At 51.8% G+C, this 102,944-nt stretch carries 73 protein-coding genes and 2 tRNA genes (1 of these 75 running past the window's edge); 38 read left to right on the top strand and 37 right to left on the bottom strand.

Going from position 1 to position 102,944, the window contains the following annotated elements; translation table 11 throughout:
• Window positions 1–192: 192 nt before the first annotated feature.
• Entirely contained in the window at window positions 193–825 is a 633-nt protein-coding gene (locus FHS90_RS02625; RefSeq protein WP_066839421.1) for a response regulator, read from the top strand.
• 270 nt (window positions 826–1,095) lie between these two features.
• Here the strand turns inward: FHS90_RS02625 and FHS90_RS02620 are convergent, their stop codons facing one another.
• Window positions 1,096–1,296: a hypothetical protein gene (locus FHS90_RS02620; RefSeq protein WP_066839419.1), complete on the bottom strand. Its 201-nt coding sequence runs from the start codon at window positions 1,294–1,296 to the stop codon at window positions 1,096–1,098.
• Window positions 1,297–1,832: 536 nt separating this feature from the next.
• On the opposite strand from FHS90_RS02620, the gene FHS90_RS02615 reads away from it, so the two are divergent.
• Window positions 1,833–2,828: a cation diffusion facilitator family transporter gene (locus FHS90_RS02615; protein WP_182511541.1), complete on the top strand. Its 996-nt coding sequence runs from the start codon at window positions 1,833–1,835 to the stop codon at window positions 2,826–2,828.
• Between the two features lie 1,090 nt (window positions 2,829–3,918).
• Here the strand turns inward: FHS90_RS02615 and FHS90_RS02610 are convergent.
• The gene (locus tag FHS90_RS02610; RefSeq protein WP_153042877.1) at window positions 3,919–5,061 is read right to left on the bottom strand and encodes an endonuclease/exonuclease/phosphatase family protein; all 1,143 of its coding nucleotides are present in this window, start codon (window positions 5,059–5,061) and stop codon (window positions 3,919–3,921) included.
• Between the two features lie 779 nt (window positions 5,062–5,840).
• A complete protein-coding gene (locus FHS90_RS02605; RefSeq protein ID WP_182511539.1) occupies window positions 5,841–6,920 on the bottom strand; it encodes a PA0069 family radical SAM protein in 1,080 nt (359 codons plus the stop codon).
• A 453-nt stretch (window positions 6,921–7,373) separates the two neighbouring features.
• On the opposite strand from FHS90_RS02605, the gene FHS90_RS02600 reads away from it, so the two are divergent.
• Window positions 7,374–7,787: a hypothetical protein gene (locus tag FHS90_RS02600; protein WP_182511537.1), complete on the top strand. Its 414-nt coding sequence runs from the start codon at window positions 7,374–7,376 to the stop codon at window positions 7,785–7,787.
• A 222-nt stretch (window positions 7,788–8,009) separates the two neighbouring features.
• Here the strand turns inward: FHS90_RS02600 and FHS90_RS02595 are convergent, their stop codons facing one another.
• From FHS90_RS02595 to FHS90_RS02585, 3 genes are read right to left on the bottom strand one after another with little or no spacing between them, the layout of a single operon-like run.
• Window positions 8,010–8,405, bottom strand: coding sequence for a c-type cytochrome (locus tag FHS90_RS02595; RefSeq protein ID WP_182511535.1), 396 nt, complete (start codon window positions 8,403–8,405; stop codon window positions 8,010–8,012).
• 10 nt (window positions 8,406–8,415) lie between these two features.
• Entirely contained in the window at window positions 8,416–9,066 is a 651-nt protein-coding gene (locus FHS90_RS02590; RefSeq protein WP_066839298.1) for an SCO family protein, read from the bottom strand.
• The gene (locus FHS90_RS02585) at window positions 9,063–9,869 is read right to left on the bottom strand and encodes a hypothetical protein (RefSeq protein ID WP_182511533.1); all 807 of its coding nucleotides are present in this window, start codon (window positions 9,867–9,869) and stop codon (window positions 9,063–9,065) included. The genes FHS90_RS02590 and FHS90_RS02585 overlap by 4 nt, the downstream gene beginning before the upstream one ends.
• 947 nt (window positions 9,870–10,816) lie before the next feature.
• On the opposite strand from FHS90_RS02585, the gene FHS90_RS02580 reads away from it, so the two are divergent.
• Window positions 10,817–12,697 carry a DUF6528 family protein gene (locus tag FHS90_RS02580; protein ID WP_182511531.1) on the top strand — a complete coding sequence of 627 codons (1,881 nt, stop codon included), beginning with the start codon at window positions 10,817–10,819 and terminating at the stop codon, window positions 12,695–12,697.
• Between the two features lie 347 nt (window positions 12,698–13,044).
• Here the strand turns inward: FHS90_RS02580 and FHS90_RS02575 are convergent, their stop codons facing one another.
• From FHS90_RS02575 to FHS90_RS02525, 11 genes are all read right to left on the bottom strand, one after another.
• Entirely contained in the window at window positions 13,045–14,943 is a 1,899-nt protein-coding gene (locus tag FHS90_RS02575; RefSeq protein WP_182511529.1) for a sulfatase-like hydrolase/transferase, read from the bottom strand.
• 249 nt (window positions 14,944–15,192) lie between these two features.
• Window positions 15,193–16,515 (bottom strand): alkaline phosphatase family protein, encoded by a 1,323-nt coding sequence (locus tag FHS90_RS02570; RefSeq protein ID WP_182511527.1) that lies wholly within the window; start codon window positions 16,513–16,515, stop codon window positions 15,193–15,195.
• 2 nt (window positions 16,516–16,517) lie between these two features.
• The gene (locus FHS90_RS02565) at window positions 16,518–18,590 is read right to left on the bottom strand and encodes a sulfatase-like hydrolase/transferase (RefSeq protein ID WP_182511525.1); all 2,073 of its coding nucleotides are present in this window, start codon (window positions 18,588–18,590) and stop codon (window positions 16,518–16,520) included.
• A gap of 92 nt (window positions 18,591–18,682) precedes the next feature.
• Window positions 18,683–19,915, bottom strand: a complete 1,233-nt coding sequence (locus FHS90_RS02560; RefSeq protein ID WP_182511523.1) for a glycoside hydrolase family 27 protein — start codon at window positions 19,913–19,915, stop codon at window positions 18,683–18,685.
• Between the two features lie 332 nt (window positions 19,916–20,247).
• Window positions 20,248–21,696 (bottom strand): sulfatase-like hydrolase/transferase, encoded by a 1,449-nt coding sequence (locus tag FHS90_RS02555; RefSeq protein WP_182511521.1) that lies wholly within the window; start codon window positions 21,694–21,696, stop codon window positions 20,248–20,250.
• A 48-nt stretch (window positions 21,697–21,744) separates the two neighbouring features.
• Window positions 21,745–23,238, bottom strand: coding sequence for a sulfatase (locus FHS90_RS02550; RefSeq protein WP_182511519.1), 1,494 nt, complete (start codon window positions 23,236–23,238; stop codon window positions 21,745–21,747).
• A 566-nt stretch (window positions 23,239–23,804) separates the two neighbouring features.
• The gene (locus FHS90_RS02545) at window positions 23,805–26,009 is read right to left on the bottom strand and encodes a beta-glucosidase (RefSeq protein WP_182511517.1); all 2,205 of its coding nucleotides are present in this window, start codon (window positions 26,007–26,009) and stop codon (window positions 23,805–23,807) included.
• A 342-nt stretch (window positions 26,010–26,351) separates the two neighbouring features.
• The gene (locus FHS90_RS02540) at window positions 26,352–28,802 is read right to left on the bottom strand and encodes a polysaccharide lyase family 8 super-sandwich domain-containing protein (RefSeq protein ID WP_182511515.1); all 2,451 of its coding nucleotides are present in this window, start codon (window positions 28,800–28,802) and stop codon (window positions 26,352–26,354) included.
• A gap of 472 nt (window positions 28,803–29,274) precedes the next feature.
• Window positions 29,275–32,913 (bottom strand): glycosyl hydrolase, encoded by a 3,639-nt coding sequence (locus FHS90_RS02535; RefSeq protein WP_246386572.1) that lies wholly within the window; start codon window positions 32,911–32,913, stop codon window positions 29,275–29,277.
• Between the two features lie 127 nt (window positions 32,914–33,040).
• On the bottom strand, window positions 33,041–34,756 hold the full coding sequence (locus FHS90_RS02530) for an arylsulfatase (RefSeq protein WP_182511513.1): 1,716 nt from the start codon (window positions 34,754–34,756) through the stop codon (window positions 33,041–33,043).
• A 104-nt stretch (window positions 34,757–34,860) separates the two neighbouring features.
• On the bottom strand, window positions 34,861–36,363 hold the full coding sequence (locus FHS90_RS02525; RefSeq protein ID WP_182511511.1) for a sulfatase family protein: 1,503 nt from the start codon (window positions 36,361–36,363) through the stop codon (window positions 34,861–34,863).
• A 178-nt stretch (window positions 36,364–36,541) separates the two neighbouring features.
• Between FHS90_RS02525 and FHS90_RS02520 the strand changes: the two genes are divergently transcribed.
• Complete coding sequence (locus tag FHS90_RS02520) at window positions 36,542–36,805, top strand: hypothetical protein (protein WP_182511508.1); 264 nt, start codon at window positions 36,542–36,544, stop codon at window positions 36,803–36,805.
• A gap of 202 nt (window positions 36,806–37,007) precedes the next feature.
• Here the strand turns inward: FHS90_RS02520 and FHS90_RS02515 are convergent, their stop codons facing one another.
• The 5 genes from FHS90_RS02515 to FHS90_RS02495 form a co-directional block, all read right to left on the bottom strand.
• Complete coding sequence (locus FHS90_RS02515; RefSeq protein ID WP_246386570.1) at window positions 37,008–38,573, bottom strand: arylsulfatase; 1,566 nt, start codon at window positions 38,571–38,573, stop codon at window positions 37,008–37,010.
• Between the two features lie 219 nt (window positions 38,574–38,792).
• Window positions 38,793–39,779 (bottom strand): PorP/SprF family type IX secretion system membrane protein, encoded by a 987-nt coding sequence (locus tag FHS90_RS02510; protein ID WP_182511504.1) that lies wholly within the window; start codon window positions 39,777–39,779, stop codon window positions 38,793–38,795.
• Between the two features lie 4 nt (window positions 39,780–39,783).
• Window positions 39,784–42,507: an Ig-like domain-containing protein gene (locus FHS90_RS02505; RefSeq protein ID WP_182511502.1), complete on the bottom strand. Its 2,724-nt coding sequence runs from the start codon at window positions 42,505–42,507 to the stop codon at window positions 39,784–39,786.
• 168 nt (window positions 42,508–42,675) lie between these two features.
• Window positions 42,676–44,397, bottom strand: a complete 1,722-nt coding sequence (locus tag FHS90_RS02500; protein ID WP_182511500.1) for a RagB/SusD family nutrient uptake outer membrane protein — start codon at window positions 44,395–44,397, stop codon at window positions 42,676–42,678.
• 20 nt (window positions 44,398–44,417) lie between these two features.
• Window positions 44,418–47,459, bottom strand: a complete 3,042-nt coding sequence (locus FHS90_RS02495; protein ID WP_241498939.1) for a SusC/RagA family TonB-linked outer membrane protein — start codon at window positions 47,457–47,459, stop codon at window positions 44,418–44,420.
• Between FHS90_RS02495 and FHS90_RS22360 the strand changes: the two genes are divergently transcribed.
• The 3 genes from FHS90_RS22360 to FHS90_RS02485 all read left to right on the top strand — a co-directional run bounded on the left by FHS90_RS22360 (window position 47,380) and on the right by FHS90_RS02485 (window position 50,750).
• Window positions 47,380–47,832: a hypothetical protein gene (locus FHS90_RS22360; protein ID WP_246386609.1), complete on the top strand. Its 453-nt coding sequence runs from the start codon at window positions 47,380–47,382 to the stop codon at window positions 47,830–47,832. The genes FHS90_RS02495 and FHS90_RS22360 overlap by 80 nt on opposite strands.
• Window positions 47,833–49,430: 1,598 nt before the next feature.
• Window positions 49,431–50,279: a hypothetical protein gene (locus FHS90_RS02490; RefSeq protein WP_182511496.1), complete on the top strand. Its 849-nt coding sequence runs from the start codon at window positions 49,431–49,433 to the stop codon at window positions 50,277–50,279.
• A gap of 39 nt (window positions 50,280–50,318) precedes the next feature.
• Entirely contained in the window at window positions 50,319–50,750 is a 432-nt protein-coding gene (locus FHS90_RS02485; RefSeq protein ID WP_066831802.1) for a hypothetical protein, read from the top strand.
• Window positions 50,751–50,988: 238 nt separating this feature from the next.
• Here the strand turns inward: FHS90_RS02485 and FHS90_RS02480 are convergent.
• Window positions 50,989–51,061 (bottom strand) — tRNA-Lys (locus FHS90_RS02480).
• Between the two features lie 73 nt (window positions 51,062–51,134).
• Window positions 51,135–51,207: transfer RNA gene (locus FHS90_RS02475), tRNA-Lys, on the bottom strand.
• A gap of 138 nt (window positions 51,208–51,345) precedes the next feature.
• Between FHS90_RS02475 and FHS90_RS02470 the strand changes: the two genes are divergently transcribed.
• On the top strand, window positions 51,346–52,032 hold the full coding sequence (locus FHS90_RS02470; RefSeq protein ID WP_241498936.1) for an SH3 domain-containing protein: 687 nt from the start codon (window positions 51,346–51,348) through the stop codon (window positions 52,030–52,032).
• 80 nt (window positions 52,033–52,112) lie between these two features.
• Here FHS90_RS02470 and FHS90_RS02465 read toward each other — a convergent pair whose 3' ends face one another.
• Entirely contained in the window at window positions 52,113–52,919 is an 807-nt protein-coding gene (locus tag FHS90_RS02465; RefSeq protein ID WP_182511494.1) for an SDR family oxidoreductase, read from the bottom strand.
• Between the two features lie 167 nt (window positions 52,920–53,086).
• Between FHS90_RS02465 and rlmD the strand changes: the two genes are divergently transcribed.
• From rlmD to FHS90_RS02450, 3 genes are all read left to right on the top strand, one after another.
• Window positions 53,087–54,502: a 23S rRNA (uracil(1939)-C(5))-methyltransferase RlmD gene (rlmD, locus tag FHS90_RS02460; RefSeq protein WP_343049549.1), complete on the top strand. Its 1,416-nt coding sequence runs from the start codon at window positions 53,087–53,089 to the stop codon at window positions 54,500–54,502.
• A 410-nt stretch (window positions 54,503–54,912) separates the two neighbouring features.
• Window positions 54,913–55,281: a hypothetical protein gene (locus FHS90_RS02455; protein ID WP_066831667.1), complete on the top strand. Its 369-nt coding sequence runs from the start codon at window positions 54,913–54,915 to the stop codon at window positions 55,279–55,281.
• 150 nt (window positions 55,282–55,431) lie between these two features.
• Window positions 55,432–56,502, top strand: a complete 1,071-nt coding sequence (locus tag FHS90_RS02450; protein WP_182511490.1) for a hypothetical protein — start codon at window positions 55,432–55,434, stop codon at window positions 56,500–56,502.
• 480 nt (window positions 56,503–56,982) lie between these two features.
• On the opposite strand, the gene FHS90_RS02445 is transcribed toward FHS90_RS02450, so the two are convergent.
• Together FHS90_RS02445 and thiL are read right to left on the bottom strand one after the other, a co-directional pair.
• Window positions 56,983–57,252, bottom strand: coding sequence for a hypothetical protein (locus tag FHS90_RS02445; RefSeq protein ID WP_182511488.1), 270 nt, complete (start codon window positions 57,250–57,252; stop codon window positions 56,983–56,985).
• Complete coding sequence (gene thiL / locus FHS90_RS02440) at window positions 57,245–58,273, bottom strand: thiamine-phosphate kinase (protein ID WP_182511486.1); 1,029 nt, start codon at window positions 58,271–58,273, stop codon at window positions 57,245–57,247. The genes FHS90_RS02445 and thiL overlap by 8 nt, the downstream gene beginning before the upstream one ends.
• A 204-nt stretch (window positions 58,274–58,477) precedes the next feature.
• Here thiL and FHS90_RS02435 point away from each other — a divergent pair, with 204 nt between their 5' ends.
• The 6 genes from FHS90_RS02435 to FHS90_RS02410 all read left to right on the top strand — a co-directional run bounded on the left by FHS90_RS02435 (window position 58,478) and on the right by FHS90_RS02410 (window position 63,634).
• A complete protein-coding gene (locus FHS90_RS02435) occupies window positions 58,478–59,044 on the top strand; it encodes a TetR/AcrR family transcriptional regulator (RefSeq protein WP_182511484.1) in 567 nt (188 codons plus the stop codon).
• A 23-nt stretch (window positions 59,045–59,067) separates the two neighbouring features.
• Window positions 59,068–60,051 carry a 1,2-phenylacetyl-CoA epoxidase subunit PaaA gene (gene paaA / locus FHS90_RS02430; protein ID WP_182511482.1) on the top strand — a complete coding sequence of 328 codons (984 nt, stop codon included), beginning with the start codon at window positions 59,068–59,070 and terminating at the stop codon, window positions 60,049–60,051.
• 378 nt (window positions 60,052–60,429) lie between these two features.
• On the top strand, window positions 60,430–61,062 hold the full coding sequence (locus FHS90_RS02425) for a 1,2-phenylacetyl-CoA epoxidase subunit PaaB (RefSeq protein WP_182511480.1): 633 nt from the start codon (window positions 60,430–60,432) through the stop codon (window positions 61,060–61,062).
• Window positions 61,063–61,064: 2 nt separating this feature from the next.
• Complete coding sequence (paaC, locus tag FHS90_RS02420; RefSeq protein ID WP_182511478.1) at window positions 61,065–61,820, top strand: 1,2-phenylacetyl-CoA epoxidase subunit PaaC; 756 nt, start codon at window positions 61,065–61,067, stop codon at window positions 61,818–61,820.
• A 692-nt stretch (window positions 61,821–62,512) separates the two neighbouring features.
• Window positions 62,513–62,998 carry a 1,2-phenylacetyl-CoA epoxidase subunit PaaD gene (gene paaD / locus FHS90_RS02415; protein ID WP_066838446.1) on the top strand — a complete coding sequence of 162 codons (486 nt, stop codon included), beginning with the start codon at window positions 62,513–62,515 and terminating at the stop codon, window positions 62,996–62,998.
• Window positions 62,999–63,004: 6 nt separating this feature from the next.
• A complete protein-coding gene (locus FHS90_RS02410; protein WP_066838445.1) occupies window positions 63,005–63,634 on the top strand; it encodes a hypothetical protein in 630 nt (209 codons plus the stop codon).
• Between the two features lie 722 nt (window positions 63,635–64,356).
• On the opposite strand, the gene FHS90_RS02405 is transcribed toward FHS90_RS02410, so the two are convergent.
• Together FHS90_RS02405 and FHS90_RS02400 are read right to left on the bottom strand one after the other, a co-directional pair.
• Window positions 64,357–66,090 (bottom strand): M3 family oligoendopeptidase, encoded by a 1,734-nt coding sequence (locus FHS90_RS02405; RefSeq protein WP_066838438.1) that lies wholly within the window; start codon window positions 66,088–66,090, stop codon window positions 64,357–64,359.
• A gap of 18 nt (window positions 66,091–66,108) precedes the next feature.
• Window positions 66,109–67,188 (bottom strand): ferredoxin--NADP reductase, encoded by a 1,080-nt coding sequence (locus tag FHS90_RS02400; protein ID WP_182511476.1) that lies wholly within the window; start codon window positions 67,186–67,188, stop codon window positions 66,109–66,111.
• Window positions 67,189–67,412: 224 nt separating this feature from the next.
• On the opposite strand from FHS90_RS02400, the gene FHS90_RS02395 reads away from it, so the two are divergent.
• Both FHS90_RS02395 and FHS90_RS02390 read left to right on the top strand, forming a co-directional pair.
• Window positions 67,413–68,108: a peptidoglycan DD-metalloendopeptidase family protein gene (locus FHS90_RS02395; protein ID WP_066838432.1), complete on the top strand. Its 696-nt coding sequence runs from the start codon at window positions 67,413–67,415 to the stop codon at window positions 68,106–68,108.
• A gap of 155 nt (window positions 68,109–68,263) precedes the next feature.
• A complete protein-coding gene (locus FHS90_RS02390; protein ID WP_066838429.1) occupies window positions 68,264–69,055 on the top strand; it encodes a mechanosensitive ion channel family protein in 792 nt (263 codons plus the stop codon).
• 178 nt (window positions 69,056–69,233) lie between these two features.
• Here FHS90_RS02390 and FHS90_RS02385 read toward each other — a convergent pair whose 3' ends face one another.
• On the bottom strand, window positions 69,234–70,448 hold the full coding sequence (locus FHS90_RS02385; protein WP_066838426.1) for an ABC transporter permease: 1,215 nt from the start codon (window positions 70,446–70,448) through the stop codon (window positions 69,234–69,236).
• Between the two features lie 53 nt (window positions 70,449–70,501).
• Between FHS90_RS02385 and FHS90_RS02380 the strand changes: the two genes are divergently transcribed.
• Genes FHS90_RS02380 through FHS90_RS02370 form a run of 3 tightly spaced genes read left to right on the top strand, consistent with a single transcriptional unit; the run spans window position 70,502 to window position 73,192 of the window.
• On the top strand, window positions 70,502–71,743 hold the full coding sequence (locus FHS90_RS02380) for an exo-beta-N-acetylmuramidase NamZ family protein (RefSeq protein ID WP_182511474.1): 1,242 nt from the start codon (window positions 70,502–70,504) through the stop codon (window positions 71,741–71,743).
• Window positions 71,691–72,689 (top strand): methionyl-tRNA formyltransferase, encoded by a 999-nt coding sequence (gene fmt / locus FHS90_RS02375; protein WP_425502063.1) that lies wholly within the window; start codon window positions 71,691–71,693, stop codon window positions 72,687–72,689. Before FHS90_RS02380 ends, fmt begins: the two co-directional genes overlap by 53 nt.
• Window positions 72,686–73,192, top strand: coding sequence for a dihydrofolate reductase (locus FHS90_RS02370; RefSeq protein ID WP_182511472.1), 507 nt, complete (start codon window positions 72,686–72,688; stop codon window positions 73,190–73,192). Before fmt ends, FHS90_RS02370 begins: the two co-directional genes overlap by 4 nt.
• A 403-nt stretch (window positions 73,193–73,595) precedes the next feature.
• Here the strand turns inward: FHS90_RS02370 and porU2 are convergent, their stop codons facing one another.
• On the bottom strand, window positions 73,596–78,614 hold the full coding sequence (gene porU2 / locus FHS90_RS02365) for a putative type IX secretion system sortase PorU2 (protein WP_343049554.1): 5,019 nt from the start codon (window positions 78,612–78,614) through the stop codon (window positions 73,596–73,598).
• A gap of 5 nt (window positions 78,615–78,619) precedes the next feature.
• Window positions 78,620–79,699 (bottom strand): putative type IX sorting system protein PorV2, encoded by a 1,080-nt coding sequence (locus FHS90_RS02360; RefSeq protein ID WP_246386568.1) that lies wholly within the window; start codon window positions 79,697–79,699, stop codon window positions 78,620–78,622.
• Window positions 79,700–80,296: 597 nt separating this feature from the next.
• On the opposite strand from FHS90_RS02360, the gene FHS90_RS02355 reads away from it, so the two are divergent.
• From FHS90_RS02355 to FHS90_RS02345, 3 genes are all read left to right on the top strand, one after another.
• Complete coding sequence (locus tag FHS90_RS02355; RefSeq protein WP_066838412.1) at window positions 80,297–80,635, top strand: PadR family transcriptional regulator; 339 nt, start codon at window positions 80,297–80,299, stop codon at window positions 80,633–80,635.
• Window positions 80,636–80,637: 2 nt separating this feature from the next.
• A complete protein-coding gene (locus FHS90_RS02350; protein ID WP_182511468.1) occupies window positions 80,638–83,118 on the top strand; it encodes a GIN domain-containing protein in 2,481 nt (826 codons plus the stop codon).
• A gap of 179 nt (window positions 83,119–83,297) precedes the next feature.
• On the top strand, window positions 83,298–83,825 hold the full coding sequence (locus FHS90_RS02345; RefSeq protein WP_182511466.1) for a nuclear transport factor 2 family protein: 528 nt from the start codon (window positions 83,298–83,300) through the stop codon (window positions 83,823–83,825).
• A gap of 314 nt (window positions 83,826–84,139) precedes the next feature.
• Here the strand turns inward: FHS90_RS02345 and FHS90_RS02340 are convergent, their stop codons facing one another.
• A complete protein-coding gene (locus FHS90_RS02340; RefSeq protein WP_182511463.1) occupies window positions 84,140–85,570 on the bottom strand; it encodes a CCA tRNA nucleotidyltransferase in 1,431 nt (476 codons plus the stop codon).
• 748 nt (window positions 85,571–86,318) lie between these two features.
• Window positions 86,319–86,720, bottom strand: a complete 402-nt coding sequence (gene mce, locus FHS90_RS02335; protein ID WP_066839764.1) for a methylmalonyl-CoA epimerase — start codon at window positions 86,718–86,720, stop codon at window positions 86,319–86,321.
• Window positions 86,721–86,840: 120 nt separating this feature from the next.
• Here mce and FHS90_RS02330 point away from each other — a divergent pair, with 120 nt between their 5' ends.
• The 7 genes from FHS90_RS02330 to FHS90_RS02300 all read left to right on the top strand — a co-directional run bounded on the left by FHS90_RS02330 (window position 86,841) and on the right by FHS90_RS02300 (window position 92,784).
• Window positions 86,841–88,055 (top strand): IscS subfamily cysteine desulfurase, encoded by a 1,215-nt coding sequence (locus FHS90_RS02330; protein ID WP_281367860.1) that lies wholly within the window; start codon window positions 86,841–86,843, stop codon window positions 88,053–88,055.
• A gap of 122 nt (window positions 88,056–88,177) precedes the next feature.
• A complete protein-coding gene (iscU, locus tag FHS90_RS02325; RefSeq protein WP_062544368.1) occupies window positions 88,178–88,591 on the top strand; it encodes a Fe-S cluster assembly scaffold IscU in 414 nt (137 codons plus the stop codon).
• Window positions 88,592–88,609: 18 nt separating this feature from the next.
• Window positions 88,610–89,017, top strand: a complete 408-nt coding sequence (locus tag FHS90_RS02320; RefSeq protein ID WP_066839765.1) for a hypothetical protein — start codon at window positions 88,610–88,612, stop codon at window positions 89,015–89,017.
• Between the two features lie 21 nt (window positions 89,018–89,038).
• The gene (locus FHS90_RS02315) at window positions 89,039–89,365 is read left to right on the top strand and encodes a HesB/IscA family protein (protein WP_066839766.1); all 327 of its coding nucleotides are present in this window, start codon (window positions 89,039–89,041) and stop codon (window positions 89,363–89,365) included.
• 1,746 nt (window positions 89,366–91,111) lie between these two features.
• On the top strand, window positions 91,112–91,534 hold the full coding sequence (locus FHS90_RS02310; RefSeq protein WP_182511461.1) for a cupin domain-containing protein: 423 nt from the start codon (window positions 91,112–91,114) through the stop codon (window positions 91,532–91,534).
• Window positions 91,535–92,025: 491 nt separating this feature from the next.
• Entirely contained in the window at window positions 92,026–92,316 is a 291-nt protein-coding gene (locus tag FHS90_RS02305; protein WP_182511459.1) for a hypothetical protein, read from the top strand.
• 144 nt (window positions 92,317–92,460) lie between these two features.
• A complete protein-coding gene (locus tag FHS90_RS02300) occupies window positions 92,461–92,784 on the top strand; it encodes a Rieske (2Fe-2S) protein (protein WP_182511457.1) in 324 nt (107 codons plus the stop codon).
• An 81-nt stretch (window positions 92,785–92,865) separates the two neighbouring features.
• Here the strand turns inward: FHS90_RS02300 and FHS90_RS02295 are convergent, their stop codons facing one another.
• The 3 genes from FHS90_RS02295 to FHS90_RS02285 all read right to left on the bottom strand — a co-directional run bounded on the left by FHS90_RS02295 (window position 92,866) and on the right by FHS90_RS02285 (window position 97,622).
• The gene (locus FHS90_RS02295; protein WP_343049548.1) at window positions 92,866–94,284 is read right to left on the bottom strand and encodes a PQQ-dependent sugar dehydrogenase; all 1,419 of its coding nucleotides are present in this window, start codon (window positions 94,282–94,284) and stop codon (window positions 92,866–92,868) included.
• A gap of 134 nt (window positions 94,285–94,418) precedes the next feature.
• Window positions 94,419–94,958 (bottom strand): hypothetical protein, encoded by a 540-nt coding sequence (locus FHS90_RS02290; RefSeq protein WP_182511453.1) that lies wholly within the window; start codon window positions 94,956–94,958, stop codon window positions 94,419–94,421.
• Between the two features lie 120 nt (window positions 94,959–95,078).
• Window positions 95,079–97,622, bottom strand: coding sequence for a M14 family metallopeptidase (locus tag FHS90_RS02285; protein ID WP_246386566.1), 2,544 nt, complete (start codon window positions 97,620–97,622; stop codon window positions 95,079–95,081).
• Between the two features lie 326 nt (window positions 97,623–97,948).
• Here FHS90_RS02285 and FHS90_RS02280 point away from each other — a divergent pair, with 326 nt between their 5' ends.
• From FHS90_RS02280 to FHS90_RS02260, 5 genes are all read left to right on the top strand, one after another.
• The gene (locus FHS90_RS02280) at window positions 97,949–99,826 is read left to right on the top strand and encodes a CocE/NonD family hydrolase (protein WP_182511451.1); all 1,878 of its coding nucleotides are present in this window, start codon (window positions 97,949–97,951) and stop codon (window positions 99,824–99,826) included.
• Window positions 99,827–100,107: 281 nt separating this feature from the next.
• Window positions 100,108–100,719 carry a hypothetical protein gene (locus tag FHS90_RS02275; protein WP_182511449.1) on the top strand — a complete coding sequence of 204 codons (612 nt, stop codon included), beginning with the start codon at window positions 100,108–100,110 and terminating at the stop codon, window positions 100,717–100,719.
• Window positions 100,720–101,022: 303 nt separating this feature from the next.
• A complete protein-coding gene (locus FHS90_RS02270) occupies window positions 101,023–101,778 on the top strand; it encodes a hypothetical protein (RefSeq protein WP_182511447.1) in 756 nt (251 codons plus the stop codon).
• A 130-nt stretch (window positions 101,779–101,908) separates the two neighbouring features.
• The gene (locus tag FHS90_RS02265) at window positions 101,909–102,781 is read left to right on the top strand and encodes a hypothetical protein (protein WP_182511445.1); all 873 of its coding nucleotides are present in this window, start codon (window positions 101,909–101,911) and stop codon (window positions 102,779–102,781) included.
• 24 nt (window positions 102,782–102,805) lie between these two features.
• Window positions 102,806–102,944, top strand: the start of a protein-coding gene (locus tag FHS90_RS02260) for a response regulator transcription factor (RefSeq protein WP_182511443.1). Its footprint extends 536 nt past the window's final position; 139 of the gene's 675 nt are visible here — the first part of the coding sequence; it begins with the start codon at window positions 102,806–102,808; its stop codon lies off the right edge, out of view.

Genomic DNA, 102,944 nt, shown 5'->3' with positions numbered 1-102,944 from the left:
ACCAGGGCGCAGCACTGGCTTGCCCTGCATCTGCTAGCCTTTACAGCCTTGTTTATCCGAAAATTCAACCAAAATCAAAAACTCTAAACAGCTTCTATGTTTTCCGCCTTCTGCGTATAAACCCCTAACTTTCATTTTAAGTTTAAAAATGAAAGTTTTTTCACCTCAATCAGTAAGTGGTAAACGTAGGATATGACAAAAGTAATTCTGGTAGATGATCACACCTTGATCAGAGATGGGCTGAAATCTTTGCTGAAGACAGAACCAACTATTGAAATAATTGGAGAGGCAGAAAATGGGCAGAGACTCCTGGATCTCTTACAAACGATCACCCCAGATGTGGTCATGCTGGATTTGAACATGCCTGTAATGGACGGTTATGAAACCCTCAAGCAATTGCAGCTGAAACACCCTGACATTAAGGTGCTGGTGCTCACCATGCTGGATCAGGACAGCTATGTGCACAAGGTGCGTTCTTCTGGCGCCCTGGGCTATGTGCTGAAAACCGCCGGCCGTGATGAGTTGGTACACGCCATCAAGACCGTAGCTACCAACAATTCATACATATGCTCTGAGATTGCGGTGAACCTGCTCAACAAAGCCAATAACCCAGAAGCCTCTGCTCCGCAGAAAACGCCCTTAGAACTCTCTAAGCGGGAGATGGAGGTGTTGCGCCTCATTGCCGAAGGCTATACCAACGCTGAGATTGCTGACAAGCTCTTCGCCAGCAAACGAACCATTGAGTCTCACCGCCAGCACCTGATAGAAAAAACCAAAGCGCGTAACACCGCCACTTTGATCAAGATTGCCCTGCAGGAAGGTTAGATAGAATAATCATTCTGCCTAAAAAGCAACGTCTCCGTTTTTGGCCTGTTTTCTCAGAAACAGGCCAAAAACGGAGACGTTGCTTTTCTATTCACCCCAGTCCTGCTTTAGCTTTTATCTGAACAGCAATCCCCAAACCCTGAAGCGGGCGGGCATGTCTCTCCCAGTCTTCGGGGTGAAGAGGAGTGGCCTCATCTGGCTGGTTGCGGCAGATGGAACGCTGGCCAGGCTGAGAAGACCCAGGCTCAGGAGAAAGCGCAGCCGCTTTGGCTATTTCTTCTTTTTGGGCACCTGTTTCAACTTGAACACGCTTTTACCAGCATCCGGGGCCTGCATGTACTGCTGGCGCAACGCCTGCAGCTTTGCCATGGAGGCATTCACAAAAGTCTTGTCAACCGGAAGCAGTTGGCTGTCTTTTAGCAGCTTCTCAATGGGTTGTCCCGCAACCTTCTTCTTAACTGAAACATTCATACACTAAAGCTGGCCTGATTACATGTACCGACAACGAATTTAGGGGATATGTGCCACTCCTGCAATAGGGTCTTATGTATTTTCCCATATTTTTGTTGCATTCCCGAAACAATAACTTTACATTTACTTACCTTAAATTAAAGTTATGAATCCATTCCTGGGCTTCCTGTTTTTCTTCTTAGGTCTGCTTGCCTCTCTGGTGATGTGGCTGTTGGGCCTTCTGTTTAACTAACCACCCCGGTTTCTATACGTTTTGGCAACCATTGCACATACAGCGGTTGCCCGGCTTCTGATAGATGTACGTTAGAGCAGGTTTTGACCTTGTCTTTTGTATTGCATCTGGTGCATAGCAAGGCCTGCCTTGGTGGCGCTGGCCTCAGGGCTCAAACCTCTTAGGCAGTTTCCAGGCTGACCGGTTGAGCCATAAAGGCAAATGTTCAACAGGCTCTTAGCGAAGCGGTAAAAAAGCCGTACTTTTGCACCCCTCTTGGCTTTTCACCGTTGTAAGAGCAAAAGGGAAGTTTAACGTACGTCCTATGTCCACCTCTTCGCCAGCCGTCTCTCCTATTCGCCTCATGGCGCAGATGCTGGTATTGGCTCTGGTCCTGCTGGGGGTTAAATTTGTTGCGTATTTCCTGACCAATTCAAATGCCATCTTAACTGATGCGCTGGAATCAATCATCAATTTTGTGACGGGCGGGGTGGCCCTGTACAGTGTGTACCTGGCCGCCAAACCCAAAGACCAGGACCACCCGTACGGGCACGGCAAGATTGAGTTTCTTTCTTCTGGCCTTGAAGGGGCTCTCATCACCCTGGCCGGTGTAAGCATTATCATCAAATCTGCCTACAACCTGGTCTATCCCCACCCCATCCAGAAAATGGATGTGGGTATCTTCCTGACCCTGGCCACCGGCGCCGCTAATTACCTGGCAGGGCGGTATCTGGTAAAGAGGGGAACCGACCGGCACTCGCTCACCATTATTGCCAACGGCAAGCATCTACTCTCAGACGCCTACTCCAGCGCTGGCCTGGCCATAGGCCTGGGGTGCATCTACTTTACGGGCCTGCTTTGGTTAGATGCCGTGGTGGCCATCATCTTCGGCTCCTTTATCACCTACACCGGCTATGGTCTGGTGCGCAATTCTATCTCAGGGGTCATGGATGAGGCCGATCATCACCTCATGGACCGGATCATCACGGTGCTGAACCAGCACCGCCGGGAGAACTGGATTGACCTGCACAACCTGCGGGTGATTAAGTACGGCAGCCAGCTGCACATTGACTGCCACCTTACCCTGCCCTGGTATTTTAACCTGCAGGAGTCCCACAAAGAGGTGGAGTTGCTGCAAGAAATGATTACCCAGGAGATGGGAGACGTGGTAGAACTCTTCGTACACCTGGACCCCTGCCTGCCCCCGGTCAGTTGCCGCCTCTGTACCAAGTCAGACTGCCACGTGCGGGAGCATGCTTTTGTTGGGCGTGTAGAATGGACACTGGCGAATGTGAGTGAGAATCAGCGGCATGTTTTGTAGCGGTTTATTGTTTGCTGCTGCAGGGGCAGTGCGTAGCTCGCTGCCCCCAGGGCTGTGGCCGATGGTTCAGTAGTGCCTTATGGGATAATAGTTTTATAGCCCCATCTGCTGCTGGAATGCGTAGTTCGCTGTTGCCTGGGCTTTAGCGCTTGACGCGGTGGTTTATTTGCTGCATTGTTTCATCTTTTCCGGTAAGCGCTCACGGCCGCGGGGCCCCGTCCTGGCGGTGAGCACTGCTGTTAAAACTAGGCCCTCCGGCCTTGCCTTCGGCACCGTATGAACAGAGGCGCTCACCGCCAGGACTGGTCTGGGTTCCTCTCCTGCTACTTCCTTACTTGCTCATTCTGCCTCTGCACGTAACCGCTGCTGATCCGCTAGCCTGGGGCGAGCCCGTGCTGCGCACATCCGTTATGGCAGGTGCACCTTTGTTAGACGAATTGCGTTTCTGGCCTGTTTTCCGGAAAACAGGCCAGAAACGCACTGGGGTTTTCTCCCACTTCTGTTCCCCCTAATCCAAGCTTAGGAAGCTGGGCCTGCCAGGGCGGCTGTCGGCAGCGGCCAGGAAAAAGCGGCCTCACATCTCTTATGCCCTCTTCTGGTCTCTAAGGTGCGGAAGTTACTTCGGTGTTTTGCTGATATTGAGTAAACCATCTCTTCTAAAAAGTCGAAATACCCACTTGGGTCTTCTTAATTGAAACTGCCGTTAGGCCTGAACATGGCTGCACCAGTCGCTATGCCTGGTCTGGTTCCAGAGGCTTTTCTCAGATAAGCACCTCCGCTTTGGCACTTGCTTACCCTTTGATTGTGCAGGCGAAAACAGGGAGCAACAGGTTCTTCTATCCCGTTTTTAGAGCAGTCTGCCAGCGCCATGGGGCGAGGCAACCGCCAGGTCAGGCTATTTGCGCCCGTTGGCGGCACAAAAGACACACCTAAACAGGCTCTTCGCTCATAAGAATTTATAAGTTATCTCCTAAACAGAAGGAATGACAATTTCTGTTTTCGGGCTGTTTTCCGGAAAACAGCCCGAAAACAGAGGAAGCTCCCACCCGTGCAGCACCCTATACCTTGACCAGCCAGGTACGGGATGGGCTTAATCTATTTCAGCCGGGGCAGACCTTTGTTTGAGCCAGAGGTCCGTAACAATGGGGTAGTGGTCAGACAGGTTCTGGCGGATGGCGCGGTAGCCTGTGCCTACCAGCCGGGGGTCATGGAGCAGGTAGTCTATCCGGAGGATGGAGAACAGCCCGTTGAAGGTATTGCCCAGACCCCAGCCGCTTTCCACAAATGCGTCTTCCAGCCCTTTGCTGATTTTATTATAGGTAAAGGAAGCCGGGGGGTCATTGAAATCGCCGCAGACAATCACCGGGTAAGGGGAACCCTGGATGTGCCTGGCTACCACCTCTACCTGCCGCGCCCGCTTTACCGCCCCTACCTGCAGCCGCCGAATGATGTTGCGGGAGGCGGCAATTTTATCGTCACGGGTAGGTTGGGCATTGGGGTTTCCCAGAAACTCATAGTCTTCGCGCTTAAACCGGTTTGACTGAAAGTGCACATTGTAGACCCGCACCGTATCTTGCCCAATCTTCAGATCTGAGTAGATGCAGAGGTTGTTCGTTTCTTCATTGAAAAGAATGTTCCCCTTCTTCAGAATAGGGTATTTGCTGAAGGTGGCAATGCCCCAGTGGTCTGTTCCGCGTAGCGTCTCGGTATAGGCTACATGATGGTTGTTGGCTCTCTGCAACTGTACCAGGGTGTCAAGGTTGTTCCGGTTAGGCTTTGAAGAAGTATAGAATTCCTGAAAGCAGATGATGTCTGGCAGCTCCTCTTGCAGCACCTTGAAGATTTTGTCACGGGTCTTGGGGTTGCCCGTCCATTCATACAGGTCAAAGAGGCGGGCGTTGAAGCTGAGAACCCGTACTTTTTCTGACTTGGCCGGCACCTCTGTCTGGAACAGGTTGAGCTGGATTTGGGTCTGCAGATTGTCAAAGCTTACCAGCACCGCCAGCAGCGAGATAAAGAGCGCCCGGCTTTTCACCAGCAACCAGTACAATACAAACAGCAGGTTCACCAGCAACAAAATAGGGTACGCCAACGCAATGAGACTGGCGGGCCAAAAGACTGCCGGGTTTATGAAAGATGCCGCGTGCGAAATAAGGAGGAGTACGGCGGCCCCCATGGTGAGCAGCACAATGACCTTAAACAGAAAACTCCGTTTTACCTTCTTCCCTGGCACAGCAATTGACTTGTTGAGAATCCCCACGCATTAAAGATACAAAGCAGTTATTTGTTTAGAAAAGTATGAGGGAGAAAGAACTGCACACCCTGCGAAATACAACCTTTTTATACCATCATCTGGATTCAGCTGACAGGGAAACGGGACGAAGAAAACACGTTTAGCTATCCCCCCCTCTACCAGGAAGCCCAATCAAAGCCAAACTCTTGTTAGAGGTTCTGCGGCGTGCCCCTTGGCTTTTCTGATTGTTAAATCACTTCTAGCATTGGCGGCATGTGTAGAAACGCTCATCTCCCTGTGTAGCCTGAGACCCTATTTGCGGCCACGCCTCAAGTGGCACCTCTGTTTTGGGGCTGATTTTAAAAAAGCAGCCTAAAAACAGAACCTGCCCTTCCTCTGAAACACCCCAGGGAGCGCTTGCACCAGAAAGAAGAAAAACATCATTCAAACTCAAACAGAGAACCTTTGGTCCATACAACCAGGCCGTTCATTTTTTTCCTTAGCCATCCTCCCCTCTCTTATAAATAAGTGCTCCAGACAAGCCCCCCCCATTTCACCGGATAAAAGAAACGGCCAACAGGTGTTGTGTTGCTTTAGCAGTGTACAGCGTTAGCGAGTGGAATTACCTTTGATCTTACTGCTGCAAAAGGCCTCAAAAAAAACAGTCTTTCCCTCATACTCACCTTTGCGCCGGTTTGGTGGGAATAAGGTCTTGGGCAGAACATACATGCCTACTTTTCGGCTGGGAGACCAGCGTGCCAACTGCTGTATTAGATCTGCTAAAAGAAAGTAAGTTGTTTTCCGGATTTGGGGGTAAAAAGGGAAAGGTCATAAGCAGGCATTTGTCTGTCTTTGAAATGCTTCTGGTAAGAGATTTTGAACAGCGATCTGATGGTCTCTGCCCATTTGCCCTCCCCTACCATGCGTCTCCCAAATTGGCTGTCATTCAGAGTGCCGCCGTGGCAGGATTTAATTTGGTTCAGCACCTTTGAAGCCCGCTCAGGGTAGGCCTTGGTCACCCAATCTTCAAAAATCTCCCCAATGGCACCGTTCAGACGCACCACCGTATACGCTGCAGACAAAGCCCCCGCATGGGCCGCCGCCTCCAGGATGGCGGGTACTTCATGGTCATTTAACCCCGGAATGATAGGTGCCACCATGACATTCACCGGCACCCCGGCTTCAGAGAGGGTCCGGACCACCCCCAGCCGTTTCTGACCGGTAGCAGTACGGGGCTCCATCTTCTGCCGAAGAGACTCCTGCAGAGTGGTGACAGAAACACTCACGTGCACCAGCCGGTGGCGGCTAAGTTCCTGCAACAGGTCAAGATCCCTGAGAATCAACGCATTCTTGGTAATCAAACTTACCGGATGCCGGTACCGCAGGAGCACTTCCAGCAGTTGGCGGGTGAGTTTCTTCTTTGCCTCAATGGGTTGGTAACAGTCAGTATTGCCCGCCAGCATGATAGGCCGCACCACCCAGCTTGGTTTTTCCAGCTGGGCCTGCAGCACCTGTGGTGCATTTTCTTTAATGACGATTTTCTGCTCAAAATCAACCCCGGCCCCTAGCCCCCAGTAGGTATGGCTGTTTCTGGCATAACAGTAAATACAGCCATGCTCGCAGCCCTGGTAGGGATTCATGGAATAGACCAGACCCAGATCAGGGGAGTCTACCTCATTCACAATTTTCTTAGGGTTTTCTATGAAAAACTGAGTAGCCGACTTATGCTCCCATGCCTCATCCACCCCTTCCAGATGTTCTACTACGTACTCATTTTTCAAGTACGGGCTGGAAGGATTATACTGGGCCCCTCTCCCTTTAATATACTCTTTGTTCTCTTTGACAGAATCTGAACCCATGGTAGTAGCCATCAACATGAATGCTAATATATTTAGTATTTATGTGTTTTTCAACTATATTCCAATACTTTTAGCAAAACCTAGAGATTAAACTCGCCTTCTCTTATTCTCTTTAAGCAGTATGCCGGTTGGGAACCGCTGTATATTCTTCTGCTGCAAAGATTTTAGAGGAACAATTGATAGGGGAATCTGTAATGAAAGCCTGGGAAGAACTGCACGTGAAGGCACACCACTTTAAACGTTTACAGAACCCGTTCAACCTCCTGCTTCTATCAAATGCTAATCTTGAAAAATCACCAGAAGTAGTTCCTTAGACCTGGGGGCAAGGGAGGAACAAATACGTATTTTTACAAAATAATTAATATTCTTATCCTTAGAGGCAGCTGAAATTATAACAGCCTCGTACAAAGGCTCATGTGTAAATTGTTCAACCTTAACCTATACACAAAAGCTATGAAACTCAAAGGAATTAATTTGTTTGCCACATGTGCCATTGCCTCTGCTTTGGCTTTATCTTCTTGTGGTGGCAGCGGAAACCAGGAAGACCAGGCCAATGGCACTACCACTGACAATACCTCAGTAGACAGTAATACCATGGATGACGGCACCAGCACCACCACTGACATGGGGGGTGACACCACTATGATGGGCACCACAGGTACTACTGGCACTACAGCCGGCACAACCGGTACCACTGCCGGAACTACTGGTACTACCGGAACCACTGCGGGCACAACGGGTACCACTGCGGGCTCCACAGGCACCACTGCCGGTACAACCGGTACCACTGCCGGTACTACAGGCACCACTGCCGGTACAACCGGTACTACTACAGGAACAACCGGCGGCGGGACCACTGGCCGCTAATATCACTTTCTCTTTTCAAAAAGAAGGGGCTGGCAATGACACAAGCCCCTTTTTTTGGCATTAGCCCCTTCTGTAGGAGTCATATTCAAATCATAATTTTGCAGGCCAGAAGTGCCAGAGCAAGGTTCTGCACAAGCAGTTTTTGAGGCGCGTAACCAGAAAAGGATGAGCGCAAGTTCTTTTGTGGCCTTTTGTTTCGTAAAAGCCACATGTAAACCGGCTTTAAGGGCAGGCTTTCATCTGGTCCCGCACTTCACCAAAGGAAATCTTTTGTATAGGCGAGTTAAATTCTTTGTGCAGGTAATTGATAATGTTGGTGATATCTGCCTCTGTCAGTTGATTATTGCCCGGCATGGGTTGGTTATAGGTTTTACCATTCACCTGAATTGGCCCGTTTATCCCATTCCTGATGAGGCAGGCCAGTTCTGCCCGGTGCTGGGCCGCATAGTCTGAATCTAACAACGGCGGAATCACCCCCCGCAGCCCCTCCCCATTCTCCAGATGGCAACTGGCACAGTGGCGGGTGTACAGCAGCTGGCCCTCGTCTTTACGCTCTGTAAAGCACCCAGCCACAGCTATCCCAAGTATGGCTACCAGAAAGAGGTTTCTCCAACGCATCTGCTGTCAGTTATTTTGTCTTCTCCTGCAGGAGCAGCTCCATGTCTTGCATGAGCTTATCTACTTCCTGTTCATTGGTGCCGTCATAATGCCCCCTTATTCTGCGTTTTTCATCTATAAGCAGGAAGGCACCGCTGTGCTCAAAGCCACCCGGTGCTTCATTGCTCTCCAGGGCGCTGGTCAGGTAATGCTTCTGGGCCAGGTCTAAGATGGTGTCTTTGTCTCCGGTTAGAAAATGCCAGGTTTTGCTGCTCACCCCCAGCCGGTCAGCATATTCCCGCAACACCGCCACGGTATCATGGGTGGGATCAATGGAGTGGGACAACAGCGCCACCCTGGGGTTGTCTTTGTACTTCTCATACACCCGCAGCATCTGGCTCTTCATTTTAGGGCAGATAGACGGGCAGGAGGTAAAGAAGAAGTCTGCCACATAAATTTTATTGGCTACCGTCTGGGGCGTGACCATCTGGCTGTCCTGATCTAAAAAGGCGAAATCAGGAATGGAATGGTAGACCGTATCTACTTTCGGCTGGCCGTCTACCATGGTTACCTTGGGCTCCCTTGGCCCCAGAATAGGCAGCGACTTCTTTTCATCTGACGTAGACGTGCAGGCGCTTATGAGGCCCAGCCCCAGCAAGGCTCCTAGTACTATTTTTCTCATGGATGCTTGTTTGTAAGTTGGGCAGCCAGGGAATCAGCTACTTTAAGGCTCTGCTCAATCTCCTGGCGTACTTTCTGAATCTTTTCCCTCTCATCTTGCAGGTACAGAAGGGCTTCCTTGGGTTTCTGAAGGTCAGGAATACGGTAGGCCCGCATCCACTGCATCATGTGCTCATCTGCCTCCAGCAGCTTGGAGACGCCATACCTGACACCTCTTTGTCTGGCTGAATCTGCTGCGGGCAAGGAATCCTGTAACCGTAGCAATTCTTTACGGTGTGTGTAAAGATCCCCCATTTTGGCCATAGAGGAATCATGGAGGGCCATCACCTCTTCGTGCAGCGTTTTGGCCTGGTTCTGGGCAGATGGCTCACAGGCAGTTCCCATGAGTACCACAGCGATCAGTACAGCCATATATTTTCCCATACTTCTTGAGGAGTCTGTTTCTTGGGCAAAGGTAGAGCCTGCACCAATAGAACGCACACTCTTTGGCAAGATTATCACCCGTCTCCAGCAAAACTTTCCTTCTGTTTTTTTATCACACAGCCCCACGCCGTTTGACTCCAGCCAACCACATGCTGGTGGTTTCTCTTTGGGAATAAGGGCCTGACAACAGCTTGACAGGTAAGCCGCCCCCACACCACCTGAACTTGAAAGAAAATCACCTCCCCCCTTTCTTGGTTGAATTCGCATTTCAAATAACTTATAAGCAGTTTCTGTTTTGGGGCTATTTTCCGGAAAACAGGCCAAAAACAGAAAAACACATTTACTCAACCTTCTTTTCTTATTCCAGGAATCTACACCCAATCATTATAGTTCATTAGGTCAAGACACACACGCAAATACATTTTTTGTATCCCACTAATTCAAGCACTTTTACACCTATTATGCTATAAAAACTTAAACTTAGATAATCCCTCAACAAAACCCATGTTTACACCAACCCTTTCATTGCATTAAATCCACTATAATAACAGTCCCATCTCCTTATTTTTACACCTTTAACTATTGTAGAAAATGCTATCAATTTTGTAGCATCCGGCTTTTAGTCACGCATTCCCAGCTTAGACTTTGCCTTGTTAGATGGTCTACTTCATCTAAAAGCTAAAGCTTTTACGCTATTCTATAAAAGAGCAGCAGAAACTTTTAACCACATTTATTTAAATACTAGGAATATCAGCCAAGTACAATATTATTTTAAAATAAAGCTCACAAAAATTTCCCTACTCTCAATTTAACTTCACAAAACAAGCTATATAACAACATATTACAATTAAAATAACACTTCTCACTTCAACCATTCCTCCTGCCCATATTTCCTTAATTCAATTACACTTCATATTCATTTGCTACTCTTCTGTAGATAAAACCTTTAAATGAGGCACAGATCCTGATTCAGCGGCAGAGGTAATCAAGCTGATGAAGACATACTTGATACCTCCTTCCTACCCAGCTTTCATTCGGACTACCTTCTCCGGCATTTTAACACATATTGCTTCACATTATTTTTTAGTTTATCTTTCCCTTAAGCGTTAATAAAAAAGACTTTAAACACATTAATTAAAGCCATAAACCCACATTACCATTTCAAAAAAAACTTCCAATTAGCAACAATTACCCAAGCAAAATAATCTTTACATTCACTTCCTTCTCAAGCCCCACACCATACCCTACACACACCTCAAGCCCTCCATTAGAAAGCTCTTCCACATGGACTCAGCTAATTACTTATACATCAAACAATAGTGTAAATTATGGAAAGAAGAACGTTCAGAAAAAAGCTTTTACTGCTCTCTTTTTTATCTTTAGCCCATTTTTTCTATGCCTGCAGTGAAAAGGAAGAAGTTGAACCGGCCACAGAACCTGGTGGGGGAATTATTGATCCGCCAGCGGGAGAACCTTCGTCTGGTGCCCCTAATGGCCTTTACCCTGTTGCCTGCGCATGTAACATTGGGGTTTTAGATTGGACCTCAGACAATCTGGACATTTACAGATCTGAGGCTGCTGACTGGTCCCTCCCGGCGGCAAAAGTTTGGAGCTTTAAGCCCTCCACCTCCATTCCTGGCGGCAACTGGACAGCCACCGAAAGCGCGGCCCCAGGATGGGACAACCCTACTGACATGAAAATGCGGCTAAACAGCATACTGGGTCCTGACATTGAATGGATTGCGGCCGTAGGTGGCGAAACGGCGTTGATCACCAATGCTTCCAAAGTCAAAAAGTGGTCAACTAATATTGGGAGTGGCCAGAATCCACAGAGCATTGAAATTCTGGGGAACGGCAATGTAGCGGTTGCCGCCGCCGGGGGCAACTGGGTGAAAGTATTTGCCACCCGTAACAACACCAGTGCCACCTACCCTCTCTATAATGCCCATTCGGTCTTATGGGATGAAACCAACGGCAGGCTTTGGGCAACAGGCCAATTAACCAGCGGTGGCCCGTGGAGCATTGTGGCTTTTACCGTTGGTACCGGATCTGCCCCCGCGTTAGAACTGGATGCCTCCCGCACTTTCACTACTGACCAGACCCTCCTTCGGCACCTGTCACCGGTGGTGGGGCAACCAGATAAATTCTGGGTTTCTGCGGCCGAGGGGGTGTTCTTTTACAACAAAGTCACGAAAACCCTCTCACCCCATGACGGCAAGGTTTTCAACAAGCCAGGGGTTACGGGTACGTCAAACCAACCTTCCGGCGAGATCATTCAGGTGGAAGGGAACAGTAAAGTGAATGTGTTCGGCACGCATGCCGAAGGAACCGGGGTGCTCATCACGTCCCACTTGCTGGCGGGCAATATCTACAAAGCCGTTCCTCTCAACCCCAATTATGAGTACAGGAAATACTACGGCATTGCCACGTTTAACGTGCGGGTGGCGGTAGACGGCGGCAATAAAGCCTGGTCAGTGCGACGGCCGTTGGTCAGGGATTTAATCAGGAAATATGATTTTGACATCTGGGGAAGTCAGGAAGCCAACGGCAACCAGATCACGCATTTAGCCAACGATTTACCTGAATACAACAAAATAGGCACCGGGAGGGATGACGATGGCACCGGCCCCGGCACTTCTGAGCACAGTGCGCTTTTCTACAAGAAACAGCGGTTTGCCGCCCTCGCCTCGGGCCAGTTCTGGTTGGCACCCGGCGCCCCTACCACCAAACCCGCCAACAAACCCTGGGGCACCTCCTTCTACCGCATTGCCACCTTTGCCCGACTCAGGGATAGGTACACCGGCGAAATCTTCTGGGTGTTCAATGCCCACTTTGACCACGCCAGCGAGAATGCCCGGGTGAACAGCGCCAACTTAATGCTTGCCCAGATAGCCGAGAAGGCAGGCAACGAACCCGCTATTCTTCTGGGCGACCTCAATGCGGGGCAGAACCAGGATCCGTACCTGATTCTCCACAACTCCGCCTTGTTAAGTGATGCGTACCAGGTGGTTCCTGCAGCAAAAAGATACGCCCCTGCCAGAGGCACAACCAACGGTTTTGATTTAAACAACACCGGCAACAGACGCATTGACCATATCATGCCAACCGCTACCTGGCAAGTGTACAGTCACAACGTCTTGACAGATGCTCCAAACAGTATTCTGCCGTCTGACCACTACCCCGTTCTGGTGGAGATGAAGCTACCGTAACACATCCACGCCTGGGTTTTTCCAGAAGAGGTTAGGCGGTAACTGCCTAACCTCTTCTGTTTTACAGCTTGTTCGCCCCCTGAAAATAATACAAAGGAAAAATGAAGCGCTTTACGTTGACTAGAAGCTGTGATATGGAATGAAGAATAGCCAGCTCAATTTCTGTTTTTAGCCTACTTTTTTAAAAACAGGCCGAAAGCAAAAGACAGTATTGGTCCAGTATAGAACTTGTAAAGCAAAGCCACTTCATCTATGGGGCAGCTTCTAGTAACGTTCTGTTTTGGGGCTGTTTTTATAAAAACAGCCCCAAAACAGAACGTTACTATTGACAGGAACAGCCCTAAAAACTACCTCTGCACGAGTTGCCTGCTTAGATATCTGGCCACTTTGGCCACATCTCCAGACGTTTCCTCATCTTTAGCCGAGAGGGCTTTCACTTCCTGGGCCAGCGGTTGGGCGTCTTTCCCCATTTTCTCCAGAACCTCCAGCGCGGCTATTTGCACAAACCGGTTCTGGCTCTGCAGGTGTTGGCGCAACACCGGCAGCACGCGCGTGGTCTCTCCTAACCCGTACAAAGCTTCGGCGGCGGCCACCTGCACTATTGCCAGCGGGTCTTGCAACAATTTCTGTAACGCGGCTTTCGCCGATGCGGCTTCTTTGCCCAGCACCACGCACCCTATGGCCGACCAGTACCGTACCACCGGCTCTTTGTCCTGCAACCGTTTGGTGAGTTCTTTCACATGCTTCGCCTCACGGCTAGAGGCCATGTCTGCGGTCTCCAGTACCCGCTCCAGCGGAAAACTCCCGGTGCGCAGGTAGTCATAGATGGGCATTTTCTGGTTTATTTCCGCCAGCATTGCTTCGGGTATAAAGCCTGCGTCTTTGGTTTCCAGGAGCCATTTTTGGTTAGCTTGCCTCATTTCGCGCAGCACAGATTCATATTCTTTCTTTCCGGCCAGGTTGTGAATATTGTGCGGGTCGGCTTCTACGTCATAGAGTTCCTCGGCGGGTTTTGGTTTCCAGAAAAAAGATTGCGCCTCATTGAGTTGGCCCGCTTTGTAGGCGTTCTCCCAGGAAACCATAGAACTGGCCTGCCACTGGTAATCTACGTGCTGACCGGGAATTCTGTGGGGCAGGTAATTCCTGATGTAGCGGTACTTCTTATTCCGCACCGAGCGGCCCAAATCCAGGCGTTCGTCCATGCGGCCTTTGTACGAGTAGGCGTATTCTCTCGGCGCAGCCGCTTGTTTGCCCAGAAACGGTTTGCCCTGCAAATGCGAAGGCAGCGGCACGTTGGCCAAACTCAAAATGCTGGGCGCAAAATCCACGAACGACACGATGCGGTCCAGTTTAGCGCCCGGTTTGCCCGGCGCCAGATGGGCATATTTTTTAGGGAACCGGATAATGAGCGGCACCCGCAAACCAGATTCATACAGAAACCGCTTGCCCCGGGCCAGCGCACCGCCGTGATCACTGTAGTAAAAAACAATGGTGTTTTCGGCCAGTCCGGAAGCTTCCAGTTCACGTAAGATTTCCCCAGCTTCGGCGTCCATAGCCTGCATGCGGTCATAGTACAGCGCCCAGTCTTCCTCCATCTCCGGCGTGCGGGGGTGGTAGGGCGGCACGGGCGCTTTCTTAGGGTCATGGCCTAGTTTCTGAGCCCGGTTTTTGCCCTGGATCTGGCTTTCATGGGTAGTAGTGAAGTTGAAGATGGAGAAGAACGGCTGCCCCGGCTTCCGGTTTTTATAGGTGGCTTTCTTGCTGGATTCGTCCCATACCTGCGGCTGGTCTTTGGTGTTGTAGTCCTTCTTCACGTTGTTGGAGGTGTAATACCCAGCCTGCTTGAGGTACTGCGGGAAGAACTTCACCTGCTCGGGCAGCTGGTACGTGCTGCGGTGGTGCAGCGTGCCCGCCGATGAGGCGTACATGCCCGTAATGAGCGCAAACCGGGTGGGCGCGCAGACCGGCGCCGCCGCAAAAGCATTCAAATACAGTACGCCTTCGGTGGCCAGTTTGTCCAGATTGGGCGTGGTGGCATAGGCATCGCCGTAGGCACCCAGAAACGGACTGTTGTCTTCGCTCACAATCCAGAGAATGTTGGGGCGTTCTTCCTGTACTTCGGCCACGGCCGAAAGAGAGTAAAAAAACCAGCAAACCAGAGAGAGAACGTGGGCGCGCCGAACCGAACGCTTTCTGGCCAAAGCCCCAAACTGACGTAAATAGGTATAGGTAGTCTTATGGCTCATACAAGTTCTTCTTGGGTTAGGCAGAAGGCAATTTTTTTATTGTAAATAAGTTACGTTCTCGCTCGCCTCTGGCGAGTGTGGGCTATCCACGGCGTCCCGCCGCATTATAACAGAACTCGGCCAGAGGCCGAAGCCAACTCACACTCGCCAGAGGCGAGCGAGTGAAGCTATTCATTAGCTTTCCTGTTTTCGGCCTGTTTTTCTGAAAACAGGCCGAAAACAGGAAAAGTAGCTCCGGAACGTTAGCTGTTATTTCTTGAGAATCTGCGGATAGAGCTTACCGTCTGGGGCTTTGAAGTCAAGGCCCAGCAGTTTGGCAATGACCGGCGCCACGTCCTGAATGCCCATTTCCTCAATCTTCACCCCTTTGTTAATGCCTGCGCCCACCGCAATAAAACCAGTTCTGATCTCCTGAAAATCAGGAAAATACCCGTGCGTGCCGCCTAGCTTGGTTTTGCGAATAGTCGCGCCTTCGGTGGCCCCGCCAAAAGCCACACCTTTGGCCAAAGCCAAGGCCAGTGCTGGCTCGGGGTTCGCGCCCACGGCGTCCATTTCTTTGCGTTCTACCACCCTGAACAGCTTTTTCTCCTCGGGCGTCACGTTGGCCAGAATCTGCTTCACTTTCTCCAGCGTGGCCTTGTCATTTTTGTCTTTCAGGTACAAGAACGCTGAGCCGCCTGCACCTTCAAATCTGGCTTTCCAGCCGTCTTTGCCCATCAGTCCGGCCTGGGTTAGCCACACGTTAGCCGCCAAATTGGTGGTTCTGGTCACCATGCCGTGGTCACCGGTAATAATGATGGCCGTTTGGTTTTTAATGCCTGCCTTCTCTACGGTCTGCAGCACGTTGCCAATCAAACTGTCTACCAACACCAATGATTCCCTGATGTGATCATGGTCCCGGCCGTAGTCATGCCCGGCGTGGTCCATGGCCAAATAGTGAATGGCCATAAGGCTGGGCTTGTGCTTGGCAATGATGTAGTTGGCCATTTTACCGGTGGTGCGGTCCAGGTCATCGCCTTTGAAATGGTTGGGTGTCAGTTTGGTGTTGCTGCCTTTTTCAAACTCATCTAACAGGTTAGCGGGCGTCACCACCGGGCGGGTCACCGAAAGTTGGTCAGTCTTCTCGTCATTGTCAGCGCGTTTCACGGGGAAGTTGTAGGTAATGGGCGCGCCCACGGTCACCGGCCACATGATAGAGCCCGAGGTCAGGCCTTTTTTCTGCACGGCGTCCCACAGGGTGGCTACTTTAATTTGGTTTTCAAACCAGTACCACTCCCCTTTTTGGGCATCAACGGGGGCATTGTAGTAAATGCCGTGCCGGGCGGGCAAGGCTCCGGTCACCAGCGTAGTGTGCGACGGGTAGGTCACACTGGGGAAAACGCTGTTCACGCCGTTGGCGTAAACCCCGCTGGTCATGAGCTTCTGCAGGTTGGGCGCGGGCCACTTTTTGTCCAGGTAGAAGTCCGGACGGAAGCCGTCAATGCTAATCAGAATTACGTGTTTGGCCGTTTGGCCGAAACTTGCCGTCAAAGAAGCCACCACCACGGCAGCACTCAGGATAATGCGTTTCATGTTTATTTATTAGAGGCAATTGGTACTAACTCAATATCATCTACCCACACTTCATCTCCGGCCTTGAGTTGCCCGAAATATAAAGCCAATTGGTAGTTTCCGCTCTGCGGAATGGTAAACGGTTTAGAGGCGGTTTTAGTCGCCTGCCCCGCCGCTGTCACCGTCTGGTCCAGCAGTTTTTCCTCACTGTTGGGCTGCTCAAACCTTAGCAGGAAAGAAGCGTTGCCTTTGGCCTTGGCGTTCAGTTTCACCTGGTACTGCTGCCCTTTGTCCAGCTTCACGTTCCAGACCATGGCCAGTTGGTTAGGCCGCTCGCCGGGTTTCTGCATGGCCACTTTTACGGCATTCTTGCCGGTCAGCTGCCCGGTTGGGTCAATCTCTAAAGTAGCGGAAACTGCTTTGTTCTGGTTCACGCGCCAGCCGCCCAGTAAATCTTCTTCAAAGGTGCTGTTCAGTTTGCGGCGGTAATGCTCCATACGCACGTTGTACTCGCGGGTGTCCAGCGGGAACGCTCCAATCTGGTTGGCCCAACTGAACCAGCCCTGGTACATGCTGGTCACGCGGTCTGGGTATTGATTGGCCATGTTGTACATCTCAGACGGGTCGGCGTCCAGGTCATAGAGTTCTAAGGAGTTGGTGGAGAATTCCTCGCCCTCGGGGGTTTTGGCCACCAGTTTCCACTTGCCGTCGCGCACGGCCAGGTTGGCTTCGTGCTCCCAGTACACCACCCCGCGGTTGTTGGTTTTGCCGGTGAAATGCGGTACTAAACTTTTCCCTTCCAGCGGAGTGATTTTATGGCCTTTGAACGACTTGGGGTAACTGGTTTTGGCCAGTTCCACACACGTGGCCATGATGTCGCTCACATGGCCGTACTCTTTCACAAAGCTGTTTTGCAGTTTAGGATCAATGCCCTTGGGCCAGTAGGCAATTAACGGCGTGGCGATACCGCCCTCATGGGTGTAGTGTTTGTATTCCCTAAACGGTGTGCTGCCCAGGTTGGCCCATTCAATGCGGTAGCTTTCAAAGGTATCTTCCTGTCCGTTCACTTCCTTGCTCTTGCCGCTGGAGATGAATTCGGCGCACGCGCCGTTGTCACTCAAAAAGAAAATGAGCGTGTTGTCCAGCTGGTTTTTCTCTTTGAGCTTGGCCACAATACGGCCGATGCCCTGGTCCATGACGTCAATCTGCGCGGCATAGATGGCCATGCGCATCGCCATTTCGTTTTTCTTTTCCTCTGGCAGGGTTTCCCAAGCCTTCACTTCTTTGTCTCGCGGCGAGAGTACGGCGTTTTGAGGCAGCAAGCCCAGTTTTTTCTGTTTCTCAAACCGTTCCTGGCGCAGTTTGTCCCAGCCTACTTTGTAGAAGTCCTTGTACTTGTCAATGTCTTTCTGCAGCGCGTGCAGCGGCCAGTGCGGGGCGGTATACGCCACATACATAAAGAGCGGGTCTTTCTTCTTGGCAGAAGAAAAATGCTGCTCAATGTACTTCACGCTGGTGTCTGAAATGGCCGTGGTCAGGTAAAAATCTTTGGGCGCAGGGTAGCGCTGGTTGTTAGAGTAAATCTGCGGCGTGAAGTAGTTGGAACCGCCCGGTACAATGCCGAAGTACTGGTCAAACCCGCGCTGCTTGGGCCAGTTGTCTACCACGCCGCCGTTGATTTTGCGCTCATTGGTGAGGTGCCATTTGCCGGTCATGTACGTGCCGTAGCCCGCTTGCTTCAGGACCTCGGCAATGGTCACGCTCTGTTGGTTGAGATTGCCTTGGTACGCAGGCGTGCCTAAATCTGCGGCGGCCATCCAGCCCATACCCGCCTGGTGCGGATACAACCCGGTCATGAGCGAAGCGCGGGTGGGGCAGCAGCGGGCCGCGTTGTAGAACTGCTTGTACTTGATGCCGCCCGCGGCGAGTTTGTCCAGGTTGGGGGTTTTTACTTCCCCGCCGTAGCTCCCTATGTCTGAAAAGCCCAAATCATCGGCCAGAATCAGGATGATGTTAGGGCGTTGCTGGGCCTGCACCACTACTGACAGCATGAGCAGCAATAAAAGGAACAGCGAGGGTTTTCTAAATCTATTCATCTATCACACAAGTAATCTTTGTTTGTCAGTCGTTTTCCGTTTTCGGCCTGTTTTCGCGAAAACAGGCCGAAAACAGAATCCCCACTTCTCCCCTATTTCGCCTGTACTACCAGAAACAAACCTGACCGCGGCGAAATGCTCTGGCTGAATTTGTCTTTGGCGGCGGGCAGGTTTTTGGCGGCGTACACATCACGTACTTTCTTGGTTCCAGCTAACCCCAGGTCGGTCCAGTTCACGGTGATGTTCTGAGCAGCTTGGGCATCACGGTTCAGCAGCAGCACGGCGTAATCACCGTTTTTCAGTTTCTTGGCCCAAACTTCGGCTTTGCCGTCTTGCTTTATTCTTTTGCCTTGCTCGGTAGGGTCCTGGTTAATGGCGATAGCTTCTTTGTTCAAGATGATGGCTTTCTCTTGGGCAGTCATCACGCGTGGGTCGTTGCCCAGAATGAGCGGCGAACTCATGAGGCACCACAGCGCGAAATGGGCTTTCTGCTCTTCCTGGGTCAGTCCTTGGTCACCGGTCACCAGCATGTCGGGGTCGTTCCAGTAGCCGTTGCCCGCTTTGGCGGCGTGGCGGTTGTTTTTCTCCACAATGGCCATCACGCTGCCCGGCTTCTCAGAGTCAAAAATAGCCCCACCAGACTGCTTAGATTTGATATCACCGGTGGTACGGCCCAGGTTGGTGAGCTGTGGGTACCACGGAAAGAACTGGTACGCGCTGGCGCTCAACACCATATCCCGCCCGCTTTCCTTCATGAGTTTGCTCCACTTGGCGTAGGCAGTCTGCAGGTTTTTGGGCTCACTTTCCCAGCCTTTTTTCCAGCGCGGATCATTGCGCGGGTAATTGGGCTGCTCGTCTAAAGAAAAGCGGCATTTGTCTAGTTTCACGAAGTCAATGCCCCAGTCTTTGAACTGTTTCACGTGCACTTCCTCCAGGCCCCAGCCGCCCACTTTGTCCATGCCGCAGTCATGGGAACCGGGCGTGGTGTGCAACCCGAATTTCATTCCTTTAGAATGGGCATAATCTGCCAGTGCTTTCATGCCGCCGGGAAATTTGGCAGGGTGCACCAGCAGTTCGCCGTTGGGGCCCAGTTTGGAATCACGCCAGCCGCCGTCTACCACCACGTAGTTGTAGCCCGCGTCACGCAGGCCGCTGCTGGCCATGGCGTCTATAATTTCGCGTATCATCTGCTCGTTGATAGCCTCTTTCCCGAACCAGTTCCAGCTGTTCCAGCCCATGGGCGGCGATTTTGCCAGTTCAGGGCGTACCTGCGCCTGGGCCACTGTGCCCACGAGTAAACATAGGGCCAGGATTATTTTCCACATGCGGTTAGTCATTGCTTAGGGTTTGAAGGGGGGCAGTTTTCTGCGTTAAGTAAGCGGCCACCTCCAAACATCCATATTTATCCGTTTGAAAGGTATTCATGGGCGAACTAGAAAAACGTTGTTAAAAATGGTATTACCGTTTGCCACCAAGATCCTTACAGGATGACAACAAAAAAATGGTACTTGCTTTTCTATTTGCGGTACCACCTGAAAAATTCTATTCTGTTTTCGGGCTGTTTTGGCCAAAACAGCCCGAAAACAGAAGGTTAAATTATCATTGGCAATGGTTCTGCGTAGCAGCTCTTTTTCAAAAACAGCCGCTAATCTGGGGGTTATTTTTTACCGGTATGCTGGGTGATTTGCCAGTCTTTGGGAGCCACAAAGCCCTTGCGGCCTTCGCCGTACGGCGGCACCTCAAACGGAGATTTGATGTTGTCAAACACATCCAGCTGCTTTTTCAGGTCAGCATAAATAGCCGGGTTGGCTTGGGCCACGTTGTTCTTTTCAGTTGGGTCTTTCACAATCTGGAACAGGTGGTCTTCGTCCAGTTTGATGCGCGGGTTCAACCCCTTGGCCGACACCAGTTTCCAGGAATTGTTGAGGATAGTGCCAGAGCCCAGGTAGAAGCTGCGCTGAACTTCTTTTTGTTTGCCCGTCAGCACTGGTGCCATGCTGATGCCGTCTAGCGGGTTCTTGGGTTTTTCTGCCACGCCGGCCACTTCTAACAAGGTAGGCATGATGTCTATGTAGCCCATGAGCTGGTTGTTCACACTGCCGCCCTTGAAACCGGCGGGCCACCTGATGATAGCGGGCACCCGCACGCCCCCCTCCCATTCGGTGAATTTTGCCCCTCGTAGCTTACCGCTGCTGGAGCCTTTGATTTCTGGGGCGGGGCCGTTGTCTGAGTGGAACAGCACAATAGTATTGTCGTCAATCTTCAGGTCTTTGAGGGTCTGCAGAATACGGCCAATGTTGCGGTCCATGTTGGTGACCATGGCGGCGTACGTCATTTCTGGGGTGTTGCCGCGGCCCACTTTGCCTTCCTTCTCGTCATTGTTCTTTTTCCCGAAGCTGGGTTTAGCAGGGTCATAGCCGTATTCTTTCATGTCTTCTTCCTTGGCTTGCAGCGGGCCGTGCGGCGCATTGTAGGCCAGGTAAATAAAGAAGGGGGATTGCCCGTTGTAGCTCTTAATGTTGCGCACGGCCTCATCTGTGAGCAGATCTGTGCTGTAGCCTTTGTCACGGCTGGGTTTGAAGTCATTGTGCCAGTCCAGCTCGCCTTCGCGCTCGTGGGTGAAGTAATCAATAGCGCCATTGAGGTGGCCGTAGAAGTGGGTAAAGCCGCGGTTAAGCGGGTGGTATTTCAAATCAGCGTGGCCCAGGTGCCATTTCCCCAAAACCGCACGGTTTTTATACCCGGCCTTGGCTAGCATCTCTGGCAAAAAAACTTCTTTGGTGTCAACCCCAAAGCTGGACCAGGGCGGAATCACGGTGGTACGCAGCCCGAACCGGTCTGGGTAGCGGCCGGTCAGGAGTCCGGCTCGGGTGGGTGAGCAAACCGCGGCCACGTAGAAGCGGTTCAACTCCACACCATCTTTGGCCAATTGGTCCAGCACCGGGGTTTTGATGCTGCCCCCGTGGTAGCCTACATCGCCCCAGCCCATGTCATCGGCCAGGATAATGATGATGTTGGGCTTCTTGCCTTTGGTCTGGGCCTGCGCGCCCGGGCTCTGCCAGATACACAAGGCCAGGAGCAGGACTAATTTGTTCAGGTATTTCATGGGTGTTTCAGTTTTGGTCTGTTTTAGGAAAAATAGCTTATAAACGGCTTACTCCTGGTTCTGGGCTTTTCTCTTTTTACCTTCGGCTGCGCTGACTTTTTTGCCGCCTTTCTTCTTGGCGGGCGCGTCACCGGCGGCGGCGTGGCCACCGGCATCAGATGCATCGCCTTTCACAGGCACTGACTTTTTGAACTGGCTGGGTACCTGTTTGGCCAAGCTCACCATCACAGGTTTCAGGGAGAGTTGCTGCGCCAGGTTTTTCAGTTCATAGGGGTCTTGCTGGTGGTCATAGAGTTCCTCAGAGCCATCGGCGTATTTGATGTAGCGGTACTGCTGGGTACGCACGGCGCTGTAGTTCTCGCGGGTGGTGGTGAGGCCGGGGCGTTCCCAGCGGGTCTTCGGGTTTTTCAGGACGGGCATCATGCTCAGGCCGTCCAGTTGCTGTTTGGGCGGGCTCAAGTTACAGTATTCTACCAGCGTGGGGTAAATGTCAATCAAACTCACCGTCTGCGGGCAGACCACGCCTTTGCCGTTGGGCAACCTGATTAACAGCGGAATAGTAGTGGCCTGCTCCCAGAGGGTTTCTTTGGTCCAGTGGTTTTTGGTGCCGTTGTGAAAGCCGTTGTCAGACGCAAATATTACCAGGGTATTCTGGGCGTACGGGCTTTTCTCCAGCGCGTCCAGCACGCGGCCCACGCTCCAGTCAGCAAATGAGTAATTGGCGCAATAAGCTTTGAGGTAGGTTTGCAGGGCCTGCTCTTTGTTGGGGACTTTCCGGTACAGAGGGGCCAGGCCGTCGGTGAGGGCTTGGCCCATGGGCGGCACGTCATTCAGGTCATTGGCGGCAAAGCCCGGCGGCATGGGGAACGTGACCCCTTCATACAGGTCATAGAAGCGTTTGGGGGCCGTGTAGGGGTTGTGCGGGCGGTACAGGCCCCAGTACATGAAGAATGGTTTCTCCTGCTGCTGGCCCAGAAACGCCATGGCCTGTTCGGCGGTCACCACATCGGTAAAGTCAGAATCGGGGCCTTCCCAGGGTTTGGTGTCAAACCACTGCCCGGCGCGGGCTACCCAGGGGCCGTAGCCGCCGTGGTGCACGTTGTTGTCCCACATTTTTTCCTCACGGTTGCCCGGCAAAGGTACGTGGAACGTCTTACCCCCGGCCCAGGTGGTGTAGCCGTTGCGATTAAACAGCTCAGGCAGGGCTTCAACCTGGGTCAGCACGTCTGAGGTGCCCCACACGTTAGGCCCGTTCTGGTATACGCCAGTGTTATGCGGATACTTGCCGCTAAAGAATGAAGCCCGTGACGGAATGCACTTGGGGGCGGCACAGGTGGCGTTTTGGAAGTAGAGAGACTGGGACAGCAGTTTCCTGAGGTTGGGCACCTTGAGCACGGGGTAATCATTTACCAGTCCCCAGGTGTTCATGTCATCTACCACAATAAAGAGCACGTTGGGCTTTTGCATCGGCTGTGCCAGGCTTTCAAAGCCAAGCACCAGCAGTAATAGCAGAGGCAGCGTACTCAAGAATCTGTTTTTCATGCCGGTTTATGCTTCTTTCTCATCGGCTACAGCCGAAGTGGTAGTATTCCTCTTTTTCTTCGGCCCGGGCCGAAAGTTATTCACGTTTAGGGGCGGGCGGCGTGAATCTCCAGCTCCCGTTGCCCCAAACCTCCAGGCGGGAATACCCCAACGTATCTGTCCCGAAGATAGCGGGTGCCGGTGGGCCGCTGTGCCACTATTGTCGCTAATGCTGCAACAAATGTAGAAAGGGGTACAAGGCAGGTTTAGACGGGTCCGTCGCGGTTTCTCTCCCCACGTTCCCTTTCCTGTTTTTGGCCTGTTTTCAGAAAAACAGCCCGGAAACAGGAAAGGAGCATCTTGTCTGTTCCTGACCTGGTTTGGTACTTAGATGCGAGTGGGGCCATTAGGTTTAATGGCAGCCGCAGCGGGGTGAAACTTTTGCCTGGCCTGCCGGGGATACAGCCCTGTCCGTTATTCTCCCCCATTACCAGAGCCTTTCTGTTTTTGGCCAAAACAGGCCAAAAACAGAAAGGCCTCACAGAATCTGAATATCTGTGAGGCCCAACGGAGACTCTTGACAGTAGCTATTTCTCCAGCGTAAATACCTGCGTAAACCGTAAGGCCCGGGACGAACTGCCCACTGAAAGTTCAAAGGCTCCGGGTTCAGCTTTCCAGCTGTGGGTGGGGGTGTCCCAGAAAGACAGGTCCTGGCGGTTGACCCAGAACGAGACGGTTTGGCTTTGGCCCGGCTTGAGGTACACTTTCTGGAAATCTTTCAGCTCCCGTACCGGGCGGTCAACGCTTGCCTCTTTGTCTGACACGTAGAGTTGCACCACCTCGGCGGCGGCTTGTTTCCCCGTGTTCTTCAGGGTGAACTGCACCTGCACTGAGTCCTGGCCGGAGAGGGTGGCTTTGGAGATTTTGGGATTGGTGTAGGTGAACGAGGTGTAGCTCAACCCATAGCCAAACGGGAACAGGACTTCTTTCTGCTGCTTGTCAAACCAGCGGTAGCCCATGAACACGCCTTCGTCATAGGGCAGGTGCACCAATTGGTGCGGCTTCACATACTTGGCTATCTCTTTCCTGCTGTTCTTTTCATTCCCTTTCCAGTATTCTTTGTAGTGGTTGTTGTTGCCCTGCCAATAGGGTTTTCCGCCCAGAAAATTGAAATCTGGGTCTGGCGAATCCTGAAAGTCTTTCTCCAGCGTAAACGGCAACCGGCCCGAGGGGCTCACTTTGCCGCTGATGATATTGGCCAGCGCATTGCCCCGCTCCTGCCCCAGAAAGAAGGTCCAGAGCACGCCTTTCACCTGGCCCAGCCACGGCATGGGTAGGCCGTTGGCCGAACTGATGAGCACCACCACGTTGGGGTTGAGGGCCGCCACCCGGGCAATTTCAGCGTTCACGCCTTGGGGTTCTTCAAACGGCACGTCATAGCCTTCGCCCGCTTTCTTGTTCAGCCGGAACAGGACCACGTTGGCGTTTTTGATTTGGGCATCGGTTGGTTTTTCGGCTTCCTCAAAGTTCTGGCCGTAGGTTTTCTTCAGGCCTTCGGCGAAGCTGGTGTGGTCATAGCCCGCCACAAAACCGCTGCCCGTGCCACTGTGCAGCTCGTTTTCCCCCATCAGCAGCACTTTTTTAGAACGCTGTACGGGCAGCACATTGGTTTCATTCTTCAGGAGGCAAATAGCTTCCTCGGCGCATTGGCGGGCGGTTTCTTTGTGGGCGGGGAGCGTGTTCAGCAAGGCTTTGTCAGTGGGCGCGCGGTCATAGACCCCGGCTTCAAAAAGCGTGTACAGGTTGGGGTACACCATGAAATCTAAATCAGCCTCCACTTCTGCCTTCCGGGCAGGGTATCTGGCGACAAAGTCCTGAATGTACTTGGCAAACGTAGCATTATTAGCCATGAGCAGGGTCTGGCCCGAGCGGGCTACCAGGTACTGCAGGTCTGGGTGGTAGTTGGTGTTCTGCCAGTCAGTCATGGTCACGCCCGTAAACCCGAACTCGCGGCGCATAACATCATTCAGCAACGGCTGGTGCATGGAGGCCGGGATTCCGTTGATTGCGTTGTTGCCGGTCATGATGGCCCGTACCCTGGCCTGTTTTACCACCGCTTCCCAAGGCTTGAGGTAAATCTCCCGCAGGGTGCGCTCATCCAGGTCGCTGCTGGCAATGTGGCGCACAAACTCCTGGTCATTGGCTATGAAATGCTTGGCCGTGGCAATAACGCCCTGGCTCTGCAACCCGTTGATGTAGTTCACTGCTATGACCGAGGTGAGCAGCGGGTCTTCGCCCATGTACTCATAGTTACGGCCGCCCACCGAGAGGCGCTGCAGGTTAATGCCCGGCCCCAGCAGAAAATCTACACCGTGCGCTTTACACTCCTCCCCAATGTTTTTCCCGAAGGCCTGCGCCAACGCCGGGTTCCAGGTGGCGGCCAGCGCCAGCATGGGCGGGAACGAGGTGCTGTTGGCTTTGCTGGCAATGGTCTGCAGCCGTATGCCCTGTGAGGCATCTGCCATGATGGCCGGCCTTAACCCCAACCGCGCCACACCCGGAAAGCAGAAGGACTTGTAGCCGCCGGTGAGGGACAGTTTCTCCTCAAAGGTGAGGTGCTTGAGCACGTCTCTGGCCCGGGCTTCGGGCGATAAGCTGGTGTTCTGGTACACCGCCCCCTGGGGGAAGTTCTTGAATGCAGACAGCGGCTGCAGTTCTTTCTCGTCTACCCGCTGCGCGAAGAGGGAGGAAACGGTAAGGACCGCAGCCAGGGTAAAAACAAACGCTTTCATGGTACAGGCTAGGCTTGGGTAGTAGTATTACAGATCCAAAGCTACTTTTTTGGGGCGGCCGCCGCTGTCAGTTTTCGTGCTTTTGCTAACAGTTTTGTAGAGCCCCCAGAGGTAGGGCTTTGCCTCCCGCCTGCAGACTCCTGTTTTCGGCCCGTTTTGGCCAAAACAGGCCGAAAACGCATTTATGCCATAAAAAGGAAAAATCCCGTTCCGGATACCGGAACGGGATTTCAAGCAGTACTCTACACTCATGAAGTTATTTTTGCAGCTGGCTTTTTGGCCGGGGCATTCTTTAACCCAGATTTCCGCCCAGCGGAAGAAAACAGGCCCGTGCCCCCACCGCTACTGCACCACAATCTTTGCTACTCTGCCCTCGCAGCTTACCACGTAAAGGCCCGGGGCCAGACCTGCGGTAGAAATGTGCAGTTGATTCTCCTGATTGGGTTTCACCAACGTTTCCTGCACTTTCAAACCCGCCAGAGAATAGATGCGCACCTTTTGCGGCTCTTTGCGGCCAGCTGCCTGCGCATTCTGAATGATGAATTGAGTACCAGAGACCGCCGGACTGGGATATACCAACAAGGCGGTTCCCTTCTCTGCCATTTCCTGAGTGCTGCTCAAAACGGTGGCGTTTCTTAAGCCCACTAGCACGCTTTGGCCCTGGAATTCTATGGCGCTGGGCATAGGCACCACCACCGTGCTAACCTGGGTAGACGGCTCTGCCGTTGTCTGCTCGCCGACGTACAGGCCTTTCACTTTCACGGTAATAGAGGCCACGGGCATTGTTTCGCAGAACGGGTTGGCCGCAGCCACATACAAGGAGTCATTGGTCCAGCGCAGCTGAATGACGGCAGGTTGATCAGTTTCTAGAAAGCCCAGGTCGCCGGGTAGATTCTGGCGGCCGGCGGTGAAGAAAACAGCCTGGGCCACTTTCAGGTTCTGGTCTACCACACATTGCACCGAGGCCGTGTTAGACACCACCTCAAACGGCGTGCTGCTGACTTTCTGGGCTAACTGCTCTTTGGTGACATTGGGGTAAATGGCGTAGGCGTATTTTTCGGCCGCCGGAAAGTTCCCGTGGTTGAAGGCTATCCAAGCCAGTTGGGTGTTGCCCGAGGTCTGCACTTCAAAGTTCAGTTTCTGGTTGTTGATGAACTGGTACCCAATGTTGTTGAGGTGCGCCCAGTTGGAGGTGACCGGTGCCAACGACTGCCCGTTCACCAGAGAAGCTTCCTGGCCATTGTTGTCTACATAAAAGTTATTGGTATACTTCACCTGGTTCACGGTAGTGGTGAAAGGTACGTTAAGGCCAGACACGGCTTTGATGTCGGTGCCCAGGGCCACAATGTAGTCTGGGAAATAAAACCAGCTTTTGTTAGCACTTAGCCGTATTTCCCCTGATTTGTTCATGTTGTACATAAAACCGGCGGCACCGGTTCTGCCGTCAGACACGCCTCCCGCGAAGGGATTCAGGCTGTTCCCGCCCTTGCCAATGGGAACTGTGGGCAACGCCACGCTCATGGGTCGTTGGGGGGCGGTGACACCCGGCAGGCGGCGCCAGTTCATATCATCATAGATGTCCTGTATTTCAGTACCGGTAATGTACACATAGTTGGGGCCAGAGCCGGTGTAGAAGTTATTGAGTCCTTCGCCGTTGGCGCTTTCATTGCCCACGGTGCGGGGCGAAGTCATGCGGGTAGTGGCGTAGTAATTCGTGCCTTTGTGCACCATGTAGTCATGCCGCCAGAACATTTTGTTACCCCGCAGCACGTTGAGTTGGTTGGCGTCTGCCGGACGGGTCATCCAGTTATAGAGTTCCTGAAGCTTGGCTTTCTGAGGGGTATTCTCATTGATGAGAGCAGCCAGGCAGGCCACGGTTTTCTCGTAGCCATCGCCCAAAATACGGCGGCCCATCTGGTTATAGTCATACACGTTGCGGTACATAAACCAGGCTACCCCGTGCAGGAAAAGATCTTCATAAATCTTCACTTTATCTGCGGGAACGGCTAAAGAAGTACCAGAGGTGATGCTCATATAATAGCTGATGCCGCCCAAATACTCCTTGCCGTAGTTGCCCATGTACAGCTGCCGCCCGTTGCCGGTGTGCTGGTTAAAAGCGAAGTCTGGCTGAATGCCGTTGGTGCGGTCTTCCTTCTCAATTTTGATGAGGCTGTAGAACATTTCGGCTACCTCGGCCAGGGTTTTGGTGTCACCGTTGACAATGGCCGTTGCCATGATGTATTTGCAGACCTCGGTGGTATTGGCGGCGTCTGGCTCCTGCTTGTACTCTTCCAGTTTTTCAGGGGTCCACTCAAACATCAGGAAAGACACTAGGCTGTTGTACACGGTGGGCCGCTTTTCTTTCAGGTCTTTGGCCATGAGCACAAATGATTGAATGAGTGAATTGGGCCAGCCAATGCTGCGGTACCACCAGTTGGTGTCTGTGGGGTTGGTTGCGGTCCACCAGTTCCAGGCTTTGCAGTAGGCGTCCAGGTATTCGTCACTCTTGTAGCTTGGGCCTTGGGTGTGGTAGGCGCGGGCAATCTCCACCATCTCAGTGAAGTGCGGCCGCGGCCCGCCCGTTTTGTCTGAAGGATACGCGGCGGGGTACACCACATTTTTGAAGGTTCCGTCTGCGTTCTGATTGCTTAGGTCATAACCGGCAGGGCCGTTGTAAGTGTTGAACACCCGGGTGTACATGGTCTCTAACTCGGCGGCGGTCTGGGCTTGTGCCGAGAGAGCTGCCAGGCTCAGAAATACCAGCAGGAATGCCTTTTTGTAACGTTGAATCATAGGTCAATAAGTTAAGTACTGATTTAGCAGATTGGCCCGGGCACGGTGTAACCCAGCAGGGAACCGACTTCACCTGCCGCTTGCACCCCAGGGCCCTTTTTATTGGAGGCTAGAGAGAGAAAACCCACAACGCCCGGCGTACCCCTGATACAGAAAGTAAAAGTTCCCAGGACTATTCCTTCACTCCGGTTCCTTTACAAGATCACCCTTCCAAGATCACCCTTCGCTGGCCCGCGTGCAATGGGTTGAACCAGAATGAGACGTTTTGGCCCTATTTTGAGTAAAACAGGCCAGAAACAGGAAGGCGGTTTGGGCAGTAAAGAAAATCCCGCCCCGGTAACCAAGGCAGGATTTTAAAGTAATCTACACTCAAGTTTTATTCAGCCCGCAATCCTGGCCGCAGAACGGCCAGAGGCCAGCCTCAGCTTTTCAACTGCTCCCAAACAGACAGCCTGAAGAGCAATGCCGGGCTTTATACTTTATGCTGTACCGCAGACCGCAACACCACCGGCCCAATCAGCTCTGCCTCCAGCAACGGTGAATCTTTCAGGAAATGCTTGAACGTACTGAAGGCAACCCGGCCACCGGCAGGCTTGGGCTTATCCTGCACATACCAGTCTGGTAGCTTTTGAATGACCCCGGTGCTGTTCTCTCCGCGGCCTTCATACTTATTCTCGGGGGGTAATTGCTCATCACCTATCAAACGGTTAGGCCATTGGTTCGTCACTTGCACCTCCAGACTGTTCCGGCCTTTCTTTACCGCGTTGGTCACTTCTACCAGAAACGGCGGTTTCCAGAAAATGCCCAGGTCTTTGCCGTTTACTTTGACTTCGGCAATCACTTCTACCCTGCCCAAATCCAGGAACAGACGCTTGCCGTTGTCTAAGGCATTGGCGGGCACGGTGAATTCTTTGGTGTAAGTGGCCGTGCCCGAGAAGTATTTTACTCCGTCTTCCTGGTGTTTATGCAGGGAAATCAATTGAGGCAAAACGGTCTTGGCCGGGGCGCCCAGATTGGGCGGAAAGTTGACTGTCCATTCCCCTGAAAGCACGGTGGGGCGGTCAATGCCAGAAATTTTGGCTGTGAGTGCTTTGTCCTTATTCGTGCGCAGGGTATAGTTCCCGTTTTCCCAGAACAGAAGGCCCGGTTTGCCCGAGGCTAGCGAGACGCTGCCCGGTTGCTCGGGCCCTTTGTCGGGGATTTGGGCCAGCTGCTGGATTCGCTCGGCGGAGAGCGCTTCTTTGGTCACCTCCAGGCTGTTCAAATCGCCCTCAAACAGCCAGCCGCTGTAATCCTGCTTGAAATCGCCCACGCCGGGGTGCACAATCTTTCTGGACTTTTTCCCGGCGCTTATGAATTTTCCGTTCACGTACACAGAAGGCACATTGTCTTTGTACACCAGCGCCACGTGGGTCCAACCAGAAAGCGACAGCGGCACGATGAGCGCCTTGCTCAACCCGCCTTTGGCCCGTTCAGAGACAATGATACCGTTGCGAGCCACCACCAACCCGCAGGCGGCATGGCCTTCGCCGTAGAGCACTTCGCCTTCCGGCGGATAAAACAGGTGGCTTGAAATCTGTTTCCCCTCAAAGCGGCCGTCCAGCTGGTCATCTACCTCGGGTTTCACCCAGGCGGTCACCGTAAAGTTGGCGGTGACGTCTCTGTAACGGCCAGGGGCAATTCGCCTGAAATCTTGGGTAGACACCAACGCAGTTCCGTCTCTTTCTATGGATCTGATGTGGGTGGAGGCTACCGGTTCCCGGAACACAATGAAACAGGAGCCGCTGGGGTCTAATTGCAGCGGCACTACCGTTCTACCGTCTATCTGGTCAAAAACTTCTAATTTGTTGATTTCGCCGGTGGCGGCGTCCCAAAGCTCGGGCTGTTTGCCGGTCACCCTGAACATAGCCGTGAGGTCTTCTTTTAACCGGCGCCTGCTGCCAATGAAATAGACCTCGCCGCCCTCAATGGTACGGTGAATGAAGTTCACTTCTGCGTCCCCAGATTTAGACGTAAACTCGAAGTCTGGTTTTAGGTTCAGTTGCGCCACCACCTGGTCTAACGGCTGGTAACGGAACACCGTTCCCGCCCCCACCTTCCGCACCGCGGCCGGACTGTCTCCCCAAAGCTCCCGCACCAATTGCTTAAGCGCAGCCTCATTCTTCTGGTGCCCTTGCAGGCCTGGCGTGCGTTCCGGCGGATTGCCCACCAGCACCATTCCCTGGTTAACCAGTTGACGCAGGGTTTGCAGCACCTCCAGGGACATGTCTTTCTTGGGAATGAGCACCAGCATTTTGTAGGTGGGCCCGCCCGGAAGCGAGATAGCACTGTTTTGAATGCGTATTCTGGTCAGGACGTCTTTGTTGGCCCAGTTCCAGTCATAGCCTTTGGGGGGCGCCGGGTTGGGCTCCACGGTGTGCGAAAGCTTGTCGCTGGGTACGGTCTCCCCGGCGTAGTACAAAATATCTGCGCAGAAAACGCCCTGCTGCAAGACGTTTTGGCAACGGTTGATATAGGTGAGCCAGCTTCTGCTCTGCTCAAACCAGGTGTTGGTGCGGTCATAATGAAACCCGAACTGCCCCATGGTCATGCCCGGCCGGGCGGTGCTGTGCGGCTGGTGGGCGTACCGGTGGAAAATGTACCGGGTTACCCCGCTGGTGAACATAAAATCGCCCTGGCTTTTCATGGTGTAGGGGTGCTCCATCCATTTAGAATGGCGGGGGTCACCGGTAAAGGCCTCAGCGCCCACAATCTGGCGACCGTCTGTATATTTCCCGAACACGTGCGCAATGGAAGACGCCAGCTTGTCTGTTGAGAAAAGCCGGGAGCCCCGGCCCCAGAATTCGCCCATGGTGATGTCTACTTTAGAGCCTACCTCCATCTGGTCAAAGGGCGCCACCTCGCTGTACGGTTCCACGTAGCTGGTCATGCCGTTCTGGCGGCAAAGCTCTGCGAAGCGCCCGTAATAGTTCTGGGCAATGAGATCGGCGTGGGTTCTCCTGAAATCCCATAGGAACCGTTCAGAGGTGTCCAGGTCACCCACAATTCTGCCGGTCACGGCCGGGAGGTATTTCACGAAGTCATAGCCCCGGCGTTTCTCAAACTCGGCGGCCATGGCGGGCGTCCAGTTTTGCAGGCCCACCTCGTAGCTGTCAATCAGGAGCCCCACTTTGGTTTTGTTCGCCCATTGCCGCACTACTGGCATGAGGTTCTTTAACAGCTTGTTGAAATGGAAATCCAGGGCCTGGCTGCGGTATTTATCTACCTCCAGCCCGATGCCGCTTTCGGGGGCGGCGCGGTTCTCGCGGTCTATGACGGTGTGGCCCAGGCGCAGCACCGTCCATTTGCCTTTGGGGGCTTTCCACTTGAGGGTACCGTCTTTGCCTAAATGCTCTGAAATATTGAGCACCTTGGCCGGGTCAATGAAAGCGCCAGGGGTCAAGTTGGTGTCAGCGGAAACCGGACGGCCTTTGAGAAACGGATTTTCACCGGCTACTTTGAGCGGGAAATTCGCTTTCCTGAGCAAGTCATCAATGATGTAGGGGTTGCCCTGTTCTTCGCCCTCCAGCGTGGGGTAAGCCAACAGGTACGTATCTTTGTAAAAACCCCGCACCGTGGTGGGCTGGGCGAGTTTCACGTTGGTTTCAGCGCCGCCGGTGATGTAGGTATTGGTCCAGACGATTTGCTGCATACCCATCTCTGGGGTCACCCAAGGCCCCCCGCTAGACGACCAGCCCGGGCAGTTGTGCATGGAGAATTCCAGGTTTAACCGACCCGCCTCGTTCATGGCGTGTTTGGTCAGCTCCACCCATTCAGGACTCAGGTAATCTACCGGCCCTTTGGGAATGGCATTGCCTACGTTGAAACATTGCACGCCACCCATGCCCACCCGCTGCATGGCCTCCAGGTCAAGGGTGATGCCTCTTTTGGTGATGTTGCCGTTCATCCAGAACCAGTAGTTCTGCGTTCTGGATACCGGGGGCGGGTTCTTAAAGCCCTGCTCCAGCGAACCCGCAAAACTTGGTCTGAACGCCTGCACCACCCCGCTGGGCGTGATGAGCGTCATTAGACCGGCGGCTGCCGTTCTTTTTAAAAACGTACGTCTTTTCATATAGAATTGAAAATAGCTTGAGAAGGTGGCTCCCCTATTTTCGCCACTTCCTCTCTTACCAAATTTCTGTTTTCGGCCTGTTTTGGCCAAAATAGGCCGAAAACAGAAATCAAAGAGTAAAGAAAACTTACTTCTTAGCCACGTTGGGCTTAGGCAATACTTGGTGGCTGGTGGCCCACTCCTGCCATTTGGCGGCCATACTCTTAACAATCTCTGGGTGTTTATCAGCCAGATCCACGCGTTCGGTGCGGTCAGTTTTGAGGTTGTAGAGTTCCCAGGGCTTGTTGTTGAGGGTCACAATTTTCCAGTCGCCGTGGCGGGCGGCTCTACGGCCGATGTGCTCAAAGAAAAGGTACTCATGCCCTTGCCGCTGCTTGCCCTGGAAGATGGGCACCAGGCTTTTCCCGGCGGTAGGCGTAATAGCGTTGCCTTTGAACTGCTTGGGATATTGCGCCCCGCCCAGTTCAATAAAAGTGGCCATAAAGTCAAACACGTGGCCCACTTGGTCGGTGACGCTGCCTTTCTTGGTTTTCAGCCCCTGCGGCCAATGCACAATCAACGGCGTGCAGAGCCCGCCTTCATACGACTCGGTTTTCCAGAACCGGAACGGCGCGTTGGCCACGTTGCTCCACATTTTGTCATGCGAGGCGAAGGTGTTTTCAGGCCCGGGCAGCACTTCTTTTTTCACGGGATAATGGATTTTCTCGCCCGCGCGGGTCTCGCCGGGGCGGTCATAGCCGGGGCCGTAGTTCTGCGCGTTGTCTGAACTGGCGCCGTTGTCACTCAGGAAAAGCACCAGCGTATTGTCCAGTTCACCGGTTTCTTTCAAGGCTTTCAACAGACGGCCAATGCCCTGGTCCATGCGGTCAATCATGGCGGCGCGCACGGCCATAGCCTCAATATCATAGGCTTTGTCCGGGTTTTCAGCCCAGCTTACCTCCGGCGCAAAACGTTCTGACAGAATGTTTTTATCCTTCGGAAACAGGTTCCATTTCAGCATTTTTCGGTACCGCTCATTGCGCACCGAGTCCCAGCCGGCCTGGTAGATTTTGCGGTATTTGGCAATGTCTTCGGGCAGGGCGTGCAGCGGCCAATGCGGCGCGGTGTGGGCCACGTACAGGAAAAACGGCTGCTCTTTCTTGTGGAACTGGCGCACGTAGGCGGCGACGCTGTCATTGAGCGCGTCTGTGTAGTAAAAGCCTTTGGGCACAAAAGGCACCGGCTGGTCTCCGTTCACCAGCCCGAAGGGGTCAAAGAAGTTCACCACTCCCCAGATGTTGCCGTAGTATCTGTCAAAGCCGCGCGCGGTGGGGTACTGGTTCAGGGGCGAAAACTCGGGGTATTTCACCTGGTTGGCCTGCCACCGCAGATGCTCTTCTACCGGCTTCTTCTCTTCGGTGTTAGACACGTGCCACTTGCCCACCATACCCGTCTGGTAGCCTACGGTTTTCAGGACTTCGGCGATGGTGACGGTGTTCTCGGTGAGGTAGCCGCGGTAACCGGGCAGTTTCTGGTCGGTGGTCATGTTGCCTATGCCCGCCTGGTGGTTGTACAAGCCGGTAAGCAGCGCCGCCCGCGTGGGGCAACAGCGCGAGGCATTGTAAAACTGATTGAACCGCAACCCGTTGCTCGCCAGCTGGTCCAGGTGGGGGGTCTGGATTTCACCGCCGTAGCTGCCAATGTCAGAAAAGCCCAGGTCATCTGCTAAAATCAAGACAATGTTGGGGCGTTTCTCGGGGGCTTTTTTCTTTTGGGCGAATCCTGGCTGGGCCAGCCCCAGCAACGCTAGCCCCACCAGGGCTATTTTAGATTTGGGGAGAAGGGTTGTAAACGGTTTTTTCATGTTGTACTGAGAGGGTAAAGTTTCTGTTTTCGGCCTGTTTTGGCTAAAACAGGCCGAAAACGCGTTTTCTGTAGAAGGTGCTTCGGCCAGCGGCCGAAAGGCGCTTACTGTTTCTTTTTCTTGCCTTTGTCGCCTTTCTTGTTGGCAGAGCCGTGAGTTCCAGCGGCTTCGCCGTCTTCAGCGTGTTTAGGTTGGCGGGTAAGGGCCTGCATCTCAGTGGCCACGCCTTGGTCGCCTTGCTGTTTCATGAAGGCCGCCAGTTGGTTTCTGAGGTCTTGCTGCACGTTTTTGAGCGCTGGCTGGCCCGCCAGATTGGTAAGTTGGTAAGGGTCTTTCTGCACGTCATACAATTCTTCCGCCGGGCGGGAAACAAACTTCTGGGCACGGGAGGCATCTTGCGCGTTCCCGGTCTGGGACCAGGATTCAATCAGTTTGCCTTTGGTGGCCAGGTTCTGGAACTTGGCCTGGTGGTTCAGGTTCTGCACGTACAGATACCTGCCAGACCGCACCGACCGGATGGGGTATGAATCACTGCCCTGGATAATGCCGCGGGTGGTGTGCACGCCGTACACAACGTCACGGTGCTTCTCTGTTTTCCCCAGCAGCACCTGTTTGAAACTGAGGCCGTCAAACCCGGTCTGGCCGGTGGCATCTTTGTTGCCCGTATTGATTTTAGCAGGGTCGCCCCCGGCGATGTCTACCAGCGTGGGCACCACGTCTGCGTACTGCATCATGGTGTTGCTGCGCGAATTAGGTTTCACCTGGCCGGGCCACCGCACAATAAATGCTGCCTTGAGGCCGCTGTCATAGGTGGTCCATTTGGCAAACGGAAAACCCGAGCCGTGCTCACTGGCAAACATGACCACCGTGTTTTCTTTGAGGCCGGCTTTGTCAATGATGTTCAGGCACACGCCCACCAGACTGTCCAGGTACGTGATTTCAGCGAAATATTTTGAGAGTTGGGCGCGGGTTTCTTTGGTATCTACCAGGTCAGCGGGCACCTTGATTTGGGCAGGCGGATAAGCGGCGGCGTTGCCCCGGTTCAAAGGCGCGTGCGGCTGGTTGCTGGCCACCACCAGGAAGAACGGTTTGGTTTTCTGGCTGTTGATGTAGGTTTCGGCTTTGCTTAGGTCAATGTCCTGGCCGGTGCCGTCGTCATGGTCACGGCCGCCCAAATACGTCCAGGGAAACGCAGATTCAGGATTGTAGTGCTTTTTGCCGATGAAACCGGTTTCATAGCCCAGCGCCTGCAGATGGTGCGCCACGCTTTTGGTGCCCGGGTACACCTGGCTGTGGTTGGGGAACGCGCCGTTGCGTACCGGAAACAGGCCGGTGTACAGTTGCTGCCGGGCGGGCGCGCACATGGCGGTGGCGGTGTACATGTTGTCTATGCACAGGCCTTCCTTGGCCAGGCGGGCCAGGTTGGGGGTTTTCACCTGGGTATTCCCGTAGGGCTCAATGTCCCTAAACGTGAGGTCATCGGCTAAGATAAGCAAGATATTGGGTTGATTCCTGGCAGATTTGGACGGGGTCTGCGCACATGCGGCCAATGCCAGCCCTAGCCAGCTGATCAGTAAAAAGCCGTGTTTGAAAAAGTTTACGTTCATGTTGGTACGTGGGTATAAATGGGTCCGGCAAGCCGATGCTACTTTTCCAGACAGTTGGTGTTAGAGCCGCAACCGCAGCAGTCGTTTAAGGACAAGCCTTGGTTTAATTCTCTGCGTTTTTGGCCTACTTTCGCCAAAACAGGCCAAAAACAGAAAATTCCTGAACCGGCCCCAGCCGATGAAAAAGCCAGATGGTTCTTTCCGGCGCAAACCTTCTTTATTGCTGTTTCTCTTTTATTCTTTTGCCAGCTTTATTTTGCCAGCTGCTTCAACTCGGTGCTCTTCTGAGTCCTTGCTCAATCCACAGCCCTCCTTGATTTCCAGCCCGATCAGTAGAACGTTTTTGCTTTTTGTTTCCGCTTTTGCTGTTTCGCTCTTCCGGATTTCTAATCCGGAAGTTGTCTGCTGGGGATTTCTAATCCCCTTGCGTTGGCTTTCTTAACTGGCCCGCTACGGGGATTAGAAATCCCCAGCCGTGTGGTTCGGGATTAGAAATCCCGAACAGCGGAAGAAGCAACGGATGCCAGCGCATAGACAGCAAAATTCCCAACTATAGACGGCAGCCAGACGGTTGTACTCTAACCCTGTCTCTTTACCTAATTTGCGTTTTTGGCCTGTTTTGGCCAAAACAGGCCAAAAACGGCTTAGTCTTTATAAGGGTCAACCTGGTTTCCTTTGGGCAGCACGTGGTGCGAATTGGCCCAGGCATACCACTGGTCGTTCAGTTTCTGCACGATGTCTGGGTGCTGGGCAGCCAGGTTATGGCGCTCAGTGCGGTCTTTGGCCAGGTCATAGAGTTCCCAGGTGGTGTCTGGCAGCTTTTTCACGGCTTTCCAGTTGCCCCACCGTATGGCGCAGTTGTCCTGGTGCTCCCAGTACATGAATTCATGTTTCTTCTTTTCAGGAGCGCCTTTGAACGCAGCGGCCAAACTAATACCCTCAATGGGGATGATTTTCTGCCCGTTGTGGAACGTATTGGGGTATTTGGTCTGGGCCAGTTCTACCAGCGTGGGCATAATGTCCTGGATGTGGTACGGCGTGTGGTTCCATTTACCGGCTTGGGTTTTGATGCCCTTCGGCCAGAACGCGATGAACGGCGTGGCAATACCGCCCTCATACGTATCTACCTTGAACCGCTTAAACGGCGTGTTGCTGGCGTTGGCCCACCCCTGCCCGTAAGACACCACCCAGAACTTAAGCGGATCGTTCACTTCGGCCTGCGGCCGACCACCCAGTTCTTTGTAAGGTTCGGCGCAGGCGCCGTTGTCACTCAGGAACAGAATGAGCGTGTTGTCCAGCTTGCCTGATTGCTTGAGGTAGTTGACCAGTTTGCCAATGTTCTGGTCCATGTTGTAGACCTGCCCGGCGTACACGGCCATCCGGAAATCCACGTCTTCTTTTTCTTTGTCGGTTAACTCTTCCCAGGGCCGCATTTCGCGCTGGGCCATACCCCATTCGGGCTTGATAAAGCCCATTTCCAGCTGTTTCTTGAGCCGGTCTTGGCGTACTACGTCCCAGCCTTTCAGGTATTTGCCCACAAAGGGCTCATAGTCTTCTTTCTTTGCCTGCAGCGGCCAGTGCGGCGCGGTGTGGGCCACGTACAGGAAGAACGGCTTGTTGTCTTTCTGTTGTTTCAGGAAGGTGATGGCATTGTCTGTGAACGCGTCTGTGTCATAAAAATCTGGGGCGAAGTCATATTGGGTGGGTCCATCATTCAGGGTCACGCCGCGCGGCGGAAAGGGTTGCAAGTGGCTGGCCCCACCCGACAGGATGCCGTAGAACTGCTCAAACCCTCGGCCCACAGGCCATTTTTCCTTGCCGTGCATGCCCACGTGCCATTTGCCCACCATGTAGGTGTGGTAGCCGGCGGCCTTCAGGACTTCGGCCAGCGTGACGCTGTTGCGGTTGAGGTAGCCCCGGTAGCCGTGCACGCCCCAGTCGTTCACTTTCGGTTTTTCAGGGTCTTCGGCCATGTGGCCGATGCCCGCCTGGTGCGGCGCCAGCCCGGTGAGCAGCGCCGCCCGTGACGGACAGCAGCGGCCCACGTTGTAAAACTGCGAGAACCGTAGCCCTTTCTGCGCCAATTGATCAAGGTTGGGCGTGGGAATTTCGCCGCCGTAACTGCCAATATCTGAGAAGCCCATGTCATCTGCCATGATAAGCACAATGTTGGGCCGTTCCTGGGCATGGCTCCCCTTAGGAAAAACCAATAGACAAGCCACTAACCAGAGAAAAAGCGGAAAACGGGGCGAGGGAAACCGAGCAGAAAACACCATATGCGTACTTGGTTCAGTGAGGGAGAATAACTTTGCGTTTTTGGCCTATTTTCCATAAAACAGCCCAAAAACAGGGGTAAAAAACCGGCCCCACCCAAAAAAATAGATGAGGCCGGCACACACACTACAAACAATCTACACTGCTCTCTTTTCCTACCAAATGGAAAGGGCTTTGCCTGCGCCGGTCAGTACCGGAGCCAGGTTGTAAGACACTACAATTTCATTGGCGGTATTGAACACGGTTTCGGCTTTGCCGGTGGCCTCTTCCCGCAGGTAGCCAATGTTGAGCTGACCAAACCGTATGCCCCCGCTGAACGTGTAAGCCAGGTCTTGGCGGTAACCGGCGCCCAACCAGAAGAAATTGTTGTACACGCCCTTGAGTTGGGCTTCATACAGGCCTTCTTCATTGGCGTCATACCGGTACATACCGTTCAGCACCGCTCCCAATTGGTCTGTGAAGCTGTGCCGCACCCCAAACTGGGCCACGTGCTGCATAGGGAATCTGTCTTTCAGGAAATCATTGTCTGAGAAAGAGCCCGTCACCAGGTCTTGCACCGCGTATCCCACGTAGTAATTTGCAGCGGTGAGGGCCACCCCAAGGTTGACACCGTAGCGGTGAATGCGCTCATTCCCATAGAGGAATTTGTCAAAACTGGCATCGCCTTGATCATTCAGGATTACCCCCTCGCTGGCCATTCTGGAGTTGCCGTAGGAAAAGCCAATTCCCCCCTGGAGGTTAACATTTTGAGAAATTCTGATTCCGGAGGTATAGTTTAAGGTAAACTGATTTTCCCTGAGCGGCCCGAACCTGTCATGGAGCACTGAAACTCCAAACCCATGCTGTACCCCGGTGGCTTCTGCCGGTGCAGCGGCGTCTTCCGGTTCGCTGGAAGAAAGCAGCGTGTGGTTTCTGATATCTGCCATGTTCACCTCACCAGAAATAAAAAAGGTGCGCGGGGCATTGTCAAAACCGTTCCAGCGGTCACGGTAAAAAGATTTGATCATTGAGCCTTGCTGTCCTGTGAGCGCGGGATTGTATGTCTGGGAAAAATGGGAGAAGTTGCCAATGAATTTTCTGCTCTGGGCTTGTACGGTTAAACCAGTGACGGCCAAGCCTATTATGATAAGGAACTTTTTCATGTTACTAATCTTTGATGACGGTTACCACTCCCTTTTTAACTGAGCTGATACTTGCTACTCTAATGACATAGAAATACGGACCTGCTATCACCTTGCCATTCAGGTTTCTGCCGTCCCACCCTTTAGCAGGATCAGTAGTATGGAACAAGCGCACCCCTTCGCGGTCAAAAACCTCTACTACCACCTCTTTGTAATAGCTTAGATCTGGTATGATCCAGGTGTCATTCTTCCCGTCACCATTAGGAGTGAAAAGGTTTGCCACGCTAAAATCAGCGCTAACGATTACTTCAACCGAGGAGAAAAGATTGCTTGTGTTGGTTCCACCATAATTAGGGGTGACGGTACCTTTGAGTGTGTATTTACCTGAATGGTAGCCATTATAGGTGCCTACTGCCCAGGTAACAGGGGTCATCTCTACCTCGCCGGTAGAATATTCAACTTCAACCTGGGCAGGCAGAGGTAAAATAGTGAAGATTGTTCGCACAGGAACACTGATTGGGCTTACATTGGCCACAGCTTTCACATTGGGTATTACCTTTGTCACCGTTGCTGTTACGTTGGCTCCTTTGTTCCCTGCCAAGTCTGTCTGTGAGAAGGTAACGGTCAGTACGCCATCTTTTAGTCCCTTCAAATCAATGCCAGTAATATCAAACTGAGAAGTTGCGGCAGTACCACTTCCTTTTACTTCTGTACCGCCGCCAGAACTGGTTATGGCATAGTTATACGTAGCGCCATGCTCAGCACCTGTCACCCGCAGAGTGGCAGATAAAGAAGTTATGCCATCAATCCTAGAACCCATGAATGCCACAGCATACCCTCCCGGGCTAACTATATCATAGATTTTAGAAAGTACAGTTGAGCCTGTATTCGCATTATTTGCCAGGTCTTGAGCGACATTAGCGGCCACAGAGACTTTTATCTCCCCTGCAACTATGGGTGTTACCAAAATACTGTATACTTTATCACTCACTTTTGTAAACGCTGATGCTGTTGCATTGGTCAGGGTGATATCAGACTGCTCAAAAGCGGTGACAGGTTCATTAAAGGTAAACGTAACAGTAAAGGGGCCTTTTACATATTCGGTTCCCGGGGTAGTCAAAGCTACCGTTGGTGCTATATTATCAAATAAGATTTTAAAAGTATCTGACGCATTATTGCCATTGTTTGTAAGAGGATTCTGGGCAGCATCTGCCGGAATGCCCACCGTTACTTCGGCATTGTTTTGGGGTGTGATAAGTACAGTGTACGTGGTACCGTTAACTACCGTAAAATTTGACGCTACACCATTGGTAATCACCAAATCTGTTTGTGCAAAACCAGCTACCTCTTCACTAAAAGTAAAGGTCAAGGTAAATGGGGCATTGGTACTAATGGTGGCTGACGAAGTAATAGCAACAGTTGGCCCGGCTTTGATGGTAATTAGCAATGCACTGCTCAGCGGGCCTTCATTCCCCGCTAAGTCAATGACCTTGGCCTTTATTTCATAGGTTCCATTTGCCAGTTCTACTGAAGACTTTATCACCCACTCCCCGTTTGCGTTAGCCGTTCCAGAGCCTATTTCAACTGTACCTGCATACACTTTCACCGTTGAACCTGCCTCTGCAGTACCTGCAAATGTTGGCTTGATAAAATTTGTTTCATTGTCTGTGTCACTGGGGCCGCTGTCATCAGAGGCTAAAAGATCTGGTATTGAAGGAGCCGCTGGCGCCGTCACATCAAAGATGATATCATCTTTTATCTCCTGTACAGATTCCACTCCGTTGGAATCCTTTAATTTCATGAACACTGTTTTAGTGCCTTCGCCCGCAGGTATACTCCATAGTTTAGATGTGCCCATGGGTTCATAGTCACTCCAGGTATTACCATCATTTGAAAACTTCATCTGGGCAGCATTCTTAGATGTGATAGCCAAGGTGACTGCCGTGTTGTTAGTGGCTACTGCCCCACTGTTAATACTTACTGAACCTGTAGGCACTGCCAGCGGCATTTTGGTCAACAGAAAGTTGTCAAAGTCTAACGTGGCAGCCCCAGCGGTAATTGTAAATTTTAAGGAGGTGATATCCTGGGAAGGCACCCTGGCCGGAAGCCCTGTTAAATCAGCAATTCTGGTAGTTCCTACCCAAGTGTCGCTGGCATCATTTGCTAACGTATATGCTTTATGGTCAGGCCCAATGTAGCTAACTTCGGCACCACTCCTATTGTCAAGCCATGTGATGCGTTGGGTACCGTGGAATAATTTATCTGGGGTTTGAATGGTGGTGCTTCCTACTGGCACTAGGGTGAAATATCCATCTGTAGCAGATAAATACAACATTATTTTAGAATGCACCGCAGAATTTCCTGGGCTTCCGAGGCCAGTTGCCAAGTTGGTGGCAAAATTAAAAGAGGCAGCGTTGGGTTCATCAGCAGCATTATTAGATACCGTGAGATCTACCTCAAACTTCACAAACTTGGGAGCTTCACTAATATTCGTTCTTGTAAAAGCCATGTTACCAGCAATAGATTTTGCAAAACGTAACTTGCCGTCTGTGACACTGATCACATTGGTGGTATTTGCACTTATAAGACCTGAAAACTGGGCTGCGTTAGGATTGTTCGGGTCAGCTGCCAAATAGTCTGCCGGTGATGTTTTTGAAGGGTCATTAAAGTCCTGTGAAAACAGAACTTGCGCAGTAGCGCCGTATGCACTAAGGAGCATAAGGCTACAGAGCAGTAAAAGTCTTTTCATAATAACATGTTTTGTATTTTATAAAGCAGGCAACGTTTAGATGCATTGACAGATACTTCTGTTGCACCTCTAAGCGTCTCAAGTGTTTTAGAGCCACAGGCTGTACCTGTTTCTGGCCTGTTTTTCAGAAAGCAGGTCAGAAACAGAAAATACAGTTAGTTGTGCAGCTTACCAGCCAATATTCTGGTTCCTCAACCCAATGCTAGGGTTCTGCAGCAACTCGCTGGTAGGCACCGGGAACAATAAGAATTTAGGCACGCTCACATTCAATGCCGGGGCATACACGGCGTTTGAGTTACTCCATCTGGGCGGAGCAACATTGGGTCTCCAGACAGGCAATGTTTTGGGATATTTTGTCTGAGGCAGTTCCTCTTTGAACTGGTACTCATACATTGTCTTACTTGGGTCAGTTGGATGCTGCATGCGTACCAGGTCAAACCAACGTTGCCCCTCCCCTACTAACTCCAACCCTCTCTCATGAAAGATCTTTAACCTAAACTGTGCCTTGGTTAGATTCCCAGAATTATTATCTGGTAGCAACACCGGAACAGCCCTAGGGGTCCCATTTGCCCTTTGCGCTCTTTTTCTTACCTCATTAAAGGCCGTAATTGCTACTGGTGTAGGTCCTCTTAGCTCATTTTCCGCTTCAGCTTTAATAAGGTACATCTCCGCAAAGCGGATAATGAAGAGGTCATTCCCATGGTTTCGCTCATCTTTTCCGCCGGGGTCTTTGTATTTCCCAACCAATGGGAATGCTACTCTGGCAGTATTGGACCTAAGCGTAGTATCTGGGTACATGACTACTGTATTGCCAGCGGCATTCTTACCTCTGAGGTAAAACGACACCTCATTCCTAAAATCTAAAATAGCTGTGTTTCCCGTGCCCAAAGCATAATCCCCGGTACGGTAGAAATCAGCAAACCAATGCATAGGTTTAATATTAGCAGCGCCACTGGTGTTTGGCCTTCCGGTCACGCCAACGGTAGCGGGGGCCATAAACCGTAAGGCAAACTCAGAGCCTGCTGCTGGTTGCGCTCTGTTTTGGTTATCAGTTTGGAAACGCACGCCGAAGATTACCTCGTTATAAGCATTTGTCTCTTTTGTGATATCAAACAGGTCTGCAAAATTCAGCAATTCATACTGCCCACTTGTGATTACTGAATCAGCATACGTAATAGCATTGCTGTAGTGCAAAGTAGGGTCTTGTCCTTTCAAAGACAATTGATTGCCGTAGGTTAGAGATGCCTGTGCCATAAATGCTTGGGCAGCTCCTTTAGAGGCACGGCCTAACTCAGCAGCAGCAATACTTTTAGCCAGGGGTAACCGGATAGACGCCTTAGTTAGGTCTTCAAAGATTTGAGTATACACTTGGTCTACAGAGCTTCTTGGCAAATAGAAATTACTGTTAATGTCTACTGCCTCTAACCGCAGAGGCACCCCACCATACATTCTTACCAGGTAGTAGTAGCAAAATGCCCTGATGAAATATGCCTCGCCGTATATCCTTTTCTCAAATTCTGCACTAAACTGCCTGTCATCCATGAGCTTGATCACGTCATTTGCATGACCAATGGTCAAGTATAGCTGGTTCCAGAAAGAAGCGGTATTCACCCCACTCAATGTGCGTTGCCCCCAAGGTCCATACTCTGAACCTGAATCTGAATACAAATCATCTGCCATGAGCATGAGCATGAGCATACCTTGAAACTTAAAGGCTGCCGCATCATTGAAGCGGGCATACATACCGTTCACCACCGCCGTAGCATCAGTTTCAGTCCTGATGGCTTCAGGAGTGGGAGTAGAATAAAGCTCTTCCTCCAGGCTGCAAGACGGTGTCCCCCACAAGAGAGGAACCATAAGCATGAGTATAAAATATCTATAAATTCTCATTTGTGTAAATATTAAAGACTTTAGAAGTTTACTTCAAAACCGGTAGAGAATGTGCGAGGCTGCCCCATGGTTCCTAAATCTACCCCTCTGTTCAGAGCCAAATGCCCAAAAGCATTGATGTTAGGGTCATAGCCTGAGTATTTGGTCCAGGTGTATAAATTTGTACCGGAAATAAACGCCCTCACTGACCGCATCACAAGACCTTTAGGCAGGTTAAATGTATACCCAAGGTTAATGCTCTGCAACCTTACAAAGGAGGCATCTTCTACTAACCAATCAGGCATGCGTTGATAAAGCCTCACCCCGTTGGTGGTGACTCTGGGCAACAGGTTACTAGTACCTTCCCCTCTCCATCTTCCATCATAGGCAGACTGCAACAAATTGTAGTTCCCGGTAGTGTTATTGATGCCTACCACCCAGCGGGTAAGGTTAATCAGCTCATTGCCTTGGCTGCCAAACACATTCACACTCAGGCTGAAGCGTTTATAAGTAAAACTGGCATTAATACCGTAGGTGAAATCTGGACTAGGATTTCCAATGATGGTTTTGTCAGCGTCATTGATCTGCCCATCTCCGTTTGTATCCACCCATTTTACATCACCAGGTTTGTAGTTGGAGCGGGTATTGTCATTAGCTAAAGCCGGATCACTTTCTATTTCGCCCTGGTTTTGGTAAATTCCATTGGTCTTGTAACCCCAAAAAGAAGAGATAGGATCTCCTGGGCGGGCAATGTGTACTGGTTGACTTAACAGTACAGCCCCTCCCGCAAAGTAACCACGGCCATATAAGATATCAGTAGAGCCTAAACTAAGCACTTTATTCTCAAATACTGAGATATTTCCCCCTAAGTCTAAACGCATTCCGCCAGATTGGAATACTTTGAAATTGCCTTCCACGTCAATTCCTTGATTTAGTACCTCCCCAAGATTCGTAAAATAGTTACTGAAGGTAGCAGACCCGGGCAATTCAAGGTTAATTAACAGGTCTTTGGTATTTTTCCGGTAAACGTCAATGTCTAAAGTTAAGCGGTCATTAAAGACACCTACCTCTGCCCCCACATTAAATTGGGTAGTGGTTTCCCACTTCAAGTAAGGGTTTTCAAAATCTTCCACCACATATGCCGGTAGAATGTTGCCACCAATCACAACGTAGTTAACCACATATTTCTTTCTGGTTGCGCCTATGGCTATGTTTTCATTACCAGCTACCCCATAACTAGCCTTAAGTTTAAGGAAGTTGACAACTTTGTTTTTGAAGAAATCTTCATTAGACACATTCCAACCTAACCCAACTGAAGGGAAGAATGCCCATTTGTTGGCGCCAGACAATCTGGTAGCCCCATCATACCGGCCAGTAAAGGTTACCAGATATCTTCTGTCAAAAGAATAATTAACCCTTCCCAAGACAGATTGGAGTGCCCGCATACCAGTTGAAGTGATCATGCGACCTGGATTGGCAGCACTCTGCATATTGTAATAGATAAGAGCATTAGACGGGAAGGTCATACTGGTATTGCTGGAACTTCTGTTTGTCCAATACTGATAAGAGTACCCTCCTACAGCACTCACTCTGTGTAAGCGGCTAAAGGTTTTATTGTAGGAAAGTAAATTCTCAATCAAATAATTAGAGTTAGCATTATCAGCTCTGGTGGCAGAACCGCCTGGTGCCGTGTCCCCAATAAAAGTTCCGGTTGGGTTGTAGACCTGCCGCAGAGAGTACAGGTCATTCACCCCCCCTTTCAAAGTGTACTTAAGATTATTATTGAACTTATAGCTAAAGTCAAGATTAGAGATGAGCGTTCTAATCTGAGTCCTATCTTTCACTATTGTAGTAACCAGAGTGGGGTTGTTGGTGAAGTTCTCATCAAACTCTTCATCCCCTTCGTCATTGATGACATAGGCACCCCGTAAAGGGTTAAAGGCCAGCGCCCCCAAGACTGCCGAGGAACCTAAGATTCCTGTCCAGTTTGACTCTTGTCCATAATTTCTGTCTGCATACGAGAAGTAGGTTCTAATCCCTACTGATATTTTTTTAGTAATGTTCCTAGAATAATTCAACCGGAGGCCGTACCGCGTAAAGTCGGCATTTTTCAGAATACTGTTCTGATTAGTATAGTTGGCAGTGATCAGGTAGGTGCTTTTTTCATCTTTCCCTGAAAAGCTGAGCTGGTGTGTCTGACTGATGGGCGAAGTGTACACCTGATCCTGCCAGTTTATATTGGGGCTGTTCCTAATGATAGAATCCATGGCCATGTGCTTGTACAGAGAATCATTCCCGTCATTGATGGCCGCCTCATTCCGGTAGTTCAGATAGTCACGGGTATTGAGCACTTTCAGCTTTTTAGGAACCATATTGAGGTCAAACCGGCTTGAATAGCTTATTTTATCTCTCCCTTCTTTGCCTGTTTTGGTCGTGATTAACACCACCCCATTCGCACCTCTGGAACCATAAATGGCAACAGAGGAAGCGTCTTTCAGAATTTCAATGGACTCTATGTCATCTGGGTTTATTGCCGCCAGCGGGTCTGCCGGAGGAATATCATTCCCGCCGTCCATCCCTGAACCGGCCATGGTAGATCCCTGGTCAGAATCAATGGGTTGTCCGTCTATCACAATCAAAGGCTGGCTACTGCCGGTGATAGAGGTCATACCTCTAATATTGAAGGTCATGCCAGAACCGGGTTGACCGGTATTGTTCATAATCTGCACTCCTGCCACTCTCCCCTGTATAGCCTCTGGCATGGACAGGTAACGGTTGTCATTGGCGTTTTCCAGTTTTACCGTACTGCTTGAACCGGTAAAGTCACTTTTTGCCACAGTCCCATAGCCTACTACCACTACCTCATCTACTGCAACCGCCTCATCCTGCAGCTTTACTTCTAGCTGGGTACGTCCATTTACAGGAACATCCTGTTTCACAAAACCCACATAAGAGATTTCTAAAACCGCATTGTCTGGAACCACCATAGTAAAGCGGCCCTCAATGTCAGTCACTACGGCCCTGGTAGATCCTTTTAAGAGTACGGTTACCCCAACCAATGGCTCACCTGCGGCAGAAGTCACCCGCCCTCTAACGGTGATGTCTGCTATGGCCCACAGGGATTTGGGCTGTTTGAAAGACTTGTCTTCCTTAAAATTTTCGGTTCCAGGGAAAGTACCCGCCCAAACAAATGACGGAACAGTTAGAAATGGCACCAACAGCACAAGCAAGAGTCTATTAAAAGCCTTGTCCGGTATTTTAACAATGTTTTTACTTATGAATATATCATTAAGCTTTTTCATGCTTTTGTCTTTTATGATTGGTTTAGTCAGTTTAGGAGAGAATTGCCATGATGACATATCTTCATGGCAAATGAGAAGTGGGTGTGGGCAAGAACTGGAAACAGGTAGTAGAAATCTGCACTATAAGAACCTCCTTTCTAAAAAACACAGTTAGTTTGTTTTAGTGAAACTGACACAGCATCACATCTCCTTGCCAATAGCTTTACAGCTAAAAAGGAGCTTTGAATAATTGATCAGGACTTCCCCATCACTTGTCTATATAACTTTAAATAATCTTTTTATTTGAGGACGAAGCTGAATAGAGTCTTCAATTAAAGCTTCTCCTGCCCCAGGGGTGTGCTTTTCTTTTAGGGCTACTTTCTACCTAAAACAGAATTATTATTCCCCCTAAACCACAGCCCGAGATGCAAAAGGGAACCTCAAAAATGTGACATGAGACAGATAGTAACCTCAACAAGGTTTCACATTTTCAGGTACAGGTTTAAACCATTGGCTAATCATGGTGTCAAAGCTAGTTTTATCTAAAAGTCAGCAATATCACGTTTGTCTCTTTTCCTGTAAATATTGTAGAAGAAATTGCAAAATTGACAATACAAGCTCCAGAGTGGCTTTTTCAGCAATACTTAATAACATAAAGACTATAATTCATTTACAATTTGCTAATACCGGCTTCTTGTAAGTCAGCGGCAGAACAGCAGGCAATTACCAGAAAACCGAGGCTTTCCTGCCAGGCTCCTGCTATTTTCCTTTAAATGTTTCGCCTTGAGGAAAAAGGGAATTGGTGGGTTTATTGAGTTTTAAACTGTTCTTAGGTTTCTTACCTTCTTGACTTGAAAGAGGGTAAGGAGAGCTTCTACAGAAGCTGCCGTGTCTGGCTCTATGGTCACAGTTAAGGGCTGATCGTCTCCATGAATCAGGCGCAACTTTTTTTGCTGGGTCTGTCTTCTGTGCTCCTCATTTTGCTCTGTCTTTTCCAATTTCATTGAGCCTGTTCCTGTTGTTCCTGTATATGTGTTTCGGCACCTTGCCTTTGCAGCGCCAAGATATAACAAGTTTCATATATTCTGAATCTCTATAGAAATAATAGACTTTAATTCTTAGCGTCACTACATTGTAGATAACCAGCCAGGTACTCTCCAGCCCCACCTTGCCTCCAAGTATCTAGCCCCGGTAAAACCCCGGAGTCAACAGCCAGCGTATTCAGTGCAAAAGAAGCTGGTTGCACTTACCCTAACTTGTAGTGACCCTTTAGAGTGCCCTTTCCACACTTGTTGTACCTGTTCTGCTAACCTGAGTGAGGTATTAGAAATAGTAAAATGGTTCATTCTAGCCTTTCCCTACTTCTCCTGGCTAAAAAGCAGAGGCTATCTTCTGATGGGTTGGGGTAGGTTTACATCTCACTTTCGGGATCCAAAAAGGTATTAATAGAACCTATGGTTGCCGGTTTCTCTCCCCGTAACGGTGGTTCTCCTCTTACTAATTGGCGTTGCCCGCACCTCATGCTCCTATTTTTCACGTCCAAACCCAATTTCAAACCAGCTCAGAGAGGCAACAGGGAGGTAGTGTGCCAGCTGTTTTAAGCCTGTTTTTCCAAAAACAAGCCGAAAACAGTAACTCAACTGGCCCTGGTAAACCACGTATATAGCTGAACAAGTGATTTTAGGCCAATCTGGCAGATAGAGAAGTAAAGCTTTGGACCACCTGCTGTCGCTTAAATACCTGGTTAAACTTAATGTTTCCCTGGCAAGCCCCATGACATCAGTAAAACGCAGGTTCAAATTCTTAATGTTGGCAACCTTATTCCTGACGTTCCTCTTTTCACTAACCGTGGTAGGTATGTGGTTCTTTTCCTTCCCTAATCCCGCCTTAGACAAGGCGTATGCGGCTATTGACAAGGGGGCCACCTCAGAAAACTTCCGGCTCCAAAAGGTGAAGGTGCCGGGCACCACCTTCCACCACCCGTCCTCCGTTCAACGGCCGGCCCCTGAGGCCGGTGTACGGTACGGCCAGCCCAGAGATGCAAGCGGCCACCTCTACTATGACACCCTCCGGCACAATGTTGTGCTACATACTGAAGAGTATGCCCGTGACACCATCACCGGTAAACTCACCCTAGATGTGATGACCCATTACGTGCGAATTGGCAACAACGGTCAAGTGGTGGAAGCTGTCAAGGGCATGGACTTACGCGGGAAGGACTTTCTGCAGAACTGCATTGTGCTCCAGAATGAGCTCTTGCCTTACCAGAAATGGACTGACCCTACCCAGAAGATTTACCTGAGACATTTCGCAAAGGAAAAATTTAACGGCGGGTGCCTGAATCCCTTCAAGATTGGCCCCTTCAATGGCGGCACCCCCTGCCCCACCTGGGAAGGCACCGGGTATTATGACATCACCTTTCAGCAGGAGCAACTAAAAGTAAAGATTCCCTGCACCAGATCTTCTCTGTTCTATGGCACAGACAGCGAGTACTACACGGGGCTGTATTATTACACCTTGCCCCCTTCGCCCACGTCGGCGCAGCCTGTGGCATTTTTAGTCTACTCCAAAACCCACGAGCAACCCTCTATTTACATCATTACGTCCAAGCAATCACTCTAATTCCTTCCTATGTCTGAAAACCTACCTCTGCTCCAAAAGATGAAAATCTGGTTCCTGTTCTTCATCCTGTCACTGGCCTCTGCTCACCGGGCCAACGCCCAGGAGGCTCAGGTCTGGCTGTACAAAGGGAAACTTGACGCGAAAGAGATTACACTCTACCTCAAAACCCAGGTCAACGAATGCGGCGGAAAAGACTTCTACACAGCCATGTACCGCTACAGCGCCAACCCCAAGTGGATTGAGCTAACCACTACCACAGACTACCAGAATAACTTTGGGTTTATGGAGGCGGGGTTTACCGGGGTGCTTTTGCTGAAAAAGAGCGCCAAAGGCTTGGCAGGCACCTGGCTTAGCCCAGATGGGAAGCGACAGCTGCCGGTCAGCCTGGTCTTACAGCCCTTGAAGGCCACTGAGAAGGAGAAACTGGAAAAAGCCCTGGAAGAAACCATCTACCAGAATGATGACTGCTGAAAGGCTTCACAATAGTTGATTATCACCTTTCCGCCACTGCGCAAACACCTCACACTCAATAGCTTTCTGTTTTGGGGCTGTTTTGGCGAAAACAGCCCCAAAACAGAAAGCCCTCGCTCCAGCCCTGTTTCATGGAAGGCCTCCTGGCCACCCCCCTCTGAACAACAGCTCTCACCTCTGCCGGCAAGGCAATAAAAAAGCCCTTAGATAAAAATCTAAGGGCTTCAACTAAAACCAGTGATCCCGCTGGGATTCGAACCCAGGACCCATACATTAAAAGTGTATTGCTCTACCAGCTGAGCTACAGAATCAGAAAAATGTAAGTAGTAAGGTGGTAAAAAAGCCTTCCCGACCGTTTAGCCGGAAAGGCCTTTGTTACTCCAGTGATCCCGCTGGGATTCGAACCCAGGACCCATACATTAAAAGTGTATTGCTCTACCAGCTGAGCTACAGAATCTTTTTACTACCTTTGCTTAGAAGGGCGTAACCCTCATTTGCGATGCAAAAGTATAATCCCTTTCTGTAAATGCCAAACATTTCCCATAAATTCTGTTGGCTTTTTTGCGTTCTGTGGCTGAGTTTTTCTCAACTTTCTATGGCTCAATTGCCTAGCCCACGCATAGCCCAGGCAGATTCTTTGTATACCCGCCACCAGTACACCCAGGCACTGGACCTTTATACCCGCCTCCTGCAGCAAGACCAGGTGTACACACCGCAAATGCTCCTGAAAATGGCGTTCATTCATGAGGGGCTTCAACAGTACACCCAGTCTATGTACTACCTGCAGCTGTACTACAGCAAGTACCCCAGCCGCTCTGTCCTGCAGAAGATGGAACAGGTAGGCATGGAGCAGCGGCTGAAAGGGTACCAGTATACAGACTGGGACTTCTTTAAAACCCAGTTTTACAAATACTACCCCCAGATACTGGAGGTGCTGCTTCTGTTGGCGGCGGCGGCCACCACCTTTGCCTTAATCAGGTGGCGCAAGAAGCGCCCCATTAGCAAGCAATTCAAGCTGGGGTTCCTCCTCTTCCTGCTGTTTCTCTTCTACTTCGGGAATTTCCTGACGCTGGGGCAGCAGGGAATTATCCAGCAAGCCAATGTGCCTATCATGACCGCCCCTTCGGCGGGGGCCGGACTGATAGCCTCTGTGGGAACCGGCCACAAAGTAGACGTGCTGGGGGAGCAGGACATCTGGTACCGCATTGAGTGGGAAGACCAGGTAGCCTACATCAGAAAGAACAACCTCCTGCTGCTCCCCCACCCCCTGAAAACCAATTAACATTCTTTCCTGCAGCGCACGCGCACGGGTTGATTTCTGTTTTGGGGCTGTTTTTACAAAAACAGCCCCAAAACAGAAATTTAGTTGAAGGGCGAATTAGGCTCTTTTTTCATCTGGTTGTAGACCAGATTGTCAGTAAGGCCGGGCAGGAATTTCCCCAGCAGCACCGCCAGCTTGCCCTGGGTGGTCAACACAAGGTCGCGTTTGCGCTGGCGGGTGGCTTTCAGAATATGATCAGCCACTTCCTCAGCGGTCATCATCTTGGCCTCATCGCGCGGCGACTCGCCCTGTTGGCTGCCGTCGGCGGCCAGGGCGGTGTTCCTGATGTTGGAGGCCGTGAAGCCCGGGCAGGCCACCATCACGTGCAGGCCCTGGTGCAGGGTCTCGGTGCGGAGCGCCCCCAGAAACCCCTGCATGGCAAACTTGGAGGCCGAGTAGCCCGTACGGCCGGGCAAACCCTGGTAGCCCGCAATGGAAGACACGCCAATCACAGAGCCTTTGCTCTGCAGCAGGTACGGCAGCGCGAATTTGGTGCAATACACCGTGCCCCAGAAGTTGATGTCCATGAGCTGCCGGATCACGTCCAGGTCCACGTCCTGGAACAACGCCCGCATGCTGATGCCCGCGTTGTTGAGCATCACGTCAATTCGGCCATATTTGGTTATGGTCTGTTCAATGAGCTGGCGGCAATCATGTTCCTGGCTTACATCGCCGGGTATGGCCAGATACTCTATGCCTGCGGCCGAAAGCTCCTGTCCTACCTCGTTCAGTTTCTTGGCGTTTCTGCCGTTGATCACAATTTTTCCGCCGGCCCGCCCGAAGGCCAGCGCGCAGGCCCGCCCAATGCCCGACGACCCGCCCGTGATAATGATGACTTTATCTTTCATATGGTTCTTTTCCAGGTTCACGTGCCATAGCACCTCCACAAAGCTACGCTTTTGGTTTCTTAAGAGGAAGATTTCCGTTTTCGGGTTGATTTCTGGAAATGAGGCCGAAAACGCAAATCTGCGCCCGGCTCCCGGTTCCCGGGATTTCTTTGTATTTTTGCGGCATCGTGAGAAAATTCAAGAAGAAAAAACATAAGTTCGAGAACATTGCGCAGCTGCGCGTGGAGGAGATGGCCGCCGAGGGCAAGTGCCTGGCTCGCCATGAGAACCTGGTGGTGTTCATCTCAGACGTGGCCCCCGGTGATGTGGTGGACGTGCGCGTGACCAAGAAACGCAAGAATTACCTGGAGGCCGTGCCCGTGCATTTCCATGAGCGGTCTGACCTGCGCGTGGAACCGTTCTGTGAGCATTTCAACGTGTGCGGCGGCTGCAAATGGCAACACATCAGCTATGACACGCAGCTGTTCTTCAAGCAGAAGCAGGTGAATGACAACGTGGAGCGCATTGGCAAGATCTCTGGGCATGAGCTGTTGCCCATTCTGCCCTCTGACCGCGTGAGCTACTACCGCAACAAGCTGGAGTTCACCTTCTCAGACCACGCCTGGCTCACCAAAGAGCAGATTGACAGCGGCCTGGACCTAGAGCGCCGCGCGCTGGGCTTCCATGTGCCACTGCGGTTTGACAAGATCGTGGACATTCAGCACTGCTACCTGCAACCGGCCCCGTCTAATGAAATCCGCCTGGCGGTGAGAAACTATGCGCTGGCGCAGAACCTGCCGTTCTTTGACCTGGTAAAACAGGAAGGCTTTCTGCGGAATCTGATTATCCGGACGGCCAACACCGGTGACCTGATGGTGATTGTGCAGGTCTTCCAGGACAGAATGGACTGGCTGCAGCCGCTGCTGGACCACCTGCTGCAGGAGTTCCCGCAGATTACCTCGCTGCACTACGTGGTGAACAGCAAGGGCAACGAGACCTTCCATGACCTGGACGTGGTGTGCTACCACGGCGAACCGTTCATTCATGAACAGATGGAGGGCCTGCGCTTCAGGGTCGGCCCGAAGTCGTTTTACCAGACCAACTCTGAGCAGGCGTACAACCTTTATAAGCTGACCCGGGACTTCGCCCTGCTTAACGGCACCGAGAACGTGTATGATCTGTACACCGGCGCGGGCACCATTGCCAATTTTGTGGCGCGGCAGAGTGCGCAGGTGGTGGGTGTGGAATACGTGGCCAGCGCCATTGAAGACGCCAAAATCAATTCGCAGATCAATGACATCACCAATACGCACTTCTACGCGGGTGACATGAAAGATGTATTGAATGACGAGTTATTTGCCCGCCATGGGAGACCAGACGTGATTATCACTGATCCTCCGCGGGCGGGCATGCACCCAGACGTGGTGGCCAAGCTGCTGGAGGTGAAAGCCAACCGCATTGTCTATGTGAGCTGTAACCCCGCCACCCAAGCCCGGGATTTAGAAATGCTGGCAGAACTGTATGACGTGGTGAAGATCCAGCCGGTAGACATGTTCCCGCAGACCTACCACGTGGAGAGCGTAGCGTTGCTCACGTTGCGGTAAGAATGACTGTTTTCGGCCTGTTTTTGGAAATCAGGCCGAAAACAGTCATTTGCAGTTTGGGAAGTTCTACTTCCGAACTCATCTAGGGGGGAGTTCTATTCCCCGCGGGACTACGGGCAAATGATGGGGAGTGGAACTGCCCGGCCGGGTGCTTTCGGAGTAGAACTCCGTAAGAGCGACGAGAATTCAGAAATAGGAACGAGCGGCTAGCATCCTAATGGAGAGATTAGGAGCAGTTAGCTGCTTTGCCGTGCGGCAGAAAAAACTGCTGCATATTTTTACTTAGTAAGCTTAGCGCGAGAGGCGGAAGGAGTGCTTGTGTTTTTAGCCTGTTTTCAGAAAAACAGCCCCAAAACGCATCTGATTTTAAATTTGTACGTGCTACTTGATACGCAATACGTGATACTACCATGCAGAACGACCCAGAACTGAACGGAAAATACCTAGGCACCATCACCAAAGACTTCGTGCAGGTGTCTGACACCCTGAAAGAGGCTTCTTACCAGATCAGACGCCGCGAAATCTCCAAGTATCCCATTTTCGTGTTCTCCCGCGATATCACCAGGATTGGCGGGCTTTTGATTGGGGCGCAGGAGCGGGACCTGGAGTGGAACATCAACGCCTCGTACCTGGAAGACTTTCTGAACCGCCAGCTGGTGGGCGAAGACAAAGTGGAGGAGTTCCAACAAGCCTACCGTGACGCTGATGAGTATTGCTGCCTCTTTGTGATTGACCGTGACTTCATGAACTTCGTGTTTGTGCCGTACCCAGAGGATTAAGCGTATTGTTTCTTAGAACAGGAAGCCCTCACCGGTTTTGAAAACCGTTGAGGGCTTTTGCGTTTCCGGCTTATTTTCTGGATTTTAGACCGAAAACGAAGAATAACCTTGAATTCCCCGCCACCTCCTCCCCTCACAGGTCACTTTCTCTTGCGTCTCATCAAAAAATTAATGCCGGTGGTAGTGTGCCTAGTGGTAACTACTACGTTTGCGCAAGTGACCAATGATAATATTGAGGGCAGACTTCGGCTACTGTTAGAGAAGCCCGTTGCCTCCTCAACTGAAAATTGCACGGTGCAATGGGCTTGCGTGAATGAAAAACTGACGGGCAAGTGCATTGACTACCACAATGACCAGTGGTTTGAGTTTACCCCTCCCCGCCCAGGCCGTTTCTATATCAATATTGGTCAACAGATATGTAGAGATACGCGGGGCGTTCAGCTGGTGGTGCTAAGCGGAAAACCCTGTGAACCTAGTACCTATCGCGTGCTTTCCTGCACTTCACTGGGCAACCAAGATGATGTGTTTGTGGCCGTTGATCTGGAAGCGGGCAAGCCGTACCTCCTGAACCTGGATGGGTACCTGCATGACTTCTGCCGTTTCTCTCTGGAGGTAAGCCAGGAAGCCAAAGGTATTCCGGCAGGAAACACCTCTGCCATCACCGCCGCGCCCACGGTCACGGCCGCTTCGCCGCTATTGAAGTGGGTACTGCCAGATTCGCTTTCAGCGGCACAGCAATTCAAAGTTCAGCGGTGGGAAACTTCCCAACCGAAGAGCCTCACCGTTGCCACCTTGCCTGTTAAACGGAACAGCTTTGGCGACTTTGTGAGGGCGTACCAGTATCAGGATTCCCTTTCAGCGGCTGGCGTTTACCAGTACCAGGTGCTAGCCGTGTTGCCAGATGCCGCTCCCGCAGTCGTCTTGCAGCAATGGTATCAGCTGAAACCGCCAATAAAACGCCCCGCTGCCCTGGCGCTTCCGTTAGACCGTTACCCCACAGGCGCCCAACTCACCGTCATGATCTTTGACGCCGCTTCTAACCGCCTGTTGTGGAGCAGGCAACTAGTCAAAAACCAACTGACAGAAAATGCTATCCCCGCCGCTAAATTCCAGCAGTTGGGGGTGCAGCGGGTGAGAATCAAGATCCAGCACCACAAAGGGAAAGGGAAAACAGAAACCGCTGAAATCACCGCTATTGTCCCTCCCGGAAATGCTGACTGAGAGATATAAGTACCAGAACACAAATACTGGTGCCTCATACTCTCTGTCATTCTGGAAGGATCCTGGTGGCAAACGGCAGTAGCCGATGGAAAATGTTTTTCTAGTTGGCCTCCAAGATCCTTTCAGGATGACAAAATTTATAGTTGATTTTGTTACTGCACTTAGCTTAGGCATTAGAGCCTATTTAAGACAAAAGATAGCACACAGGACAAGCTGATAAATGCAGGAGAAAGGAGTTAAGACTTTTATTGCCTGCTTACTCTATGTGTTTGCCTCCAATAAGGCATCTTCTGTTTTCGGCCTGTTTTTCAGAAAACAGCCCAAAAACGTGGCCACAAGCGAACGCTTGCGCCAGAAGTTTAACAGGTGAGAAAGACGATACTTTAAGAGTACCCTTAAAACCCAAATACAGATTTTATCAAAAAGCAGAAAGGCAGGATTCTCTCCTGCCTTTCTGCTTCTTTTGACAAATCATGTCCCTTACCAAAAGAAAGCGAGCCACACCATAAAACTCACCCACAGCCCCAACGCAGCTACCCCGGCCCAACGCACGCCCCAGCCCATGGCTTTCCCCATCGGCGAAGCCGAATATTTCTGCAGGAGCTTTCCGGCTACATAGGTACCCACTGTCATCAGGAACAAGCCCCACGGGTGCGCGCCCAGTTGCAAGGCCTCCAGTGCCAGAAACTGCAGGCCCAGCACCACGGCAAAGACCAGCAACCGCACCAGCAGCAGAGAACGCTTACCCAAAGTGGTTCCAGCCTTGCGCTTTGATAGGGAACGCGTTACCGCTAGGGGTTACCAGTTTCACGCCTTCACCGGCGTCTGTGATGTTGCCAATGATGGTGATGTCTGGGTGGTTCCTGATTTTCTCATAGTCGGCCATTTTCACGGTAAAGAGCAGTTCATAGTCTTCGCCGCCGTTCAAGATGCAGGTCACCGGGTCCAGCTTGAATTCCTCGGCGGTTTCCAGCGTCTGCTGATCGGCGGGCAGTTTGTCCTGGTAGATATTGGCGCCTACCCGGCTCTGCGAACAGATGTGCAGCAGTTCAGAGCCCAGTCCGTCAGAAATGTCAATCATGGCGGTGGGGTGTACGCCCAGTTCGCGCAGCTCGTGAATCACGTCCATGCGCGCCTCCGGCCGTAGCTGGCGGCCTACCACATAATCTTTTCCTTCCAGTTCAGGTTGGGTTTCCGGGTCAGCCAGATACGCCTGTTTCTCGCGCTCCAGCAGTTGCAGGCCCAGATAAGCGCCGCCCAGGTCACCCGTTACACAGATCAAATCATTGACCTGGGCGGTGCTGCGCAAAACCGCTTTGCCTTTCTCTACTTCGCCCAGGGCGGTGATACTAATCACCAGACCGCCGCGCGAAGCCGTGGTGTCACCGCCCACCAGATCTACCTTATAGTTCTCACACGCCAGGCGCATACCGGCGTAGAGCTCCTCCATGGCCTCAACGGTATAGCGCGCGCCAATGGCCAGGCTCACCACAATCTGCGTGGGTATGGCGTTCATGGCCGCAATGTCAGACACATTCACGGCCACCGCTTTGTAACCTAAATGTTTCAAGGGGCAGAAGGTTAAGTCGAAATGCACATTCTCCACCAGCATGTCTGTAGAAACCACAATCTGTTTCTGGCCCGGCTCCAGCACGGCGGCGTCATCGCCAATACCCACCACGGTAGACGGCTGGGTATTTTCCAGGTTTTCCTGCAGCCGGCGAATCAACCCAAACTCGCCTAAGCTTTCTAAAGGAGTATATTCAGACATACTATTTCTACTTTACAATATATTTTTGCCTTGAAATGCACGAGCTATGCGTTTTCGGCTTATTTTTAGAAAAACATCTTTAAACTGCAAAGATAGCGTTTTCTCCGGCGCTCTCTATGGCAGGTGTAAAGTAGCTTCAAGAATAAACTTTTATTTGCTAACGGGCGTTAGCTTTAGTAGATTTGGATACCAATCAGTACCACTATGTCGCGTAAAGAACAAATTGACCAAGTCGCCACCTCATTGTTCAAGTCCAGAGGGTTTGCCGCCACCACCATGCGGGACCTTGCCCAGGAATTAGGCATTGAGGCCGGGAGCCTTTATTCTCACATCAAATCAAAGGAAGATATTCTGCAGCGCGTCTGCTTCAGAATGGCAGATGAGTTCATGGCCGCTTTTGACGAAGTGAAGAATCAGGACGTACCCGCCAGCGAAAAGCTGCGGTTGGCCATTGCATCGCACGTACGCGTATTAACTAAGAATCCGCCGGCGGCGGGCGTGTTCCTGAACGAGTGGCGCCATTTGAGCGAGCCGTCTCTGAGCAAGTTCAACGACCTGCGCCACCAGTATGAGGAAAGCCTGCGCGAGATAGTGCGCCAGGGCATCGCCAGCGGCGAATTCCAGGTGAAAGACGAAAAATTTGTGGTACTCACCTTGCTCTCCAGCCTGAACTGGCTCCACATGTGGTATAAACCTGAGGGTAAGATGAGCCCAGACGAGATTGCAGAGTACCTGTCTAACCTGCTGCTCAACGGGCTTAAGAATTTCTAAGAAGAAGCTAAACACACCAAAAGATGTACGGAGGAGGAAACGTTTTTGAGGCCACCAGGTTTGATGACCTGCAGCAGGAAGACCCGGTTAAATTAGCCGAGTTTGAGGCCCGCATTGCCCGCGGCGAGAAGATTGAGCCCACCGACTGGATGCCCCAACTCTACCGCAAGCAGCTAATACGCATGATTGAGCAGCACGCGCACTCAGAAATCATTGGGGCGCTGCCCGAAGGCACCTGGATTACCCGTGCCCCCGGTTTCAGGCGCAAACTGGCCCAGATGGCCAAGGTGCAGGACGAAGTGGGCCACGCCCAACTCCTCTACAGCGCCGCCGAGACCCTGGGCAAAACGCGTGAGCAGATGCTCACCGACCTCATCAACGGCAAAAGCAAATACTCCAACGTCTTCAACTACCCGGCCTTCACCTGGGCAGACTCCAACATCATCTCCTGGCTTATTGACGCGGGCGCCATTGTGAACCAGATGGCCAACGCAAAGGGAAGCTACGGCCCCTACTGCCGCGCCCTGGACAGAATCTGCGCCGAAGAAGCCTTCCATTTAAAGTACGGCCATGACGCCGTGGTGCACATGGCCACCGGCTCGCCCATTCAGCGCAAAATGATTCAGGAAGCTTTGAACCGCTGGTGGCCGCCCATCATGACTTTCTTCGGACCAAGTGACAAGATGAGCACGCACACTGAGACCCTCATGCGCTGGAAAGTGAAAATGGCTTCTAATGATGCCTGCCGCCAGCAGTTCCTGGACATGTACGTGCCTAAAATCTGGGAACTGGGATTGACTGTGCCAGACCCTAAACTGCGCAAAAACGAACAGGGCGTCTGGGAATACACGGAGCCCGACTGGGACGAGTTCAAACGCGTCATCAACGGTGACGGCCCCTGCAACGCCGAACGCCTCGCCGTACGCCGCACCGCCGAAGAACGCGGGGCCTGGGTGCGCCGCGCCCTGCTTTCGCCCAAGGCAGAGTATGTGCGGCCATTAGCCTAGCTAAGCTAGGCAAGTTCTGAGTTCTGAGTTCTGAGTCTTGAGTTCTGAGACCAGAGCTCCGAGACGTAAGGTAAACGGTGCTTACGCTTTGGAGAACACCGTTTGAGAAGGGACCTACCCGCACAATTGATTAGAAGTTTTTTCACTACCAATTCCTTCCCCCTTTTGTCATCCTGAAAGGATCTTGGTGGCGAACGGTAATAGGGTCTCTGAAATGCATTTCTAGTTCGCTACCGAGATTCTTCCAGAATGACAACAATGAAGTAAGCATTAGAAGATAAACCAACTCAAATTTGTCCCTGAATCCGAACTAGCATTAGTAATAAACTTCGCACCAGCTTCTAAAGTATAGACCACCACCAACCCACACCAACTAACATGTCACCAGAAGAAGGTCACATTCAATCCTTAGACCCGCGCGTGACGCGCCTGCACATAGAAGAGGAACCCAACCCCGCGCCCAAACCCCAGCTAGACCAGTTGGAGACGTATGAGGTGTTCCTGCAGAAGAAGGAAGGGCAGCCGTATGTATATGTGGGGCCGGTGCACGCCGCCAATGAGGAAGTGGCGTTTCTGTTCGGCAAAGAGCAATACAGCCGCCGTGCCATGTGCACGGGCATGTGGGTAGTGAAAACGCAGCACGTGCTTGTTTCCGGCTACGCCGATGACAACACCTCAGTGTATGAAAGTTTACCCGCCCTTGGTTCAACCCCAGACGCAGCGGAACAGGCGTATGAGATTTTCCACCTGAAAAAGCGGGGCAAAGCCCACCAACATGCGGGCACGGTCACTGCCCGTTCAGCAGAGCATGCCTTGGAGGTTGCCAGGCAAACGTTACATGCAGCGCCACCCGTGGTAAATGTGTGGGTGATTCCGCAGAATCAGATTTTACGGGAAGAGGAAGACAAAGACATCTGGGCCACCACGCCCGAGAAAAAATACCGCGAGGCCATTGCCTACCGCGTACAAGACAAGATTGACCGTTTCAAAGCCGAACGACAAGCCCAATAACCATGCAGGACCTCGCGTTAAAAGACCTTCTCTACAAGATAGCCGACGATGAACTCATCTTAGGCCACCGCAACTCAGAATGGACCGGTATTGGCCCCATGCTGGAAGAAGACATCGCGTTTTCCAGCATGGCCCAGGACAAACTAGGCCACAGCCTGGCCTTCTACACGCTGCTCCATGAATTAGGCGAAGGCGACCCAGACACCGTGGCCTTTATGCGCAACGCTGACCAGTTCCATAACTGCCAGCTGGTAGAGCTGCCCATTGGCGAATACGATTTCAGCCTGATCCGGCACTTTCTGTTTGACAATGCCGAGCTGCTGAGGTTTGAAGCCTTAAGCCAGTCCTCTCATGAGGAAGTCGCTAAAATTGCCGCCAAGCTGAAGGGGGAAATCAAGTACCACGTGCTGCACGCCAACACGATGGTCAAGCAGCTGGGCACCGCCACCCAAGACAGCATCAGCCGTTTGCAGCAGTCGCTGGAGTACGCGCTGCCCTTTGCGTTGGGCATCTTTGAGCCATCTACCTATGAGCAGGAGTTGATTGATACAGGTATTTACATCGGCGAAGCCGCGTTGCAGGCGCAATGGCAAGAGCGCATATCGGCTGTTTTGGCCAAAACAAGCCTAAAACAACCTGACTGGGCAAGCCTTCAACCCGTGTACGGCGGCCGCTACGGGCAGCACACCCAGCACCTGCAGCCGCTGTTAGATGAAATGGCCGAAGTGTTCAAGATTGACCCTACGGCGGAGTGGTAGTTCTTTAGTTGCCCGTTGTTGGTTTACTTGCTTGCTCGTCAAACCATGGCGCAAGCGACCGCTTGTGCCCATTAATATCTCTAATCAGCAATGCGAAGGTCACAAGCGGACGCTTGCGCCATAAACACGCAGATACAGAAACCTCATTTTTACCACCCTGCAAGGAACTTAGGGAACAGTGGGCGAACGGTAGTGGCTTCTTTGCAAACACATTTCTAGTTCGCCCACAAGATACTTCCAGAATGACAAAAGAGGGAGAATGCCAAATGTGGGAAATAAAGGAAGGCTAGGAAAAGAGGATAAGGTAAAAGAAAGAGCGAAGGAAAGAGTAGGAAAGAACGAGTGCAGGAGTGGTAAGAGGGAAAGTGAGGAATCAAGTTTTCCGTTTTCGGCCTGTTTTTAGAAAAATAGCCCAAAAACAGGACTGGTACAGACCTCTATTACTTCTTCTCCTACAGATCTCTTCCGCTGGCACGAGTTTACAACATGTGCCTATAGATGATGGGTAGTTTGTAACTACCCTCGCTGCCCCGCAGCGAAACCGGGCCTGCCGAGTAGAGTTTTGCAACTTCCGTTTTCAGCCTACTTTTCGCAAAACAGGCCGAAAACGGCAACTTACATTTACCACAGCTCTTCCTAAATTCCGTAAACCAAACCAACAACGAATAACTAAAAAAACAACTACTACCCAAATGCTAACCCCTGATCAAATACGTGCTTTTCTGGAGGAGGTGAAAGACCCGGAGATACCGGTACTTTCTTTGAACGACCTGGGCGTGATTACGGGTGTGGAGGTGGCACCGGAGACGGGGCATGTAACGGTACGCATGACTCCTACGTTTGCAGGGTGTCCGGCCATGGAGTACATGCGGGCAGAGGTAGAGCAGAGTTTGCAGCGGCACGGCGTGGAGGCGTTTACAGTGGTGATGAGTTTTGACGAACCCTGGAACTCTAACAAGATCAGTGAGAAAGGCAGAAAGGCGCTGAAGGATTTCGGGTTGGCACCGCCCCAGCCGTACCAGGGCATTCTGGATCTGGATATACTGGAATACGCCGAGTGCCCCAACTGTCACAGCAAAAACACTACCTTGCGCACGCCTTTCGGCCCTACGTTATGCCGCGCCATGTACTTCTGTAACGACTGCCGGCAGTTGTTTGAACAGTTTAAGCCTTTGTAAGTACGTATGAAAACTATTTTAGCCGTGGCAGTAGCCTTTTTGATGGTGCTGGGCATGGCAAGTTGCTCCCGTGATTCCGGCAAGCCCGGCCGTTTGGCCCGCCCCATCTCAGATACCCAGTTGAAACAGGAACTCACCACCCTTTCAGACACGCTCACCGGAAAATGGAACGTGATGATGACCAGTGACAGCGTGAAGATTCAGCAGATGGAAGAACTTTTGGCCGCGCTACCGCCCGCCGTCATGCCGCCCCAACAGCGCGCCGACCTGCAAAAATCCATCAGGAGGCTGCCTACCCTGCGTTATGACCGCCGCACAGTAAGAAACTCCAGCAGGATTGATGCCTATGACATAGCCCATGACTCAGTGTGGAACGCCTTGCGGGCTTTTCTCCCCACAGACGGCCCCTCAGGGTTGGCGCGGGTAGACTCCCTGTACCAGAGCATTTCCACCCTTCACAACGAGACCGTTTTCTACCGGGGCCGCTATGACAAAACCGCCATTGAGATGAACACGCTGTTGAGAAGGTATAAAAAACGCCTGCCCAACCTGGGCAAACCCTATGACACCCTGCAACCGGCACCGCTGTTTCAGTGGATTGAGAAACCAGATTCATCGGCGCAGGCGAATCAATAATTGGATTTACACAATTATTGAACCTATCCCTCCAAGGAGGGGAATCTCGGGAATGCGTAAAATGAGGGAGGACAATTCTAACTGTTCCACTGCTCTTCCGGATTTGCAATCCGGAAGCACATACTCCGGGGATTTGCAATCCCCGCTTCTGCATGTTTGTGCCGGAAGATGCGCGGACTACAAATTCGCAGTTAACTAAGTTCGGGATCATAAATCCCGAACAGCAGGATAAACCCACCCTCCCCTTTTATAAATATTACACTCCAAAGCAAGTTCCTGCTTCACGTTTCCAACTAGTAGCTTCTTAATGAGGCAGGTTTTAAACTTGCGAATATTTCTACGCACTACCCGCGGAAGCTGAAAGCTTTCCTCATAAAATGGGTCCAAGTTGAAAACGTGAAGCAGAGACTTTTAGAGCATGTTTAAATTTGCCTTTTGCGCTGCAAACGGGAATCAAAAGAACCTGACTTCGCGGTTGACTCGCACCATAGCGCGCTGCTATGCTGTTCAAAAAACGCTTTGCCAGAACCTTTCGCTCCCGTTTTCGCTTGCAAAATCAAAATGAAAACAAGCTCTTAATGTAAAGCAGCAGTGTTCTTCTCATTTACAATACTGAATACATTTTCTGTTTTCGGCCTGTTTTGGCCAAAACAGGCCGAAAACAGAAATGCCGCTGAAGTTAGAGCTTCAGCGGCATTTCTGTTTACAGACGATACCTGAAATTATCCCAGTTTCGCCAGTTCACTTTTCACGAAATCTACCAAAGACTGAATGTAGTCGCTGGAGAAGTCAAACCGGATGCCGGCGGCTTCATAGATTTCACCAATGGTGGCGGTGTAGCCCAGGCTCAACGCTTTTTTATAGCCATCCAGGGCGGCCGCCGGATCTTCTTTGTAGCGTTTCCAGACGGCAATGGCCCCTAGCTGGGCCATGGCGTACTCAATGTAGTAGAACGGCACTTCATAGAGGTGCAGCTGCTTCTGCCAGATGAACGGCTTCAGGTGCTCCAGGCCGCTCCAGTCAACTTCCTGCTGGTTGAACTCCTCAAAAAGGCGCACCCAGTTCTGGTGGCGTTCCTCAACGGTGTGGTTGGGGTTTTCATACACCCAGTGCTGAAACTTGTCAATGGTGGCCACCCACGGGAACGTCTCCAACACGCCTTCCAGGTGCTGACGCTTGGCGCGCACCAGCTCCTCTTGCGTAGGGAAGAAAAGGTCCCAGTGATCCAGGGTAAGCAGTTCCATAGACATTGAAGCCAACTCTGCCACCTCAGACGGCGGGTGCTTGGCGGCATTCAAGGGCAAGTCACGGGTCAGGAAGGAATGCACGGCGTGGCCGCCCTCATGCAGCAACGTCACCACATCGCGCAGTGAGGAAGTGGCATTCATGAAGATGAACGGCACGCCAATCTCATCTAGCGGGTAATTGTAGCCGCCGGGTGCTTTGCCTTTGCGTGATTCCAGATCCAGGTGGCCCATCTCACGCATGGTCACCAGGCAGTCACCCAGGAAACCGTCTAGGCGGTAGAAGCAGGCAATGGTTTTCTCCAGCAGCTCCTCCCCGGTTTTAAACGGCTCCAGCGGTGGCTGCAGCGTAGGGTCTACATCCAGGTCCCAGGGTTTGAGGGCCTCCAGCCCCAGCTGTTCCTTGTGCTCGCGGTCAATCTGGGTGGTCACCGGCACCACATTTTCTTTAATGGCCTGGTGGAAGGCAAACGTATCCTCGGGTCTATAGTCAAATCGGCCGAGGGCCGCGAACATATAATCCCGGAAGTTGTCAAACCCGGCGTTGGTGGCCACCTGGTGGCGCAGCCTGATCAGCTCTGTGTACAGTTCGTCCAGTTTCTCCTTGTCCTGCAGGCGGCGCTCCTGTATGGCCAGGTACGCTTCTTGGCGCACGGCCCGGTCAGTTTGCTTTAAGCGGTCAGCGGCGCGTTGCAGGGTCATTTCCTGCCCGTCAAGGGTCACGGTCATGGCCCCGGCAATGGCGCCGTACTGCTGCTGCTTGGTGCTGATTTCGGTCTGTAATGGAATGTTTTCCTCCCGGAACAACTCAATGGCCCTCTTCACGCCGCGCAGGTAGATGCGGTACTTCTCCTGGTCTAACTGGTCCAGGAAAGGCGACTCCACCAACTTGCGGTTAAAAGCATCATCATACGGTGACGCCTTGGGCTCAATTTCCTGCACAAAGAACTGGAACGCCTCTGTCAGCGCCTCATCCTGGGTGTCACAGGTCATTTTGATGTAACGCCACGCCATGTTCTCAGAGAGCACGCTCTCCAGTTCACTGCGGTCTGAGATCCATTTCTCCAGCGCTTCTGCTGAAGGGATCTCCCGGTTCTTGAGTTCCTCAAAAATGGGCTCCAGTGAAGCCCAGTCAGTGACCTCAAAGTTGGCAGGCAGATACGTGCGCGGCCTGGGGGTGGGCAGCGCGGTTGTTTTGGGGTTGTTTTCCATAAAACAGGTCAAAAACGGTTAACCAATCTCAATCACCACGTTGGCGGTGAGCGGGTGGCCTACACAGTTCAATACGTACCCCTGGTCAATTTCAGCGTCTGACAGACCTTCGCGCTCATCCAGATGCACGCGGCCGCTCAGACACTTGCCACGGCAGGCGGTGCAAAGGCCGGCCTGGCAGGAGTACGGCAAATCAATATCGGCTTTGAGGCCGGCTTCCAGAATGGTTTCAGTGGGCTTTACTTCTACCTGGTACTCGTCTCCCTCATAGATGATGGTGACGGTGCGGGTAATGATCTCGTCAGAGTCTGAAGCCCCCACATCTGCACCGTGGTCTTCTGTGGTGGTGGGGGCGGTAAAGCTCTCTTTAAAGATACAGTCTGCGGGCACGCGCATGAACTGCAGGGCTTCGCGCACCTCGTTCATCATGCCCTCAGGGCCGCACATGTAGTAACTCTCCTGAGAGAAGCCTTCTACCTTCAGGTTCTCCAGCAGCTGCAGCACCATGGTACGGTCAAGCAGGCCAATGTTTTCCTGCGGTTCAGTGGCGTCTGCAATGCTTTCATTGAACACGTGCACTATTTTAAACCGCTCAGGATACTGCTGCTCCAGCTGGGCCAGGGCATCTTTGAAGATAATGGAATTCAGGTTCCGGTTGCCGTACACCAGGGTGATGCGGCTCTGCGGCTCCTCTTTCAGCACGCTCTTGGTCATAGACATCAACGGGGTGATGCCGCTGCCGCCGCCAAAGAAAAACAGGTGGCGCTTCTGGTTAGGGTCTGCCTTGATGTTGAAGTTCCCCAGCGGGGCCATCACCTCTATCTCCTGCCCCACTTTCACATGGTCAGCCACATAGTTAGACACCAGGCCACCCTCTACGCGCTTCACCGTTACTGAGAAGTAAGGCTCGTCTGGGGTGCTGCACAAGGAATAGGAACGGCGCACCTTCTGGCCGTTGATGGGAAGGATCAGGGTAAGAAACTGACCCGGAATAAAGGGAATGTTGTTCTTATCAGGGTGTTCTAAATGAAGGGTGAGGGCATCGGCAGTTTCCTGGGTGATGTCGGCCACCTTCATGGTAAAATAGGCGTTGCTCATAGTTTATGATAGATAAAACAAAAAGCTTTGTTTTGCAGAACTGAATTAAAGCAGGAAAGTTACAACTTTTCACGGCCCCGCCCGAACCTTGGGTAAAAAAACTATCGGGCGTTAGCATTTTGCCGTAACTTGTGCGGTTCTCTTGCAATACGTGTTTTTAGGCGCAGAGATGATGCTCTGGCTGCCTGCCTCTTTCAGGAGGATTTACGTTTTTGACTTGTTTCATGGAAAACTCATCTACACTGGAGGCTCTGCTGCGGGCGCGGGCGGGCACCTTTGCCCCTCTTTTGGGCTTTGACTTGAACGGCCCACATGTCACGCGTCTTGATTTCACCGCGGCCAACCCGCTTCTGCTCCAATCTGATCTAAAAGACACCCAAGCCTTTGAACAACTGGTGCACCAGATGCTGCAGGAGAGAAACGCCACCGTGGGCGTGGGTGGCTACTTTGAGCACCGCGTAATTTACCGCCGAAGCGGCCATTTTGAAGGCGCCGTTGAATCCCGGTCGGTGCATCTGGGCGTAGACCTCTGGGCTCCCGCCCAAACCCCGGTGTACGCCCCGCTGGCCGGGAAAGTACACAGCTTTAAAGACAATGCCCACTTTGGCGATTACGGCCCCACCATCCTCTTAGAGCATGTGCTGGAAGGCATTCCCTTCTACACCTTGTACGGTCACTTGAGCCGCGCCTCTTTGTGTGATTTGGAAGTAGGCAAACCCTTCGCCGCCGGCGAAAAAATAGCCTCTTTTGGCCCCTACCCAGAAAACGGCGACTGGCCACCGCACCTGCACTTCCAGCTCATGGCCAACCTGCAGGGCAAAGCAGGTGACTTCCCGGGAGTGTGCGCGCCGTCTGAAATCCCCTTCTTCAGACAGATCTGCCTGGACCCTAATTTGTTGCTGAACTGCCGTAAAATCTAGCGTCAGGGATTGTTGAAAATCCTTAGCAGGAAGCATCTCCTAAACTTACTTTTGCAAGCCTGGGGCTGAGGAGCTCTAACCAACTTCCTGTTTTCAGGCTGTTTTTGGAAAAACAGCCCGAAAACAGGATTAACCTTCCAATTCATTTTAAGACCATGTTAGACATTGACCGCCTTTTTGTGCAGGTACAGGATTTCGTCCTGTTTTATGGCCTGAAATTCATTATAGCCCTCTTTATATTGATGATAGGGCTGTACCTGGTGAACAGGATTACCACCTGGGCCTATGACCTAATGACCAGAAAAGATGTGGATCCGTCTTTAAGGCCGTTCCTGCGCAACGTCTTGAAAGTAGTGCTGCTGGTGCTGCTCATCATGGTGGTGATTGGGCAGGTGGGGCTGCAGATTACCTCATTCCTGGCGTTGCTGGGTTCAGCAGGCCTGGCGGTGGGGCTGGCGCTGCAGGGAAGCCTGGCCAATTTTGCCGGAGGCGTGCTGTTGTTGACGATCAAGCCGTTCAGGGTGGGCGATTTTATTGAGGCGCAGGGGCAGAAAGGCACCGTTTTCATCATCAATATTTTTAACACCGTCATCACCACCGAAGACAATAAAACCATCTACCTCCCCAATGGGCCCCTGGCCTCTGCGGTGATTGTGAACTATGATGTGGAACAGACCAGACGGCTGGAGCTGAGCCTGACCGTAGAAGCCACCGTTCCGCTGGCAAAGGTGCGGGAGGAGATTTTGAAGGTGGTGGCAACAGATGAGCGGGTGCTGCTTTCGCCGGAGCCAAGTGTTGGGGTGGAGAAACTTTCGGCGCAAGCCGTAACCCTGTTTGTGCGGGTCTGGGTACAACGGGAGCGCGGCACGTTCAGGTCAGGGGCTTATGAAGACCTCACTGAAAAAATTAAAGACGCCTTTGAGAAAGCCGGCATCGCGCTGAAGTAGCACCGTCACCAGTTCCCGTTATATAACAACCTGTTTTGGGGCTGTTTTTTGAAAAACAGCCCCAAAACAGGTTGCCTTGTTTAGGTAGTTCTTACCCGTTCAGCCGTGCCGCAAATGGCTACCGCAAGAACCAGTAAACGTGCCATTTGGCCCTGAGGCAGATACCTGATTTTGAAACTTAGTCAAACTTTATGGCTTTCACCGGATGAATGCGGGAAATCAGGAGGGAGGGCAGTAACACAGACAGCATGGTCAACACAAAGGTAACCACATTGATGCCAAGCCAGATTTTCCAGCTCCAGTAAATGGGCACAGTCTCCATGTAGTAATTCTCTGGATCTAGGGGAATAAGGTGGAAATAGTCCTGGGCCGCACAGAATACGAATGCCAGTACGTTGCCGCCAATCAACCCCACAATGGTGAGCCGAAGCCCGCGGTGCAGAAAGATTTTCCTGATCTGGGCATTGGTGGCCCCCATGGCTTTTAAGGCCCCAATCATGTTGGTGCGCTCCAGAATCATGATGAACAGGGTGGACACCATGTTGAACGTGGCCACAAAAATGATCAGCACCAGAAAAATGATCACGTTGCGTTTGAGCAGCTCCAGCCAGTCAAACAGCTGGGCGTAGGTGTCAGTGATTTTCTCCAGCTGCAGGTCATAGTTCATCTTCTCAAACACCTGGTTGGCCACGGTATCAATCTGGGTGAAGTCATTGAGCAGGATCTCATAGCCGCCCACCAGTGAGTCAGGCCACTGGTTCAGCTCCCTGATCTGTTTCAGATCACCCAGTACGTACACGTTGTCAAATTCCTCCAGACCGGTTTTAAAAATCCCCTTCACCTCAAACTTGCGCATGCGGGGCGGGTTCTGAATGAAGTAGAATAACACGCCATCTCCCACCTTCAGGCGAAGTTTGTCTGCCATGAGCTGGCTCATCATGATCTGCTCAGAGGCGGCGCTGTCATTGAATTCCATCACAGAGCCGGAAACCAGGTTGGCGCGCATGCCCCTGAAGTCATAGGTTGAGTCTACCCCTTTCAGCACCACACCCAGCACTTCCTCGTCGGTTTTGATAATGGCTGTTTTCCGGGCGAAGGGCTGCAGGTGGGAGACCCCCGGTATTTTGGTATAATCCTCCAGCCCGGTAGAGGTGCTCATGGGGTAGCCTTCAAATGAATTGTTGGTGTCAAATTTGCTAACTTGCAGGTGACCGCCAAAGCTGAAGATCTTGTTCTGGATTTCGTACCGGAAGCCTTCTAAGATGGCAAAAGACACAATCATGATGGCAATGCCCAGCCCTACGCTGAACTTTGCTATTTTTGTGACCGATGCGGTAAACGAGTCTGAACGGGCGCCGGCCAAACGGCTGGCAATGTAGCGGGAAAGATTCACCTCTTGTTTTAAAATTGCGCTTAAAGATAGTTATCTGATCTTAAACTAAACCTATGTTCTCTACCCTCCTTCGTACGGCAGTGTTCTGTCTGGTGCTGGCAGCCTGTAAACAAACCGGCTCTGTACCGGCCCACAGCACGTCTGCCGCCCCGGCCACCTCAGCCGCCGCCACTAAAACCACCAGGCAACAGGATGCTCCCCTCCTAACGGGCGCAGACCAGACAGAGTTGTATCTGCCCTACCTGCAGGGCAAGCGGGTGGGTATGGTGGTCAACCAGACCTCCATTATTGGCAAGAAAACCCACCTGGTGGACAGTCTGTTGAGCCGCGGCGTCAAGATCACGGTTATTTTTGCCCCGGAACACGGTTTCAGGGGAGACGCAGACGCGGGAGCCCACATAAGCAACTCTGTAGACGCCAGAACCGGTGTCCCTATCCTATCCTTGTACGGCAGCAACAAAAAACCAAAGCCAGAGCAGCTGAAAGACGTAGACGTGGTGCTGTTTGACATTCAGGACGTGGGGGTGCGCTTCTATACCTACAGCAGCACCATGCATTATGTCATGGAGGCGTGCGCCGAACAAAACAAGCCCCTGCTCCTGCTGGACCGCCCCAACCCCGTGGGTTACCTGATTGACGGGCCTATTCTGGAGCCGCAGCACAAATCGTTTGTGGGCATGAACACCATTCCCATCTCCCACGGCCTCACCCTGGGGGAGTACGCCCAGATGATTAACGGGGAAAAATGGCTCAAAAATGGCGTGCAGGCCAATGTTAAAATTGTTAAAGTCAAAAACTATGACCGCAACCAGTTCTACTCGCTGCCGGTAAAACCGTCACCCAACCTGCCCAATGACCAGTCTATCAAACTGTACCCGTTCCTGTGTCTGTTTGAAGGGACTACCGTGAGCCAGGGAAGAGGCACCATGATGCCGTTCCAGGTGATTGGCGCTCCCTACTTCCCAGACAAGTCTTTCTCTTTTACCCCTGTTCCTATACCAGGCATGTCTATGGAGCCGCCGTACAAGAACCAGGTTTGCTACGGCCGTGACCTTCGCCAACTGGAGCTGAAAGAGCCGTTTACCCTGCGTTACCTGCTGGAGTTTTACCAGGCGTCTGGGCAAAAGGAAAAATTCTTTAATAAGTTTTTCACCAACCTGGCGGGTACTGAGCAGCTGCAGAAACAAGTCATGGCAGGCATGAGCGAACAGGAAATCAGGGCCAGCTGGAAACCAGGGTTAGATGCCTATAAAGCCATGCGCACCCAGTACCTCCTCTACCCAGACGCCCAATAAAATGCAGAAAGAAGATTTACGAATCATATTCATGGGCACCCCAGACTTTGCGGTACCTGCGCTCCAGGCGCTGGTAGAGAACCGTTGGAACGTGGTGGCCGTCATCACCGCCCCAGACAAACCTGCCGGGCGCGGTCTAAAGTTAGTACCGTCACCGGTGAAAGAGGTGGCCCTGCAGCACAACCTACCGGTATTACAGCCTACCAACCTGAAAGATCCTGCTTTTCAGGAGGAACTGAAGAGGTATCAGGCCAGTCTACAGGTGATTGTGGCATTCAGAATGCTTCCCGAGGCTGTATGGAACATGCCTCCGCTGGGCTCCCTGAACATACATGCCTCCTTGTTACCGCATTACCGGGGCGCCGCCCCCATCAACTGGGCCCTGATCAATGGGGACCAGGAGACAGGGGTTACCTCCTTTTTTCTGCAGCACGAGATTGATACGGGAGACATTATCCTCCAGAGGAAAGTAGCCATTGCCCCTGAAGACAACTTTGGGACTCTGTATGAAAAACTGAAACATGCCGGTGCTTCGTTGCTGTTGGAGACGGTAGAAGCCATTGTAGAAGACCGGGTACAGCCGTATCCCCAGCCACAGCCGCAGGAGCCGCTTCGGTCTGCCCCCAAAATTTTCAAGCAGACCTGCCAGATTGATTGGCAGCAACCCGCTGCGCAGGTCCATAATTTTGTACGCGGGCTCTCTCCTTACCCGGCCGCCTGGACGGTGTTGGAAGGCAAACAGTTTAAAATTTTAGCCGGTCATGCAGTTGCTGTTTCTTCACATGGTCAGGCTCCCGGTTCTTACACCACAGACGGCAAGGATTTTCTCCAGGTCCAATGCGGCGAGGGCACTGCGTATGCAGTAGAAGAGCTCCAGATGGAGGGCAAGAAACGCATGGGCATCAAAGATTTTCTTAGAGGGTACACTTTTCAGCAAGCGTTATGATTGCACTGGTCGTCGCGATTGCAGAAAACAGGGCCATTGGGAAAGACAACCAGTTGCTCTGGCACCTCCCAGAAGACCTGAAGCACTTCAAGCGCCTTACGCTGGGGCACCCCATGGTGATGGGACGTAAAACTTTTGAAGCCATAGGCAAGCCTCTTCCCGGCAGAACTTCTATTGTAGTCAGCCGCCGGCAAGATTTTGTCCTTCCAGAGGGGTGCCTCAAAGCCACTTCGCTGGAAGAAGCTTTAAAGGAGGCTCTGGCGCTAGACGAGCAGGTCATGGTGATTGGGGGTGGCCAGATCTATGCACAGGCTCTTCCGTTAGCGGAGGTGGTCTATCTCACCCTTGTGCACGAGTCGTTTGAGGGAGACACCTTTTTCCCGGAGCTGGAGGCCGCTGCCTGGGAAGTAACCGAACAGCAGGAACACCCCGCAGATGAAAAGCACCCCTACCCTTTCACCTTCTTTACCTTTAGAAGAAAAGCCGGGTTCAGCAGGAATTAGCCTCATAAACTTCTCTCCTGTTTCTGGCCTGTTTTCTAGCAATACTTCGGACAGTTTAGATGAGTAGAAAAAGTGCGTTTGTAGCGTTTGAGGGCATGTATAGGTTTAGCATCCAATGTTTTTTCTCCATTTTGGGAAATACCTAACTGCCATTTAATTACTTAAACCCCATTTATAGCCTCTAAAGCCTCTTTTTGCCTTTTAAAATTGTCCGAAGTATTGCTAGAAAACAGGCCAGAAACAGGAGAGAAGTACTTTGTTAATTATTTCCCGTCACTACAGTTTTAGCAACTATCCCTTCTCTGGTCAATATTCCCACTCTAACAAAGAGGCCACCTGTTATCAGGTGGCCTCTTTGTTAGAATTCTATTTGAGTCATTCCCAATAAAAACCCAGGTTAGTTTTATCTAAGAATGTAGATTTTCCCGTACCCTTCCTTAAAACCTTTATCACCAATCTTCTTTGACGTGCGGTGCTTCATTTCAGTGGCACCCGTGTCCATCATTACCCGATAAAGGTATACGCCATTAGCTAGTCTATCCCCAAATTCATCTGTTCCATCCCAAGCAAATTCAGTTATATTGTTTCCTATCTTGAGGGCGCCTAATTCCTCTTTCTGTATTTCCCGAACTACTTTACCAGTTACGGTTAGTATCTGGATTTTTATACGTTCTGGAATATAACTTCCTGTAAGAGTAAAAATAAAGCGTGTTTTAGACGAGAATGGGTTGGGGTACGGGTAGAAATTGGTCACACTGGATTCGTTCTCTACTATAAAGTTTATCTTATAGGTACCCCCCAACTTATTGTTGTTCATATCCAGTCCTTCGGCTTCTAATGTATAAGTACCGTTTGGCAACATTTTGGGATTGTATTCTACCCGTAAATCATTTTTCTCGTCTGCCGGAAACACGCGCACATCTTGGTTGGTATCTACTAGTATTTCTTCTGCTTGCGTAGCATTTGGCCTCCGGAGGTACACCTTCATTTTCTGTGACTGCTTCACAGGCAGCTTTCCTGAGTTATCCTTCAACTGGATACTTATCACAGGGCTGGGTGACACAATATCGCCGTCTAATATGCGGGAGCCATCAAAAGCAACGTCTAGAACGGGAGGCATTCCTGCAAAATCACCAATGTTGAAGGGAATCTCTAGTGTATTGTTAAAATAATTCTGCTCCGGCAACAGTTGAGGATTAACATTAATTCTGATGCGGTTAGCACCTTTCAAACCAAGTGTTGAAACTTTGTGCTTAAAGTAGATGGTATCTTGCTTCAGCAACTGATCAACTTTAAAGGTCTCTGACAGGGAAGTCCCGTCATCTTTGAAAAATGTGGCCACTACTGAAAGCTGCTCCGGGAAATCTATATTGGTGATATTGTGGAAAGCATACTGTAGCTCTACTTCACCCCCCGCAGCCTGCTCTGCCACTGAGGCATACTTTTCAAGCCCTATTATATCTGGCCGCAGAACCCCCTCCGGCACCTCTTCATAAAGTACCAGCCATTCTTTCAACAGCGGCGCTGATCTGTTTTCAAGATCACTAAGTGACAAGTTCAGTTTGAGGTAAGGGAAAATTGCGGGATTTACAGAAGACAGATCATAAGTACTGGACTTAACATCTTTTAAAATAGTAGTCTCTTTCCCTTCTAAATCAACCCCTATCACACTTAATTGATATGAATCTGAATTCTCAAGCACTAACTGGTGCTGGAGACTCTTCCATTCTTTGGCAGGGCCTATTAAAGTTGAGCTTATGGATCCTACCCCGGAGCTAGTCTTGATTTGGCCTTCCAACACAATAGCTTGATCAGCAGAGGCAATCTCCCCATCTCTCACCGGACCTACCTCTTGGGCTGTACCCATTGCTGCGCCTTTCCTGCCTATTATGGCAAATGGGTCACCGGCAGTCAATTGGTCTATTAAAGCAGATCCTAAACCTCTGAACTGCGCCTTTAGTGATTCACTCATGGTGTTATAAGGCACATTCCTCATCCCTACCATGGCTACATAGTACCCATCTGGCACGCTTCTTAGAAATGCTTCCAATTTATCCAGATTCTCTGGTTTTCTTAAATCAACAAAGTTGTAAGTAATTTTAGCCTCTTTTGGTCGTCCGCAGAGTGAAGCAAGCCCTTCAGGCATTTGCATATAGGGCTCCAGTGTTTTGTCATCAAACACAATGGCCATCATATTGGGGCGGTCTGTGTAACAGTCAGCGTCAATAGTTCTGGTTCCCTCAATATAAATAGAGTTTGGTGGAAACCCGAAGTGGATATTCCCGCCAACTCCTCTAATCATAATGTACTTGTTGACGTTCTTCTTGAACTCCATCTTCTTTGCTGGCACATCTAATTCCAAATCTTTGGTGCCTGCTTCTGTTAATTGGGCTATCTTGCTTTGTGACCAGCCGGCAGGGCTGTTAGGAATGTGCCTGAAGGAACTTGTAGCCCAAACTACTTCTTCTTGTGGATCAATATCTTTGTTCCGGAACCTCCAGAAATACACAATGCTGTCATTCTGCCCTGTAGGCGTAAGCAAAGTCACCTCCCAGATAGGCAACGTTGTGCTTGGTATTACTGTAGACTTTTTCCAGGCACTATTAAAGGTGCTTACCGTATCAATCTCGAAATAAAAATCAGGGGCTTTTGTAAGCAGGTTGGTAGACTGCCCAATAAGTTTCACTGTCTGGGTAGGAACGATGCTGTAATTTTTAGGTGCCAACGCCAATACACTGCTCACCGGGAAGAAGAATTCAAAACGGGCAGTATTATTCGCCTCTTCAATTTCTTCAATAGTATTTCTTGAATCAACCGTAGCCTCAAAGTAATTGACACCTGGAACCGGCACTTTAGACTCAAACATTACTTCTACTGTATCTCTGTTATACAGATGGGATACTTCTACAGAATCTAATTGCAAAACCTCTCCGTTTGGAAGCACCCTTTTAACCTTCACATAAAAAGGAGCATCAACCGCCTTGCCCAGATTGCGGATATCAACCGCTACCGCAAATTTCTCTGTAGCCGCAGAGAGCGGCCTTCCGTCTAGTGATTTTATAGACAATGAGCTGTTATTGATGGTATAATCAGGTTTTTGAGGGGCCACCAAAGCCACAGCAGGATCTCCTTTTAAATCCATTTGCATGAGCATGGCCTTGGAGTTGAAGCCCGCAATAGAATTGTCTAGTTGCCTTACCGTTTCCTGTTGAATTACACCAACTGGTTTTCCATAAAATTCTTCATTTGAAAAAGCAACTTCATAAAAAGTACGGCTAAAGGCATACAGCAACGTAGGGTAGCCGGTACTTGTATGAGCCATAAACAGCAAGGCCCCTTTGGCCGGTGTCAATAGCCAGTTTTCTCCAAATGACACCTCTACCGTAGAACTATTTCCTGCCCCACAGCCATTCATTAGAATCATGGGGTACTTACCTCTATTGTTATAGCCATTTTGTGGTGCTGAGACATACCCAATGTCCAGATCTGAGGTAGTAGAGGAACTGTGCCCAAAGAACGTGATTAGAGACAAGCCTCTATTCAACTCAGATGCCACATTAATGACTTCTAAATTCTGATGGCTCTCACGCGCCCTTGTTTTCACTTCGGCTCCTAAAAGCTTCCCTTCAATTACAGCTTTATAACTGTTCAAGTAAGATTCTAATTTTTTCCCTTCCTCTGGAGTGGTTCCTCCCCCTAGATGCAGGATGTTCTTGCGCCATTCAGCGTTTTGAGGTAAGGATTCATGTTCCTTTACCTTCTCCAGATAAGCCAGAACATCTGCCGGGGTTTGGGCCGGCAGGCGCCCGGTTGCTACCAAAGGTTCATACTGGTCTAATTCCCAGTTAGATGTAAAGAACACGTCAGAGCTGGGTACGCCGCCTGTTGGTATCAGGTCTTTCGCCGCCAAGGTATGAGGGGTGCGCCGTAACGTCACATTGTCTGGCTCAATTCCCTTACCTAAAATAAACAGGTATTTTGGAGTACCGTGGGCCAGCATGTACTTCATAAAGCGCCTGATAGAGGCGGCTGATTTGTCTCCATAGAAAAACTGATCATACAGCTGGTCAACATCAACTACCAACGTGTCATGCCTTCCGCCTGCGGCAGATGCTCTGTAACTGGCATAATCCTTCACAGGATTTGTAGATGTGCCAAAGGAAGCCATCAAACTTTTATGAGAGAGGATTAGGTAGGAGGCTGAATTTCCGCTAAAAGACCTAAATTTAACTTCACGCGCAGATACCGGCACCATTGGTGCCTTAGCCCATAAAAGACCTTTTTGAAGGGAAGAACTAGCGGGTTGGGTAAACACAAAACTTCTCTGCGTGCCATTGGCGACCCCCTCTATTTTAACAACATTGGTTGCTGAAGTGATATCATAAGCAACGGCATTGGCAGCATGGGTCCCTTCAAGATTATACAAGGTAGAGCCTGTAGTAGAAGTTGCATTTTCTAAACCTAACGCGGCTATATGCATAATTGGCCGCTGCGGAAACTTCACCTTTACATATGACACCCTGGTGGAGCTGCCATTTTTAGAGATAAAACGAATGGTTACCCTTCCGTTTGCGGCTATGTCACTAAACTCTAAAGGAAAGCTCCTTTTGGCCGACCCATAAACCGGGAACATGAGGTTGCCCAGCAATCTCTCAGAGGTTCCATTCACCGCATAAACATCTACATCTGGGGTAGAAGCATTAGAACCCGCCAAAGCCACTTCCACCGTTGGCTTTGGGCCAAGGTTGTAAAGGTTCAGCAACGAATCTACCACTACATTCCTAGTACCGGAAGATGCTCCAGACATAAAGCCTTCAGCACTATCCATCCAAGACATGTGGTTGGAGCCATACGCTTTTCCCCGTGAATAACTGTCTGTAAACTGAATTAAGCGCGTTTGCCAAAACCAAGGTTCTGGGGTGATATTTGCAGGAGAGGAACGGGTTACCTGCATCCGTTTCCCGGCCCTGGTTGACCAGGTCAAAAAGTAGGAAGCCGTATCTGTGTAAAGACTATAATGCGGGTTTAGCTGATCAGCAGGGTCTTTGTACAATTCGGCATCTAAGGCCCCGTCATTTTTCTCGCCGTAGAATTCAAGGAAATCACCTGCATCAAAAGAGCCGTCTGCCTCGCCAGACACCAGAATGGCCACCTCCTGCCCCCGGCGGTAAAGTTGTAAATTTCTAGGGTCTACCCCGCTTATACCGGCGGCCTGCAGGTAGTTCCTGTCAAGGCGGTAGATACCCGTAGCGGGCACCTTGATTTTATAGTACTTCTGGCTGTAGTTGATCCATTCATTGCCATAGGTGGTCTGCTGCCCATAAGAAGGCTGCACAGCAGTACCCACCAGAACCGCCAGGAACAGAAGCGTCAGAAAGGTAAATGGAAGAGAGTAAGGTGTTTTCATCTTAATAGCAGGCACACAAATCAATCAAAACTATAGGCAACAGATACAATCAAAGAAGAGGCTTGGGAATTGTCAGCCACCTTTGACAAGGCCAAATCTAACAGGAGCCCATGGGTGGCCACGCCCACCCCAAAATTAGGCTGTACTTTCCAACTGCCCTTCCCGTCCAGGTTTTCAAACTGCTGAATGTTATTGATCCCGCCCCGCAGGAAAACAGTGTTGGAATACCCCAGTTCAAACCCAACCCTGGGATCAACAGACACCACACCAGTAGCCAGCAGCGTGTTCCGTTTTCCGTCAAAGGTGATATCCAGATCAGTGGCAACGGTAGCCGAGAAGCGGTCAGTCATTTGGAAAGACCGGCCAGCCCCTAGAATAAGGCGCGGCAGGGTCACTTCAATGCTATTGGTGTTGAAGGAGTTTTCCTCCTGCAGGTACGTAGACTCTAATTCATCTGGGTTTAGTTTCCAGGCAGTGAAGGTGGTGGTAATGTCTTTGGCCATCACGCCAAACTGCCAGTTACCCCGGCGCAATTGGGCACCGGCATCCAGGCCAAAACCCCAGGCGCTGGCAAAGTCACCCACGTTGCGGTAAATAATTTTAGCGTTGGCACCTAAGGTTAACCCGGGCAGCCAGTTACTGCGGCGGGCATAAGACGCCAGGAACGCGTAATCTGCCACAGAGAAGAACTCTATACTGTCATACTGGATGGCCCCGTACTCATTCTGGAGCCTGCGGGTATCAGCAATATCATCTACCCCAGACCTGATCACAGAGAAAGCCAGGGCACTGGTGGAGTCAAGGTTGGTGGCGTAAGACCCGAAATCATTTTTGATAATGCCGGCAAACAGCTCAGAGTGCATGTAAGACACGTTATGGCGTTTAGGCAGGCCCACCAAACCCGCCGGGTTCCAGAAACCAGCCGTGGCATCCCGCACAATAGCCGACTGCACTCCCCCCATTCCCAACGCACGGGCACCCACTCCAATGTTCAGGAACTCATTGCTGTATTTAGGGGCAGAAATCTCCTGCGCCTGCCCGGAGCGGGTGAAAAACAAGAAAAAAAGAAGGGGAAACGCGAGTAAAAATCTTTTTGCCATATAGAGAAACTAACGACACCAACGCTAATTCAGATGTAAATATATACGTACTATTCTATTTAGAGCCTGTTTAAATTCCGGCTTGGGCAGCCCATGCCGCTGTCCAAGCCCTGTCTTTGCATTACCCGTGGCACAGAACGGGATTGACCCGCTCAGCTGCTGCGTCTGCAGAGACCCACCCCTTGTGGGGGGAAAGCTGTATTCCAGCCTTTTCCAGATACTCTTCACGCCTCAACGCTTATTACAATTAAGTGTCTATAAGTGTTCCACTTTGGAGCATATTTCTTTTTCAGCCGCCCCTTTTCACCAGATTGCCTCCCCTAACGTTTGATTTAGCCATCTTTCCTCTACACCCAGGCCTCCGTTTAGCCCCTTCATCCCTCAGAAAATCTTACTGCCGCAGACTTATTTTCTCTTTCTGTTTTAGGGCTGTTTTTGGAAAAACAGCCTTAAAACAGAAACCGGCTTCTGCGCTCAACCCCTCAGCATTGGCGCCATTCGCACTTTTGAGGTGAAACAAAAAATAAATTTTTACAGTACCTTGTGTTACATAGTACCTGCTTATATATTTGCATCAACAATTCAGACTCACAGACCATGAAAGTAGAAAACACACAAGTGCAGATGCGGAAAGGGATTCTGGAGTACTGCATTCTGGAAATCATCTCGCGCGGCGAAGTCTACGCCTCTGACATGTTGGAGGAACTGACCGCGGCCAAGATGATAGTAGTGGAGGGGACGCTCTACCCACTGCTGACCAGACTGAAGAACGCCGGCCTCTTAGATTACTCCTGGGTGGAATCCACCTCGGGGCCACCCCGCAAATATTACAAACTCACCGCCATTGGCACCGAGTTTCTGGAACAGCTACGCCTTACCTGGCAGGAACTGGTAGACTCCACCACCTTCATCACCAACCGCAAGAAATCCAACTAGCCATGAAAAAGAACATTAGTGTCAACCTGCAAGGCATGATCTTCCATGTAGAGGAAGACGGCTACGAGATGTTGCGCCAGTACCTGGCCGCTATCAAGGCCTACTTCTCCTCTTATGAAGGCCATGAAGAAATAGTGGCAGACATTGAGTCCCGCATAGCCGAAATCTTCTTCTCCCGCCTCAACCCCGGCAAGCAGGTGATCACCCGCGAAGACGTGCAGGCCCTCATTGCCCAGATGGGAACCGTGACTGACTTTGAGATGGATGAGCCCCTGGAAGAAGAACCAGCCCCTGCCGCCTCAGCCGCTTACAACCACACCACCTCTACCGGCCAAAAACGCCTGTACCGTGACGTAAACCGCAAAGTACTGGCCGGCGTGGCCTCTGGCATTGCCAACTACCTGCAGGTGGACCCGCTTTGGGTGCGTTTGGCCTTTATTCTGCTGGTATTGGGTGTGCCGTTCACCGGTGGCTTCACCTTGTTTGGCGCAATCCTGTACGTCATCTGCTGGATTGCCCTGCCTGAGAACGAGGCCCTGCCCGAGATACCAGTGCGCAAACTGTTCCGGGACCCCGTAGACAAGAAACTGGGCGGGGTGGCCGGCGGCATTGCCATCTACTTCGGCACAGATGTGGCCATCATCCGGCTGCTGTTCCTGATCTTCTTTTTCTTCGGGATTGGGTTGATCACCTATATCATCTTATGGATTGCCGTACCAGAGGCCAAATCTATCACAGAGCGGGTGCAAATGCAGGGAAACCCCGTCACGCTCTCCAGTATAGAAGCCTCGGTTAAAAACAACCTGAACATGCAGGACGCTAACGGCCAGGAGAGCACCTTAGCCAAAGTCCTCCTGTTCCCGGTACGGTTGATCTCACAAATCATTCAGGTGTTGTCAAAGGCCCTCCACCCGGTGCTAACGGTGTTGATCACCCTCATCCGCATTTTTGCGGGGCTGTTGCTCATGTTCATTGCGGGTGCTTTCCTGATTTCCCTCTTGGTTATGCTCATTGCTGCCATTGGCGAAATCTCCCAGCCTGGCTTTATTCACCTGGGCGACCTGCCGGTGGCTGAATTCTTTAGAGGTCTGCCAAGCTGGTTGGTATGGGCAGCCTTCTTTGCGGGGATCATTCCGGCGCTGCTCCTGTTCCTGGTAGGCGTTGGCCTGCTAACCAAGCGGTTCTACCTGAGACCCACCATTGGCTGGTCTATGCTGGGCATCTGGCTGGTAGCCGTGGCCGCCCTGGCCACCGGCATCGCCTTCTCAGCCCGCCATTTCCAGGAGTCTGGTGAAGTAGTGGTAGAGAAAAGCTTCCCCGGCGCCGGGTACAACACCCTGGAACTCAAAGTGCGGGACACCAACTATGACTACGGCCACCACCTGAATGTACAGCTGGAAGGCTATACGGGCACTGATGTCAAGGTGATCCAGACTTACAAAGGCCAGGGCCTTGACGAGGCAGACGCCATTAAAAACGCCCAGATGCTGTCTTACAAGATTGTTCCGCAAGGAGATTCTGTGCTCAGGTTTGATGATGCGTTCACCTTTAAACCCAACGCCATCTTCCGGGCCCAGGACCTGGACATAAAAATTCTGGTGCCCGAAGGCAAAAACGTGCGCTTCTCCTCTGGCTTTGCCAACCATTTCTACGGTGATATCACCCAGGGAGACTATGACGCAGATGACCTGGCCAACAACACCTGGCAAATCAAAGACGGCAGACTGGTGTGCCTGAGCTGCAGCGTAGTAGACAGCACCAGAACCGGCACTTCTCCTGACTCCACCGCAGGCACAGGCCTGGCCGCCAACCTTGATGACGAGCTTTCTATCCTGAATGATGACTACAGCGGCGTGTCAAAGATCTACAACGTGAGTGACTTCAATGAGGTAGAGGCCGGAGGCGCCTACCACATCAGAATCAAGCAGTCATACCGCCACCACGTGCGGGTGACCGGTTCAGAGAAAGAGCTGGACCGCCTGCAGATCAGGGAGCAGAACGGGGTGCTCAGAATTAAACGCGACAACGGCTATTTCAAGTTCTGGGGCATGAACACCAAAGCCATTCTCATTGAGATTGAAACCCCAGACCTGCGGTCAGTAGACCTGAGCGGGGCGGCCAAGGCCGAAATCATAGGCTTCGCGCCAGACAACTTTGAACTGCAGCAGTCAGGGGCCAGCCAGGTGGCCATGGCCATCAGCACCCAGAACCTGGACGCTGAGCTGAGCGGTGCCTCACAGCTGCACCTCAAGGGCCACGCTGACCAATTGGATATTAACGCCAGCGGCGCCTGTTCCATCAATGCACTCAGACTCACCGCCGTGCGGGCCAACCTTGACCTGAGCGGAGCAAGTGACGCAGAGGTCAACGTGAAAGAATACCTGCAGGCCCACGCCAGCGGCGCCAGTGATGTGCGCTACACCGGTGAGGTGCAGCAGGTAGACGCAGACAAGTCTGGCGGTTCCAGCGTGAGCCGCAAATAGTTTCTGTTTTCGGCCTGTTTTTAGGAAAACAGGCCCAAAACGCAAATCACAACGGAGTTCTTCTCTGGATTTCTTAGAGCTCCCTGTGACAAGGAGGACGCGCTTCTGGCAAAGTCCTCCTTCTTTTTCCTCTTTCAGAAAACTTTTCTTGCCCAACCACAGCCTTAACAGATGCAACTATGAAACAATATCTTCTCCCACTGATCATGATTACGCTACTGTTCACGGGCAGTGCGACCAGCACCAGGGCTCAAAAGCCGTCACAAGCCATTACCCAGACCATTCTTGCCCTTGACAGCCTTTTCTGGACCTCCTACAACCAGTGTGACTCTGAGCGCATGAAGCAGTTTGTCTCTGATGACGTGGAATTCTACCATGACAAAGGCGGGATCACCTTAGGCAAGGAAAAATTCCTTTCCAGCATCAAGAACAATTTATGTAGCAACAAGGAGTACAGGGTGAGAAGAGAGGCAGTCAAAGGCACCATTCACGTGTACCCGCTGTACAACGCAGACCAGGCTTACGGCGCCATAATCTCAGGAGACCATTATTTTTACGAGCACGAAAAAGGAAAGAAAGAGCAGTTGGCTGGCTTAGCTAAATTTTCAAACCTCTGGTTGCTGCAAAACGGCACCTGGAGAATGGCCAGAGTTCTCAGTTATGACCACGGCCCTGCTCCCCTACCCCAACTCCAGAAGCGCCCTTAGCCTGCCCAACAGCAGACGGCTCAAACCAGGAAAGCACATATGACCCGCTATTACCGTTCGCCACCAGGATCCTTTCAGGATAACAAAATAGAAAAATAAAGCAATCTATTCCTCTCCTGATACTTAAAGAAAATTTTTGTTTGGTTGTTTGTATGATAGGCCGGGCCTCTTCTAGGGTAGTATACCTGATGAAGGCCCGGTTTTTCTTTTAGCACCTTTGCCGCATAAAGTACCCGGCTCCTGTTTTCGACCTGTTTTTGAGAAAACAGGCCGAAAACAGGAGCCGGGTTACACAATGGCTTCGCTCCCTTCGGCTACGCCGAGGCAACAGGCGTCAAGCCTAAACGCTTGCCCTGCGCCAGCAGAAACGCAAAGGCCTCGTCATATTCATTCCGGATCTCGCCTTCCAGAATAGCCTCGGTGATGGCGCTTTTCAAGATGCCCACCTCCTTAGACGGGGCAATCCCGAAGGTCTGCATGATCAGATCTCCCGTAATCACCGGCTGGAAGTTGCGCAGCTGGTCTTTCTCCTCTACTTCCTTCAATTTCTGCTCCACTTTGGCGAAGTTCTGCAAATAACGTTTCACCTTGTCATGGTTCTTAGAGGTGATGTCTGCCTTACAGAGCTGCATGAGCCGGTCAATATCATCGCCGGCCTCAAACAGCAGGCGGCGTATCGCCGAATCGGTGACGGTTTCCTTCACCAGCGCGATGGGCCGCAGGTGCAGCTTCACCAGTTTCTGCACCATTTTCATGTGCTCGTTGAGCGGCAGCTTTAAATCTGCGAAGATCTTGGGCACCTGCCGGGCGCCGCGGTCTTCGTGGCCGTGGAAGGTCCAGCCCACTTTCTCGTTGTAGCGCTTGGTTTCGGGCTTGGCGATGTCATGCAGAATGGCGGCCCAGCGCAGCCAGAGGTCGTCAGAGACGTCGGCCACGTTGTCTAAGACCTGCAGCGTGTGGTAAAAATTGTCTTTGTGGCTGTTCTTGTTGATGGTCTCCACACCGTGCAGCTTCACCATCTTGGGGAAAATCAAGTGCAGCAGCCCTGTCTGGAACAGCAGCTTGAACCCGTAACTGGGCGTTTTGGAGAGCACAATCTTGTTCAGCTCATCGGTTATCCGCTCCTGCGAGACAATCTTGATGCGCTCTTTGTTCTCTGAAATGGCGTCGAACGTATCTGGGTCAATGTCAAAGTTGAGCTGGCTGGCAAACCGGATGGCGCGCATCATGCGCAGCGGGTCATCTGAGAAGGTAATGCCGGGCTCCAGCGGTGTCTTGAGATTCTTCCGCCGAATGTCTTTCAGGCCGTCAAAGCGGTCAATGAGCTGCCCGAAACTGCCTTCGTTCAGGCTGATGCCCATGGCGTTGATGGTGAAATCGCGGCGGTTGAGGTCGTCTTCCAGCGTGCCCTGCTCCACGTCGGGCTTGCGGCTCTCGCTGCGGTAAGACTCCTTGCGCGCGCCCACAAACTCCACTTCCCAGCCGTCCTCAGTCCTGAGCATCGCCGTCCCGAAGTTCTTGAACACGGCTACTTTGGGTTTGTTGGGCAGTTTGTCTGCCACGCGCTGGGCCAGTTCAATGCCGTTGCCCAGGCACACCACATCAATGTCTTTGCTGGGCCGCTTGAGCACCAAGTCCCGCACAAACCCGCCAATCACGTAGGCCTCCTGGTTCAGCTCTTTGGCCGCCTGGGCCACTACGGCAAAAACCGGGTGTTCTGGAAGGGTGATGTCTGGGGTGGTCATGGGCAATGTGTTGATTTTGATGGTGTACGCTTTTCTTCGCCTGCGGCGAAGTGCGTATTTGAGGCAGCAAAGGTACGGGAAAATAGTAAACCCGACCTCACCCCCTGCCCCTCTCCCACGGAGAGGGGAGCTCTGCAAAGCGTTTTCGGGCTGTTTTGGCCAAAACAGCCCGAAAACGGAAGTCTTGGGTTTGCCCTCCTGCGTCTGAAAACCTGTGAGGTCTTTGGTTGGGCAACCGCCGTTGGCGCAGACGCTCGCAGGTCCTCCGGACGCTACGAGGTCTTTATGAAATTGCTGATTGTTGATGGCTGTTTGTTATAAAAGTGTAGCGCTGGCGCGAGTCTCTGACTCGTGCCTAGCAGTGGTGCGAGTCTCCAGACTCGCCGGGAGCCAAACGCATTCCACCATGCCGCGGAAGTTACTTCCAGGCCTTGTGCCTGTTGTAATGTCAGCGACTTCTTGGTCTTAGGTCCAAAGTCAAACTCCTCACCTCTACCTCACCTAGTATCCTTTAGGAAAGCAAAGTCAAGATAACCGAGAGCAAAGGCCAGAAAGAAAATCCTTTTTCAAACGCCCTCCTCACCTACTTTACAGCCGGCCCCAAAGACCTCGTAGCGTCCGGAGGACCTGCGAGCGACTATGCCAGTAGCCACCGCTGCCCCTAACCCTCTCCCCGAGGGAGAGGGAATATTGCTTTTCCGTTTTCGGCCTACTTTCCCAAAAACAGGCCAAAAACGCACAGAAACTGCTATTCCCGTATCTCCTGACACAGTTCCACCAGCACGCCGTTGGCCGTTTTGGGGTGCACGAAACACACTAATTTGTTATCGGCCCCGCGTTTGGGAACCTCATTCAGGAGCTGGAAACCTTCACTTCTCAGGCGCTCCATTTCGGCGTGAATGTCTGCCACCTCAAACGCAATGTGGTGAATTCCCTCCCCTTTTTTCTCCAGGAACTTGGCAATGGCGCTGTTTTCAGAGGTGGCCTCCAGCAGCTCTATTTTGGTGTTCCCCACGTGGAAAAAAGACGTGTTTACGGCTTCGCTTTCCACTTTTTCGGCCTTATAAGGCGCGGTGCCCAGCAATTTTTCAAATAACTGATTGGCGTCATTGCAATTTTTTACGGCTATGCCTATGTGTTCTACCTGCATACTGCTTATTTAAACTTATTCTAACTGACGATTTTTGTGTATTTTTGCGCCAACTATCAAACTAACTGACGAAGTATTCTGTTTTTTGAGTAGTGAAACCGAGGAAAACTATTGACGAAGATGCTGAAATTTCCGATTTATCTAGATAATAATGCCACCACGCCCATGGACCCGCGCGTGTTGGAGGCCATGTTGCCGTACTTCACCAACCATTTCGGGAACGCGGCTTCGCGGAACCACCCCTTCGGCTGGGCCGCCGAGGAAGCCGTTGATTACGCCCGTGAGCAGATTGCCGCGTTGATCAACTGCAACCCCAAAGAATTGATTTTCACCTCCGGCGCTACTGAGTCTGACAACCTGGCCATCAAAGGGGTGTTTGAGATGTATGCCTCCAAAGGAAACCACATCATCACCGCCACTACCGAGCACAAAGCCGTGCTGGATACCTGCAAGCACATTGAGAAACTGGGCGGGCAGGTGACGTATCTTCAGGTAAATTCTGAAGGCTTGATTAACCTGGAAGAACTGGAGGCCGCCATCACAGACAAAACCATCTTGATTTCCATCATGTATGGAAACAACGAGGTGGGCGTGGTGCAGCCCATCAGAGAAATCGGGCGCATTGCCAAGAAACACGGCGTGTTGTTCTTCTCAGATGCCACCCAGGCCGTGGGTAAAATTCCGGTAGACGTAGAGGCAGACGGCATTGACCTGATGGCTTTCTCTGGTCACAAAATGTACGGCCCTAAAGGGGTTGGTGCGTTGTACGTACGCCGCAAGAACCCACGGGTGAAAGTGACCGCCCAGATGGACGGTGGCGGACATGAGCGCGGCATGCGTTCCGGTACCTTGAACGTGCCTGGCATTGTAGGTTTAGGAAAAGCCTGCGAAATCTGCCGCACTGACATGGAGTCTGACACCGCCCGCATTGTGGCCATGCGTGACCGCCTGGAGCGTGAGTTGCTGACCATGGAAGAGTCTTACCTGAACGGCAACAAAGAGCACCGTCTGCCGCACGTGAGCAACATTTCCTTTAAATATGTAGAGGGCGAAGGCCTCATGATGGGCGTGAAAGACATTGCCGTTTCTTCGGGCTCTGCGTGTACGTCTGCTTCCCTGGAGCCGTCTTACGTGCTCAAAGCCATGGGCTTGAGTGATGACCTGGCCCATTCTTCCCTGCGTTTCGGCTTAAGCCGATTCACGACTGAGGAGGAAGTAGACTTCGCCATCAACCACGTGAAAGAGGCCGTGACCAAACTGCGTGAACTAAGCCCGCTGTGGGAAATGTTCAAAGAAGGAATTGACCTTGACTCTGTAGAGTGGGCAGAACACTAAAATCAATTAGGAATGGGGAATTAAGAATTAGGAATTGTTCGTTTTCAACCTAAAAACGTATAAACTAATTACTTAACCCAAATTCTCAATTCATAATTTTAAATTCTTAATTAACTAGAGCTATGGCTTATTCAGATAAAGTAATTGACCATTACAGCAACCCGCGCAACGTGGGTACGCTGGACAAATCAAAATCTAACGTGGGTACCGGTTTAGTGGGTGCCCCTGAGTGTGGTGACGTAATGCGCCTGCAGATTGAAGTAGATGAGAACCAGGTAATTACCGATGCCAAGTTTAAAACCTTCGGCTGTGGTTCTGCCATTGCGTCTTCTTCTCTGGCCACTGAGTGGTTGAAAGGTAAAACCGTTGACGAGGCGTTGGCCATTGACAACATGGAGATTGTGGAAGAATTGGCCTTGCCGCCGGTGAAAATTCACTGCTCTGTGCTGGCCGAAGATGCCATCAAGTCTGCCATCAACGACTACCGCGTGAAAAACGGTCTGGAGCCGTTGGTAGAAGCCAAGTCGCACCACTAAGAAAGGGGCGGCGCAAGCATGGAGACATCCACCAATGTGCACGTAGAGAGTGCCCGCATTCAGCGGCAGATTGAGGAGCATCTGGGCATAGAAGGGAATCAGCTGTTGTTTGATTTCCGACCCATGGAAGACCGGATGCGCTTAGACCTCATCACCGTGAACCCGCGGCACCACCAGTCGTTCCTGTTCCATACCGTGACGGGCTATGACCGGATAGATGCACTCAGGAAGATGTTGGACTACGTACGGCAGTCGCGGGACCAGGAGAGCTCTTATACCATCCAGTGGATGGCGCGGGGCGAGCGGGAGTTGCAAACCTCCTACTTCCGGGCCACCAACATGTATGATGCGTTAGATAAATTATACTACGGCCGGGACATGAACACCATCACGGTTTTCAGTGTGGTGCTGAACCCGGTCTCTTAGAAAAGAAAGGAGGATACGCGTATGATTACCGTTTCTGATAAAGCGAAAGAAAAAGTAGAGAAGCTGAAGCGCGAGTCTAACATAGATGACAGCTTCAGGTTGAGAGCCTCAGTGGCCGGCGGCGGTTGCTCCGGCTTGAGCTACAAGCTTGACTTTGATGACGAAGTAAAGCCCATGGACCAGGAGTTTGAAGACAAGGGCGTGAAGGTGGTGGTAGACATGAAAAGCTTCCTCTACCTGGCCGGCACCGAGCTGGATTTCTCTGACGGCCTCAACGGCAAAGGCTTTTTCTTCAACAACCCCAACGCCAGCCGTACCTGCGGCTGCGGCGACAGTTTCTCTGTGTAACCACAGTTGAGTTGATAACGCAAAAAGGCACCGCATGCGGTGCCTTTTTGCTTGTATGGCATTTGCGTTTTCGGGCTGTTTTGCTGAAAACAGCCCGAAAACAGATTTCCATTCATCTTACACTTGTTTACGGCCAAACCCATCTTGCTCTTTTGTGCTATGCCTGGTCTGCCGCGCCCTTCATGCTGTTTGAGGGCGAAGCTTACTCTGCTATTCCAGCCATGTCTGGGGCGGTTGATGCTGTCTAAGTTGTGTGGTTGCTGTTCCCTTGGGTGGGCCGCTTGACGCAGTGTCTCTACCGTTGCAGGAGTGTGCAGTCTGCTGTTTCCTTGGCTGGGCTGTTGGATGCAAGGTCTCATAGGCTGTGTTCCATTGCTGCTGCTGTGGTAATGCGTAGTTTGCTGTTCCCCTGGCTTTGGCGTTTGCTCCGGTGCGAAACCTCAGCCCTTTCCATAGCTTCTGCTAAGCGCTCACGGCCGCGGGGCCCCGTCCTGGCGGTGAGCACTGCTGTTAAAACTAGGCCCTCCGGCCTTGCCGCTAAAGCGGCACCGTATTAACAGAGGCGCTCACCCCCAGGACTGGTTTGGGTTCCTTTGCTGTTATTGCTTCTCCTGCTCTGTCTGTTTCTGCAGGTAACCGTTGCTGATCCGCTAGCCTGAGGCGAGCCCGTGCTGCGCACATCAGCCAGGGGCAGAAGTGCTAATTAGCAGAGGCGCCACTAGCAGAAGTGTTGATTGTTAATTGTTGTTTGTTTACTTATTGCTGCTTGTTTGTCACAATCTCTGGTTCAAGTTTCCAACTTGGACCTATGGTGGCGGAAGCTTTCAGCTTCCATGAGGCGGCAGCCTCACATTACCTCTGCCCTCTATGTTCTCTATGGCGCGGAAGTTACTTCCGTGCCTTCTAACTCCAGCTGATACTCCCGCGCTGGCGCGAGTCTCCGGACGCGTGCCTACTGATGACGGGCGGCCTCTGGCTGCCCTCGCGGCACGGCCGCGAGAGCAGGCATTGCTACTTCATTCCTGCTGAAGTGCCTAAGATGAAAAGAAAGGACTCAGGACTCAAGACTCAGGACTCAGAACTCACTCCGATACTCCCCCTTTAAACGGGGCGAAGGGGGATGTTGACACCTGCCGGTCCACACATGCCAAACGTACGGCCACCCGTCACTTGCACCAGGCATTTCTGATACTCCCCTCCCGGGAGGGGCAGAGGTGGGTTCCATACGCCTGCCACCGCTTCACCGCTTGCTCAAAAGACCTCGTAGCGTCCGGAGGACCTGCGAGCGTCTGTGGCAGAGAACTCTGCACTGCCAACAGAACAGCCCTTGCTCAGCTTCACCTTCTCCATGAACCTAGAAGAATCTGCTTTTTGTGTTTCTGACCTGTTTTTCTGAAAACAGGCCAGAAACGCACACTTCTGAGAGGCACCGCATCACCTCACGCTCCCACAACCAGATGGTATGCGCAGTTCCTGCGAACGTCTGGACCAGCCGGATAGCCGGCATTTCCCTACTGGTCTGATTCCTAGAAAATTGCCTGACAGCGGGCTTCCGTTTCATCAGCAAAAAAAACCGCCTCATCTACAGATTATTCGGCTTCATCTAGAAATACGGGCCTTTAACAAATCATTAACACCTTGATAAGCAACGTTTTTCTCAAATTTGCATCTATAAAATCAAAAGGGGCACCACCAAGAGTTGGCCCCCTCCAAAAATAAGATAACTGTAACCTCACCTTAAAAATTATGAAAACACGTTTCACCTCCGCCCTCCTTACCGTTTGTTTTGCCCTTGGCATGGCCCCAGCGTTTGCGGGTGGCAACAGCAACGGCCCTGCGTCCCGCACCACCAAAGTCTTCCAGCAGGTGCTGAAGACAGACAACCTGCGTATTCTTTCTTTAGAGCTGGCCCCCGGTGAATTCTTAGATTACCACGCCACGCCAGACCAGGCCGCCTATGCCGCCTCAGAAGGCACCCTGCGCATGATGACCCCAGATGGCACCGAAAAAGAAATCCAGGTAAAAGCCGGTGACTGTCTGTTCCTGGACCTGACCCGGTTTCACAATTGGAACACCGGCTCCCAAACCTTAAAAATTGTGCTTCTGGAGCAGTCTGAGAAGAATGAGAAGATCTTTTTAAACAATTTTTTCTATACTCTTAAACCTTAAGTGTTTAGTGGCGTAAAAGCTATTACATTCACACTCTATTTCAGCTTAAAAGTAGTCTCAACTATCCGCTTGCGCTCTGGGGATTGACTGCTTTTAAGCTTTTTTTATGCCCTTCCCTTTTTTACGGGAGCGCCTATTCCTTTCACCAGGCTGGTTGGTTTCATCTCCCCCCAGGCCACTTCACTCCGTGAAAGTCGCACTTCAGTCACAAAAAGACCTGCTTCCTCCCTTTTAGATTGGTAGCGCCTGCAAAACACTGCATCTTTGTATCACAATAAAGGACAACGGCACCTGGAGACCTCCAGAGCAGCTGTTTCACTAAGAGAATCTCCTGACCGCGTTCAGGTTCCTATAGATTTAGAAGTTTAAAAGTTTTGTTTGTTAGTTTGGTGTAAGGGGCCCGGAAGATTCTGGGCTTTTTCATTTCCAGGGGGCAAGGAAAACTGGTATTGATTACCGTTCAGACTTCAGCCTCCCCAATATAAGCCCCCATGACAACCAGCGGGCGCGCCAGAAGCGCCTTTGCCTTCAAAGGAAGAAAGATTCCTCGTTTGCTTCTGCTTGGGCAGCCTGCTTACCCGTTTTACCTAACGGTTGTCCGTTTCGCTCCGGGTTTTTCTGGTTTCAGACAGGAAAAGGGCCGCTTCTTCTTAATTGCGTTGCCGCGCGGGCAGGAACCCTGCATCTTTGTATCACCAAGCAAGGCAAAAGCCCCTGGGTCTTTCTCAGCTGGCTTCTTCCCCACCGCTTTGCCTGGTCTTCATTATTTAGGTTTAGTTTAAAGTTTTGTTTGTTAGTTTGGTGTAAGGGGCCCGGATCAATCCGGGCTTTTTCATTTTCAGGCGGGTAGGCTGCCCCGAACCTGTTTTGGGGCTGTTTTTCAAAAAGTAGCCCCAAAACAGAAACTTCCTGCGTATCTTCCCTTTATGCAGTGGATAAAACTTTATGAGAGTGAGGCATCGGCGAAAGCCGAAATCCCTTTGACCAAGGCCGTCACCGTGGTGGTGGCGGGGCAAGAGCTCTGCCTGGCCCATACCCGCGCCGGGCTCTTCGCGGTGAACAACGCGTGTCCGCACCTGGGCGACAGCCTCAGCCGCGGCACCACCAATTACCTCAATGAGATTATCTGCCCGTGGCACAGCTACCGGTTCAACCTGGCCTCTGGCGAAGAATGCCGGGGCCGCACCACGCCCCTGAAGCGCTACCCGCTGGAAAGCCGGGAAGACGGGCTATATGTGGGACTGGACTAGTTTTCTGTTTTGGGGCAGTTTTCCGGAAAACAGCCCCAAAACAGAAAGCCAGCTTCTACAGCTCCGCCGCGGGCGGAAAGATTACTCCTGTACGGGCACCAGCCGGAAGATTCTGCCGGGGCTTTCTACCGCCACGTACACATAGCCGTCTGGGGCCATGCGCACATCCCGCACCCGGCCAATATCCTGCAGCAGCCGCTCCTCCCCTTCAATGTTGTTTCCGTTCACTTTTAACCGGCTCAGAAACCTGAAGCTCAGTGACCCCACCAGCAGATCGCCCTTCCAGCCTTTATATCGGTTACCGGTAACAAAGGCCATGCCTGACGGGGCAATGGAGGGCACCCACACTTTGATGGGGTCTGTCACGCCCGCCTTCTGCTGAAGGTCTGAGATTTTGAACCCGTTGTAGTTGATGCCATACGTGACCTCTGCCCAGCCGTAGTTGGCGCCTTTCCGGATGATGTTGACCTCATCCCCGCCTTTGGGGCCGTGCTCGTGCAGCCAGATCTCACCCGTCTCCGGATTTCTGGCCATGCCCTGGGCGTTCCGGTTGCCATAGGTGAAAATAGAGGGCATGGCATCTTTCTGGTCCACAAACGGGTTGTCTGCGGGTATGGAGCCGTCTTCTTTGATGCGGTGGGTCTTGCCCGCGTGCACGCTCAAATTCTGCGGATTGGTCTTGGTGCCGCCCCGGTCCCCCATGGTGAGGTAGAGAAAACCATCGCGGCCAAAAGCAAGCCGGCTGCCGTAGTGGTGGCGGGTACGGTCATAGGGCTGGGCTTCAAAGATTACCTTCTGATCCTGAAGTGTGTTCCCTTGCAGCCGGGCCCGCATCACCGCCGTGGTAGAAAGGGTTTGCCCGCCCTCCCGTTTCACCGCAGAGTAAGACAGGAAAAGCGTCTGGTTCTTGCTGAAGTCAGGGTGGAGTTGGATATCCAGCAGGCCGCCCTGCCCCTGCGCCAGCACTTCAGGCGTTCCCGCCACCTTCTGCAACTGCTTTGCCTGGGTGAAGCGGTACAGAGTGCCGCTGCGCTCAGTGATCAGCATGTCACCGTTGGGCAGAAAAGCCATGGCCCAGGGAACCTCCAGCCCGGTGACCACCGTGTCCAGCCTAAATCTGAATTCCTCAGACTGGTAAACGGCACCTTTGCTGAGGTCTGGCGTGTTGCCCAGGCTTTTCTGAGAATTGATCCCGTTTCTGAGGTAGGCCACCAGCAGGTTGATTTCCTGGTCGGTGAACGTGGTGTCATAGGCGGGCATTCCCTCCTGGGGGTGGCCAAACTTGATAGACTTGAACAGATCTTTAGCAGAAGCCCCGTGCTGCCATTTTCGGTTCACAAACGTCTGCAGTTCTCTGCCGTGGCAGCCGCCGCAGTAGTTCACATAGTTGGTACGCGCTTTGTCTAAATCTGCCTCAGAAAGTGCTTGTTCCTGTGGGGCAGCAGCGTCATTGCCCGCTGTAGAGGTAGACCGGGTGCAACTGGTGAAAGTGAACAACACAACTTGTATGAAAGCAAAAATTCTAGCGTAGGAAACCATAAAAGTGCATCTGTGAATTGAAAAGCTTTGTTGATGAGCAACCGGAGAAAAAGGTTTTGGCCCGTCTACAGACATTCTCTGTACTGAAATCAATACTATTTTGCAGGCTTTCTTATGCTGAACGCCAGATTTTGTTCCTCAAAGCGTAATGTGTCATCAGCTACAATTGCCTTAGCTCCTAACTGGAAGTCTGTATCTATATCTAAGAAAACCGTATCTCCAGAAATTGTATACTCTCCAAAATACTCAGTCTCTCCAAACTTATAGTATTGGGTGATTTTTAGGTTATTATTGGACTTAAAATCCATCTTAAGACCATGACCGAATTGTTCATTGGTGGCAATAAAATACGTTTTTCCAAATCCTTTACTTGACCGGTGATAGATATGGATAAAAATGACACTGATAAACAAGATAGCTGTGCAGGAGGGAAGATAAGAAACAACGCCATCGCCGTCATCATATCTGCGGGTGTCATTTATAAGATAGGCAACCGCCAAAATGCAGAGAATTAAAAACGGAATAGTAAAGAGTACCTCTTCCAGCCAAAGATTAGGCTTTATAGACCTGAATTGTATCAGACTACAGCAAATGCCTAAAAATAAAGTAATCTTGAAAGAGGTTCTTTTCATCATTCTTATGAAAGAAGGTAAAGGTAACCCAAACTGTTAGCGTCTGTTTTTGGCCTACTATCTGAAAAATATGCCAAAAACAGACGCCCTACATCAAATCAGGCGTAAGTGGCCGCTGGCTATTTACTGCCCCACCATGAAAACCGCATTCCCGAAGAGCAGTTTCCCGCCCTGCCAGAACGCCCTGAACAGCGGGTTGTCTACCAGGTACACCACTTGCCCGCGAGCAAGCCCCTGCACCCCCAGCACCAGTCCGTTTTCCAGCTTCGCCCCCACTTTGGAGCCTACAAAACCGGTGGCGGGGCCTTCCTGCTTCACCACGCCCACGTTCCAGCCGTCTTTCAAATACTGCGGCAGGCTGGCGGTTCTGATCAGGGCTGCGTACGAGTTGCCGTAGCCAAAGGCCAGCGGGTGCGTGTTGTCTAACGTCACCCTGAAAACGCTTCCCTGCACTTCTTCTGAGATAGACTCCCGCTCCCGGTCTGCATAGCGCTTCAGGTCTTCTTCTGTTGCTTCTTTCTTGCCGGAGGAAGCCGGTTCAGCCGCCTTTTTTTTCACCGCAAAATCAGGCTTGTCAGCTAAGAAGCTCACCGCACTCTCCATGGCAATCAATCGGCCGCCGGCCCGAACCCAGTCTTTCACCTTGCCCAGCGTTTTCTCATCCAGTATTCTGCTGTAAGAGCCGGTGGGCAGAATGAGCACATCAAACTCGCTCAGCGGAACACTGGCAAAATAGTCAGCGCCCAGCACCGTCACGGGGTAGCCTATCTGCTGCTCAAAGTAATGCCACACCTCGCCAAAACCGTACGCTGAGACCCCTTCACCGGTCAGCAGCGCCACGCGCGGCGCCTTGATGTGCCTGATATTCCTGGACCCGAAGTCTGAGCCGGAGGTGACAAACCCTGTAGCGGCCGTGGCCAGCTTGATACCCAGAGAATCTGCCGCGCGGGTTACCAGCTGATCAAACCGGGTGCCTAAGCTCTCATTTCCGGCCCGGGTGATCACCAGGGAGCCCGCGGCAAACGTTTCCTTGTTCTGTTCAAACGGAACTTCAGAATACCGCACCCGCACCTTGGCTTTGAGTAAGGTTGCCAGAAATTTGATGTCCTGCACCCCGTTCCACTTGACCAGGTACGCATACGCTTCCGGCACCGCCGCATTGGCAACACTGGCCACGGGTTTACTTTCTTTCATGGCCACTTTAGACGTAAGGGCTGCTCCTTTCAGGCCGTACGCATACGGCAGGGACCACGCAGTAATGTCATAGGTCACAGAGTCTTCCAGGCGGGCATTGGGCTCAAACAACACGTTCAGCAGCGTTGACTTGGGCTGGTACGCACTGATCACCAAATCTCCGGCGGCATACTTCACGGTTTCGTTTTTGCCGGTCTGGTAGAGAAACCCCTTCGCGGTGCCTGCGCTGCCGGCGTACCCGTACCTGATCTGTTGCCGGTCCAGGTATTCAGTGAGCTCCCTGAGGCGGCCTTCCTGCCCTTTCATGGCAAACACATAGCTGCGGTAGGTGCCAAAGGGTCTGCTCTGGGCGTCTGCATAGAATTTCTTAAACTCCTTCACCACCTGGTCTGCCTTGTCTGACATGGCTTCAACGGTAGCCAAACTGGCGGCGTGGTGGTGGGCAATGCGCTGCCCCAGGGTAAGGCTATCGCCGTCAGATTTCTGGATCACCACCCCCGCTCTGCCGCTGCCGCCCTGCTCATAGGTCATGGCAATGGCGCCCTGGTAAGTGGGCCAGGTGTCACCGTAGCTGGGGTAGAAAAGGTCAAAATTCTCGCGGGTGAAGTACAGCCAGTTGTTCCTGTCAAAGTATTTTCGGTTGTATTCACCTATAAAGTTCTGGGCCTCGCGCTGCCAGGGCGTGATAGCATCATGGTACGGCTTCGCCGAAGGCGCAAAGTAATACGGGTTGTCTACCGCCTGCTCATGGAAGTCTGCATGCAGCTGGGGCATCCATTGGTTGTAGACCACCGCCCGCTGCTTTGACTCCACCTGCGTCTGCCACGCCCAGTCGCGGTTCAGGTCAAAGTAATAGTGGTTGGGCCTGCCGCCTGGCCACGGCTCCTGGTGCTCCCACGCCCAGGGCGAGGCATTAGGCTGCTGGTTTCGAACTCGGTTGTACCACTGGGTGTAACGCTCCCGGCCGTCTGGGTTCACACAGGGGTCTACCAGCACCACCGTGTTCTCCAGCCATTTCTGGGCCTGCGCGTTAGAGGGGTCCAGCAGATCATACAGCACCTGCAGCACCGCCTCTGAGCTTACCGCCTCATTGCCGTGAATGTTGTAGCTGAGCCAGACAATGGCCGGCTGCTTGCCGCCCGTGGGCTGGCCGACCAAAAGGCCGGTGTTCTTCAGGTTGTTGCTTTTGATCTCGTCCAGCCGCTGCAGGTTGGCCGGGCTTGAAAGCGTAGCCAGCAGCAACGGACGGTTCTCATACGTATGGCCGTAAGTCTGCAACTGCATCTTCTGCGGGTTCTGGGCCGCAAGGTACTTCACGTACTCTACCAGACGGCTGTGATACGTGAACTGGTCCCCCAGCTGGTAGCCCAAGAACTGGGCAGGGGTTTGCAGCGTGCTTTGGGCGGAGGCCGTGAAAGACCAGCAGAAAAACAAGGCCAGGCAGTACCAGCGCTTGTTACAGAAGTTCATCATGACAGGGTATGGGTGCAAATGTTTAAACCAAGCTACAAAGTGGGAAAAAATACGCAGAACCCCAACCTGCGTTTTCGGGCTGTTTTCTGAAAATCAGGTCAAAAACAGAATTTGCCCCCTGCCTCTGAATTGTTTAATTTCCGCCCCTCAGAGCATGTTTACCTTTTGAAGTTGCAAGCGACCAGGGCAGCGTAGCGTTTTGCCAGGGCGGCCTTGAAGCCTTTCACCAGCCCTATCAAGGGGTGAAGGCGGGTGCTGACCACGCCCCTTTGCCGCCCAAAAGACAAACTGTAAACCGGCTCACCCACCATTCTTAACAAAACCGTATGAAAAACTTACGTTGGCCCAGCCTGCTGTTGCTGCTTTTTTTTGCCGCCACACAGGTGTCAGGTCAAGCCCTCTCAGACTCAGCTTATATCAGACAGCACTACACTAAAACCGAGCACCAGATCCCCATGCGCGACGGGGTGAAGCTGTTTACGGTTGTCTACGCCCCAAAAGACAAGACTCAGAAATACCCCATCATGCTCAACCGTACGCCGTATTCAGTGGCACCGTACGGCGAAGCCAAGTATAAAACCAGCCTGGGCCCTTCTTCTGAGATGCTGCGCGAAGGCTACATATTTGCCTACCAGGACGTGCGCGGCAAGTACATGAGCGAAGGGGAGTTCATCAACATGAAACCCATCAAAGCGAAGAAAGGCAAGAAAGACGTAGACGAAAGTACTGACAGCTATGACGCCATTGCGTGGCTGGTGAAGAACGTGCCCAACAACAACGGCCGCGTGGGCCAGTGGGGCATCTCCTACCCCGGCTACTATACCACCGTGGGCTTATTGAGCAACCACCCGGCGTTGAAAGCCGCCTCGCCGCAGGCGCCCGTAACCGACTGGTTCTGGGATGACTTTCACCACCACGGCGCCTTCTTTCTGCCGCACGCGTTCAATTTCTTAACCAGTTTTGGGCAGCCAAGACCGCAGCCATCGCCTACCGGTGCCCCACGTTTTAACCACGGCACCCCAGACGGCTATGATTTCTTTCTGAGAATGGGGCCGTTGACCAACGCCAATGCCCAATACCTGCACAACAACGTGGCGTTCTGGAACCAGATGATGGAGCACCCCAACTATGATGCCTTCTGGCAGGCCATGAACATACGGCCGCACCTGACCAACATCAAACCCGCGGTAATGGTGGTAGGCGGCTGGTTTGACGCTGAAAACCTGTTTGGGGCGCTGGAGACCTACAAGACTATAGAGAAGAATAACCCCAAGGCCTACAACACTCTGGTGATGGGTCCGTGGTACCACGGCGGCTGGGCGCGCTCCAATGGCCAGACCCTGGGCAAAGTATCCTTCTCGCAGAAAACCTCAGAGTTCTACCAGCCGCAGATTGAGGCAAGATTTTTCCGCCATTTCCTGAAAGGAGACGGTAAAGGGCAATTAGCCCTGCCAGAGGCGTACATGTTCAACACCGGCGCAAACCAGTGGCGAGAATTTGCCGCCTGGCCCCCTAAAAACACCCAGGAGCGCCTGCTGTATTTTGGGCCGAATGGGAAGCTGAGCTTTGAGAAACCATCCGCCGCGGGCGGACCTTCTTATGACGAGTTCATCAGTGACCCCAACAAACCGGTACCGTTCTCAGAGGAGACCACGGTGGGCATGACCCGCGAATACATGACCGATGACCAGCGGTTTGCCAGCCGCCGCCCAGATGTGTTGGTGTACCAGACAGACGTTCTCAGGGAAGACGTGACCCTGGCGGGCGAAATCTTATCTGCCCTGAACGTCTCTACCACTGGCTCAGACGCCGACTGGGTGGTGAAACTGATAGACGTGTATCCAGACACCGCGGCGCAGAACCCACACAACCCTGCCTCGGTGAAAATGGGCGGTTTCCAGCAAATGGTGCGCAGTGAGGTATTGCGCGGCCGTTTCAGGAACAGCTATGAAAAACCAGAAGCGTTCACGCCTAACCAGGTAACCGCCGTGAACGTACCGCTGCAAGATGTGCTGCACACTTTTAAGAAAGGCCACCGCATTATGGTGCAGGTGCAGAGCACGTGGTTCCCGCTGGTTGACCGCAACCCGCAGAAGTTTGTTCCCAATATTTACCAGGCCAAGGCCGAAGATTTTCAGAAGGCCACGCACCGCGTGTACTTCACCCCGCAGCAGCCAAGTTATTTAAAGGTGAAGGTGCTTTAAAGGCATTCCGGTTTTCTTGCTGCAGAAAAGCCGCTCTAGTTGAGGAGCGGCTTTTCTGTTTTGGGGCTGTTTTTCAGAAACCAGCCCCAAAACAGAAAAGCAAGCATCTGAATTCAGCTTTCCCAACCGGCTACCTATCAACTGGGGCAGCAACAAAAAGCCCGTATTCCAGCCTTCCGGAGAAAAATTAAAAAAAAGTTAAACAAAAGCAGTTCTTCATCTTCCCTTCATCTTGACATCATAGTTTTGGCTCAGTAATCAATCATTAACACCTCACACATATGAAAAAGATGACCTTTTTAGCTGCCGCCCTTTTTGCCGCCGCTACCTCCTTCGCCCAAACCACCTCTACTGCTGTTTCACAGGAAACCAGTGCCAAAGCCACCCACGGCCAGACAGTTAGCGCTACCGCCAAAACCAATGTCGCTGGCCAGGCTTCTGAAGACGGCTCAGTAAAAGGACAGGAAATTAAAAACGCCGCTCAGGCAAAAAGAGCGGCGGCCAAGGAACAACAGGAAAAAACCAAAGCGGAGAAAAGAGAGGCCAAGGAAGCCGCTGCCAGACAACGGGCTGAGACTAAAACCAACGTGGAAGACGGCCTAGAGCAGGTACGGGAACAGAAAGATACCCATGGCCAGCAGGTGAGCACCACTGCCCAAACCACTACTGCAACCGGAAAGGAAAAAGGCCTGGCAGTGAAACAAGTCGCTACTGAAAACAAACCGGCAAGAGGGGCCAGAGCAGAAACCGCGACAGGCGCCACCGTGAAAGTGAAATCGTCGGCCAGACGCCAGACCCCAACCACTGCCAGAAAAACCAATGTGGGGTCAGCACCCGTGAAAGCCAAAGCCGGAGTGCGTACCGGAGCCGGCCTCAAAGTAGGCAAAAACTAAGCAGGCTTAAGATCAGCTGGCCCCCCCAGCGGGCACCGGCTGATCTTATGCCTTACTTTCCCCCTACCAACAATGAAATTCTACCTGCTACTCTGTCTGTTTCTGAACACCCTCTGCGCTGTATCGTATCCTGCGTATGGCTTGGGAAAACAGAATTTCTGCCAGCCTATGACCACTTGTCACCGGTAGAAGAAGACAATCCAAAAAAGTCAGAAAAAAAGGCCAAATGAAGTGCTTCTTCATCTTGTCTTCATCTTGCCTCCATACCTTTACTCCCAGCACGCCCATTTATTGTTTAGCCTTATGAAAAAGGTACCTTTACTAGCCGCCGCCCTTTTAGCCGCCGCCACCACGTTCGCCCAGACGTCAGGTGGCCTACTTACGTTTGCCTCTCCAGCCACCCTGGCCCACCAGCCGGTCACGCAAGGTCGCTCCCATACCCCATCATCTGCCGCCGCTGAGCCAGAGAAGCAAGACATTTATGTGCAGGAGATTGCCCTTGCCCGGCAAAAGGAACGGAAAGCAGAACGTGAAGCCTTCAGAGAAGAGACCAAAGAGAAGAAAGAGCACGGGAAACAGGTAAGAAAAGAACAGAAAGAGGCGCTGACGGAGATGGAGGCTTCTGCCACAGCCCTGACTGAGACACCCGAGAACGTTCTGCCGCAGGATCAGGAAAGGCCCAGAAAAAGCAAGAAAGATAAATCTTCACGCACGGAACAAGAACCCTCTAAAGAGAAAGGGGACAACCATGGCAAAGCAGTGAGCCCCGTAGCCAAAGAGGTAGCAGAAACAGGCGCAGACAAAGGGCAGGAAGTAAAAGAAGTGGCCAGTGCCAGGCGCCAGCGCAAACCTGAGAAAGTAGATGCCTCTGGCGAGGTACCCGTTGAGGCCGCCGCAAAAGTGCCCAGATCGGCTGCCCGCCCCGGGCGGGGTGCTGCCCGCGGGGCCGTGCAGGGAGCCAACACTACGGTTACCAAAACCACCGGCGGCGCCGTGAAAGCGGTCAAAGCCGCTAAGCCGGTAAAAGTAGGCGTAGGCGTGAAAGCTGGCAAAAATTAGTCTTAAAAGGAAGCATAGCCTCCAGCCGTTTCTACCCGTGAAACGGCTGGATTCATCATATTGTACCACGTAATTCGCGCAGCAGATGAAGAAAGTACTTGGATTCTGTTTTTTCCTAAGCTGTTTTTGGGTGTCTGTTAGCGTAGCCCAAAACAATACGTTGCCTGTCCCCAAAGCTGATGATCCCGCCAGGAAAGGCTGGTGGACCATAGGCCTTGAAACGGCCAACAACGCTTCTTTTTATGGCCGAAACACCGCTACCCACTATCCTTACGTGGCGCAGTCCCTCACCTATACCCATACATCAGGGCTGTGGCTCTCTGCCATGTCTTACCAGCTGTTCAACACAGAAGATGTGTTTGATGAGACAGATGTCTCTGCCGGGTACAGCTTTAAGATAGGCGAGCGGTTTGACGGCACCCTGAGCTACACCCGTTTTTTCTTCGGGCCCAACACGCCCCTGATCCAGGCTGTCACTGAGAATGCGGTTTCGGCCACCGGCCAGTATGACTGGGTCTACCTGTATTCTGGCCTTACCGTGAGTTATACGTTTGGGGGCAGCAGTGACCTCTTCACCGTACTGGACAATTCCCGCTACATTCCGCTGGAACCGCTCTGGAAGGGGAAGAAGGCCGTAGGGCTGGACCCAAAAATCAGCGTAATTGTCGGCACCCAGCAATTCTCAGAAACCTATACCGTGGTCACCCAAAACAAGAAAGACGCCTTAGACGGTATTTTGGGGAATTTGCCCAACGGTAACGGGAAAGGGAATGGAAACGGAAAAAATGGATCGGGCTCCGGCAACGGCTCTACCACCACCACCACTGAGAACAAACGCAGATTCACGGTACTCAACTATACCGTGAGCGTACCCGTGGTGTTCAGCCTGGGTAATTTTGATTTCGAGCCTACGTACCGGTACTCCTACCCCGTGAACAAACTGGAGGGCGATGAGTCTCAACCGCAGTCGTTCTACTCCCTGAATGTGAGCTACACCTTTTAACCTACCTCACTTAACACGCCCCCTATGCATGTATTGATTGTAGAAGACGAGACCGGCCTGGCCACTGAGCTGGTGCACTTTCTCTCAAAGGAGCATTACAAGTGCGACTGGGCCTCCAACGGCCGTGAAGCCTCAGAAAAAATTGCCGTCAACCTGTATGATT

This window comes from Rufibacter ruber (genome assembly GCF_014138425.1).
Lineage (GTDB): Bacteria > Bacteroidota > Bacteroidia > Cytophagales > Hymenobacteraceae > Nibribacter > Nibribacter ruber_C.
The sequence above is the reverse complement of the archived record's forward strand: the minus strand, read 5'-3'. Positions and strand labels throughout refer to the sequence as shown.

Excerpts from the sequence above, each read along its gene's own strand:
- FHS90_RS02625 (WP_066839421.1), top strand. The coding sequence starts at position 193 with ATGACAAAAGTAATTCTGGTAGATGATCACACCTTGATCAGAGATGGG.
- FHS90_RS02620 (WP_066839419.1), bottom strand. The coding sequence starts at position 1,296 with ATGAATGTTTCAGTTAAGAAGAAGGTTGCGGGACAACCCATTGAGAAG.
- FHS90_RS02615 (WP_182511541.1), top strand. The coding sequence starts at position 1,833 with ATGTCCACCTCTTCGCCAGCCGTCTCTCCTATTCGCCTCATGGCGCAG.
- FHS90_RS02605 (WP_182511539.1), bottom strand. The coding sequence starts at position 6,920 with ATGGGTTCAGATTCTGTCAAAGAGAACAAAGAGTATATTAAAGGGAGA.
- FHS90_RS02600 (WP_182511537.1), top strand. The coding sequence starts at position 7,374 with ATGAAACTCAAAGGAATTAATTTGTTTGCCACATGTGCCATTGCCTCT.
- FHS90_RS02595 (WP_182511535.1), bottom strand. The coding sequence starts at position 8,405 with ATGCGTTGGAGAAACCTCTTTCTGGTAGCCATACTTGGGATAGCTGTG.
- FHS90_RS02590 (WP_066839298.1), bottom strand. The coding sequence starts at position 9,066 with ATGAGAAAAATAGTACTAGGAGCCTTGCTGGGGCTGGGCCTCATAAGC.
- FHS90_RS02580 (WP_182511531.1), top strand. The coding sequence starts at position 10,817 with ATGGAAAGAAGAACGTTCAGAAAAAAGCTTTTACTGCTCTCTTTTTTA.
- FHS90_RS02575 (WP_182511529.1), bottom strand. The coding sequence starts at position 14,943 with ATGAGCCATAAGACTACCTATACCTATTTACGTCAGTTTGGGGCTTTG.
- FHS90_RS02570 (WP_182511527.1), bottom strand. The coding sequence starts at position 16,515 with ATGAAACGCATTATCCTGAGTGCTGCCGTGGTGGTGGCTTCTTTGACG.
- FHS90_RS02565 (WP_182511525.1), bottom strand. The coding sequence starts at position 18,590 with ATGAATAGATTTAGAAAACCCTCGCTGTTCCTTTTATTGCTGCTCATG.
- FHS90_RS02560 (WP_182511523.1), bottom strand. The coding sequence starts at position 19,915 with ATGTGGAAAATAATCCTGGCCCTATGTTTACTCGTGGGCACAGTGGCC.
- FHS90_RS02555 (WP_182511521.1), bottom strand. The coding sequence starts at position 21,696 with ATGAAATACCTGAACAAATTAGTCCTGCTCCTGGCCTTGTGTATCTGG.
- FHS90_RS02550 (WP_182511519.1), bottom strand. The coding sequence starts at position 23,238 with ATGAAAAACAGATTCTTGAGTACGCTGCCTCTGCTATTACTGCTGGTG.
- FHS90_RS02545 (WP_182511517.1), bottom strand. The coding sequence starts at position 26,009 with ATGAAAGCGTTTGTTTTTACCCTGGCTGCGGTCCTTACCGTTTCCTCC.
- FHS90_RS02540 (WP_182511515.1), bottom strand. The coding sequence starts at position 28,802 with ATGATTCAACGTTACAAAAAGGCATTCCTGCTGGTATTTCTGAGCCTG.
- FHS90_RS02535 (WP_246386572.1), bottom strand. The coding sequence starts at position 32,913 with ATGAAAAGACGTACGTTTTTAAAAAGAACGGCAGCCGCCGGTCTAATG.
- FHS90_RS02530 (WP_182511513.1), bottom strand. The coding sequence starts at position 34,756 with ATGAAAAAACCGTTTACAACCCTTCTCCCCAAATCTAAAATAGCCCTG.
- FHS90_RS02525 (WP_182511511.1), bottom strand. The coding sequence starts at position 36,363 with ATGAACGTAAACTTTTTCAAACACGGCTTTTTACTGATCAGCTGGCTA.
- FHS90_RS02520 (WP_182511508.1), top strand. The coding sequence starts at position 36,542 with ATGAAAAAGCCAGATGGTTCTTTCCGGCGCAAACCTTCTTTATTGCTG.
- FHS90_RS02510 (WP_182511504.1), bottom strand. The coding sequence starts at position 39,779 with ATGAAAAAGTTCCTTATCATAATAGGCTTGGCCGTCACTGGTTTAACC.
- FHS90_RS02505 (WP_182511502.1), bottom strand. The coding sequence starts at position 42,507 with ATGAAAAGACTTTTACTGCTCTGTAGCCTTATGCTCCTTAGTGCATAC.
- FHS90_RS02500 (WP_182511500.1), bottom strand. The coding sequence starts at position 44,397 with ATGAGAATTTATAGATATTTTATACTCATGCTTATGGTTCCTCTCTTG.
- FHS90_RS22360 (WP_246386609.1), top strand. The coding sequence starts at position 47,380 with ATGTCAGTCACTACGGCCCTGGTAGATCCTTTTAAGAGTACGGTTACC.
- FHS90_RS02490 (WP_182511496.1), top strand. The coding sequence starts at position 49,431 with ATGACATCAGTAAAACGCAGGTTCAAATTCTTAATGTTGGCAACCTTA.
- FHS90_RS02485 (WP_066831802.1), top strand. The coding sequence starts at position 50,319 with ATGAAAATCTGGTTCCTGTTCTTCATCCTGTCACTGGCCTCTGCTCAC.
- FHS90_RS02470 (WP_241498936.1), top strand. The coding sequence starts at position 51,346 with ATGGCTCAATTGCCTAGCCCACGCATAGCCCAGGCAGATTCTTTGTAT.
- FHS90_RS02465 (WP_182511494.1), bottom strand. The coding sequence starts at position 52,919 with ATGAAAGATAAAGTCATCATTATCACGGGCGGGTCGTCGGGCATTGGG.
- FHS90_RS02455 (WP_066831667.1), top strand. The coding sequence starts at position 54,913 with ATGCAGAACGACCCAGAACTGAACGGAAAATACCTAGGCACCATCACC.
- thiL (WP_182511486.1), bottom strand. The coding sequence starts at position 58,273 with ATGTCTGAATATACTCCTTTAGAAAGCTTAGGCGAGTTTGGGTTGATT.
- FHS90_RS02435 (WP_182511484.1), top strand. The coding sequence starts at position 58,478 with ATGTCGCGTAAAGAACAAATTGACCAAGTCGCCACCTCATTGTTCAAG.
- paaA (WP_182511482.1), top strand. The coding sequence starts at position 59,068 with ATGTACGGAGGAGGAAACGTTTTTGAGGCCACCAGGTTTGATGACCTG.
- FHS90_RS02425 (WP_182511480.1), top strand. The coding sequence starts at position 60,430 with ATGTCACCAGAAGAAGGTCACATTCAATCCTTAGACCCGCGCGTGACG.
- paaC (WP_182511478.1), top strand. The coding sequence starts at position 61,065 with ATGCAGGACCTCGCGTTAAAAGACCTTCTCTACAAGATAGCCGACGAT.
- paaD (WP_066838446.1), top strand. The coding sequence starts at position 62,513 with ATGCTAACCCCTGATCAAATACGTGCTTTTCTGGAGGAGGTGAAAGAC.
- FHS90_RS02410 (WP_066838445.1), top strand. The coding sequence starts at position 63,005 with ATGAAAACTATTTTAGCCGTGGCAGTAGCCTTTTTGATGGTGCTGGGC.
- FHS90_RS02405 (WP_066838438.1), bottom strand. The coding sequence starts at position 66,090 with ATGGAAAACAACCCCAAAACAACCGCGCTGCCCACCCCCAGGCCGCGC.
- FHS90_RS02400 (WP_182511476.1), bottom strand. The coding sequence starts at position 67,188 with ATGAGCAACGCCTATTTTACCATGAAGGTGGCCGACATCACCCAGGAA.
- FHS90_RS02395 (WP_066838432.1), top strand. The coding sequence starts at position 67,413 with ATGGAAAACTCATCTACACTGGAGGCTCTGCTGCGGGCGCGGGCGGGC.
- FHS90_RS02390 (WP_066838429.1), top strand. The coding sequence starts at position 68,264 with ATGTTAGACATTGACCGCCTTTTTGTGCAGGTACAGGATTTCGTCCTG.
- FHS90_RS02380 (WP_182511474.1), top strand. The coding sequence starts at position 70,502 with ATGTTCTCTACCCTCCTTCGTACGGCAGTGTTCTGTCTGGTGCTGGCA.
- fmt (WP_425502063.1), top strand. The coding sequence starts at position 71,691 with ATGCCTATAAAGCCATGCGCACCCAGTACCTCCTCTACCCAGACGCCC.
- FHS90_RS02370 (WP_182511472.1), top strand. The coding sequence starts at position 72,686 with ATGATTGCACTGGTCGTCGCGATTGCAGAAAACAGGGCCATTGGGAAA.
- FHS90_RS02360 (WP_246386568.1), bottom strand. The coding sequence starts at position 79,699 with ATGGCAAAAAGATTTTTACTCGCGTTTCCCCTTCTTTTTTTCTTGTTT.
- FHS90_RS02355 (WP_066838412.1), top strand. The coding sequence starts at position 80,297 with ATGAAAGTAGAAAACACACAAGTGCAGATGCGGAAAGGGATTCTGGAG.
- FHS90_RS02350 (WP_182511468.1), top strand. The coding sequence starts at position 80,638 with ATGAAAAAGAACATTAGTGTCAACCTGCAAGGCATGATCTTCCATGTA.
- FHS90_RS02345 (WP_182511466.1), top strand. The coding sequence starts at position 83,298 with ATGAAACAATATCTTCTCCCACTGATCATGATTACGCTACTGTTCACG.
- FHS90_RS02340 (WP_182511463.1), bottom strand. The coding sequence starts at position 85,570 with ATGACCACCCCAGACATCACCCTTCCAGAACACCCGGTTTTTGCCGTA.
- mce (WP_066839764.1), bottom strand. The coding sequence starts at position 86,720 with ATGCAGGTAGAACACATAGGCATAGCCGTAAAAAATTGCAATGACGCC.
- FHS90_RS02330 (WP_281367860.1), top strand. The coding sequence starts at position 86,841 with ATGCTGAAATTTCCGATTTATCTAGATAATAATGCCACCACGCCCATG.
- iscU (WP_062544368.1), top strand. The coding sequence starts at position 88,178 with ATGGCTTATTCAGATAAAGTAATTGACCATTACAGCAACCCGCGCAAC.
- FHS90_RS02320 (WP_066839765.1), top strand. The coding sequence starts at position 88,610 with ATGGAGACATCCACCAATGTGCACGTAGAGAGTGCCCGCATTCAGCGG.
- FHS90_RS02315 (WP_066839766.1), top strand. The coding sequence starts at position 89,039 with ATGATTACCGTTTCTGATAAAGCGAAAGAAAAAGTAGAGAAGCTGAAG.
- FHS90_RS02310 (WP_182511461.1), top strand. The coding sequence starts at position 91,112 with ATGAAAACACGTTTCACCTCCGCCCTCCTTACCGTTTGTTTTGCCCTT.
- FHS90_RS02305 (WP_182511459.1), top strand. The coding sequence starts at position 92,026 with ATGACAACCAGCGGGCGCGCCAGAAGCGCCTTTGCCTTCAAAGGAAGA.
- FHS90_RS02300 (WP_182511457.1), top strand. The coding sequence starts at position 92,461 with ATGCAGTGGATAAAACTTTATGAGAGTGAGGCATCGGCGAAAGCCGAA.
- FHS90_RS02290 (WP_182511453.1), bottom strand. The coding sequence starts at position 94,958 with ATGATGAAAAGAACCTCTTTCAAGATTACTTTATTTTTAGGCATTTGC.
- FHS90_RS02285 (WP_246386566.1), bottom strand. The coding sequence starts at position 97,622 with ATGATGAACTTCTGTAACAAGCGCTGGTACTGCCTGGCCTTGTTTTTC.
- FHS90_RS02280 (WP_182511451.1), top strand. The coding sequence starts at position 97,949 with ATGAAAAACTTACGTTGGCCCAGCCTGCTGTTGCTGCTTTTTTTTGCC.
- FHS90_RS02275 (WP_182511449.1), top strand. The coding sequence starts at position 100,108 with ATGAAAAAGATGACCTTTTTAGCTGCCGCCCTTTTTGCCGCCGCTACC.
- FHS90_RS02270 (WP_182511447.1), top strand. The coding sequence starts at position 101,023 with ATGAAAAAGGTACCTTTACTAGCCGCCGCCCTTTTAGCCGCCGCCACC.